The organism is Dickeya sp. NCPPB 3274 (assembly GCF_000406205.1).
Lineage (GTDB): Bacteria > Pseudomonadota > Gammaproteobacteria > Enterobacterales > Enterobacteriaceae > Dickeya > Dickeya fangzhongdai.
The window spans coordinates 2,409,905-2,517,809 of the sequence record NZ_CM001979.1; the positions used below are offsets into that span (position 1 = coordinate 2,409,905).

At 55.3% G+C, this 107,905-nt stretch carries 91 protein-coding genes; 44 read left to right on the top strand and 47 right to left on the bottom strand.

The features are described from left to right. The 6 genes from rsxC to DXX3274_RS11040 form a co-directional block, all read right to left on the bottom strand. Positions 1-2,151, bottom strand: a 2,151-nt coding sequence (gene rsxC, locus DXX3274_RS11015) for an electron transport complex subunit RsxC (RefSeq protein ID WP_071603944.1), incomplete at its 3' end; no start/stop codon positions are given. Beyond that, the gene (rsxB, locus tag DXX3274_RS11020; RefSeq protein ID WP_042859812.1) at positions 2,144-2,734 is read right to left on the bottom strand and encodes an electron transport complex subunit RsxB; all 591 of its coding nucleotides are present in this window, start codon (positions 2,732-2,734) and stop codon (positions 2,144-2,146) included. The genes rsxB and rsxC, both read right to left, overlap by 8 nt. Then, positions 2,734-3,315, bottom strand: coding sequence for an electron transport complex subunit RsxA (rsxA, locus tag DXX3274_RS11025; RefSeq protein ID WP_042859813.1), 582 nt, complete (start codon positions 3,313-3,315; stop codon positions 2,734-2,736). The genes rsxB and rsxA overlap by 1 nt, the downstream gene beginning before the upstream one ends. A 235-nt stretch (positions 3,316-3,550) precedes the next feature. Beyond that, positions 3,551-3,766 carry a transcription modulator YdgT gene (ydgT, locus tag DXX3274_RS11030; RefSeq protein ID WP_038658750.1) on the bottom strand — a complete coding sequence of 72 codons (216 nt, stop codon included), beginning with the start codon at positions 3,764-3,766 and terminating at the stop codon, positions 3,551-3,553. 600 nt (positions 3,767-4,366) lie between these two features. Then, complete coding sequence (araA, locus tag DXX3274_RS11035) at positions 4,367-5,878, bottom strand: L-arabinose isomerase (RefSeq protein WP_042859814.1); 1,512 nt, start codon at positions 5,876-5,878, stop codon at positions 4,367-4,369. Between the two features lie 54 nt (positions 5,879-5,932). Next, on the bottom strand, positions 5,933-7,618 hold the full coding sequence (locus DXX3274_RS11040; protein WP_042859815.1) for a ribulokinase: 1,686 nt from the start codon (positions 7,616-7,618) through the stop codon (positions 5,933-5,935). Positions 7,619-8,000: 382 nt separating this feature from the next. On the opposite strand from DXX3274_RS11040, the gene DXX3274_RS11045 reads away from it, so the two are divergent. The 7 genes from DXX3274_RS11045 to DXX3274_RS11075 all read left to right on the top strand — a co-directional run bounded on the left by DXX3274_RS11045 (position 8,001) and on the right by DXX3274_RS11075 (position 15,670). Next, a complete protein-coding gene (locus DXX3274_RS11045) occupies positions 8,001-8,984 on the top strand; it encodes an arabinose ABC transporter substrate-binding protein (RefSeq protein ID WP_042859816.1) in 984 nt (327 codons plus the stop codon). Positions 8,985-9,080: 96 nt separating this feature from the next. Further along, positions 9,081-10,604, top strand: coding sequence for an L-arabinose ABC transporter ATP-binding protein AraG (araG, locus tag DXX3274_RS11050; RefSeq protein WP_042862053.1), 1,524 nt, complete (start codon positions 9,081-9,083; stop codon positions 10,602-10,604). 18 nt (positions 10,605-10,622) lie between these two features. After that, positions 10,623-11,609: an L-arabinose ABC transporter permease AraH gene (araH, locus tag DXX3274_RS11055; protein WP_039693978.1), complete on the top strand. Its 987-nt coding sequence runs from the start codon at positions 10,623-10,625 to the stop codon at positions 11,607-11,609. A 67-nt stretch (positions 11,610-11,676) separates the two neighbouring features. Next, positions 11,677-12,627 carry an arabinose operon transcriptional regulator AraC gene (gene araC / locus DXX3274_RS11060; protein WP_042859817.1) on the top strand — a complete coding sequence of 317 codons (951 nt, stop codon included), beginning with the start codon at positions 11,677-11,679 and terminating at the stop codon, positions 12,625-12,627. A gap of 206 nt (positions 12,628-12,833) precedes the next feature. Next, the gene (locus DXX3274_RS11065) at positions 12,834-13,883 is read left to right on the top strand and encodes an oxidoreductase (protein WP_042859818.1); all 1,050 of its coding nucleotides are present in this window, start codon (positions 12,834-12,836) and stop codon (positions 13,881-13,883) included. A 153-nt stretch (positions 13,884-14,036) separates the two neighbouring features. After that, positions 14,037-15,035 (top strand): bile acid:sodium symporter family protein, encoded by a 999-nt coding sequence (locus tag DXX3274_RS11070; protein WP_042859819.1) that lies wholly within the window; start codon positions 14,037-14,039, stop codon positions 15,033-15,035. A gap of 176 nt (positions 15,036-15,211) precedes the next feature. After that, on the top strand, positions 15,212-15,670 hold the full coding sequence (locus tag DXX3274_RS11075) for an SgcJ/EcaC family oxidoreductase (protein WP_042859820.1): 459 nt from the start codon (positions 15,212-15,214) through the stop codon (positions 15,668-15,670). Positions 15,671-15,782: 112 nt separating this feature from the next. Here the strand turns inward: DXX3274_RS11075 and add are convergent, their stop codons facing one another. The 3 genes from add to manA all read right to left on the bottom strand — a co-directional run bounded on the left by add (position 15,783) and on the right by manA (position 19,936). Next, the gene (gene add / locus DXX3274_RS11080) at positions 15,783-16,799 is read right to left on the bottom strand and encodes an adenosine deaminase (RefSeq protein WP_042859821.1); all 1,017 of its coding nucleotides are present in this window, start codon (positions 16,797-16,799) and stop codon (positions 15,783-15,785) included. Between the two features lie 331 nt (positions 16,800-17,130). Further along, on the bottom strand, positions 17,131-18,693 hold the full coding sequence (locus DXX3274_RS11085) for a YdgA family protein (RefSeq protein ID WP_042859822.1): 1,563 nt from the start codon (positions 18,691-18,693) through the stop codon (positions 17,131-17,133). Positions 18,694-18,751: 58 nt separating this feature from the next. Beyond that, entirely contained in the window at positions 18,752-19,936 is a 1,185-nt protein-coding gene (manA, locus tag DXX3274_RS11090) for a mannose-6-phosphate isomerase (RefSeq protein WP_042859823.1), read from the bottom strand. Positions 19,937-20,113: 177 nt separating this feature from the next. Between manA and fumC the strand changes: the two genes are divergently transcribed. Continuing rightward, positions 20,114-21,511, top strand: coding sequence for a class II fumarate hydratase (gene fumC / locus DXX3274_RS11095; protein ID WP_042859824.1), 1,398 nt, complete (start codon positions 20,114-20,116; stop codon positions 21,509-21,511). A 3-nt stretch (positions 21,512-21,514) separates the two neighbouring features. Here fumC and tus read toward each other — a convergent pair whose 3' ends face one another. After that, on the bottom strand, positions 21,515-22,441 hold the full coding sequence (tus, locus tag DXX3274_RS11100; RefSeq protein WP_042859825.1) for a DNA replication terminus site-binding protein: 927 nt from the start codon (positions 22,439-22,441) through the stop codon (positions 21,515-21,517). Positions 22,442-22,626: 185 nt separating this feature from the next. Then, positions 22,627-23,877 (bottom strand): MFS transporter, encoded by a 1,251-nt coding sequence (locus DXX3274_RS11105; protein ID WP_050569859.1) that lies wholly within the window; start codon positions 23,875-23,877, stop codon positions 22,627-22,629. A 138-nt stretch (positions 23,878-24,015) separates the two neighbouring features. Between DXX3274_RS11105 and DXX3274_RS11110 the strand changes: the two genes are divergently transcribed. The 3 genes from DXX3274_RS11110 to bioD all read left to right on the top strand — a co-directional run bounded on the left by DXX3274_RS11110 (position 24,016) and on the right by bioD (position 27,098). Further along, positions 24,016-24,930, top strand: a complete 915-nt coding sequence (locus DXX3274_RS11110; protein WP_042859826.1) for a LysR family transcriptional regulator — start codon at positions 24,016-24,018, stop codon at positions 24,928-24,930. A 116-nt stretch (positions 24,931-25,046) separates the two neighbouring features. Next, positions 25,047-26,264, top strand: coding sequence for an ROK family transcriptional regulator (locus DXX3274_RS11115; protein ID WP_042859827.1), 1,218 nt, complete (start codon positions 25,047-25,049; stop codon positions 26,262-26,264). A 162-nt stretch (positions 26,265-26,426) separates the two neighbouring features. Next, positions 26,427-27,098 (top strand): dethiobiotin synthase, encoded by a 672-nt coding sequence (gene bioD, locus DXX3274_RS11120; RefSeq protein ID WP_038658704.1) that lies wholly within the window; start codon positions 26,427-26,429, stop codon positions 27,096-27,098. Positions 27,099-27,312: 214 nt separating this feature from the next. Here bioD and DXX3274_RS11125 read toward each other — a convergent pair whose 3' ends face one another. The 4 genes from DXX3274_RS11125 to ydfG form a co-directional block, all read right to left on the bottom strand. After that, complete coding sequence (locus tag DXX3274_RS11125; protein WP_042859828.1) at positions 27,313-27,600, bottom strand: DUF1161 domain-containing protein; 288 nt, start codon at positions 27,598-27,600, stop codon at positions 27,313-27,315. Positions 27,601-27,677: 77 nt separating this feature from the next. Continuing rightward, positions 27,678-28,034: a DUF1283 family protein gene (locus DXX3274_RS11130; protein WP_042859829.1), complete on the bottom strand. Its 357-nt coding sequence runs from the start codon at positions 28,032-28,034 to the stop codon at positions 27,678-27,680. Between the two features lie 141 nt (positions 28,035-28,175). Beyond that, the gene (locus tag DXX3274_RS11135) at positions 28,176-29,369 is read right to left on the bottom strand and encodes an MFS transporter (protein ID WP_042859830.1); all 1,194 of its coding nucleotides are present in this window, start codon (positions 29,367-29,369) and stop codon (positions 28,176-28,178) included. A 356-nt stretch (positions 29,370-29,725) separates the two neighbouring features. Beyond that, a complete protein-coding gene (gene ydfG / locus DXX3274_RS11145; RefSeq protein WP_042859832.1) occupies positions 29,726-30,475 on the bottom strand; it encodes a bifunctional NADP-dependent 3-hydroxy acid dehydrogenase/3-hydroxypropionate dehydrogenase YdfG in 750 nt (249 codons plus the stop codon). A gap of 329 nt (positions 30,476-30,804) precedes the next feature. Here ydfG and DXX3274_RS11150 point away from each other — a divergent pair, with 329 nt between their 5' ends. Next, entirely contained in the window at positions 30,805-31,575 is a 771-nt protein-coding gene (locus tag DXX3274_RS11150) for a class I SAM-dependent methyltransferase (RefSeq protein ID WP_042859833.1), read from the top strand. A gap of 31 nt (positions 31,576-31,606) precedes the next feature. Here DXX3274_RS11150 and DXX3274_RS11155 read toward each other — a convergent pair whose 3' ends face one another. Together DXX3274_RS11155 and DXX3274_RS11160 are read right to left on the bottom strand one after the other, a co-directional pair. Continuing rightward, positions 31,607-32,833: a glycosyl transferase gene (locus DXX3274_RS11155; RefSeq protein WP_042859834.1), complete on the bottom strand. Its 1,227-nt coding sequence runs from the start codon at positions 32,831-32,833 to the stop codon at positions 31,607-31,609. Between the two features lie 17 nt (positions 32,834-32,850). Beyond that, positions 32,851-33,684, bottom strand: coding sequence for a mannosyl-3-phosphoglycerate phosphatase-related protein (locus DXX3274_RS11160; RefSeq protein ID WP_042859835.1), 834 nt, complete (start codon positions 33,682-33,684; stop codon positions 32,851-32,853). Positions 33,685-33,773: 89 nt separating this feature from the next. Here DXX3274_RS11160 and DXX3274_RS23735 point away from each other — a divergent pair, with 89 nt between their 5' ends. From DXX3274_RS23735 to DXX3274_RS24075, 3 genes are read left to right on the top strand one after another with little or no spacing between them, the layout of a single operon-like run. Then, positions 33,774-34,058, top strand: coding sequence for a hypothetical protein (locus DXX3274_RS23735; protein WP_152495256.1), 285 nt, complete (start codon positions 33,774-33,776; stop codon positions 34,056-34,058). Further along, positions 34,001-34,396 carry an N-acetyltransferase gene (locus DXX3274_RS11165; RefSeq protein ID WP_050569860.1) on the top strand — a complete coding sequence of 132 codons (396 nt, stop codon included), beginning with the start codon at positions 34,001-34,003 and terminating at the stop codon, positions 34,394-34,396. Before DXX3274_RS23735 ends, DXX3274_RS11165 begins: the two co-directional genes overlap by 58 nt. A gap of 56 nt (positions 34,397-34,452) precedes the next feature. Beyond that, positions 34,453-34,590 carry an ASCH domain-containing protein gene (locus DXX3274_RS24075; RefSeq protein ID WP_202960832.1) on the top strand — a complete coding sequence of 46 codons (138 nt, stop codon included), beginning with the start codon at positions 34,453-34,455 and terminating at the stop codon, positions 34,588-34,590. 661 nt (positions 34,591-35,251) lie between these two features. Here the strand turns inward: DXX3274_RS24075 and DXX3274_RS11175 are convergent. Together DXX3274_RS11175 and DXX3274_RS11180 are read right to left on the bottom strand one after the other, a co-directional pair. Continuing rightward, complete coding sequence (locus DXX3274_RS11175) at positions 35,252-36,223, bottom strand: acyltransferase (protein ID WP_238556108.1); 972 nt, start codon at positions 36,221-36,223, stop codon at positions 35,252-35,254. Positions 36,224-36,714: 491 nt separating this feature from the next. Then, positions 36,715-37,233 (bottom strand): ClbS/DfsB family four-helix bundle protein, encoded by a 519-nt coding sequence (locus tag DXX3274_RS11180; RefSeq protein WP_042859837.1) that lies wholly within the window; start codon positions 37,231-37,233, stop codon positions 36,715-36,717. Between the two features lie 505 nt (positions 37,234-37,738). Here DXX3274_RS11180 and DXX3274_RS11185 point away from each other — a divergent pair. The 6 genes from DXX3274_RS11185 to DXX3274_RS11210 all read left to right on the top strand — a co-directional run bounded on the left by DXX3274_RS11185 (position 37,739) and on the right by DXX3274_RS11210 (position 43,190). Then, positions 37,739-38,431: an expansin EXLX1 family cellulose-binding protein gene (locus DXX3274_RS11185; RefSeq protein WP_042862058.1), complete on the top strand. Its 693-nt coding sequence runs from the start codon at positions 37,739-37,741 to the stop codon at positions 38,429-38,431. A gap of 434 nt (positions 38,432-38,865) precedes the next feature. Continuing rightward, positions 38,866-39,531 carry a DUF3313 domain-containing protein gene (locus DXX3274_RS11190; protein WP_042859838.1) on the top strand — a complete coding sequence of 222 codons (666 nt, stop codon included), beginning with the start codon at positions 38,866-38,868 and terminating at the stop codon, positions 39,529-39,531. Positions 39,532-39,681: 150 nt separating this feature from the next. Beyond that, the gene (locus DXX3274_RS11195; protein ID WP_042862059.1) at positions 39,682-40,311 is read left to right on the top strand and encodes a paraquat-inducible protein A; all 630 of its coding nucleotides are present in this window, start codon (positions 39,682-39,684) and stop codon (positions 40,309-40,311) included. Continuing rightward, a complete protein-coding gene (locus tag DXX3274_RS11200) occupies positions 40,304-40,924 on the top strand; it encodes a paraquat-inducible protein A (protein ID WP_042859839.1) in 621 nt (206 codons plus the stop codon). Before DXX3274_RS11195 ends, DXX3274_RS11200 begins: the two co-directional genes overlap by 8 nt. Continuing rightward, entirely contained in the window at positions 40,921-42,585 is a 1,665-nt protein-coding gene (locus DXX3274_RS11205) for an intermembrane transport protein PqiB (RefSeq protein WP_042859840.1), read from the top strand. The genes DXX3274_RS11200 and DXX3274_RS11205 overlap by 4 nt, the downstream gene beginning before the upstream one ends. After that, entirely contained in the window at positions 42,582-43,190 is a 609-nt protein-coding gene (locus DXX3274_RS11210) for a membrane integrity-associated transporter subunit PqiC (RefSeq protein ID WP_042859841.1), read from the top strand. The genes DXX3274_RS11205 and DXX3274_RS11210 overlap by 4 nt, the downstream gene beginning before the upstream one ends. A gap of 552 nt (positions 43,191-43,742) precedes the next feature. On the opposite strand, the gene DXX3274_RS11215 is transcribed toward DXX3274_RS11210, so the two are convergent. Then, positions 43,743-44,369 carry a TetR/AcrR family transcriptional regulator gene (locus tag DXX3274_RS11215; RefSeq protein WP_042859842.1) on the bottom strand — a complete coding sequence of 209 codons (627 nt, stop codon included), beginning with the start codon at positions 44,367-44,369 and terminating at the stop codon, positions 43,743-43,745. A gap of 439 nt (positions 44,370-44,808) precedes the next feature. Between DXX3274_RS11215 and DXX3274_RS11220 the strand changes: the two genes are divergently transcribed. From DXX3274_RS11220 to DXX3274_RS11230, 3 genes are all read left to right on the top strand, one after another. Continuing rightward, positions 44,809-45,369 (top strand): TetR/AcrR family transcriptional regulator, encoded by a 561-nt coding sequence (locus DXX3274_RS11220; protein WP_042859843.1) that lies wholly within the window; start codon positions 44,809-44,811, stop codon positions 45,367-45,369. A gap of 233 nt (positions 45,370-45,602) precedes the next feature. Beyond that, positions 45,603-46,703 (top strand): extracellular solute-binding protein, encoded by a 1,101-nt coding sequence (locus DXX3274_RS11225; protein WP_152495307.1) that lies wholly within the window; start codon positions 45,603-45,605, stop codon positions 46,701-46,703. A gap of 257 nt (positions 46,704-46,960) precedes the next feature. Next, positions 46,961-48,829, top strand: a complete 1,869-nt coding sequence (locus tag DXX3274_RS11230) for a potassium transporter Kup (RefSeq protein WP_042859845.1) — start codon at positions 46,961-46,963, stop codon at positions 48,827-48,829. 290 nt (positions 48,830-49,119) lie between these two features. Here the strand turns inward: DXX3274_RS11230 and DXX3274_RS11235 are convergent, their stop codons facing one another. The 9 genes from DXX3274_RS11235 to DXX3274_RS11275 all read right to left on the bottom strand — a co-directional run bounded on the left by DXX3274_RS11235 (position 49,120) and on the right by DXX3274_RS11275 (position 61,894). Beyond that, positions 49,120-50,553 carry a serralysin family metalloprotease gene (locus DXX3274_RS11235; RefSeq protein ID WP_084478757.1) on the bottom strand — a complete coding sequence of 478 codons (1,434 nt, stop codon included), beginning with the start codon at positions 50,551-50,553 and terminating at the stop codon, positions 49,120-49,122. 422 nt (positions 50,554-50,975) lie between these two features. Then, the gene (locus DXX3274_RS11240) at positions 50,976-52,415 is read right to left on the bottom strand and encodes a serralysin family metalloprotease (protein WP_042859846.1); all 1,440 of its coding nucleotides are present in this window, start codon (positions 52,413-52,415) and stop codon (positions 50,976-50,978) included. Between the two features lie 150 nt (positions 52,416-52,565). After that, positions 52,566-54,011, bottom strand: coding sequence for a serralysin family metalloprotease (locus DXX3274_RS11245; RefSeq protein WP_042859847.1), 1,446 nt, complete (start codon positions 54,009-54,011; stop codon positions 52,566-52,568). A 167-nt stretch (positions 54,012-54,178) separates the two neighbouring features. After that, positions 54,179-55,567, bottom strand: a complete 1,389-nt coding sequence (locus DXX3274_RS11250) for a TolC family outer membrane protein (RefSeq protein WP_042859848.1) — start codon at positions 55,565-55,567, stop codon at positions 54,179-54,181. A gap of 12 nt (positions 55,568-55,579) precedes the next feature. Then, complete coding sequence (locus DXX3274_RS11255) at positions 55,580-56,926, bottom strand: HlyD family type I secretion periplasmic adaptor subunit (RefSeq protein ID WP_042859849.1); 1,347 nt, start codon at positions 56,924-56,926, stop codon at positions 55,580-55,582. Positions 56,927-56,939: 13 nt separating this feature from the next. Next, positions 56,940-58,667 (bottom strand): type I secretion system permease/ATPase, encoded by a 1,728-nt coding sequence (locus DXX3274_RS11260; RefSeq protein ID WP_042859850.1) that lies wholly within the window; start codon positions 58,665-58,667, stop codon positions 56,940-56,942. A 16-nt stretch (positions 58,668-58,683) separates the two neighbouring features. Beyond that, the gene (locus DXX3274_RS11265; protein ID WP_084478759.1) at positions 58,684-59,046 is read right to left on the bottom strand and encodes a protease inhibitor Inh/omp19 family protein; all 363 of its coding nucleotides are present in this window, start codon (positions 59,044-59,046) and stop codon (positions 58,684-58,686) included. A 151-nt stretch (positions 59,047-59,197) separates the two neighbouring features. Next, on the bottom strand, positions 59,198-60,631 hold the full coding sequence (locus tag DXX3274_RS11270; RefSeq protein WP_042859852.1) for a serralysin family metalloprotease: 1,434 nt from the start codon (positions 60,629-60,631) through the stop codon (positions 59,198-59,200). Between the two features lie 405 nt (positions 60,632-61,036). After that, positions 61,037-61,894 (bottom strand): SDR family oxidoreductase, encoded by an 858-nt coding sequence (locus DXX3274_RS11275; RefSeq protein WP_042859854.1) that lies wholly within the window; start codon positions 61,892-61,894, stop codon positions 61,037-61,039. Positions 61,895-62,302: 408 nt separating this feature from the next. On the opposite strand from DXX3274_RS11275, the gene DXX3274_RS11280 reads away from it, so the two are divergent. From DXX3274_RS11280 to DXX3274_RS11305, 6 genes are all read left to right on the top strand, one after another. Next, on the top strand, positions 62,303-63,619 hold the full coding sequence (locus DXX3274_RS11280; RefSeq protein ID WP_042859856.1) for an SrfA family protein: 1,317 nt from the start codon (positions 62,303-62,305) through the stop codon (positions 63,617-63,619). Positions 63,620-63,621: 2 nt separating this feature from the next. Beyond that, the gene (locus tag DXX3274_RS11285) at positions 63,622-66,612 is read left to right on the top strand and encodes a virulence factor SrfB (RefSeq protein ID WP_042859857.1); all 2,991 of its coding nucleotides are present in this window, start codon (positions 63,622-63,624) and stop codon (positions 66,610-66,612) included. Beyond that, positions 66,609-69,113, top strand: coding sequence for a putative virulence factor (locus DXX3274_RS11290; RefSeq protein WP_042859858.1), 2,505 nt, complete (start codon positions 66,609-66,611; stop codon positions 69,111-69,113). Before DXX3274_RS11285 ends, DXX3274_RS11290 begins: the two co-directional genes overlap by 4 nt. A 542-nt stretch (positions 69,114-69,655) precedes the next feature. Further along, positions 69,656-70,114, top strand: coding sequence for a hypothetical protein (locus DXX3274_RS11295; protein ID WP_042859859.1), 459 nt, complete (start codon positions 69,656-69,658; stop codon positions 70,112-70,114). Beyond that, positions 70,111-71,949 (top strand): GMC family oxidoreductase, encoded by a 1,839-nt coding sequence (locus tag DXX3274_RS11300; RefSeq protein ID WP_042862063.1) that lies wholly within the window; start codon positions 70,111-70,113, stop codon positions 71,947-71,949. Before DXX3274_RS11295 ends, DXX3274_RS11300 begins: the two co-directional genes overlap by 4 nt. A 115-nt stretch (positions 71,950-72,064) precedes the next feature. Continuing rightward, positions 72,065-73,621 (top strand): ferritin-like domain-containing protein, encoded by a 1,557-nt coding sequence (locus DXX3274_RS11305; protein ID WP_042859860.1) that lies wholly within the window; start codon positions 72,065-72,067, stop codon positions 73,619-73,621. Between the two features lie 78 nt (positions 73,622-73,699). On the opposite strand, the gene DXX3274_RS11310 is transcribed toward DXX3274_RS11305, so the two are convergent. The 6 genes from DXX3274_RS11310 to DXX3274_RS11340 form a co-directional block, all read right to left on the bottom strand. Further along, complete coding sequence (locus tag DXX3274_RS11310; RefSeq protein ID WP_042859861.1) at positions 73,700-74,464, bottom strand: inositol monophosphatase family protein; 765 nt, start codon at positions 74,462-74,464, stop codon at positions 73,700-73,702. A 31-nt stretch (positions 74,465-74,495) separates the two neighbouring features. Then, the gene (locus DXX3274_RS11315; RefSeq protein ID WP_050569861.1) at positions 74,496-75,254 is read right to left on the bottom strand and encodes a glycerophosphodiester phosphodiesterase family protein; all 759 of its coding nucleotides are present in this window, start codon (positions 75,252-75,254) and stop codon (positions 74,496-74,498) included. A gap of 189 nt (positions 75,255-75,443) precedes the next feature. After that, on the bottom strand, positions 75,444-76,571 hold the full coding sequence (locus DXX3274_RS11325) for an extracellular solute-binding protein (protein ID WP_084478761.1): 1,128 nt from the start codon (positions 76,569-76,571) through the stop codon (positions 75,444-75,446). Between the two features lie 35 nt (positions 76,572-76,606). After that, the gene (locus DXX3274_RS11330) at positions 76,607-77,440 is read right to left on the bottom strand and encodes an ABC transporter permease (RefSeq protein WP_042859863.1); all 834 of its coding nucleotides are present in this window, start codon (positions 77,438-77,440) and stop codon (positions 76,607-76,609) included. Between the two features lie 3 nt (positions 77,441-77,443). After that, positions 77,444-78,298 carry an ABC transporter permease gene (locus tag DXX3274_RS11335; protein ID WP_042859864.1) on the bottom strand — a complete coding sequence of 285 codons (855 nt, stop codon included), beginning with the start codon at positions 78,296-78,298 and terminating at the stop codon, positions 77,444-77,446. After that, on the bottom strand, positions 78,295-79,377 hold the full coding sequence (locus DXX3274_RS11340; protein WP_042859865.1) for an ABC transporter ATP-binding protein: 1,083 nt from the start codon (positions 79,375-79,377) through the stop codon (positions 78,295-78,297). The genes DXX3274_RS11335 and DXX3274_RS11340 overlap by 4 nt, the downstream gene beginning before the upstream one ends. Before the next feature lie 360 nt (positions 79,378-79,737). Between DXX3274_RS11340 and DXX3274_RS11345 the strand changes: the two genes are divergently transcribed. Beyond that, positions 79,738-80,862 (top strand): ROK family protein, encoded by a 1,125-nt coding sequence (locus tag DXX3274_RS11345; RefSeq protein ID WP_042859866.1) that lies wholly within the window; start codon positions 79,738-79,740, stop codon positions 80,860-80,862. Positions 80,863-80,911: 49 nt separating this feature from the next. Here DXX3274_RS11345 and DXX3274_RS11350 read toward each other — a convergent pair whose 3' ends face one another. After that, positions 80,912-81,802: a LysR family transcriptional regulator gene (locus DXX3274_RS11350; RefSeq protein WP_042862068.1), complete on the bottom strand. Its 891-nt coding sequence runs from the start codon at positions 81,800-81,802 to the stop codon at positions 80,912-80,914. Positions 81,803-82,161: 359 nt separating this feature from the next. Between DXX3274_RS11350 and DXX3274_RS11355 the strand changes: the two genes are divergently transcribed. Both DXX3274_RS11355 and DXX3274_RS11360 read left to right on the top strand, forming a co-directional pair. Next, positions 82,162-82,668, top strand: coding sequence for a phenolic acid decarboxylase (locus DXX3274_RS11355; protein WP_042859867.1), 507 nt, complete (start codon positions 82,162-82,164; stop codon positions 82,666-82,668). 208 nt (positions 82,669-82,876) lie between these two features. Continuing rightward, a complete protein-coding gene (locus DXX3274_RS11360; protein ID WP_042859868.1) occupies positions 82,877-84,154 on the top strand; it encodes a PTS ascorbate transporter subunit IIC in 1,278 nt (425 codons plus the stop codon). Between the two features lie 80 nt (positions 84,155-84,234). Here the strand turns inward: DXX3274_RS11360 and DXX3274_RS11365 are convergent, their stop codons facing one another. Further along, entirely contained in the window at positions 84,235-86,193 is a 1,959-nt protein-coding gene (locus DXX3274_RS11365) for a methyl-accepting chemotaxis protein (RefSeq protein WP_042859869.1), read from the bottom strand. Between the two features lie 234 nt (positions 86,194-86,427). After that, a complete protein-coding gene (locus DXX3274_RS11370) occupies positions 86,428-86,997 on the bottom strand; it encodes a hypothetical protein (RefSeq protein WP_042859870.1) in 570 nt (189 codons plus the stop codon). A 443-nt stretch (positions 86,998-87,440) separates the two neighbouring features. Between DXX3274_RS11370 and sodC the strand changes: the two genes are divergently transcribed. The 4 genes from sodC (at position 87,441) to uspE (ending at position 90,712) form a co-directional block, all read left to right on the top strand. Continuing rightward, entirely contained in the window at positions 87,441-87,965 is a 525-nt protein-coding gene (sodC, locus tag DXX3274_RS11375) for a superoxide dismutase family protein (RefSeq protein WP_042859871.1), read from the top strand. A 192-nt stretch (positions 87,966-88,157) separates the two neighbouring features. Next, positions 88,158-88,697, top strand: a complete 540-nt coding sequence (gene ogt, locus DXX3274_RS11380; RefSeq protein ID WP_042859872.1) for a methylated-DNA--[protein]-cysteine S-methyltransferase — start codon at positions 88,158-88,160, stop codon at positions 88,695-88,697. Positions 88,698-88,860: 163 nt separating this feature from the next. Beyond that, positions 88,861-89,613 carry a fumarate/nitrate reduction transcriptional regulator Fnr gene (gene fnr, locus DXX3274_RS11385; protein ID WP_022633602.1) on the top strand — a complete coding sequence of 251 codons (753 nt, stop codon included), beginning with the start codon at positions 88,861-88,863 and terminating at the stop codon, positions 89,611-89,613. A gap of 133 nt (positions 89,614-89,746) precedes the next feature. Then, positions 89,747-90,712: a universal stress protein UspE gene (gene uspE / locus DXX3274_RS11390; RefSeq protein WP_042859873.1), complete on the top strand. Its 966-nt coding sequence runs from the start codon at positions 89,747-89,749 to the stop codon at positions 90,710-90,712. A gap of 89 nt (positions 90,713-90,801) precedes the next feature. Here the strand turns inward: uspE and pntB are convergent, their stop codons facing one another. Both pntB and pntA read right to left on the bottom strand, forming a co-directional pair. Next, the gene (gene pntB / locus DXX3274_RS11395; RefSeq protein ID WP_042859874.1) at positions 90,802-92,190 is read right to left on the bottom strand and encodes a Re/Si-specific NAD(P)(+) transhydrogenase subunit beta; all 1,389 of its coding nucleotides are present in this window, start codon (positions 92,188-92,190) and stop codon (positions 90,802-90,804) included. A 10-nt stretch (positions 92,191-92,200) separates the two neighbouring features. Continuing rightward, complete coding sequence (gene pntA, locus DXX3274_RS11400) at positions 92,201-93,733, bottom strand: Re/Si-specific NAD(P)(+) transhydrogenase subunit alpha (protein ID WP_042859875.1); 1,533 nt, start codon at positions 93,731-93,733, stop codon at positions 92,201-92,203. Positions 93,734-94,242: 509 nt separating this feature from the next. On the opposite strand from pntA, the gene ydgH reads away from it, so the two are divergent. Further along, the gene (gene ydgH / locus DXX3274_RS11405) at positions 94,243-95,193 is read left to right on the top strand and encodes a DUF1471 family protein YdgH (RefSeq protein WP_042862069.1); all 951 of its coding nucleotides are present in this window, start codon (positions 94,243-94,245) and stop codon (positions 95,191-95,193) included. A gap of 69 nt (positions 95,194-95,262) precedes the next feature. Here the strand turns inward: ydgH and kdsA are convergent, their stop codons facing one another. The 5 genes from kdsA to hemA all read right to left on the bottom strand — a co-directional run bounded on the left by kdsA (position 95,263) and on the right by hemA (position 100,443). Beyond that, entirely contained in the window at positions 95,263-96,117 is an 855-nt protein-coding gene (gene kdsA, locus DXX3274_RS11410; RefSeq protein WP_042859876.1) for a 3-deoxy-8-phosphooctulonate synthase, read from the bottom strand. 56 nt (positions 96,118-96,173) lie between these two features. Then, positions 96,174-96,983, bottom strand: a complete 810-nt coding sequence (sirB1, locus tag DXX3274_RS11415) for an invasion regulator SirB1 (RefSeq protein ID WP_042859877.1) — start codon at positions 96,981-96,983, stop codon at positions 96,174-96,176. Between the two features lie 222 nt (positions 96,984-97,205). Further along, complete coding sequence (prmC, locus tag DXX3274_RS11420) at positions 97,206-98,057, bottom strand: peptide chain release factor N(5)-glutamine methyltransferase (protein ID WP_042859878.1); 852 nt, start codon at positions 98,055-98,057, stop codon at positions 97,206-97,208. Beyond that, positions 98,054-99,139: a peptide chain release factor 1 gene (gene prfA / locus DXX3274_RS11425; RefSeq protein WP_042859879.1), complete on the bottom strand. Its 1,086-nt coding sequence runs from the start codon at positions 99,137-99,139 to the stop codon at positions 98,054-98,056. Before prfA ends, prmC begins: the two co-directional genes overlap by 4 nt. Before the next feature lie 47 nt (positions 99,140-99,186). After that, the gene (gene hemA, locus DXX3274_RS11430) at positions 99,187-100,443 is read right to left on the bottom strand and encodes a glutamyl-tRNA reductase (protein ID WP_042859880.1); all 1,257 of its coding nucleotides are present in this window, start codon (positions 100,441-100,443) and stop codon (positions 99,187-99,189) included. A 210-nt stretch (positions 100,444-100,653) separates the two neighbouring features. On the opposite strand from hemA, the gene lolB reads away from it, so the two are divergent. The 3 genes from lolB (at position 100,654) to prs (ending at position 103,229) form a co-directional block, all read left to right on the top strand. After that, positions 100,654-101,274, top strand: coding sequence for a lipoprotein insertase outer membrane protein LolB (gene lolB / locus DXX3274_RS11435; RefSeq protein WP_039695402.1), 621 nt, complete (start codon positions 100,654-100,656; stop codon positions 101,272-101,274). A gap of 3 nt (positions 101,275-101,277) precedes the next feature. Beyond that, positions 101,278-102,153 (top strand): 4-(cytidine 5'-diphospho)-2-C-methyl-D-erythritol kinase, encoded by an 876-nt coding sequence (ispE, locus tag DXX3274_RS11440; protein WP_042859881.1) that lies wholly within the window; start codon positions 101,278-101,280, stop codon positions 102,151-102,153. Positions 102,154-102,281: 128 nt separating this feature from the next. Continuing rightward, positions 102,282-103,229 (top strand): ribose-phosphate diphosphokinase, encoded by a 948-nt coding sequence (gene prs / locus DXX3274_RS11445; RefSeq protein WP_012769780.1) that lies wholly within the window; start codon positions 102,282-102,284, stop codon positions 103,227-103,229. A gap of 152 nt (positions 103,230-103,381) precedes the next feature. On the opposite strand, the gene DXX3274_RS11450 is transcribed toward prs, so the two are convergent. Further along, on the bottom strand, positions 103,382-104,152 hold the full coding sequence (locus tag DXX3274_RS11450) for a type 1 glutamine amidotransferase domain-containing protein (RefSeq protein WP_042859883.1): 771 nt from the start codon (positions 104,150-104,152) through the stop codon (positions 103,382-103,384). 175 nt (positions 104,153-104,327) lie between these two features. On the opposite strand from DXX3274_RS11450, the gene DXX3274_RS11455 reads away from it, so the two are divergent. Beyond that, positions 104,328-105,230, top strand: a complete 903-nt coding sequence (locus tag DXX3274_RS11455; protein WP_042859884.1) for a LysR family transcriptional regulator — start codon at positions 104,328-104,330, stop codon at positions 105,228-105,230. A gap of 241 nt (positions 105,231-105,471) precedes the next feature. On the opposite strand, the gene ychH is transcribed toward DXX3274_RS11455, so the two are convergent. After that, positions 105,472-105,759: a stress-induced protein YchH gene (gene ychH / locus DXX3274_RS11460; RefSeq protein ID WP_042859885.1), complete on the bottom strand. Its 288-nt coding sequence runs from the start codon at positions 105,757-105,759 to the stop codon at positions 105,472-105,474. Positions 105,760-106,003: 244 nt separating this feature from the next. Here ychH and pth point away from each other — a divergent pair, with 244 nt between their 5' ends. After that, positions 106,004-106,591: an aminoacyl-tRNA hydrolase gene (pth, locus tag DXX3274_RS11465; RefSeq protein WP_042859886.1), complete on the top strand. Its 588-nt coding sequence runs from the start codon at positions 106,004-106,006 to the stop codon at positions 106,589-106,591. 129 nt (positions 106,592-106,720) lie between these two features. After that, a complete protein-coding gene (ychF, locus tag DXX3274_RS11470; protein ID WP_038658500.1) occupies positions 106,721-107,812 on the top strand; it encodes a redox-regulated ATPase YchF in 1,092 nt (363 codons plus the stop codon). The last annotated feature ends 93 nt before the right edge of the window (positions 107,813-107,905 follow it).

Below are 107,905 nucleotides of genomic sequence, written 5' to 3' on the forward strand. Positions count from 1 at the left end.
TGTCACGTCTTCTGCGATATCAGACTGCGCCGCCTTACGGGCTTTAACCCGGGCGATGGCGGCTGCGACGGCGGCTTTGCGTGGGTCGGTAATCTCGGTTGGGGCGACGTCAGCCGATATGGCTGAGGGCGCACTTTCCAGCGCTTTCGCCGCAGTTGATACCGGCGCATTGGGTGACGATGTCACGTTTTCTGCGCTACCAGACTGCGCGGCCTTACGGGCTTTGACCCGGTCGATGGCGGCGGCCACAGCGGCTTTGCGGGGATCGATATCGTCGTTCGTTGCGACAGCGGGACTCGTGGTCGCCTGTTGTTCATCCCGGCGGGCTTTAACCCGGGCAATCGCCGCTTCAACCGCCGCTTTGCGTGGATCTAACGCCGCGAGCTCTTCGGTTCCGGCAACCGAATCGACTTCGGTAACAGACGATGGCGCGTGCGCCTCGGCCTGTCTGGCTTTGACGCGGGCGATCGCCGCCGCGATAGCGGCTTTCGGCGCGTCGTCTTCCGCCGTGTTCAGCGCTTTTTCCGCCTGATGTTCGCGCGCCTGCGCCTTGCGGGCTTCGCGGGCGGCAATCACGGCGCTGTTATCCGGCTGCTGGCCCGGTTCAATGCGGATTTCGGCCTGAACGGCCGTCGCCTGTTTGGTACGCACTCTTTCCAGCGCCGCCATCACCGCGTCTTTGTCGGTGGCGGCCACGCTGGCGGCGGCCTGTTTATGGCGTTGCTCGCGCGCCTGTTTTTCCCGTTCCAGACGGGCCTGACGCGCATCAAAGCGCGCTTTGGCTTCTACCGCCTTGCGGGATTCTTGATCCAGCGCCTGAATCTCGGCTTTTTCCTGACGGTAATACTGCACCAGCGGGATATTGCTCGGGCAAACGTACGCGCAGGCGCCGCATTCGATACAGTCAAACAGATGGTGCTGGCGCGCCTTCTCGTGCTCTTGTCCCCGGCTAAACCAGTAAAGCTGCTGTGGCAGCAGCCCGGCCGGGCAGGCATCGGCGCATTTACCGCAACGGATGCAGGCCTGTTCTTCTTCCTGCGCCTGAATCTCATCGCGGGCGGGGGCCAGAATGCAGTTACTGGTCTTGATGATCGGTACGTCCAGCGCAGGCAGGGTGAACCCCATCAGCGGCCCGCCCATGACCACCATCGGCTGAGTCGTGGTGACATGGTAGCCGGCGTGGCGCAGCAGATGACGCACTGGCGTGCCCAACCGCGCCCAGACGTTGCCCGGCTGGCGCAAGGCATCGCCGGTCAGGGTGACGACCCGCTCGGTCAGCGGCTCGCCGTTAATGACCGACCGTTTGATGGCGTACACGGTGCCGACGTTTTGCATCAATACGCCGATAGACGCCGAATGCTTGCCGAAGGGCACTTCCTTGCCGGTCAGGATCTTGGTTAACTGCTTGGCGCCGCCGGATGGGTATTTCGTGGGGATTACCCGCATCTGGATACGCGGGTAATCCACCAAGGCGTAACGCAGCGCCGCGATGGCTTCCGGTTTGTTGTCTTCAATGCCCAGCAGGATACGTTGCGGTTGCAGCAGATGGTCGAGGATATCGATCCCTTGCGCGATCTCCTGCGCACACTCCTGCATCAGACGATCGTCGGCGGTGATGTAGGGCTCGCACTCGGCGGCGTTGATAATCAGGGTGTCGATGCCGCGCAGACCGCCCTGCAGTTTGGCGGCGGTGGGAAAGCCGGCGCCGCCCAGTCCGGCGATGCCGGCCTGATGCAGATGCTCAACCAGTTCGGACGGCGTTGCCTGACGGTAATCGGTGAAAGGGCGACGTTCGCACCAGCGGTCCTGACCGTCGGGAATGATAATAATGCTAAGCTCGGTCAGCCCGGAGGGGTGATTGCTCATATGCTGGCGGATGGCGTGTACCGTTCCGGAGGTCGGCGCGTGCACCGGCAGCATCCGGCCGGTACCGCGCGTCAGCGGTTGTCCCCGCAGCACCGGATCGCCGGCTTTGACGCACAGATCGCCTTCCGGCCCGAGATGTTGCTTGAGCGGGATAATCAAATAGTCAGGCATAGGAACCTGCCGTAGCGGTACCTGACTGGATTGGGTTTTCATTTCCGGGGGATGGATTCCGCCTGAAAAATCCCAGATTCTGTCTTTTCTGAAGGCGGCGAACAGCTTAAACATGATTTTCGATCACACGGTTTTCCGCCTGGATAACGCGCACCGGAATGGCGTCGAGATTCCATTTCCAACTGGCGGTTGTCGGGGCTAAAGGTCTTAAGTCAATACAATCCGTTGGGCAGAGCGGCACGCACAGGTTGCAGCCGGTACACAGATCGCGGATGACGGTATGGACGGCGCGGGTTGTGCCGACAATGGCGTCCACCGGGCAGGCCTGGATGCATTTGGTGCAGCCGATGCAGTTGTTTTCGTCAACCCAGGCGACCAGCGGCTCCGGTTTTTGCGGCGCCTCGGCGCCAAGCGGCTGCGGATCGACGTTCAGTCGCTCCGCCAGCTTCAGCATCAGCGGTTCACCGCCCGGCACGCATTTGTTGATTTGTTCGTTGTTGAGGGCGATCGCCTCGGCGTAGGGGCGGCAGCCGGGATAACCGCACTGGCCGCACTGGCTTTGCGGCAGCATGGCGTCCAGTTGCTCAACCACCGGGTCTTCTTCCACCTGAAAGCGGCGCGAGGCAAAGCCCAGGACTAACCCGAACACCAGCGCCAGCGCGCTGAGCGCTGCTATGGCTATCCAGATTGTGATCATCAAAGTTTCACCAGCCCGGTAAAGCCCATAAAGGCCAGCGACATCAGGCCGGCCGTCACCAGTGCGATCGACGAGCCGCGAAACGGCGCGGGCACATCGGCCACGGCAAGGCGCTCGCGCAGCGCGGCGAACAGTACCAATACCAGTGAAAAGCCGGCGGCGGCGCTGAAACCATAGATGGTTGCTTGCAGAAAGTTGTGCGATTGATTCACGCTAAGCAACGCGACGCCGAGAACGGCGCAGTTGGTGGTGATCAGCGGCAGAAAGATGCCCAGTAAACGGTAGAGCGCCGGGCTGGTTTTCCGCACCGCCAGTTCGGTGAATTGCACCACAACGGCAAAAACCAGGATAAAGGCCAGCGTGCGCAGGTAGAGCAGGTTTAACGGCAGCAGCACGTAGGTGTTGACCAGCCAGGAGAACACCGACCCCAACGTCATCACAAATGTCGTGGCAAACCCCATGCCGATGGCGGCTTCCAGCTTTTTGGACACGCCCATGAACGGGCATAAGCCCAGGAATTTCACCAGTACGAAGTTGTTGACCAGAATCGTGCCAACAAGCAGCAAGACATATTCGCTCATTACAGTGCCTACAAAATAAAACCGGCGTATTATCGGGCATTGTCCGGCATTCGGCAACTTACCCTCTGTGGGGTTATTAGCCGATCGCACTCATCGGGCGCGATAAAGGCAAGAAAAAAAGTAAGCAAATACGAAGAGTCGTGCGGGAAAATACGGGTGGGGATAGCGTGCGGCGGCGGCACGCGCATCCATGCTGTATCGTCAGACCATCTGCACCATCAAATCACCAGCATCATCAAATCACAAAATGCCAGACGGATTTCGGCACTTGTCCTATGTCGAACAGTTTTCCGCCGGCGGCTAATTCGGCGCGGCGATGATCGGCAGCCCGATACATATTGATAATGTCGTGATTGTCAGTCAGAGAATAATTCAAATGATCAAACAACTTCTCAAGACTTTCCAATGTACTCACTTTTCTGAATTTCAATAAATATTCGTAGACACTCATTTGCGTAAAATAATCAAATAGAGTTTAAAGGGAATTCAGTATATTCGCCTCGGGGATTCTGTCCAGTGTTGAATTCAAAAACGTAGCTTATGATAGGCAGCCGTAATAAAAAAGCATAAATCTACCTCATTGCTTACCAATGCCGAATATCGTGGCTTTATCATTGATTTAATTAACGTATCCTACTAATTGCAGGGCGATGGAAAATACAGCGCTGAAAAAGGCTGGAATATGATGGTTAACATTTTATTCATCTTGTGATGTTTTTTGCGCAACCCACTCGATCTATGTCACATTTTTAGGCTTCGTTATTATTTTTTTTCGTGTTTATGGAAACCTTTTGTTTCATTTAAATACGGTGATATTCACGCATAATAATGACAACTTTTATTTTATTATTCGGAATATCACGTATTGCCAGGTTGGATGCACAGAGACGGATTGTACAGAGAGAGATTGTACAGAGACAGATTGTACAGAGACGGATTGTACAAACACGGATGCGGTACAGATATGAATGAAATAACCGAAATCGCCACCTGCCGGCACCAGGGCGCCGGCAGGTGTTGTCACGATAGGTGGGTTAGCGGATAGCCGGCATTACGCCCGGTGTCCGCACAGTTTATAGTACAACTCGTTCCAGCGCAGTCCGTCTCTGAAGGTCGGCAGGGTGGTGTCCTGATCAATCACCGTCAGCTCGATGTTGTGCAGGTCGGCGTACAGCCGCAGATAGTCGAGATCGAGCGATTGGGTAAACACGGTATGGTGAGCGCCGCCCGCCAGAATCCAGGCTTCGGCCGCCGTTTCCAGCGATGGCTGCGCCTGCCAGAGCGCGCGGGCGACCGGCAGTTTCGGCAAGGGATGCGGCTGAGCGACGGTATCCACCTGATTAACCAGCAGACGGAAACGATCGCCCAGATCGATCACGCTGACGTTCAGCGCCGATCCGGCCGGCGCGGAGAAGATCAACCGCACCGGATCCGCCTTGCCGCCGATCCCGAGGTATTGCGCATCCAGCAGCGGTTTTTCCTCGCTGGCGATGCTGGGGCACACTTCCAGCATATGGGCGCCCAGCACCAGATTGTTGCCGGGAGCGAAGTGGTAGGTGTAATCCTCCATGAAGGAGGTGCCGCCGGGTAATCCCTGCGCCATGACCTTCATCACGCGCAACAGCGCGGCGGTTTTCCAGTCGCCTTCGGCGCCGAAACCGTACCCCTGCTGCATCAGACGCTGTACCGCCACGCCGGGAAGTTGCTTGAGGCCGTAGAGGTTTTCGAAATTGGTGGTGAAAGCCTTAAAGCCGCCCTGATCGAGAAAGCGTTTCAGGCCGAGCTCGATACGGGCCGCATCCAGCAGGTTTTGCCGTTTCGGACCATGCAGTTTGAGCGCTTCGCTGAGGGTATAGCTGGTTTCATACTCTTCAATCAGCGAATTCACATCGCCCTGGCTGACATCGTCCACCACGCCGACCAAATCTCCCAGCCCCCAGGCGCTGACCGCGTAGCCAAACTGGATTTGCGCCCCGACTTTATCGCCTTCGGTGACCGCCACTTCCCGCATGTTATCGCCAAAACGGGCTACCTTGAGCTGGCGGCTTTCCTGTAGCGCCGCCGCTACCCGCATCCATTTGGCGATGCGTTCATGGGCATGGCGATCCTGCCAGTGGCCGACGACGACCTGATGAGGCTGGCGCATGCGCGCGCCGATAAAACCGAACTCGCGCCCGCCGTGGGCGGTCTGGTTCAGGTTCATGAAATCCATGTCCATGGTGTCCCAGGGAATGTCGGCGTTGAACTGGGTATGGAACTGCAGCAGCGGTTTGTTGAGGATGCTCAGACCGCCAATCCACATTTTGGCGGGCGAGAAGGTATGCAGCCAGGCCAGCAGTCCGATGCAGTTATCCTGATAATTAGCGTCGCGGCACAGCGCGGTGATTTCATCCGGGGTTTTGACCAGCGGTTTGAGTACCAGCCGCACCGGCAGGTTGGCGTCGCGGTTAAGGCCATTCACCACTTTTTCGGCGTTCTCTTTCACCTGACGCAGCGCTTCCGGGCCATACAGATGTTGACTGCCAATCACAAACCAGACTTCGAGCGGCTTAAATTGTTCCATGATGACTCCTGTTTGGGTTCCCAAAGGGATGTAAAAGTGATGTTCGGCAAACGCTCAATGGTCTGCCCCGGTCCGGGGGCTGTAGGCGGGCTCCGCCAGCCGGCACCACTGCTGATAGCGTTCATAAAGCTGTTGATAACGGGCGACCCGTTTCGGGTCGGGCATCAGGGTGCGTTCGATACCGCAGGCCATATGCTGCTGGGCGATCGGGATATCCGGGTGAACGCCGGCAGCCACGGCGGCGAAAATGGCGGCGCCCAGTGCGCAGCATTGATCCGAGGCGACGATCTGCATCGGGCGGTTCATGACGTCGGTACAGACTTGCATGATGGTGGTGGATTTCCGGGCGATGCCGCCCAGCGCCAGCAGGTTTTCCACCGGGATCTGCTGAGATTCGAAGCAGGCCATGATGGAGCGGGCGCCAAACGCGGTGGCGGCGATCAGCCCGCCGAACAGCGCCGGCGCATCGGTACCGAGATTCAGGTCGGTGATCACCCCTTTGAGCCGTTGGTTGGCGAACGGCGTGCGGCGACCATTAAACCAGTCGAGCACCACCGGCAGGTGATCGAGCGACGGGTCGTTGGCCCAGGCTTGCGTCAATTGCGCCAGCAGGCTGGATTGCAGCTGTTCCAGTTGCGGCTGCCAGTCCGGGTGCTCGCGTGCGGCCAGTTGCAGCGGCCAGCCCAGCACGCGGCCAAACCAGGCGTACATGTCGCCAAAGGCGGATTGACCGGCTTCCAGCCCGATGAAACCGGGCACCACGCTGCCGTCCACCTGACCGCAGATCCCGGCGATCGTGTTGCTGCCCACCCGATCCGCATCGGCGATCAGGATGTCGCAGGTGGAGGTGCCGATCACCTTGACCAACGTGTAGGGTTGCGCACCGGCGCCGACGGCGCCCATATGACAATCGAAAGCGCCGCCGGATATCACGACGCTTTCAGACAACCCTAACCGGCGAGCCCATTCCAGCGTCAATGCGCCGACCGGACGATCGGCGGTCCAGGTGTCGGTGAACAACGGATACTGCAGTTTTTCCGTCAGGCAGGGATCCAACGCCTGCAAAAAGTCTTTTGGCGGCAGGCCGCCCCAATCGGGATGCCACAGCGATTTGTGCCCGGCGCTGCAACGGCCGCGGCGGATGGCGTCAGGCGCCGTGGTGCCGGAGAGCAGGGCGGGCACCCAATCGCACAATTCGATCCAGGACACCGCTGCCTGGCGCACCGATGGATCTTCACGGGTGATATGGAGAATTTTGGCCCAGAACCATTCAGACGAGTACACCCCGCCGATGTAGCGGGTGTAATCCGGGAACTGGCCGCTGCGGCACAGCTGGTTGATGGCCTCCGCTTCGTCAATCGCGGTGTGGTCTTTCCACAGCACAAACATGGCGTTGGGGTTGTCCGCGAATTCCGAACGCAATGCCAGCACGTTGCCCTGTTCGTCAATCGGCGCCGGAGTGGAGCCGGTGGAGTCGACGCCAATGCCGGTTATCTGCTGGCGCTGTTCAGGAGTGAGCCGCGCCACTACCGCGCGGATCGCCAATTCCAGCGATTCGATGTAATCCAGCGGATGGTGGCGGAACTGGTTGCTGGCGGGATGACAATATTGTCCCTGACGCCAGCGCGGATAGTAGACCACTTCTGTTTCCAGCTCCTGCCCGCTGCGGCAATCCACCGCCAGCGCACGGACAGAATCACTGCCAAAATCAAGACCAAGAGTAATGGCGCCCGCACTCATCGTTGCTGCTCCTGTTAATCGTAGGGATCACGCTGTTTACGATAGACAGGCCGTTCTGGCGCCGTGAGGAGCGGTTGGCTGGAAGTATGCATTTTTCTGTCACGGGCAGGGGTTTTGTGATGGCGGTCATAAGTTAACGGCAGGTTAAATTTGCTGAATCTATGTACGAATCAGCTGTAGTTTCTGAATGTGATAATGCTCTCTCTTCGTGATGAAAATAACAGCTACAACTTACGCGACTGAAGGAAACCGGAGGATGAAATCACAATAACCCTTTGTTTTTTCATCGCTACAAAAAGGAACATCTTGCCGGGAGCGTTTACACCCGTGAGGGCATCCCCGGTTGCCAGCGTGTTAAAGATAACAACGAGCGGAGAAGACCATGCATAAATTCACTAAGGTTCTGGCAGCAATTGGCCTGGCCGCGGTTATGTCACAATCGGCTATCGCGGAAAACATGAAACTGGGCTTTCTGGTCAAACAGCCGGAAGAACCCTGGTTCCAGACCGAATGGCGGTTTGCTGACAAGGCCGGTAAAGACCTGGGATTTGACGTTATCAAGATCGCCGTACCGGATGGCGAAAAAACCCTCAATGCTATCGACAGCCTGGCGGCCAGCGGCGCCAAAGGGTTTGTCATCTGTACCCCTGACCCGAAACTGGGCGCGGCCATCGTCGCCAAGGCGCGCAGCTATAACCTGAAAGTGATCGCCGTCGACGACCAGTTCGTCAACGCCAAAGGGCAGCCGATGGACACGGTACCGCTGGTGATGATGGCCGCCACCAAGATTGGCGAACGTCAGGGGCAAGAGCTGTGGAAAGAGATGCAGAAACGCGGCTGGAAACCGCAGGAAACCGGCGTTATGGCGATCACCGCCAACGAACTGGATACCGCCCGTCGCCGCACGTCCGGGTCGATGGAGGCGCTGAAGGCGGCCGGATTCCCGGAAAAACAGATTTATCAGGTCCCCACCAAATCCAACGATATCCCCGGCGCGTTTGACGCCGCCAACTCGCTGCTGGTGCAGCATCCGAACGTGAAGAACTGGCTGGTGGTCGGCATGAACGACAACACCGTGCTGGGCGGCGTGCGTGCGACTGAAGGGCAGGGATTCAAGGCGGGCAACGTGATCGGCATCGGCATCAACGGGGTGGATGCGGTCAGCGAACTGTCCAAATCGCAGCCGACCGGTTTCTACGGTTCGTTGCTGCCAAGCCCGGACGTGCACGGCTACAAGAGCATCCAGATGCTGCATGACTGGGTGACCAAAGGCGTCGAGCCGCAGAAATTCACCGAAGTGACCGATGTGGTGCTGATCACCCGCGATAACTTCAAAACTGAACTGCAGAAGAAAGGCCTGATGTAATGACCCTTGTCCATTCCCGCCTTAGCCGGCGGGAGTGGACACTGGCCGCGCCGTTATCCGTCATAAATGACGGCGCAGACCATTGAGGATGCTGAAATGACCGAACAGTCACCTTATTTATCCTTTCGCGGGATTGGCAAAGTGTTTCCCGGCGTCAAGGCGCTGGATGACATCAGTTTTGACTGCCATGCCGGACAAATCCATGCGCTGATGGGCGAAAACGGCGCGGGAAAATCCACATTGCTGAAAATTTTGAGCGGCAATTACACGCCGTCACAGGGAGAAATTCATATTAAAGGGCAGCCGGTGCGCTTCGCCAATACGATGGACGCGCTGAACGCCGGCGTGGCGATCATCTATCAGGAACTGCACCTGGTGCCGGAAATGACGGTGGCGGAGAACATCTATCTGGGGCAGTTGCCGCACAAGGGCGGGGTGGTGAACCGTACGTTGCTGCGTTATGAATCGCGTCTGCAACTGGAACATCTGGGGTTGGATATCGACCCGGATACGCCGCTGAAATACCTGTCCATCGGCCAGTGGCAGATGGTGGAAATCGCCAAGGCGCTGGCGCGCAACGCCAAGATTATCGCGTTCGACGAGCCAACCAGCTCGCTATCGGCGCGGGAAATCGAACAGCTGTTCCGGGTGATCCGCGAGTTGCGCAGCGAAGGGCGGGTGATTCTGTATGTGTCGCACCGTATGGAGGAAATCTTTGCTCTCAGCGATGCCATCACCGTGTTCAAAGACGGCCGTTACGTCAAAACCTTCGCCGACATGCGGCAGGTTGACCATGAACAACTGGTGCAGGCGATGGTGGGCCGCAATCTGGGGGATATCTATGGGTATCAGCCGCGCCCGCATGGCGAGCCGCGGCTGGAACTGCATGAGGTGAAAGCGGTTGGGGTGAAGTCGCCGATTTCGTTGTCGGTGCGCAGCGGCGAAATTGTCGGCCTGTTCGGGTTGGTGGGCGCCGGGCGCAGCGAACTGATGAAGGCATTGTTCGGCGCCACCGGCATTACCAGCGGCGAAGTGCGGTTGGATGGGCAGCCGCTGCACGCCCGTTCGCCCGGCGATGCGATCCGCCGCGGGCTGATGCTGTGCCCGGAAGACCGTAAAGCCGACGGCATTATTCCGGTGCACTCGGTGCGGGATAACATCAATATCAGCGCCCGCCGCAAACATATCAAAAACGGTTTCATCATCAATGAAGCCTGGGAGGAGGAAAACGCCGACCACCATATTCAGGCGCTGAATATCAAAACGCCGTCGCCTACGCAGCTGATCATGAACCTGTCCGGCGGCAACCAGCAGAAGGCGATTCTCGGCCGCTGGCTGTCGGAGGAGATGAAAGTGATCATGCTGGACGAACCGACCCGCGGCATTGACGTCGGCGCCAAGCACGAGATTTACCACGTGATTTATGAACTGGCCCGTCAGGGGATTGCCGTGCTGTTTGCGTCCAGCGACCTGCCTGAAGTGCTGGGGCTGGCGGACCGCATCGTGGTGATGCGCGAGGGCGCCATCTCCGGCGAAGTGCCGCACGATGAGGCCAGCGAACAGAAGGTCCTGAGTCTGGCGATGTTGAAAACGACCGCCACTGAACCCGCGGTTGCCTGACCGCCAAGGAGTCGATAAATGTCTACGGTGAGTTCTCCTTCCCACGCCAGCAAATCTCAAGGCCTCAGTCTGTCCCGTATCTGGGATAACTACGGCATGTTGGTGGTGTTTGCTGCGCTGTTTCTGGCCTGTATGTTATTCGTGCCGAATTTCGCCACCTTCATCAACATGAAAGGGCTGGGGCTGGCGATTTCCATGTCGGGCATGGTGGCCTGCGGCATGTTGTTTTGTCTGGCTTCCGGCGATTTCGACCTGTCGGTCGCTTCGGTGATCGCCTGCGCCGGCGTGACCACCGCGGTGGTGATCAACGTCAGCGAAAGCCTGTGGCTGGGCGTCGGCGCCGGGCTGTTGCTGGGAGTGGCGTTCGGCCTGCTCAACGGGTTTGTTATCGCCCAACTAAAAATCAACGCGCTGATCACCACGTTGGCCACTATGCAGATTGTGCGCGGTCTGGCGTACATCATCTCTGACGGTAAAGCGGTCGGTATCGAAGATGAGCGCTTTTTCACGCTGGGATACGCTAGCTGGCTGGGATTGCCGGCGCCGATCTGGCTGACGGTTTTTTGCATGGTGCTGTTCGGTTTGCTGTTGAACAAGACCACCTTTGGCCGTAACACGCTGGCGATCGGCGGCAATGAGGAAGCCGCACGGCTGGCCGGGGTGCCGGTGGTGCGGACCAAAATCATTATTTTTGGCCTGTCCGGGCTGGTTTCCGCAGCGGCGGGCATCATCCTGGCGTCGCGTATGACCAGCGGCCAGCCGATGACGTCGATTGGTTATGAGCTGATCGTGATTTCAGCCTGCGTACTGGGCGGCGTGTCACTGAAAGGCGGCATCGGCAAGATATCCTATGTGGTGGCCGGGGTGCTGATTTTGGGGACGGTGGAAAACGCCATGAACCTGCTGAATATCTCGCCTTTTGCTCAGTATGTGGTGCGCGGGTTGATTCTGCTGGCGGCGGTGATTTTTGACCGCTACAAACAACTGGCGAAGAAAACGGTTTGATGGACGGATGCGCCGGCATGAGCCGGCGCTATCCATGACAAACAAGACTCTTTTTTCAGGAGGCCGCATGTATCACCGTATGGCGCATGAGTCCCAGCCCAACCCGTTGCTGCCCGGTTATGCGTTTAACGCCTATCTGGTGGCCGGGCTGACGCCGATTCTGGCGGGCGGGCCGCTGGATTTCTTCATCGACAGGCCGGATGGTATGAAGGGTTACATCATTAACCTGACCATCAAGGGACAGGGCAAGGTGCTGGATGGCGACGACACCTTTTTTTGCAATCCCGGCGACCTGCTGCTGTTTCCTCCCCGGTCGCGCCACTATTACGGCCGCGCGCCCGGCAGTGACAACTGGTATCACCGCTGGGTCTATTTCCGACCGCGCGCTTACTGGGCCGACTGGCTGGAATGGCACAGCAAAGGGTGCGACGTCGGGCGGCTAACGCTGTCCAGCACCGGTTTGCTGCAGGAGTTCGATAAGCTGTTCGCCAATATTGAGCAGACCCACCGTTCCGGCCGGCGTTTTGCCGAAGAGCTGGCGATGAATCTGCTGGAGCGCCTGTTGTTGCGCGCGATGGAAGAAGATCCGCAGAGCCCGCAGCGCATTATGGATCCGCGGGTGATCGAAGCGTGCCAGTTCATTACCGGCAATCTGGCCGGAGAACTGCGTATCGATGAGGTGGCGCGCCACGTTTGCCTGTCGCCGTCGCGGCTGGCGCACCTGTTCCGCGAGCAGGTGGGGGTGAATATTCTGCGCTGGCGGGAAGACCAACGGGTGATTCGCGCCAAACTGCTGCTGCAAACCACGCAGGAGTCAATCGCCGCCGTCGGGCGGGTGGTCGGCTACGACGACCAGCTCTATTTTTCCCGTGTCTTCCGCAAACGGGTGGGGGTCAGCCCCAGCGATTTTCGCCGCCGCAACAGCGAAATCCATCATCCGGCGTTGGAAAAACCAGCGGAAGCGGCCATCTGGCGAGGGGAATCAACCGCGCCGCACCCGTGGGTGGTCACGCCGTAACTGTCTGACGTTATTGTATAATCAGGCATGGCCGCCGATGGTGGTCATGCCGGTTTGGATAACGGAACCGTCCGATAACCATCTGTTTCCCCGGTGCTATACTAGGCTGTGCATTGCAATACAGCATAAAACGTGATTGCGGTGCACGGCCGTATTTCATGAGGATAACGGGTCTGAAATTCAGATCCGCCAATGAGGGGAAATATATGACGGATACCATCCGTGTTGGTCTGCTGGGCTATGGTTATGCCAGTAAGACGTTTCATGCGCCGTTGATTGCCGCTACGTCAGGAATGAAACTGGCGGCTGTGTCCAGCAGTGATGCTGGGAAGGTTCAGGCTGACTGGCCCTCAATGCGGGTCGTGCGCGAGCCGCAGGAACTGTTCAACGATCCGGATATCGATCTGATCGTGATACCTACCCCGAATGATACCCATTTCCCGCTGGCCCGCCAGGCGCTGATCGCCGGCAAGCATGTGGTCGTCGACAAACCGTTTACTGTGACGTTGTCACAAGCGCGGGAACTGCATCAGCAGGCGGAGCATGCGGGTAAGCTGCTTTCCGTCTTTCATAACCGACGCTGGGACAGCGATTTTCTGACGCTGCAGCAATTGCTGAAAACCGGCGTGCTGGGCGATGTGGTGTACATGGAGTCGCATTTTGATCGCTATCGCCCGGAAGTGCGCCAGCGCTGGCGTGAAGACGGCGGCGAAGGCAGCGGCATCTGGTTCGATTTGGCCCCGCATCTGATTGATCAGGTGTTGCAGTTATTCGGTCTGCCGGTGGCGATTCAGGCCGACCTGGCGCAACTGCGGCCGGGCAGCAAGTCCACGGATTACTTCCATGCCACCTTGATCTATCCTCAGCGTCGGGTGGTGGTGCACGGTAGCCTGCTGGCGGCGGCGGAAAGCGCCCGTTATATCGTCCACGGCACCCAGGGCAGTTATGTGAAATTTGGTCTCGACCCGCAGGAAGCGCGGCTGAAAGCAGGCGAGAAGCCGCAAGCCCATAGCGACTGGGGGCAGGATAGCCGCGACGGCATTTTGACGCTGCATCGTGACGGCGTGCTGGCGGAGCAGACGGTGCCCACCATCCCCGGACATTATCAATCCTATTACGCCGAGATCCGCGATGCGTTGCTGGGGCGCGGCGACAACCCGGTGCCGGTCGAGCAGGCCATCAAAGTGATGGAGCTGATTGAGCTGGGGCTGACTTCTCATGAACAGAAAAAGGCGATGACCCTGAAAAACAGCTAACCGGGATTCGTCATGATTTGTGACGGAAAACCCTGACCGCAGGGCGGGCTTCAGCCTTGCATTATGGGTGTTTATTGCCGATAGTAGGGCATTGTTTAAGCAGGCGATCTTAGGATCGCCTGTATTTTTTATGTCTGAGGATGCAAACACGTTATGGCATGGTTACAACGCTTAAAAATTGACAAATTTTTGCTGGTTTTGATTGCGGTGGTGATCACCGCATCGATTTTCCCGTGCGAAGGCGCGGCCAAGGTTTTCTTTGAGAATCTGACCAATGCGGCAATCGCACTGCTGTTTTTCATGCATGGCGCCAAGCTGTCCCGTGACGCTATTACCGCCGGTATGGGCCATTGGCGTTTGCATCTGGTGGTGTTTGCCAGCACCTTCATTCTGTTCCCGCTGTTGGGGATTGGCATGGCGTTTCTGTCGCCGCAGATATTAACGCCGGGGTTGTATCTCGGTTTCCTGTATCTGTGCGCGCTGCCGGCGACCGTACAGTCCGCCATTGCTTTTACTTCTATGGCCCGCGGCAACGTGGCTGCCGCGATCTGCAGCGCCTCGGCGTCCAGCATTCTCGGGGTTTTTCTGTCGCCGGTGCTGGTCGGCTTGCTGATGCATACGCAGGGCGGACAGACTGATACGCTGCACGCGATTGGCGCGATTATCATGCAACTGATGGTGCCGTTCGTCATCGGTCACCTGTCCCGTCCGCTGATTGCCAAGTGGGTTGATCGTCATCGCAAACTGATCAATATCACTGACCGGTCATCCATTCTGTTGGTGGTGTATGTCGCGTTCAGTGAAGCGGTGGTACAGGGGATTTGGCATCAGATCAATGGCTGGTCGCTGCTGGCGGTCGTTGTCTGTTCGCTGGTGCTGTTGGGCATTGTACTGGTATGCACCACGCTGGCGGCTCGCAAACTGGGATTCAGTACGGAAGATGAAATCACCATCGTGTTCTGTGGTTCGAAAAAGAGCCTGGCTAACGGTATTCCGATGGCGAATGTGCTGTTCCCCGCGGCGGCAGTGGGCGCGATGGTGCTGCCGTTGATGATTTTCCACCAGATTCAACTGATGGTGTGTGCGACGCTGGCGCAACGTTACGCAAAACGAGCGGCACAGTCTGCTGGCGGCGAGGCGATAAAAAAATAACTGGTAAGACAAGTGGTTAGATGATGTATTTCATCGACAGCGGCTATCGCTAACATAGTTTCAATTGGTTACAGTTCATAACGTTAATCTTTTATTATAGTGACTATCTGTGATGCCCCATATCATGGGCTCACAGACACACGCAGTATCTGATTAGTCACTATAGTGAGGATACAATGTATAAAAAGGTCCTGTTATCGCTGAGTTTGCTCAGCGCTGTCATCACCTCTCAGGCTTATGCCGCCAACACCGAAACCTGTGTTAAGACTGACGAAAAAACTATCGCCAGTTTGTTCGATCGCTGGAATCAGTCGCTGCAGACCGGCGATGCAAAGAAAGTGAACGCCAATTACGCATCTGACGCCGTCCTGTTGCCGACGCTGTCTTCAAAAATGCGGACGAATGACGCCGAGCGTATTGATTATTTTGAACATTTCCTGCCGAAAAAACCGGTTGGCAGCATCGACAAACGTGTCATCAAAATCGGCTGTAATGAAGCGCTGGATACCGGAAACTACACCTTTACCTTCGGCGACAAGTCGCAGGCCAAGGCTCGCTATACCTACACTTATGCCTTCAAGAACGGGAAGTGGCTTATCACCAGCCACCACTCGTCTGTCCAGCCGCAAGACTGATGTGATCTTGTCGGTATGACGACGATGCAGTAAGCAGCTCGAAATGAAAAAAGCGGATACTTCGGTATCCGCTTTTTGCGTATTGCGTCAGGGCAGCGTTACCCGTCCAGCGTCAGGAGGGTTGCCGTTGCTGTGCTCGCTGGCGCAACAGCTGCTTTTCCTGTTCGGAGATAAACGCGATACGCAGCCCGTTTTCCTGAGCCTGGCGAATATCATCCGGCGACAGACCGGCCTGCGGAGCCGCTATCTCATACTCATGACGGATTTCGATCCCCTGAACCGCCGGATCATCGGTGTTGATGGTGGCCGGAATACCGTGGCGCAGAAAATGTACCAGCGGGTGTTCATTCATCGCTTTTACGGTACTGGTTTGCAGATTGGAGGTCAGGCAGGACTCGACACCAATCTGGTGTTCAGCCATGTACTCCATTAACGAGCGATCGACGATGGCGGTCACGCCATGGCCGATGCGCTCGGCGCCCAGTTGTTTAATCGCTTGCCAGATGCTTTCAGGGCCGGCGGCCTCGCCAGCATGGGTGGTGAGATGCCAGCCCGCATCACGGGCGCGGGTAAAGTGGGTGGTGAACAGTTCGCCGGGGAAACCGAGTTCATCGCCCGCCAGATCGATGGCGACGATATTGTCCTTGTGCGCCAGCAATGCATTCAGTTCCTGCTCGCAGGCCTGAGTACCAAAGGTGCGGCTCATGATACCGATCAGACGTATCATGACGTCGTGGTTATGGTCGCGGCAACCCGCGGCAATTCCGTCAATCACCGCTTCCACTACGCCTTCCAGCGGCAGTTGATGGCTGCGGGCCATGTAGTAGGGGGAAAAGCGCAGTTCGGCATAATCCAGTCCGGCACGTATGGCGTCTTCAACGTTTTCGTAAGCCACCCGGCGACAGGCATCCAGCGACCCCAGCACGGCCACGCCCCAGTCCAGTTTTTGCAGAAAACGGAGCAGGTCAGGTTCGTTGTCGACGATCTGGACATGAGGGCGCAGTGAAGCCAGGTCGTTACCCGGCAGCTCGATAGTAAACTGGCGGCCCAATTCAAGGATGGTCTGAGGACGGATATTACCATCGAGATGGCGATGGATATCCGTCAGCGGAATGTGCGGATTAATCATGTTCTACTCTTTTTTTATTAAAAAAATCCATCAGTCAGGCGGTATTCCTCATGACGTTGGCTTTATCGCCACCACGCCGTGAGGGACACGGTCTGATAACTCGCTGTGCAGTATAAGAATAAAGTCACGCACTTTGCTATTGATTGATAAAAAGAAATTTGTATATCACTACAGGCATAACACAGGTTTAGCATAAGCGCGCCATTCTTGCCTGTGGCATGGCAGGCGAACGCGTACCGCTGTGGGTGTTAAATTTGTCTAAACGTCGATGCGCGAGAATAAGGCAGGCGGGGGAGAAACAGGCGCCCTGGTGTCGGGCGCCTGGGAACGGTTACGGGCTGACTGAGGCGTCCGGCTGCTGTTCTTCGGGCGCGGCCTGAGAATCATCGCCTTCTTCAGGCACGTTCTCCGACGGCAGTGTGATGAACGGGGCGATGAACTCCGCCAGCGGAATCTTGCGGCCGTTGAAGGCCACAGTGCCGTCGCTGTACTGCAGCGAACTGGTGATGGCGTTGTCTTTGGTTACGGTGACCTGACTCATCTGGCCGATGTTCGCCATCAGTTGCGTCTGCTGACGCGCCATCTGCTCCAGTTGCTTTCTCTCGTCGTCAGAAGAGGCTTTCGGCGCGGTTTGCACCATCAGTTCGGTGATCATATCCAGCGGCACGTTGAGACGAGCATCCAGATTTTTCACCGACTGGCGAATAATCGCTTCTTCATCGGACAGATTACCGGTCGGCGCCGCGCTTTTCTGCAACGGATCGGTCAGGTCCAGCGCCAGCGTGAAGGTACTTTCGCCTTTGGCGCTCTTCCAACTGAACGGCGCGACCTTGACGCTTGGATTGCCTTTCAGTAACTGCGGCAGGTTGTGCAGAACCAGCGCGGCCAGTTGCTGGTCGTAGACTTCCGGCGTGACCTGGTCGATATTCTGCAACAGCGCCTGCAGGTTTTTCTGGTATTCGGTCATGAACTGGCGAGTGCCTTTGCCATCCAGCCCGGAGAAGTTGACGTTCATGTTCAGCGATCCCAGATTTTGATCGCGGAACAGCGCCGATCCCAGGGTCAGGGTCATCTGTCCTGCCAGGTTGGCGTCATCTTCCGTGGTGTGATTGACCAACGCGAAGTCGTTCAACGCCAGGCTATCGCCGCCCTGAACGTCCAGCGCCAGTTTTTTCAGCGTTAGCTTGACGTCGCCGACTTCGAGATCGAATTTGCCTTTGCGGGTATCGCTGTTAAGCGCCAGATCCTGCAGCGTCAGTTTTTCGCTCTGTCCCTGCAGATTCGGTTTTTCCATCGCCAGATTCGCGACATTGCCAATCACTTTGCCCGCCCGCAGATCGCCAGCCAGGTCTACCAGCAGCGTGGTGCCGCTGAAATTGGCCTTCATTTCCGGACTCTGAACGTCCAGCGCTTCCAGCGTGACGGCGGAGTGCGTGTCGCCGCTGTAATCGATACGGCTATTGGCGGTGATGAACGGTTTGTTTTTGGTCAGTTCAAACAGCGCTTTTACCGAGTCGGTATTGGCCAGTTCGCCGTGTACGGCCGCCATCGCCGGCTTCAGGCTAAACTGGCTGGCGGTGAGCGGGAAAGGGCCGTGGAAAACGGTCGTGTTAAACACCACTTCTTCGTTCGCGGCCAACAGATGCTGACGGGCGTCGGAACCGTCTGACTGTACCACCAGGGCAACCTGGCTTGTGAATATGCCGCGCTGATAGTCGCGGAATGTCACCTTGATGCCCGCCTGCGGGTAGGCGTTTTTCAGCCCGTTGTTCAGGTTGTCGGTCACTTCGCCAATGTGTTGCTCAATCTGTTTACCGGTAAACCAGGAGGCGCCCCCCCAGGCCGCTGCGAGTGCAATAACGATTCCCGCCGCTACCACTGTTTTTTTGGCCACGCTATATATTTCCTTGTTGATTCACGGTTTCGTATCCCTCGTCGGGGAGTACATAGCTTTATACCATTAAAGGCCGGTTATAGACGCGGGCAATCTGACCCTGGCCCTGAACCTGAACCGGTGATTCGCTGGCGGAGATAAAGCAGGATTCGCCTGGCAGCAGCTTGACCTGTTGAGCCCCTTTTTCCAGCACCGCCTGGCCTTCGACGCAAAAGATTATCGCCGCACTCTGTTGGCTGAGCGTTTGCGGCGCATCCGTAAGATAATGCAGTGAAAAGGCAAAGTCATCGACCGGAATGGGGAAACTCAGCTCATTGGCCGTTTTTATCGGCGAGGTGAGCAGAGAAGCGGCAGGTTTCGATTCGAAACGGACGTTGGCGAGCAGCTCGGGGATATCAATGTATTTGGGCGTCAGACCGGCGCGCAGGACGTTGTCCGAATTGGCCATCACTTCCAGCGCCACACCCTGCAGGTAGGCATGCGGAGTTTCGGCATACAGGAACATGGCTTCGCCGGGTTTCAGCGTGACGACATTCAGCAACAGCGGAGAGAACAGGCCGCCGTCATCAGGGTAAAACTGCGCAATAAATCGGATGGTATCCCAGGGGTCGCCGTGTTGACTATCCAGCACGCGTTTCAGTTCTGCAATGGCCGACGCTTTCTGTTCGCCGTTCATGCTCAACAGGCTGGAGAACAACGTTGTCAGCGTCTGGCTGTCCGGGCGCTGTAAAAACGCGGCGATCGCCGGATGAGCATCGGCCAGCGGTTGCAGCAGGCTGGCTATCTCGGTCAGCTCGCGAAAGCCGTTCATCGCCAGATAGGGCGTAAGGGCGAAGACCAGTTCCGGTTTGTGGTTGGCGTCCTTGTAATTGCGTTGGGGCGAATCCAGCGCGATACCGGCGGCATTTTCCCGGGCGAATCCCGACTCGGCGGCGGATTTATTCGGGTGTACCTGAATCGACAGCGGTTGTTCGGCGCATAATACCTTGAACAGGAACGGCAACTCGCCAAAGCGCTGGGCTACCGCATTCCCCAGAAAACCGGGCTGATCGCTATTGATCAACTCCCGCAGATTGTGCGCTTGCCCTTGTTCGTCAAGCAGCAGAGAACTGCTTTTCGGATGTGCGCCCATCCACAGTTCCGCCATTGGAAGGTTACCCGGGTTTTCAATCCCATACAGTTCAGTCAACGCGTGTTTACTGCCCCAGGCGTAATTCTGCACACTGTTGCGCATTTTTTGCATAATATTTTCCTGTCATTAAACAGATTGTTAATTTCCATAACGGCGACGGTGGAAACTCCGCTGGAAAGGACTGCACCGTCTTAATGCACGCCATGTTAATGCTTTATATGCCATGATTCCAGAAGGGTAAAAATTCGCACTCATCTGAAAGTGACTTGTTTTGCAAAGGAGAAAACCATGTCAGACACTCGAATCGAAAAAGACTCCATGGGGCCGATTGCCGTACCGGCAGCGCACCTTTGGGGGGCTCAAACTCAGCGTTCGCTGGAGCATTTCCGTATTTCGGAAGAGAAAATGCCGAGAGCGCTGATCGTGGCGCTGGCGCAAACCAAGCGAGCGGCCGCCCGCGTTAATATGGATCTGGGGTTGTTGTCCGCAGACAAAGGCGACGCCATTCTTCAGGCCGCGGACGAGGTGCTGAACGGGCTGCACGCCGGCGAATTCCCGCTGGCTATCTGGCAGACCGGCTCCGGTACCCAGACCAATATGAATATGAACGAAGTGCTGGCGAATCGGGCCAGTGAAGTGTTGGGCGGGGTTCGGGGCAACGAACGGCTGGTGCACCCGAATGACGATGTCAATAAAAGCCAGAGTTCTAACGATGTTTTCCCCACCGCGATGCATGTGGCGGCGGTCACCGTGGTGCGGGAACACCTAACCCCTGAGCTGAAGGTGTTGCAGCAAACGCTGACGGATAAAGCCGCGCAATTCGCCGATATCGTCAAAATCGGCCGAACCCATTTGCAGGACGCGACGCCGCTGACGCTGGGGCAGGAGATTTCCGGCTGGGTGGCGATGCTGGCGCATAACCTGCGTCACATCGAAAACAGTATTCCGCACCTGTGCGAACTGGCGTTGGGCGGCACCGCGGTCGGCACCGGATTAAATACGCACCCGGAATACGCGGTACGGGTGGCGGCGGAACTGGCGTCGCTGACCGGTCACCCGTTTGTCACCGCACCGAACAAGTTTGAAGCGTTAGCCACCTGTGACGCACTGGTTCACGGGCACGGCGCCTTGAAAGGGCTGGCGGCATCGTTGATGAAGATCGCCAACGATGTCCGCTGGCTGGCGTCAGGGCCACGTTGCGGTATCGGCGAAATCGCCATTCCGGAAAACGAACCGGGCAGTTCCATCATGCCAGGCAAAGTCAATCCAACGCAGTGTGAAGCCATGACCATGCTGTGTTGCCAGGTGATAGGAAATGATGTGGCGGTAAACATGGGCGGCGCGTCCGGTAATTTCGAATTGAACGTGTTCCGTCCGATGGTGATCCACAACTTCCTGCAGTCGGTACGGCTGCTGGCTGACGGCATGAAGAGCTTCAACGAGCATTGCGCCGTCGGGATTGAACCTAACCGCGAGCGCATCAACCAGTTGCTGAATGAGTCGCTGATGCTGGTGACGGCGCTCAATCCGCATATCGGTTATGACAAAGCGGCGGAAATCGCCAAAAAAGCCCATAAAGAAGGACTGACGCTGAAAGCGTCGGCGTTGAAGCTGGGCTACCTGACCGAAGAGCAGTTCACCCAGTGGGTACGTCCGGAAGACATGGTTGGCAGTATGAAGTCTTAACGCTTACATGCCGTCATCGGTGTACAGGTGCAGCCGGGGGATCAATAGCCGTAATGGCTTGGCTTTGGGGCGGTGCCGGTGCTGAATGTTATCGGCGTCGTAGTCGTTCAGTTCGCCCATCACGGGGGCCGCGTCCTGGCTGCATAACACCAGCAGCGGCGAAGGGCAGGGATATTGCACCTGCTTCTGCTGTTCCTGATACCAGACTCTGGCGATAGGCTGCACTTTCACCGGTCGTTTTATTTTCAGCAACGCCTGCTCCGGCAGGCGTTTTACATCACGGATTTCCTGCTCCAGCAGGGACGCCCACTGCTCCTTGCTGTACGGCGCCTGGCTACGCCCGGCGTGCAGGCTTTTCTCCAGCTTTTCCAGCAACTCGTCGCGGGTGATATTTTTGATGATGTTCTTATTCGCCCAGCCAAATCGCACCGACGTCGGGTCGACCAGCAGGGTAATAGTGCGGTAGGCGCTGAGCGTGATCAGCCCTTTTAGGTGCGTATGAACAAAATCGAAACGCTGCTCCGGTTCCAGCCCGGATTCCACCGTAATGATCTGTTCCAGTTCTTTTTTCCGCGCGTTGATATCGGTAATTAACTGATGCGCCTGCAGGTATTCCGGCTGATCAACCCGAAAGCATAGTACGCCGGGCAAGCGAATCGCCGCTTTGCTGCTGACGGTTTCCGCGTGGTGGTGAATAAACAGATGACGAAAATGCTGTAAGCCGGCGTCGCGCGCGTCATCGCCTGTGACCGGGGTGACGTGAATCTGCGAGACCGGATCGTGCTCGGTGCCTTTCTCTACCGGCGGAAGGGTAAAGATATGCCCGCCGGCAAAGCGAAGGGTCCGAAACAGCTGATGCATTTCGGACAATTGCGCTTCAAGGGTGGTGAAGCAATGATTCATCCGCTCGATCAGGTCGTAAGCTGCCATTATAACATCCATTTAGTTACAACATACTTATGCATTCTAATACAAACGCTCCGTTTAGCAACCAGCATCGTTATCGTTTTAACAGCGAAAAAAACGGAGAGAAGAGAGGCGGTAAGACGGTGGGGAGACTCACCGGCCGGCGCGTTCAGGCGCGGTGAGTCGCAAATGATACCATTACTGGTGAATCACGCCCTGTTTTTCAGGGACTTCAGTTTCAAGCCGATCCACAGCGCCAGTATCAGCAGGCATGACAGAAACAGCACCAGACCGGTCCAGCCGTAGTGATACCAGAAGAAACCGCCGGAGGTCCCAGCCAGGCTCGACCCCAGATAATAGCAGAACAGATACTGGGATGATGCCTGGCCTCTGGCGCGCAGCGCCCGCACGCCAATCCAACTGCTGGCGACCGAATGGGAAGCAAAAAAACCGGCGGCAAACAGCATCATCCCGACGAACATGACCAGCAACGAGCTGAACAGGGTCAACAGCAAGCCGGATAACATCAGGGCGACACTGCCGACCAGTACCGGCCCCCGGCCAAAACGGGCGATCATCGCCCCGGCACGCGGGGAAGCGTAGCTGCCAGTCAGGTAGACCACCGACAACAATCCCACGACAGTCTGGCTCAGGTTATAGGGAGCGCCCAGCAACCGATAGCCAATGTAGTTGAACAGGGTGACAAAGGTCCCCATCAGCAGGAAACCCTCGGCGAACAACAACGGCAAACCCGCGTCACGCCAGTGCAGGCGGACATTGATCCACAGTGTTTTGGGCCGCAGCGAGCCCGCGCGAAAATGACGGGAGTCAGGCAAGATTCGCCAGAATGTCAGCGAAGCCAGCAGAGCGACCACGCCGATGCAGGCGACAGAGACGCGCCAGTTGAAAAAATCGGTAATAACCCCGGTCAGCAGGCGTCCGCTCATGCCGCCAATGGAGTTGCCGCTGATGTATAGCCCCATGGAGAACGCCACCACGCTGGGGTGAATTTCTTCGCTCAGATACGTCATCGCCACCGCCGCCACACCGCTGAGCGATAAGCCGACCAGCGCCCGCATGGCCAGTAGTCCCGTCCAGTCCGTCATCATCGAACCAATCAGGGTACAGACCGAGGCTAGCAACAGGGACACCACCATCACATTTTTACGACCGATAGTGTCCGACAGCGGGCCGGTAAACAATAACCCGACCGCCATGGTAATGGTGGAGACAGAGAGCGACAGGCTGCTGGTCGCCGGCGACACGCCAAATGCCTGCGACAGCACCGGCAGTATCGGTTGCACACAGTACAGTAAGGCGAACGTCGCCAGGCCGGCGGAAAACAGAGCCAGCGTGACGCGAATGAACGTCGGCGTACCTCGGGTGATAAACGGATTTTTATAAACAGGCGCGTGAGTGTTGCGTTGAGGTTGGATGTCATCGGTGACAGAAACGGACATTCCTTGTGCAGACAGCGGGGTACTCAAAATCAATCCTTATCCGGAGAAAATACGGCAGAAACATCAGTGAGCGCATCATAGAATTGGCTCGATTGTTTTGTATAATATATTAATCATTAATAATGATACTTTATAAATATGAATATCGAACTCAGACATTTACGCTACTTTATTGCCGTAGCGGAAGAACTTCATTTCGGGCGTGCCGCTGAAAAGCTGCATATCTCCCAACCGCCGCTCAGTCAGCAGATACAGGCGCTGGAAGAGCAGATCGGCGCCCAGTTGCTGGAACGTAACAACCGCAACGTGCGTCTGACCCAGGCGGGTGAGCTGTTTCTGAAGGAAGCCTGGGCCATCATCACTCAGGTTAATCAGGCGGCCGAACGCGCCGCCCGTATCCAGCGCGGGGAAATAGGGGAGCTCAATATCGGTTTCACCTCGTCGGCGCCTTTCGTCAAACAGGTTTCGCGCAGTTTGTTGCAGTTTCGTCAGAGTTACCCCGAAGTGCATATCCAGATGCTGGAGATCAACACCAAACAGCAGATTGAACCACTGCTTGACGGCAAGCTGGATCTGGGCGTGATGCGTAACAACCCGCTGCCGGAAACACTACGCCATCAGCTGTTGCTGCATGAGCCGATGGTCGCGGTGGTGCATGAAGAACATCCGCTGGCCGCCGCCCCCGGTGGTCACATCAGTATTCAGCAATTGGCCAGCGAGCCGTTTGTCTTTTTTGCCCGGGAAGTGGGAACCGCGTTGTACGACGAAGTACTGACGTTGCTCAAGAAATACGGCATTACCCCTTACATCACTCAGGAAGTGGGCGAGGCGATGACCATTATCGGGCTGGTGTCTTCCGGCCTGGGGGTGTCCCTGCTGCCGGCGTCATTCCGCCGCATCCGGGTGGATGGCGTCAAGTACCTGTCGTTGCAGGAAAAAGACGCTATTAGCGAAATGTGGCTGGTCACCCATCAACACCGGCCGCTGAACACTGCGGCCCAGACGCTGATCACACTTATGCTGGGCAGCGCCGTCAAAAATATGTGCGGTTAATCACATATCGAATCAAATATTTGACGGCTATTTACAAAAGCTCCACCATAGCCTCAGTTTTTTATTTTACAGCGTAAAAAATACCGATTACGCCTAATCGCAGGAGCCGTTTCAGAGTGATTGTCAGTGGTCAGCCGGGGCACATCGATCAGATTAAACAGATGAATGCAGGTGGCGTTTATCGGCTGATCGATGAAAATGGCCCCATCTCCCGCATTGAGTTGTCCAAACGAGCCCAGCTTGCTCCTGCCAGCATTACCAAGATTGTGCGTGAACTGATGGAAGCCCATCTGGTACGGGAAACGGAGTATCAGGAAATGGGCAGCCGCGGTCGCCCGGCTATCGGTCTGGTGTTGGATACCGAAGCCTGGCACTACCTGTCGGTACGGATCAGCAATCAGGTCATGACGCTGGCGCTACGCGATCTCAGCGGTCATCTGGTCGTGGAAGAACTGGTTGATTTACCTACAGAACATCCGCAATCGTTGCTTGAACGCATCCTGATTGAAATCGATCAATTTTTTATTCGTCATCAGCGCAAACTGGAGCGTCTGACGGCTATCGCCATCACGTCGCCGGGGATGGTGGATTCGTCCACCGGCATGATTCATCGTATGCCGTTTTATGATGTGGAAGAGATGGCAATTGGCCCGGAGCTGGAAAAACGCACCGGCGTACCGGTTTATTTGCAGCACGACATCTGTGCCTGGACGATGGCGGAGGCGCTGTTTGGCGCGTCACGCGGTTGCCAAAACGTCATCCAGATTGTCATCGACCATAACGTGGGCGCCGGCGTCATTACCGGCGGCCGCATCCTGCATGCCGGCAGCCGGACGCTGGTGGAAATCGGCCACACCCAGGTCGATCCTTACGGCAAGCGTTGCTATTGCGGCAATCACGGTTGTCTGGAAACCGTCGCCAGCATAGAAAGTATGCTGGAACTGGCCCAGCAGCGCTTGAAAGGGTCAATGAGTTCGCTGCTGCACGGCTCGCCGTTAACGGTAGAGTCTTTATGCGACGCCGCGCTGAAGGGCGATCAATTGGCGAAAGATATCATTGTAGATGTCGGCAATAACGTAGGACGTATTACCGCCATCATGGTTAACCTGTTCAATCCGGAAAAAATTCTTATCGGGTCGCCGCTGAATCAGGCCGCCGATATCCTGTATCCCGCCATCATCGACTGCATTCGCCGTCAGGCGTTGCCGGCCTATAGTCATCAGCTGCAGGTGACGTCCACCCATTTCTACAATCAGGGAACCGTACCCGGCGCGGCGCTAATCAAGGATGCGCTCTATAACGGTTCTTTACTGATTAAACTGATGCAGGGCTAATCCAGCCATCAACCGCGCAATCAAGGCGCGGTTTCCCGTTGACCGACAAAACATTGCGCTAACGCAAGCCGCTCCGGCGGCCCATCCCCTAGACTTTAGACTTCATCAGTAAGTTTTTTGAGGTTTATTTTTTCAGGTGGGGCCTGCCGGAGTGGTGTTTTCATGTTAAAGCGTATGTTTGTTACAGGAACGGATACTGCCGTGGGGAAAACGGTGGTATCGAAGGCGTTATTACAGGCGCTGACGAAAACGGGCAAAACCGTAGTGGGTTATAAACCTGTCGCCAAGAGCTGTACGGAAACGGAAGAGGGATTGCGTAACAAAGATGCGCTGGTGTTGCAGGAAGCGTCGTCAATCCCATTGACCTACCAGCAGGTTAATCCGGTGTCGTTGCAGGAAGATGAAATCAGCGCCAGTGAACTGGAGATCAATTACTGTGCGATGACCGAGGGCTTGAACCAGCTCAGCGAGTTGTCGGATATGGTTGTCGTCGAAGGCAGCGGCGGCTGGCGTACATTGATGAACGACATGCGAACCTATTCGGAATGGGTGGTTCAGGAGCAACTGCCGGTCGTGCTGGTGGTTGGGATCAAGCTCGGTTGTATTAACCATGCGCTGCTGACGGCGCAAGCCGTTATTAATGATGGGCTGCCGTTGGTGGGCTGGGTGGCGAACCGCATCAACCCAGGTCTGGCCAACTATGCCGAGATCATTCACGCTCTGCGCGAAAAAATCCCCGCGCCCCAACTGGGCGAATTACCGTATCTGCCGCGTGCCGAACAGCGGGACCTGTCCGCTTATATTGACCTTTCCGCTATTAACCAGTCGTTCTAATCTGGCAGACATTCCCTGTTCGTTATTCCAAAGAGCAGGGCATTCCTTATCGCTGCGCCTGATTATCCGTATCCACTCGCTTTTCACTTGTCTGAATAAAGGGCAAAAAAAGGGGGGAACATTGTCCCCCGATGATTAGCTAACCTGTTTAAGCATCAACGCGTTGTATCGGTTAACTATTTGCTGCCAGTAACGACGTGTTTTTCAAAGCCGGTCAGCGAGACTTGCCGGTCGGCGCCGTAGGTGGGAGCAGAACATCGGTGTCATCCGACAAACGGATATAGACGATTTTTTGCGTATCCTGTTCGCAATGGCCAACAACCTGCCCACCATGCTGACTAACCTGATCATTAGGCACAATATCCAGCTCGAAACCCGATTCAGGTACACCGTTCGCGATAATCTTGCGGGCAATATCATCACGAACGCGTTCGCAGGACGCTTGCGCCATTAGCGGTGTAAGCAGCAGTAACAACGTACCTGCCAGCATCGTTTTCTTCATCACATCCTCCTGTCGAGTCGACGGATTTACCAGCCCAGCGATAAGCCGATAAATCCGTTGCCAGTATAGGTGAAAAATCAGGGCGTTACCGGGCGGCCAGAGCGACGGTCAAGGCAACGTAATGAATTGGGCTCCCAGTAAGCATTGAAGTTGGAGCTGGCTTTGCATTTCTCTTCCTGCGCTTCGGCCATATCGGCCTTGTCGAAATCTCTGTCCGCCTTGTCGACCCGTTTTTCGAGATGCTTGTTGACCTTATTACGCAAGGTGCGTGTTTCGTTCCAATCCTCGCTGCTCTGACGCGCCGCTTCTTTGGATAACGCACTGTTGCCGTTATCAATAATGATATGTTGCGCTGCCTGTGCAGACTGCCAGAGGCTCAGACTAAACAGCGATGAAGTAAGAAGAAGGAGTAGATTACGTGTTTTTTTCTGCATGTTTCACCCAGACAGGAATTTCTGTAAATACGATCGTTGTCATAACCAAGAATCATTACGGTGACTATAGCATCCGCCGCCATAACCAAACCATAACCGACCCAAAATATTCAGGAAAATGCCTTTGCCGTAAACGTGACATCAGGAGCGTGGGGGCATATATCTAGCACATTGAATACTCAGAAATGCCAAACAAACCGGGACAAGCGCCCCCCATAACACGGCATTCCAGCCATACAGATTCAGTAGTGCGCCAGACGAAAATGATCCAACAATCATCACGGCAAATACCACGAAATCATTCAGGGACTGCACCTGCGTCTTTTCTTCTGGTCGATGGAAGTCAATGATTTTTGCTGATGCGCCGGTGAAGCCAAAGTTCCAGCCGATCCCCAGCAAAATCAACGACAGCCAGTAATGAAAGACGTCTGTTCCGCTTAATCCGACAAACACTGAGCCTGCTGTAATGAGTAATCCTGCCGCCGCAATACGCATGGCGCCAAAGCGGTTAATCAGCCTGCCGGTGAAAAATCCCGGCCCGTACATCGCAATGACGTGCCATTGAATTCCCAGATTGGCGGCCTGCTGTGAGATCCCGTGCATGTGCATGGAAAGGGGCGCTGCCGTCATCAGGAAATTCATGACCATGTACGCCACAGCGCCGCTGAATACCGTCCTCAGAAAACCGGGCTGGCGAACTATCTCCCGCAAAGGACGTCCTCCTGATTTTGTTGCAGCCACTGGCTCTGCGGGAGTCACCCCCTTCAGAATGAAGGCAGAAATTGCCGCAACAAGCGCCTGCGCAATAAAGGTAATCGCGAACGGATGAGCCGGCCAGAGGTTCATTGTGCCCGTCACCAGCATGGGGCCGATTACACCTGCCACCACGCCTCCACCCATAACCAGTGACAACGCGCGGGCACGACGTTCTTTCGTAACGCCATCCGTTGCTGCAAAGCGGAAACTCAGCGCAACCGCTGCATAGGCTCCCCCCAGAAACGCAGCGATACAAAACAGTAAAAACGAGCCAATCACGACAGCCAGTGCAGCCGTCAGGCCAGTAATGACCCCGGCCCCAGTGCCGGTCATGAAGGCGGCTTTACGTCCGTTTTTTCTCGCCAGTGCGCCAAACGGCAGGATACAGGCCGCCATACCCAGCACGAACATTGTGATGGGAAGCGTGGCCAGCGAGCCACTGGGTGCGATGGCATTACCCACAATCGCACCGGTTACATAGAAGACCACCGAGTTAGCCCCGGCGAGTGCCTGGGCCGCCGCCAGGCGGATGATATTATTATTCTGCTCAGCGACAGGCAGAGCGTGTTCTGTGGTCATCTGATTATTTATCCTGATGTATTGTCAGCACAATCCGGTAACGCGCCTTTCCCTCTCTAAGTCGGCTGAGCGCGTCGTTCGCCCGTTCAAGCGGCATAAGCTCCGTGACAGGAAGCGCCTGAAAGAGATGGCTGAAACGCAATGCGCGCTCAGTTTCCGCTGGGGTGCTGACGAAAGAGCCGGTCCCTGCATACGGTATCCACATGGGTGCCGTCTATTTTCCAGGCAGACCTCATGAACAGCAGAGAACGAGCTGCGTAGCCGTTATTGATTGATCCTTGAATCACCTGCGCGCTGTTGGCATACGGCGTGGCAATTGGTAACCGTTTGCCGCGCCGAAAAGCGAAGAAGGGAATTTACTCGTCGCGATTAACCTTCAGACCGCCGTAGGTTTGGCTCACCGGCATCATTTCCAGCGTGTTGATGTTGACGTGAGCCGGCAGCGTCGCTACCCAGAATACCGCTTCCGTCACATCTTCCGGCGTCAGCGGGTTGGATTTGTCATAAGTCTGACTGACCTTGGCCTCATCCCCTTTGAAACGCACGGCAGAGAACTCGGTTCCGCCCACCAGACCCGGCTCAATATTGGTTACCCGCACCCGGGTGCCGGACAGGTCGGCGCGCAATCCCAGGCTGAACTGGCGTACGAACGCCTTGCTGGCACCGTAGACGTTCCCGCCCTGATAAGGCCAGTTGCCCGCAGTGGAACCGATATTAATGATATGACCGGCATTGCGCGTCACCATTTCCGGCAACAACGCATGGGTCATAAACACCAGCCCCTTATTGTTGGTATCGATCATGGTTTCCCAGTCGCTGACGCTGGCTTTGTGAGCCGGCTCCAGCCCTAATGCCAAACCGGCGTTGTTGACCAGCACATCAATATTGCGCCATTCGGCGGGCAAAGAAGCGATGGCCTGCTCAATAGCCTGTCGATCGCGAACATCGAGACGCAGCGTGAGAAGCGCAGCGCCAAACTCGGCTTTCAGTGCATCAAGACGATCCTGACGGCGGCCTGTAGCGATGACCTGATGGCCTTCCTTGATAAACCGCCGGGTAATCGCTTCACCAAATCCCGCCGTTGCGCCGGTAACAAAAATAATCATGCGTTTTTCCTCTTTCATTCCTGACTGCAGTGATCCCGAACTAACCTGATGACTCTGTGCTACGTATCGAAAAAGCCAGCCTTATCGGCCGCTGTGACACCATCATAACAATGAGCATACCTTAACCCTGATGCTATCTCTATGTCAGCATTGATCTTTTCGGTAAGCCTCGCAGACGGGATTCATACTTGCAGGATGTTGCAAACATAATGTCGGGCAGGATTCCAGCCTGACCAAAACAAGTTTGTCACACGTGGTTTTTTCACACTATATTGCTTTTTCGAGGCAATTATTGGTCCAGGTATTGATAACACGGGTAAGGAATAAATATGGAAAGCAGTAAAAGTCACCAGCAGTCCGTCGAGCAACAATTTGGCGAGCAGGCCAGCGCCTACCTGAACAGTGCCGTTCATGCGCAGGGAGAGGATTTGACCGAACTGGCTCGCCGTCTGCAGGGTAAAAGTCATGCCAGCGTGCTGGATTTGGGCTGCGGCGCCGGTCATGTCAGCTTTACCGTTGCCGGCCTGGTCGACAACGTAGTGGCATGCGATTTGTCGCCGCGCATGCTGGATGTCGTAGCCAGCGCCGCACAGGAAAAAGGCCTGAGTAATATCAGGACGCAACAAGCGGTGGCGGAATCATTGCCGTTTGCTGACGATAGCTTTGACGTGGTGATCAGCCGTTATTCGGCCCATCACTGGCAGGATGTCGGGCAAGCCTTGCGGGAAGTAAAAAGGGTGCTGAAACCAGGAGGCGAAGCCATCCTCATGGATGTGATTTCACCTGGGCACCCGGTGCTGGATGTGTATTTACAAACCGTAGAAATGCTGCGCGACACCTCGCACGTACGCGATTATACGCCGGGTGAATGGCTGACGCTGCTGAGCGAGGCCGGGCTGACAGTACGTTCGCTGCAAACTTCGCGCCTGCATCTGGAGTTCCAGAGCTGGGTGACGCGCATGCGAACCCCTGAACATTTTGTCACCGCCATTCGTGCTTTGCAGCAACAGATGTCGGCCGAGGTCACACGGCATTATGACATTCAACAGGATGGCTCCTTCACCACCGATATTGCGTTTATCGTCGTCAGCCAGGGGTAATAGTATCGCCCCGGTGGGGCGATACGACGAGTCATACGCCGTGCATTTCCTGATTATCTGCTTCAACGGCGTCGTACAGCCGCTCCAGAATATCAGGGAATGCCGACTGAACTCGGTTCCAACTGGGTACAAACGGTTTATCTCCCGGACTTTCGCTGTATGCCTGGCCGGACTGGGTAATGACATCGGCAAACAGTTCCACTGCCGATTCCTCGGTATGCCGGTCAAAATGCAGGCCGTTCATGCGCGCATCGTGTTCAAACGAATCGATCATATCCAGCGCGGTGCGGTAGTAAGTGGCGCGCAGCACCCGGAATGAATCGGTCGTGATGTTGACGCCCTGAATCGCCAGTTTGCGGTACAGCGCTTTGGTGATGTCCATCGCCATACGCTGCAACCCGGAGCTGGGGTCGTTTTCCGATATCGGCTGATGCTTGTGGTCATAGTTATCGGCAATATCCACCTGGCAGATACGGCTGGTCGCCGTTCCCCGATGGATTTCCGACAACATGCCGATCTCCAGCCCCCAGTCGCTCGGGATGCGTAGATTACGCAGCACATGGCTGCGCATGGCGAACTCACCGGATAACGGGTAGCGGAAACTGCGCATATATTCGAGATAATCCGAATTACCGTAAACGCTTTGCAGCGATTTCAGCAGTGGGAATACCAGTAGCCGCCCGACGCGCCCGTTTAATTTTCCTTCGGCTACCCGAGCGTAGTAGCCTTTACAAAAGTCGTAGTGGAAATGGGGATTGGCGATCGGGTAGAGCAGGCGGGCCAGCATGGCGCGGTCATAGGTGACAATGTCACAATCATGCAGCGCGATGCACGCAGTACGGCGTGATGCCAGAGTATAGCCGACGCAAAACCAGACATTTCGGCCTTTTCCCTGTTCCATCGGCGCCAGATCCTTATCGGCCAGTTCCTGGCTGAGCCGTGTCAGACGGGGGCCGTCATTCCACAAAATGCGGTGCCGCTGTGGGAGTCGGGAAAAGAATTGTCGGGCAAACAGAAACTGATCGCGGTCCGCCCGATCAAGCCCGATGACAATCTCAGACAGATAGGGTACCTGGGCCAGCATATCGATAATCTTGTCCAGCGCCGGTCCTTCCAGTTCTGAAAACAGGGAAGGGAGGATTAGCCCCATGCTGCTTTGACCAGAAAACACCTGCAGCTCGTATTCCAGCTCCTCTACGCTGCGTCGGGTAAGATTATGAAAGTTGGTGATAATACCATCCTGATAAAACTCACTCATGTTGTGCGCCTCCCTAATCAATCAAGCAGTTCAGCCCCATAACGGCTGATAAAATAGGTTAATCCTTCACTCCAGCCAGCCGGTCCGGCAGCCAGTGTGCGATAGGATTGACCACAAAAATAGGGTGACAACGTCACCTTTTCGCTAACGTGTCCTTTAATGATGACGGCATAATCGGTTGCTTCCAGCAGCGAAATGTCATTCGGTCCATCACCTAAACCGAGGGTGATTGGCGATGAATGGGCTGTTAATTCAATACGATGCTTCAGCCAGTTGACGGCTGCGCCTTTACTGACGCCTTCGTGCATCACGTGAAAAAAACGGCCGCCTTCGGTCAGCAATAAGTGCTTTTGAGCCAGACACGCCCTAAACATTTCCAGTGATGCTGCATCCCCTTGCCACAGCACGGGTTCTGAGGCGGTACGTTGGCGGGCCAGAGCAGCTTGCGACAGCGTCAGACCGGTGGCGGCCGCCACGGCGGCATCGTCCATATCGACAAAGCCATGAAACAAAAATCCATACTGCTCGCGTAAAGCCTGTAACTGTCGGCAAATGTCGGGATAAGTACGTGAAGTGGGCGGTCGTGATGTCTGCAATCGTGTTTGCCAGGATGCCGGCAGCAGAATATGCGCGCCGTTTTCCGCGATGGCGGGCATGTCGTGCAATTCCAGTTCTTGCTGAATCGACATAATTTCTGCCGCGGTTTTGCTGGTCGTGATAACCACCGGCACACGTTGGGACCGCAGCCGCCTCAGCCACGGGAGAGCCTCATCCCAGCGGTAGCTGTGGTGGTCCAGCAACGAGCCATCAAGATCGGTAAAAATAACCCAGTTTTTAGTCACTTCAGGCATTTCGTCTCCTATAAGCGCTCGACAGGTATTGATTTATCCAGAGTACGGCACAAGACAAACTGACATGCGGATCGGGCGGGAAACGCTATTTGCCTGATTATTTTGATGAAAATGATTTGAGTGCTTTATTAAGCCTATGCACAGATCACAGTTTTCGCAAATTCAGCGCCAAAATGACCGTTGAAGCAAACTGCTGGCGAAAAATCAGGACTGAGCATAAGGTAAAAACTATTGATTATCTCAATCTAAAGAGAATGTTCATGACGACCAGGATGCAAGATCTGCGGCTGGCCACAGCCAGTAAAACGGATTACCGATGGATAGAAGCATTAAGCAGAGCAAATATGATGGCTTATATCGGCGTTATGGCCTGATCTGGAATGGAGAACATTACAGTACCTTACTGCATTCACTCAATGTATTGGTTATCTGTTCTCGCCAGCAGAGCGCCGGGTTTGTCAGCCAGCAGATTAATAGTCAGGATTCGTTTTGCCTGATAAACGATTTGCAGCTTTACCCACAATGGCAACAAAAAGGTATTGGGACATGGGTATTAGAACAAATCGAAGGGCAAGCACAACAACAGGGGCTAAAAAGCCTGCGCATTTGTGCCTTTCGGGATAACCCGGCCAAAGGTCTTTACCAGCGTCATGGCTTCAGACAGGTCAGTGAATCGACGGAGATCCTCAGACTGGAAAAAACATTAAGGTGACAAGGAAGAACAGTAAATTAAGTTCGCATTCGAATCCCCGCGGGCATGGAGAGAGCATGAATAAAAAATCGGTGAAGGCATTGTCAGTTGTGTCGCCGGCAGGACAGCTCATTGCATCCGGAAGAAAAACCATTGAGGTGCGAAAGTGGTTGCCGGATATCACTCCAGACGAAGAGGTCGTTCACTCCAGATGATATCCCAGCGGCGGGCGCATCCAGCTTTGAAGATGGCTGGTATGCCTGGGAACTTTGTAATGTCAGGCAACTGCGGGCAGATCAGTACGTCAGAGCTGCGCGAAAGATTTATTATATTGAATACCGATACCAGCCAGGAACGCCAGAATCCGCCTGACCTTACAATGGTTCGCATAATGTATATTATGTTAAATTACATCTGGTGGGCAACTAGCCCATTCAAGTCACAATCAATCATACACTTACCCTTTCCATGTCGTTGCGTGGTAGCTGAAGCCAAGGCATACACCGTTGAGATTAAGCAGCCTGACCGGATAGATGCTTAGGATCCATTAGTCCACTATTTTGACTACCGTCATCACCCCTTCCAGCAGAATCTCTCTTTCTGGATTGTGATGAGCAATTCCGCTCCAGTATTTCTGTGCGGCCAGGAGTTCCTACAACGAACTTGATTCAGCGCTCAGGTTCCGCCCATCAGGCTTCAGCGTGTTCGGAATGGACAGTCAGCGAACTGTTCTTGTCGCTCGTTCTCAAACTCCATCTCTCGAATACGTGCCTGCAAAAGTTGCAGCCGCCATCTGATGCCATTCCCTGCGCTTCTGTGCTCCGGCTCGGCCGGATGCCTAAAATCACACGATTCTTCTTAAGTAAGGGAGTTTTTTTATAAAAAAACCGAAACCACGCAACATACGAAAACAATCATGGACATCAACGGTATGGAGAAGATGGAATAATCGATCCATCGTCTTGCTGCCAGATAATAAAAAACCTCAATGAAAACAGGATGAATTAAATAAATACCCAGGCTAACATCAGATAAAAATTTTAATTTATTGCTATGGGCTTTATCCAGATGAATAAATTTCAAAATCCGCATAAAAGAGACAGACATAACTATGACATTGAAACTTAAATAACTATAAAAATAAAGACCTATCTCTTTCCCTGAAAAATAAGACAGTAAATAGTAACAGGCACAAGTTAAAGACAATGAAACTAAAAACAGAAATATATAGAATGAAAGGGGTTTAGTGGTGTGTGTTTTCGCGATTAAATGACCACTGATGTAATACGGAACATAATAAATGAACTCACCAACAAACAAGAAGTCACTATTCCCGATAAAAAAATTATACATGTCACTTAAAGAGCAAAAAACAAACATCAGGAAAACGAAAAACAATAGCCGCTCTTCACTCGTATTAGCCACTAAAATCCTAATCAGCGGAGTGAACATATAGAGCCCTATTATCATGTACAAAAACCACATATGATAATAAGGCCTTCCATTCATGATGCTTTTTAGTATATCACCCTCCCCCTCGCCATTGAGTTTAGTTTTAAACACACCCCATGAAATAAAGAAAAAAGACCAAAACAACAATGGAACCAATATCTTACCTATCCTTTTTTTATAAAAAACAGATAGACTGTCGATCTTTTCAGGAGAAAGCAGTAGCGCCCCGCTGATCATAATAAAAACCGGGACACACCAACGAACTGATGAGTCATATAAATTACCCGCCCACCAGGAAAAAGCCCCAAGTTCGGCCTGGGTCACAGTATAAGCAGAGATATGCAAAACAATAACAGCAAAAGTTGACACAATTCTAGCTATATAGAGCCATTCCATTCTATTATGTTCTCTTTGTTATATTTATCATGAATAATAAACAATGCATTATGTTTTATCGATAATAATTAGAACTTATCCCAGGCAATAACTGTTGATTGGCGTGACCAGAACGTATACCCGGATAACGCATTTTTAACAGGCAAGGGAATTGCCCGGAGCAATGGACGAGCGTAACGAGTAACCTGGAATATGTAAAGATATCGAGGCTACCAGGTTAAAAAGTGACAACTAAAATCATCCTAACGGGATAATAGCTTAATCATATCACAGTAAAAATAGCATTCCACGCATAAAACACGCTACTGACGGTATAAAAGAAATTTTCTCCTCATTGTTTGTGAAATTGTTTGTGAAATTGTTTGTGATCGAGGCGTCATCGGTCTCCCCCTCCTTCTGATTAACTACATGTCAGCACGGCCTGAGCAACCAGTGGTAGTTAGCGTTATGTTCACTACGGACATACCGCCATTGCGATTCCACGCAGATGATTACTTTAAGCAAATATGATTATTTTTTGCCCACTGCCTTAATCTTCCATTAGCATTGGCATAGGGTGATGAGGTGTTAAATGAGATCATGCGTCCCATTGTCCATTTGCCATACCATGACTTTCCATACAGATCTTCATTAGTGCGCTCATCAATAAGCTTCACTATTTCATCTTTTGCCGACTGAAGGTGGTTTATTAACGACTGGTAATTTAATTCTTTGTAATCTATGTAAAATTTCTGGGCCAGGAGCCCAAGTTGATTCCACTTATAACCGGTTTCCGGGAAGTCGACAGGCTGACCTTTTGCATCACCGGTAATCCATTTTACCACCAGCGTGTTCCATCCCAGCAAATACGCAACCAGATCACACACGCTCATCTCCGTGCCTTTTGCATGGCCATCCATCGATTTATCCGAAGTGAGTTCAGGTGGAATAGCGTTGAGGTAACCGATTAATTTAGCAAAATTTTTATCAATAGCGGAAAGCAGTTCGGATTTTGTTTGCGGCACACCCATCAAGAACTCCCTCTCAGTTTTAAAACAGATGCCATGAAGGTACCGTCTGGTGTTTGAAAAACAATCAATTATGTACCACTCATCACAACAGGGGAAGACTCATGAAAAAACACCGGTTCAGACTCGTGCCGGGTGCGTACGTGATCGTACGGGTATTCTATGAATCCAGGCATTACTGGTGATATCTCAGATGATGCGCGGACACTAATGAGGTGCAACGGTCAGGCTGGCACGAATCCCCATGACCGCTGTCATTAATTTCCAATCAGTTCTCGATTGAAGATGATGAGTATCATTGCATTACATCATGTAATTTCCCTACTTGTTCCTCCTGGCATTATATTTAAACAACTCCGGGAAAAATAATTTCTTTATTTATGGTGAATGATTATTTTATTAATTTATTTTAAGATTTATCTTATTCACCGGAATATAAATATTTAACAATGTTAATGTGAAGCTGGACATGCTTCTATCTTACATCAAATAATATATGGACGTGAATATGATGAAATTCAAAACGGCTTTATTAATATCTTCAGTATTATTACCTCTGTCTCACAGTTCTCAGGCTGCCTGGGAGCTTGGCGATATCTGCTATGGCTATGCGACCGCCACAGGCTCGGGTTATTCCGGCGGTGCTTTATTGTTGGATCCGATCCCTGCCAATATGGAGATAACCGCGTTAAACAGAACACAACTGGACTATAAAGGTGTTAAAGCCGCACTCGCCGGAGCTTATCTCAAAGTCACCGGGCCGAAGGGAAGCACCATTGTATATGTTACTGATTTATACCCTGAAGGCGGCGATTGCGCACTGGACTTGTCATTCAATGCGTTCGAGAAAATTGGCAATTTACAGGATGGAAAAATTAATATCCAGTGGGAGCTGGTAAAAGCGCCGGTAAGCGGCAATGTAGTGTACAGAGTTAAAGAAGGTTCTAATCCTTATTGGGCGGCAGTGCAATTCAGAAACGTCAAATATCCGATTATTGGGATGAAGTATCTGAAAGGCAGTCAGTGGGTTAGTGCGCCAAAAACAGATTACAATCATTTTATTCTGGAATTCGTTGGCAAAAATGATATTCCGATCGAATTTACCGATATCAAAGGCAATATATTAAGCGATACGCTTCCGCCGATGTCAGACAGCACGTCATCCGCCTATTTGATCACCGGGAAAGTACAACTGCCCTAATCTCCATGATGACAAGATGCCGTTGAGTAATGAGAGTTACCGGTTACACCGGTAACTCTTTTTTCAATTCCCTTCGCTTTTTCCATTAAACCGTAATCGCAACATTCACAACATTCGCGTTTTTGCCCATAAGCCGGTTATCCACGCCGTGCTTTGCTAAACGCACACGGTATTGCGCATGTGTACTGCCGCTGCTGACAACGCCTCGCCTGCCCCGCTGATAGCCAACGCCATGCTGCGTGCCCGCAACATTCCCTTGACAGTTCAAGAATGCCAATGCAAAACTATACCGTACGGTTTAGTTAAAAGCTCAGCACGCACTTATCGCTAAACGGGGTTAACCAGGGAGCTAACGCCGTATAGAGAAGGTTTCCGCCTTCATCAGGGAAGTGTTACGTCATTCAACAACAGTTCTTTATTACAGGATCCGTCAAATGAAAGCATTCGCCCGGGCCGCCCAGCCAGCCATCGTGACTCTCGCCATCTTTTTGGCCGGTTGTTCTGGTAGCCAACAACCCTTACGCTACACCGGTATTGGGTCATCAGCCCAGTTGACCCCTAACAGCGGTGATGCATCCGACCGAATCCCCTTCAAGTACGCCGCGCCGGTTGACTGGAAAAAATACAACAGCATGATCATTGAGCCTGTCGTGGTTTATTCAGGCAGCGACAATCAGTTTGGCGACCTGTCCGCGTCTGACAGGCAACAACTTGCCGCCTATATGCAAACAAAGTTCGAAGAGGCGCTGCGCCCGCGTTTCAGATCAGCGACAGCATCTGCGCCAGATGTTTTGCGGCTGAAATTGACGCTTACCGGCGCGGAAACCACCACGCAGGTCGTGGGGACATTCACCAAATTCGACCTTGCCGGCGGGCCTTACAACATTGTGCAATCTATCCGTGGGAAAGAAGGCATGTTCAGCGGATCGGTGAGTTACGCTGTCGAGATCTACGACTCGACTTCCAATCGCTTGCTCCATGCCTATGTCGCCAAACAATACCCGAACGCCATGAATGTTTCTGCCAGCATTGGTTCGTTGAGTGCGGCAGAAGTCGGGCTCGATAAAGGCGCGGAAGAGCTGGCCGGCATCCTGAAATAAGCTATCCCCGTTGACCGGCAGAATCGCCCGCGACGCGTTCCCGCGGGCCCCTCGCGGTTATACCGGTGAATGCTAAAGCCAACAGAACAGATAGACGAAGAACCGGTTATCTGTTTCACCTCTTAAATCTTGCTGAGTCTGTCCGCCGCGATGAAAAGCTACCCGTATTTGATCGCCTGCCCACACTGCGGCTGCGTGTATCGCCTCCGCCCCCTGGTCGGTAAAGATGCGGCGCAATGTGGGCGTTGTCTGGCCATTCTTTATCGCTCATCCCCGATGGAGCCGGCACGTTTACTCCCTCTGGCCTTGGCTTCCGCCGTCACCTTTTTGATGGCCAACGCCTGGCCTGTCATGACGGTGAGTTTTCATGGGCTAACGCATGACGTAACGCTCTGGCAATCCATGTGGTCGCTTGCTCAGGGCGATACCTTCCTGCTGGCGTGGTGCGCGGTGTTGTTTCTTATTCTTGCCCCTTCATTACAAATCATGCTGTTAACCTGGATTTTGTTGTTCGCAAGCGCCGGTCGACGAGCGCCGGGCTTTATTGCCCTCATGAAAACGCTACGCTGGCTACGCCCCTGGAACATGATGGAAGTGGGCCTGCCCGGTTTTCTGATCGCGGCGGTGAAACTGTCCGGCCTGCTGGATGTTGCTGTCGAGCCCGGAGGGTGGTTTCTGGTTGCCTCATTGATGCTGGTTCTGATCATTACCCGTCAGGATAATCATTGGCTTTGGTCGCTTGATTCGGCCGTTCATCGTGGAAGGACGCATCATGCATAAAGCGCCTTCAGCCCGTCAGATGAATGTCTGCGATTGCCCGGTTTGCGGTCTGGTTTGCGACGCGCCGGCGCCGAATGACCGCGCGGCCCGTTGCCCACGTTGTCACACCCGACTTGATGCATATTCCCCGGGAAGCACCGCCTTGTCGTGGGCTTTGCTGCTTGCCGCCCTGATTCTTTATATTCCGGCCAATACCCTGCCGGTGATGTACACCAGTCTGCTCGCCAGCGGCGGCGAAAGCACGATTATGACTGGCGTTATCGACTTCTGGCAGCACGGTTCGTATGGCATCGCCCTGATAATATTTATTGCCAGCGTCGTGATTCCTTGCATGAAATTCCTGTCCCTGATGACCCTGCTGGTCACCGCCCGTCGGAAAAGCGGATGGGCAAGACGCGAACGTACCCGGCTCTACCGCATAACGGAATGGATAGGCCGTTGGTCCATGCTGGATGTGATTGTCGTTGCGGTGGTGTGCAGCCTGGTTCGTTTTCATACGCTGGGCGAAGCGGAACCCCGCCCCGGCATTCTGTTTTTTGGGCTGGTGGTTATCCTGACCATGCTCTCCGCCATGAGTTTCGACCCGCGTTCGATCTGGGAGGATGAGCAATGAATCAGATGTTACCGGGTGAGATCACCGCCATTCGTCGTAACTGGCGCCATGCCGTTATCTGGTTTGTCGCGGTTATCGCGCTGGCGGTAAGCCTCGCCATGCTGGTTCAGTCTCGGCTGTCCGCCGGTCCTGACATCACCATTTCCTTTCGCGGTGCGACAGGGCTTGAAGCCGGTAAAACCACGGTCAAATACAAAGACGTTACGGTCGGAATAGTAAAAGATATCGTTCTTAACGATGACGGCTCTCGTGTTCTGGTCAGGGTTCAACTGAACAAAAACGCAGAGAATCTGGCACGTACCGGCTCACGGTTTTGGGTAGTCAGGCCGCGCGTAAGGATGAGCGGCGTCAGCGGCATTGATACCCTGTTGTCCGGCGCCTATATCGGTGTGGACAAAGGTTATTCCCCGGAAGCCCGGCGCGAATTTACCGGTCTGGAAACCCCGCCCGCCATTATCAATGACATGCCCGGCAGCCACGTTGTCATTGACGCCGACGATCTGGGATCGCTGGATATCGGCTCGCCGGTTTATTACCGCCGGGTACAGGTTGGGCGCCTTGCCTCTTATCATCTGAAAGAAGATGGCCGTGGCGTCAGTCTGCAGGTTTTCATTGACGCGCCTTATGACCGACTGGTGCAGCCTGACACCCGCTTCTGGAATGTCAGCGGCGTCGATTTATCCGTCGGCACCAACGGCTTTCGCCTGAAAACGCAGACCGTGGCCGCGGTGCTGGCCGGCGGCATCGCGTTTGCCACACCGGATGGCAATAAAACGCCGTCGATTAACGCCCCGGTCAGCTACCGACTGGCGCAGGATCAGGAATCCGCCATGTCGGCGCCGGACGGACCGGCAATTCCATTCCGGCTTCGGTTTGAACGTGCTTTGCATGGTCTGGATGTCGGCGCGCCGGTAGAATTTTCCAGTGTTACCATCGGCCGGGTCGTGGCCGTCACGCTGGATTATAATCCCACCGGCTACCGTTTCCCGACGGTAGTGGATGTTGAGGTGTACCCCGCACATCTGGGGAGTTTGCTGAATAAACTGTCTGGTTCATCGCCATCTGCACCCTCTTCGGCGGCTGCAACCGCCAACAGAGCCGCCCAATTCACCCGCGATCTGGTCGCCCACGGGCTGCGGGCCCAGGCGGTTCCCGGCAACCTGTTAACCGGGCAACTGTATATTTCATTCGATTTTGTGCCTGATGCCCCCAACGTTCCCTTTAATTCAAACGCTCGCCCTATCGAATTACCGACCGTCAGCGGCGGGCTGGATAAACTGCAGGCGCAATTGGGCAGTATCGTCGCCAAAGTTAACAAAATGCCGCTGGAGTCCATCGGCAACAACCTGAACAACACCCTGGTTGAACTGAACAAAACGCTGCGTCTGGTCAATAGCCAGACATTACCGACGGCGAATAGCCTGATGAAACAAACGCAGCTGACGACGGAAAACGCCCAGGAACTGATAGCGGAAGACTCGCCCTTGCTGATTCATTTTACCCAGACGTTGCAGGAGGCGAGCCGGACGTTACACACCCTGAGGGCGTTTACCGAACAGCTTGAGCGCAACCCGGAGTCGCTGCTGCGTGGACGCACACCGGATCAGCCCCCTGACGCAGCGGATGACCGCGCGGCTTCACCCAAAGGAAAACATCCATGAAATTGATGCTGCCGCTGCTCGCTGTCATCGCGGTTCTGACGCTACCGGCCTGCCGTTCCCCACAGGTTCGTTACCATACGTTGGTTCCCCCTGCCGCCGATGTGGTATACCCGCACCCGGCGTCATTCGCGATTGATTTATTACCGGTCGACGTACCGGCGCAGGTGGACAGGCAGCAGGTGGTGATTCGCGATGGTCAGGATGGCGCCATGATTCTTGATAACGATCGCTGGTTGAGCCCGCTGAGCGATGAGATTCACACGGCACTGTCGTCACTGCTGGTCCGGCGGACGGGCGCCCCAAATGCCTCGGGGCAGCCCCTTCCGCGCGATATCCCGGTGCTGCGAATCCGAATGCAGATTCGACGCTTTGACAGCTGGCCCGGTCAGTTCGTCTCGCTAGACGCCGACTGGAGTCTTAGCGTCAAAAACGGCGATAAACGCCTCAAACTGTCTTGCCGCAGCCAGTTGACGGAAAGCGCCGTCGGCGATAACGCGCGCCTGTTTTCTGCCTGGCAAAAGATTATTGAGCAGGTCGCGACGCAGATGACGGAAACCGCCCGGCGGTGGCAACAACATGGGGACAACATAGCCTGTCAATCGTGAAGCACAAAAGCGGCATGCAAATAAACAGCAGGAACAAACCGGTGGGAGGCGTCAATGCGTGATGGCAGGCGTTTCCTGCAACAGGAACCAGCTCGGTTACCCGGTCTGGCTCCTGTTTCATACCCAGAGGCGTCGCGCTAAATATGGCTGCCGATGGACAGACAACCGTTCAGGATCATGGCGGCCATGATGATGCAAACCAGACCAACAATTCTCATGTTCTTTCCTCACTCACAACCGAATAAGATGGCTTCCCCCTAGAACAGGGAGACACAGCCGGTCAGCATACAGACAGCCGCAGCAAATCCCGCCAACGCCAGAAATTTCATGCTCTATTCCTCAATAATTAAACTGTACGGTTTAGTTTATATAAAGAAAAAACACTGTCAAGCCGCTGATGGTCTGAAAAGAAGCGGATAAAAGCGAACTCAGCGCGTCATGGTGTGGTATCGGAGGTGTCGGAGAAGTGGCGTCGCGCAAACGACGGTAAACGGGAACATCAGCAGCCGGCGGGAATTCATTCTCTGAACAAGTCACCGGCCTGCGAGTGGTTTATTGGTCTTTCCGAAAAGATGCCCCATGCAGAAAAAGCTCGACGCCATTTCTCACCATTTCCCTGATTCGCGCCGGCGAACAATCGGGCGGTTCACGCTGCAATAGCATTGCATCCGCTTCCGCCTTGACCAGCGCCGTAAACTGTTTGGCCCTTAGCGCGGGATCTGCCTGTGTCAGCTCACCTTTTTGCATGGCATCGGCCATGAGATCGGCCAGCCTGGCCATGCTTTCTTGCGTCCCCGAGCCCTGAAATAGCTCGCCAATGTCAGAATGGCCGGCCTCGCCAACCACAATACGATAGATTTGCAGCGCCGGATTCCCGCCGGTCAGCACGTGCATCATTTTCTCACCAAAGCGCGTCAGCTTATTCTCCAGGGAAAGCAGCCCCGCTTCCGACGTGCTGAGTTCTGCCGCCGCCTCCGTCAAAAAGCGCGTACTGTAGGTGCGTACGATCGTCTCAAACAACTCCTCCTTTGAGGCGAAGTAGTTATAGAGCGTTGCTTTCGATCCCCCCACTCGTTTAGCCACTTCATTCATGGATGCCCGCTCGTATCCCGTTTCCTGAAAAAGCTGAGTGGCGGCATCAATAATCGCCTGCCGTTTTTCCTCGGTCAGTGTTCGCATTACTCCTCCTCTGGCACCTGTCCGGATGGTTCAGTCAGCGCTATTTTTAGGTAACCGGACAGTACAGTTTAATTATGTCGCAGTATGCCATATTTCGGCGGTTCAAGAAACCGCGCGGCGTCGACCATTCCCATCATGTGTAAGGCGAATTTCGATAGCCGCTTGTTCAGCACTTAAAATTGTACATTTGTATTAAAATAGATATTTAAGTCCTTTAAATTGATTTAAATGAAAATTTAAAAGAATTAAATTCTGATTATAAAATCATAAATGGTTTTTTGATCCAAAAGTTCATTCTGTTTTTTTGAGCAAGACTGTCAAATCCACGCTATTCTCTTCTTACTGCCGGCAAGGATACGATGCAGGCCAGATTACGGAACGCCGATATCGCCCGCCTTTATCGTGGGCTGGCGTTCCCGCTGACGCCCGGAGAGGAACCATGAGATCGAAAAGCGAAATCACAGCAGAACAACTGATACGCAGCGCGGCGACCATCATTCGGCGTGATGGCCTGCACGCTTGTACACACCGGGCAGTCGCTGAAGAGGCGCAGATGTCGCTGGGCGCCACCACCTACCACTTTAAAACGCTGGATGATCTGCTGGCCGCGGTGATGCATCAGGCGATTGAAGACTTTGCGGTCAGCACCCGGCATTGGCTTTCTCTGCGGGGAACCGATGATCCCGCCGGGATCCTGACCGATTTCGTCTTCTGGACTATCGGCGAGCGCTCAAGGTTGACTCGTGAGTACGAACTGTTCGTCGCCGCGGTTTCCCGCCCTCTCCTGCGGCCGCACGCGGCCGAGTGGCTACATGCTCACGAAACGATATTGGGCGAGCATTTCGGTTTCAGCCGCCCGGTGTCGCAAGCGGCGGTATCGTTCACCGATGCCTGGCTGATGCGCGGCATTCTGAGCGGCGTCGATGACTTGCCGGATGTGGATGTGATTCGGGCGGCTTTTCACGCCATCGTCACCAATAGGTCCGCCATCGGTCCTTAAGGCACACCGATGCGGGTCACCGTCACCCGCGGGTTCGAAATGAAAATGGAAACGAAACATGTTCCTCCGGGGTGGCTAACTGCCCCGGCAGGCATGACTTTGCCGGTAATAAGCGACCGGTAAAACAGGAGCAGTACCTACACGGGAAAAGTACTTATATGGGAAAAATACCTATATGGGGAAAGTACCTACACGTAACCAAGGACTATCGTATGAAGAATGTGAATAACGCGATGAAGGCAGCCGGGCTGATGCTGGCTCTCGCGGGAGGCACGGCCGCCTTTTCTGGGTATGCCGCCACTGCGCCGGAACAGCGATCGCTGGACCAGATTTACCAGAGCGCGCTGAGAGAAGGCGGTGTGGTCACGGTCTACGCCGGCGGTGATACCGCAGGCCAGCAGGATGGCATCAAGCAAGCGTTCGAAAAACGCTTTCCGGGCATGACGCTGAATGTCATCGTGGATTACAGCAAGTTTCATGACGCCCGCATCGACAACCAACTGGCTACCGACAGCCTGATTCCGGACGTTGTACAGTTGCAGACGTTGCAGGATTATCCGCGCTGGAAAAAAGAAGGCGTGCTGCTGAACTATAAACCCGCGGGCTGGGACAAAATCTGGCCGACATTCCGGGATCAGGACGGCGCCTGGACCGGCGTTTTCGTCGATGCGTTCAGTAATGTGGTCAACACCAAACTGGTCGATCAGAAAGCCTGGCCGCGTGAAGCCAATGATTACCTGCGCCCGGACCTGAAAGGGAAAATCGTCGTCACCTACCCGAACGACGACGATGCCGTGCTGTTCTGGTTCAAACAGGTGGTGGATAAATACGGCTGGGATTATGTAGCGAAGTTCAGCGAGCAAGAGCCGGTTTACGTGCGTGGCACCCAGGCGCCGGCGGACGATGTGGAAAGCGGCAAGTCCGCGGTAACCTTCTCCACTGACGGCGCGCTGGTTCCTGACGCCAAAGCCAATTCCCGCTTTGTGCTGCCGGCGCAAGATCCGTTTGTCGCCTGGGCGCAGCGCGCGGCGATCTTCAAACAGGCTAAACACCCGGAATCCGCCAGGCTGTACCTGAGCTGGCTGCTGGACCCGAAAACGCAGACCGACGTCTGGTATATGTGGTCGGTTCGCACCGATGTGGCGCCGCCGGCCGGTTACAAGCACATCTGGGAATACAAGAATGCCAATCCGGAAGCGTTTGAGCGTTTCATGAGCGACCGGGAGGCAGTCGAACGTTTCAGAGCGCAGATCGGTCTGTATCTGGGCGAAGTCAAAGGCGAACCGTCGCCGGGCTGGCTCGGCCTTCACCCGGAACAGGCGCTGCCGCATTAAGTTATCCGCTACGTAATACGTGAGTGAATGACATACCACTCATTTGCCAGGGATTCCGATGTGTCTCGGAATCCCTTTTTTATCGTCACTGAAAACCCATTCCCGTCCGCAAGCCAAGCCTCAGCGCGCCTCGCATCACTTTATGTTTTCTGATGTTATCCAGAATTTCGGCGCCGTCACGTCCGGATGAACATAACAGTCTACACTATGATTACACGGCATTTTTCCTGATTCTAATCCTTCACCGGGATGTGCATATGACACATACGCAGCAAGAAAAAGCACCAGGTTTACTGGCTATTTCCGCACTGGGCATTGTATTTGGCGATATCGGTACCAGCCCGCTTTATACCTTCAATACCGTGATACTACTGGCCGGCGACGCCGCCCGACCGGAAACCATACTGGGCCTGCTTTCCACATTGTTCTGGACGTTGATCATTGTCACTTCCATCAAGTACGCATTGTTCGCCATGCGGATCGACAACAAAGGCGAAGGCGGCGTGCTGGCGTTGATGTCGCTATTGCAGAATAACCAGGCCAAACGTCAGAAATGGATTATTGCCGCCGGGCTACTGGGCGCGGCCTTTATCTATGGCGACGGCGCGATCACGCCGGCGATCTCGGTGTTGTCGGCGCTGGAAGGGCTGGAACTGGTTTTCCCGGAAACCGCCAATTACATCCTGCCGCTGACGCTGGTCCTGCTGGTTCTTATCTTCGCCATTCAGCCGCTGGGCACGGACAAAATCAGTCGGTTTTTCGCACCGGTGATGTTGCTGTGGTTTGCTACGCTGGCTCTGCTGGGCATCAGGAGCATCATTAACTATCCGGCCGTACTCTGGGCGCTGAACCCCGTCCATGCGCTGACATTTTTCGCCACCCACGGGCATATCGGCCTGCTGATTCTGGGCGGCGTGTTTCTGTGCGTCACCGGTGCGGAAGCGCTGTATGCCGACATGGGACATTTTGGCCGCAAGCCCATCTGGATTGCCTGGTATGCGATGGCGCTCCCCTGCCTGCTGCTCAATTACGCCGGTCAGGCAGCCTTTATCCTGTCTGGTACGGATGCCAGCAATAATATTCTTTTCCGCCTGTGTCCCCCGGCGCTACAGATGCCGTTGGTTATTCTCGCTACGCTGGCCACCATCATTGCCAGTCAGGCGATTATCTCCGGCGCGTTCTCCATGACGCGACAGGCGATTCAGCTTGGCTGGCTGCCCAGAATGAAAATCACCCAAACGGCGGAGCAAAGCTATGGGCAAATCTATCTGGGCACCGTCAACTGGCTATTAATGGTGGTCACGCTCAGTCTGGTGATTTTCTTCCAGTCTTCGGAGCGGCTGGCCGCCGCTTATGGCATTGCCGTTTCCATTACGATGCTGATGACGACGCTGTTGTTGTATATGGCAATGCGTAAGATTTGGCACTGGAACAAGATGCTGAGTCTCAGCATCACCGCCATTTTTATCCTGATCGACGTGGGATTCTGCGTCGCCAACATGCTGAAAGTGTTCGACGGCGGCTATGTTCCGCTGCTGCTGGCGATGCTGATTTTCTGCGTGATGTTTATCTGGCGTCAGGGGGTGACGCGCGTATCGCAAACCGTGGCGGAAAAAACGCTGCCGGTAGACGAGTTTCTTTCATCGCTGCAGGCTGATGGCATTTCACGCGTACCGGGCGTCGCCGTATTTTTAACCCGAGTGCAGAATGTTGCACCGCCGGTGATGCGCTGGCATGTCAAACGTAACCAGGCCTTGCATGACAAGATCATCGCCCTGACCATTCAGGTGCTGGATGTGCCACGCGTCAGGGAGGAAGACAAACTGGTACTGACCGAAAAACTTCCCGGTTTCTGGCAAGGCGTGGCCTACTACGGATTTATGGAGAAGCCCAATATTCCCGAGCTGCTCAGGCAAACGCCGCCGCTGAAAGCGTGTGCCGATCACGAATCCGTGACCTATTATATCGGCCATGAATCGATCGTCGCCAAAGACAGTGCGGACGCCCTGCCGCGCTGGCAATCCTACCTGTTCGCCTGGATGATGCGAAACTGCCTGCATGTCACGGAATACTACCAACTGCCGGGTAATCAGGTGATCGAGATCGGTCGACGCATTGCCATCTAGTCACTTACAATGCGGGACAGGCATATTCCCGGCCTGTCCCCCACGTTCCGCACGACGTCTTTCTGTTTGATAAAGGGAAGACAGTGAAACTGTTCGCGCCATGGGTAAAATCCGCCTTTCCCCTGCTGCTTTGCGATAAGTACGCCAATATTTCAGGCAGAGGGGAGTATCGAAGATATAAGTATGTTGTAACTAAATTGGCGTTAAAAAGGCAAAATGCCGTGGGTAAATGCTCAGTGAGAAATACGAGAAATAAAGGGCGGAGAACCCGCCCTTCGGTCATCAGACGATTACACAACGAAATCGGCTGTCTGTGATACCTGACCTACAATTTTCACCAGGAATTCCGGCGAGGTGTTGTTATCAAGGTTCAGATAAAGATTGCTGACGTTGGCTGACGAATCCCAGTTGAGCAGGATCTCACCGCCGCTGCCGTTGAACTGATTAACAAAGTGCAGGTTATTACCGGTGTTCAGCGCAGAAAGGTCGATTTTATCGACACCGGTCTGGAAATCGAGAATCCAGTCCGGCGCCGCCGCTTTGGAATCGGATACGGCGGTATACACAAAGGTATCACGACCGCTGCCGCCATACAGACGGTCTGCCCCGCCACCGCCGTACAGGATATCGTCGCCGGCGCCGCCCTGCAGAATGTTGTCAGCGCTGTTGCCGATCAGCAAATCGTTGCCGGAACCGCCGATGGCATTCTCAATGGTCACGCCGTGCGCGATCGACACGTTGCCTTTCAGCCCGCCGACATCAGACAATGACCCTTCGTTCAGATTGATACGCTGGTTGTTGCTGTAACCAGAGAAATCGAAGGTATCGTTGCCGCCTGCATCCCATACCGAGAAAATCAGCGCTTTGCTGCTGCTGGTCGCGGTGTAGAAATCACGATCGGTGTTGGAGTTGAAGCCATAGACGGTATCGCCGGTACGGGTGGTCATGTTGGCGCCGTACAAGCGCTGAATGGCTGCGATATCATCCAGCATCGGGCCGGCGGCATAATGGCCTTTGAAATCCCCACCGGTATTCTTCTCACTCCAGTAGCTCATGATGCTGAACTGACGGGTATCTTCGGCATAGGTCACATCGCTGTAGCTGGGGTTACCTTCGCCGGCGTTATAGTCGCCCGGATGATTCAGGCCCAGCGCGTGGCCGATTTCATGCGTCAGCGTCTGACGGCCGTATTCCATTTTGTCCGGGCTGCGAATGTTATCCACATTGTAGTTGTACCAGGTGGTACCAGACGCGCTGCCGCTCCCCGGCAGATAGGCATACGCCTGCGTGCCGTAATCCAGACGGCCGCTGGAGTCACGGGTATAGTTGCCAAAGGTGACGTTGGCCGACTGATTCCCTGTCACTTCCGTGAAAGTGATGTTAGCCAGATCAGACCAGGACTGTAATGCCAGTTTGGCCTGAGCAACCTGCGCGGCATTGAATTTGACAAACCCGGTATCGCCGTCCGGTGTAGAGCGCGCGGACTGAAGAAACTTGAAGGACAGATTGGCGGATTTGCCAAATACATTCGAACCATTCCAGCTGACGTTATCGCGGGTAATTTGTTCGCCCGCATCCTCAATCGAATAGGATGGTTTGCCGTTAATCGTCAATCCATTTCCCCGCTCGTGATAATGCAACAGAGTATAGACAGAGTCATAACTGCTGCTGGCGGATAATGAATGCAGCGCGTCATCATCACGTGAAGACAAATTTTTTTCCATAAAACCCTCATTGGTATAAATAATCAGAAAATTCCATAGCCATTAAATTTTCAGACAAAGAACACCTCTGCCAATTTAATGGCATATTTTTCAACATATGATCTTGATGATATTTGACACAAACAAACAGCGCCGTCACTGGCGCTAATTATTTATATAAGCCACTGTAATGTTTTTGTAAAGGATCACTGATTAATTTTCTATTTATTGGGGGTTTAACCCACAGCTTCAATACGACGCTAATTGATTAAACTGAAATAAGTTATTTGAATGGCGGGAAATAGAAAAAAGAAAACGATTGCTTTTTTAATTTTGAAATTAAACTCAAGGCGAAATTATTTCACAAATAAACTTTTGGCAATTAGAAAGGGATTATTAAACAGGGCAGATTAACTGCCCTGAGCAATATTTTCAGAATATCATTACACAATAATATCGGACTGCGTCGCCTGACCGACGATTCGCACCAGGAAGTCGACCGAGCTGTGACCCGCTTCATGCAGCCACAGGTTGGTGATGCTGTTGTCCGCATCCCACTGCAGCATCACTTCCTGTCCTTTGCCGGTGAACTGATCCTGTACAAAGCTCAGTTGGCCTTCGTTGCGGAACGCCGACAGGTCGATTTTATCAATGCCTTTCTGGAAATCGGCAATCCAGTCATACGCTGCCACGGTAGAGTCCTGACCGCTGCCGTAAACGAACGTATCACGCCCGGCGCCGCCGTACAGCGTATCCGCACCTGCACCGCCGTACAGCACGTCGTTGCCCGCGCCGCCCTGCAGCACGTTGTCTGCGCTGTTGCCCACCAGAATATCGTTGCCGGAACCGCCAATCGCGTTTTCGATGGTCACGCCGTGCGCGATCGACACGTTGCCTTTCAGACCGCCAACATCCGAGAACGAGCCTTCATTCAGGTTGATACGCTGGTTGTTGCTGTAGCCGGAGAAGTCGAAAGTATCGTTGCCGCCCGCATCCCACACCGAGAAAATCAGCGCCTTGCTGCTGTCGGTCGCGGTATAGAAATCACGGTCGGTATTGGAGTTGAAGCCATACACGCTATCACCGGTGCGGGTAGTCATGTTGGCGCCATACAGCCGCTGAATCGCCGCGATATCATCGATCATCGGCGCGCCGCCATAGTGACCGTTGTAGTCAGCGCCGGTTTCATTCTCGCCCCAGTAACTCATAATGCTGAACTGGTAGCTATCCTCGGCATACACGGCATCGTGATAAGACGGATCCCCTTCCCCGGCGTTGTATTCACCCGGATGCGCCAGGCCGAGCGCATGGCCAATCTCGTGGGTGAATGTCTGGCGGCCGTACTCTTCCGACCCCGGATTACGGATATTAGACTGGTTATAGTTGTACCAGCTGCTGCCAGCGCCCTGATAATTGCCCGGATAATAGGCATAAGCCTGCGTGCCATAATCCAGGTTACCACTCGCATCACGCGTATAGTTACCAAAGGTGATATTGGCGGACTTATTTCCCGTCACTTCGGTGAACGTCAGGTTGGCCACGTCCGACCAGGATTGCAACGACAGTTTCGCCTGCTCAATCTGTTCGGCATTAAATTTCACAAACCCGGTATCACCGGATGGAATGGAGCTGACTGACTGCAGAAATTTAAACGTCAGATTGGCCGACTTGCCAAATACATTGTTTCCATTCCAGCTGACATTTTCCCGGGTGATTTGCGCCGCAGCCTGGTCGATGGAATAGGATGTTTTGCCATTGACTGTCAGGCCATTACCCCGGTCGTGGTAATGCAGAAAATCATAAACAGAATTATACGCACTGCTGGTATTGGCTGATAATGCGTGTTGAGCGTCATCTTGACGAGAAGACAGATTTTTTCCCATAAAATCCTCTGGAAATAACATAACGAAATATTGTCATTATTTATTCAGGGCGAGCAACGCCCTGTCAGAATGACATGATAATAAGATTCCCTTGGAAATCTTATTAAACAGGGTAGTTAAACCACCCTGTTTAATATTTTCAGTGGCTGATTACACAATAATATCGGATTGTGCAGTCTGGCCGACAATGCGCACCAGAAAATCCACTGAGCTGTGACCCGCTTCATGCAGCCACAGATTGGTAATGCTGTTGGCCGCATCCCACTGCAGCATCACTTCCTGTCCTTTGCCGGTAAACTGATCCTGCACAAAGCTCAACTGCCCCTCATTTCGGAACGCCGACAGATCGATCTTGTCTACGCCGGTCTGGAAATCGGTAATCCAGTCGTATGCCGACGCGGTGGAATCCTGACCGTTGCCGTATACGAAGATGTCGCGCCCGGCGCCGCCGGTCAGCGTATCCGCACCGAGGCTGCCGTACAGCACGTCATCGCCTGCGCCGCCCTGCAGCACGTTGTCTACGCTGTTGCCCACCAGAATATCGTTGCCGGAACCGCCAATCGCGTTTTCGATGGTCACGCCGTGCGCGATCGATACGTTGCCTTTCAGCCCGCCGACATCCGAGAACGAACCTTCATTCAGGTTGATGCGCTGATTGTTGCTGTAGCCGGAGAAGTCGAAAGTATCGTTGCCGCCCGCATCCCATACCGAGAAAACCAGCGCCTTGCTGCTGTCGGTCGCGGTATAGAAATCACGATCGGTGTTGGAGTTAAAGCCATAGACAGTATCGCCGGTACGGGTGGTCATGTTGGCGCCGTACAGTTTCTGGATCGCGGCGATATCATCCATCAGCGGACCCGCGGAGTAGTGCCCTTTGAAGTCGCCGCCGGTGTTTTCCACTTCCCAGTAGCTCATGATGCTGAACTGACGGGAATCTTCCGCATAGGCAGCGCTGTTTTTGTAACTGATATCCCCTTCGCCGGCGTTGTATTCCGCCGGATGGCTCAGCCCCAGCGCATGGCCGATTTCATGCGTGAACGAATGACGTCCATACTCATCGGTATCCGGGTTGCGAATACTGGATTGGTTGTAGTTGAACCAGGCGCTGCCGGACACCGGATGCGTGCCCGGATAAGCCGCATAAGCCTGCGTATCCGTATTCAGGCTGCCGTCGGCATTGCGCGTATAGTTAGCGAATGTGATGTTGGCTTTTTGATTGGGGCTGACTTCGGTAAACGTCAGGTTTGCCGCATCCGCCCAGGACTGCAATGACAGTTTCGCCTGCTGCATCTGTACCGGCGTAAATTTTACCGGGCCGGTATGACCGTTAGGCGTCGAGGTAAACGTGTTCAGGAACGAATAAGTCAGATTTGCCGCCTTGCCGAATACGTTATCACCGTTCCAGGTGGTATGCGGCCGCGTTAATCCCTCGCTCACCGCCTTGTCGGTGGTATAAGACGGTTTGCCATTAACAGTCAGACCGTCGCCACGCTGATGGTAAAACCAAAAATCATACACATCGGCATAGCCGGTATAACTGCCTGCCTTGGCAGCGGCGGCAGAGGTATTTAACGAAGCTTTTTCGTTTTGTTGCATATAACTTCTTCCATAAAGTCTGACGCATTACTGTCAGAATGCCTTTTTTCGCCATTAAGTCGCCGACCATTATCACGACGGCTAATTTAATGACATACCAATCCCTCGCAGCAGGCTGCGAAAGAAATTTCGTGGAAACGTTAATCAATTAACGCAAAAGGTTACCGTTAATTCGCTTTATTACCGGTAGCCATATTCATTCCGTTTTTATTTATTGGATGCGCAGCCTGAAACCAGGCCGCCAATTGCATCATATCCTGCTCATTCAGCGTACCGGCGGTATAGCGCAAATTCAGCCATGCCTGTAACCAGCGATATTTGACTTCCGTCAGCTCGCGGCGGGCGTTGTACCACTCCTGTTCCGCCATCAGCACGTCCAGATTGATACGCTCGCCGCCGGCGACGCTTTGCCGCGTAGCGCGGATCGCTTCCGCGGCGGCGGCCACGCTCATCTGCCAGGCGCGGATTTTGGCGGCCCCGTTGGTGCACAAATTGAACTGCCGACGCAGTTCCGCAAAGGTCTGTCGGGTCTGGTTGTCCAGTTCCGCCTGACTTTGCTGGTATTCCGCCGCGGCCTGACGCATCGATGCCGAAACGGCGCCGCCGGAATACAGTGGCACGCGCACCTGCAGACCAACGGTCTGGGTATCGTATTTCTGGTTGTAGTTGTATTCAGACTCCGACAGGCTGTTGCGGGTGGATGCCACCAGATCCAATGTCGGCAGGTGGCCGGCGCGGTTACGCTCGATTTCGTAGCGGCTGTAATCGACGCTTTCACGCTGTACCGCCAGCTTGGCGTTGTGCCGCACCGCCAGTTCACGCCATTGCGACAACGACCGATTTTCGGTGACGTTATCCGGCAACGCGTCCAGCGCCAGCGGCGACAGGTCCTGAATTTGCAACGGCGAACCAATCATGTTTTCCAGGTCGGTCATCGCGGCGTCCAGCGTATCTTCCTGTTCGATACGCTGCGCTTCAGTGACAGTGTAACGTGCCTCCGTTTCACGCAGGTCGGTTTGCGTTCCTTCCCCCGCCGCCAATAAACGACGGTTCAGCGCCAGTTGTTCCTGATAGGCGCGTCGCTGCGCATCCAGCAGCATCAGTTTTTCCTGTGCCAGCAATGCTTCGCTCCAGGACTGATACAGACGCACCATCAGGTCCTGACTGCGATCGCGAAATCGCTGATCGGCCATCAGTTTGCGGGTGACGCCCTGCTGGTAACGCGCCCAGGCGGCATAGTCCAGCAGCGGCTGACGCAGCGTCAACGTCGAGACGTAGTTATCGTAATCGCGTTTCGTCGTGTTATTCAGCGTCCGGTCTCGTTGCGTCACCTTGGAATGACTGTAATTAGCGCCATAGCTGTATTGCAGCGACGGCAGCAATCCGGCGCGGCCGATCGCCACTTCCTCCTGCCCGGCGTCCCGTTCGAAACCGGCCGCCCGCAGCTGTGCGTCATTGCGCAGCGCCAGTTCCCACGCATCCAGCAGCCCCATCGCCTGGGCGCTGCCGCCCGACAGGGATAACACCACCATCAGTAATACCGCTTTCCTTCGCATTGCTTCCTTCCGTTACTCTTCCGTCAACGCCAGATGCATGCGATCCATCAGGGGTTTAAACAGATAATTGATAAACGAACGTTCCCCGGTGCGGACAAACCCCTGCACCGGCATACCGGGTTTAATTTCCAGCCCGTGCAACGAACGCTTGCCTTCTTCGCTCACCTGAATGCGCAGGCTGTAGTACGGCGTGCCGTCCTTTTCGTCCACCAGCCGGTCAGCGGAAAGCAGGGTCACCGTTCCCGGCACTCGCGGCGTGGTGCTTTGGCTAAACGCAGTAAACTGCAGTTCCACCGGTAGCCCGGACCAAACCTTGTCCACCATTTCTACCGGAATGCGCCCATCCACCAGCAGCGGTTGATCTTCGGGAACGATTTCCATCATCACCTGCCCGGGGGCGATCACCCCGCCTTCGGTGAAGATCTTCATGTCCACCACGGTGCCGGCAACCGGCGCACGCACCTGCACATTGGCCAGATTGAAATCCGCCTTCTCGCGCTGGCTGATCACTTCATTCAGTTTGGCCTGCACGTCGGACAATTCGCTGTTGACCTCTTTATCGTATTCCTGCTGTCGCTGGGCGATGCGCAATTTCTGCTGCTGAATATCGCGCCGGGTTCGCCCGACTTCGCCGCTGGTTTGAGCCAGTTCGCCGCTGACCTGCGCAAACAACCGTTCCGTTTCCAGCATCTTATTGCGCGGGACATAGTTATCCGCCGCCAACGGCCGCAGCCCCTGCAACTGCTGGCTCAACGCCGCCTGCTCGGACTGCTTGCTGGTCATCACCTTTTGCAACGCGCCGAGCGAGGTTTCCAGACCATCAATACTGGCACGCACTCCGTCGGTTTCCAGCTTTAGCGCCTGTTGACGGCTATGCAGCAAATCTTCCTGCAACGCGATGATGGCGGCCATTTCCGGCCGCTGGCGCGCCTGCGTCAATCGGGGCGTCGCCACCAGCGACGACTGATTACGCTGTTCCGCCAGCAGGCGGGCTTCGCGGGCAATCAGTTGATCGTATTGGGAGCCAAGCCCTTCGCTGGTGGTACGAGCGTCTACCGCATTCAGCGTCAGCAGCACCTGACCCGCGGCAACGCGATCGCCCTCTTTCACCTGAATCCGGTCGACAATGCCGCCCTGCATGTGCTGGATCACTTTGCGATTGCCGGACACCACGACACTGCCTTGCACCGCCACGCCTTTATCCAGCGGCGCCAGCAACGCCCACAGCAGAAAACCGCCAAAACCGGCGAGCACCAGCCACCAGCCCAGCCGTAACGCCCGCTCTTCATCCCGGCTGGCGCGATCGCGCATTGCCGCTTCGTTCAATTCATCCTGAGTGGTTATATCCATGCCTGTCATCACGAGATCCCTGTCATTGCGGCATTGCGGCCGTGGGGTTCATCCGGGCCTGATTGGCGGCGCTGCGCTGTTGCAGTTCCGTCAGCACATCCCGCGCCAGTCCCATACGCTGCTGCTGGCCCTCATGGAGGATCAGAATTTTTTGCGCCAGCGTCGTCAACGCCGGACGATGGGTGATCAGCACCACGGTCGCGCCGCGCTTCTGCAACGCGACAATCGCCTGCATCAAGGCCTGATCGCCTTCGCTGTCGAGGCTGGCGTTCGGTTCATCCAGAATCAGCAGACAAGGGTCACCGTACATAGCGCGCGCCAGGCCGATACGCTGCCGCTGACCGCCGGACAAACCGCTGCCGCCATCGCCCAATTCGGTGTCATAGCCATTGGGCAACGACAAAATCAGTTCATGCACGCCCGCCAGCTTTGCGGCCGCCACGACTTTTTCCGGATCGGCATCGCCAAAACGGGCGATGTTTTCCACCAGCGTGCCCTTGAACAGCTGTACATCCTGCGGTAAATAACCGATGGTCGGCCCAAACGTGTTTTTGTCCACCTGATTCAAATCAGCGCCATCCAAACGCACTTTGCCTTGCGTCGGCGCCTGCGCGCCGACCAGCAAACGCGCCAGCGAGGATTTGCCGGATCCGGATGCGCCCAGAATCACCAGCGTTTCGCCAGCCTGCAACGAGAAATGAATGTTCTGCAGTCGGGCGTTGCCCTGGGCCGGGCGCAGCGAAACCTGTTCCACGCTGAGATGCCCTTCCGGCGCAGGCAGCGCCATCGCCGCCGGGCGCGGCGGATAGGCGACGATCAGCCGAGTCAGGCGCTGCCAGGCAATGCGCGCGCTGCTCCATTGTTTCCATACCGCGATTAGCTGATCGATCGGGCTCAGCACCCGGCCAACCAGAATCGAACCGGCGATCATCATCCCCGGCGTGATCTTGCCGTCGATCGCCAGCAACGCCCCCAGCCCCAGCATCAGCGACTGCAATGCAATGCGGCTGTACTTGGACGCGCCGCCTACCGCGGCGGCACGCTCGCTGGCCAGATTCTGCAGGGAAATAAAACGGTAGTGGCGCGCCAGCCAGCGTCGACGCAGGTTGCCCAGCATTCCCATCGCTTCAATGACGTCGGCATTGCGCAACTGGGCGTCAGCCAGATGGGTCGCCTGTTGCGATTGCTGATTGGCTTGCGCCAGCGGTTGATTGGTCAGACGCTGATTCAGCCAGGCTAGCGCCACCAGCACCACGGTGCCGCCCAGCGCCAGCATCCCCAGCCAGGGATGCAGCAAAAACAGCACCAGCAAAAACAGCGGAAACCAGGGCACGTCGAAGAAGGCAAACAGCGCATTGCCGGTGATGAACTGGCGCAGCAGCGTCAGATCGGTCAGCGCCAGCCCGGCGCGGCTATCGCCGGCTTCCAGATTACGGGCAAACGCCGCATTGAAGACATCCTGATTGAGCGCCAGATCGATACGGGTGCCCAGCCTCACCACCAACAGACTACGAACCCACTCCAGCGCCCCCATAAAGGCACACAGTCCCGCCATCAGCAACGTCAGCATCAGCAGGGTGATACCGTTGCCGGACGCCAGCACCCGGTCATACACCTGCAGCATATATACCGAAGGCGCCAGCATCAGTATATTGATGACGGCGCTGAAAATCCCGACGCTCCAGAAACTGCGGCGGAACTGGCGCAGCACGCCGAACAACGAACGATCTCGCTCAGAGGAAGCATTCACGGCTGGGCATTCTCCCTCAGGCTTTCTTTTTCAGGGTGCGAACGCTGCCGTCAGCCAGCTTATGTTCGTAGTGATCGCGGTTGCGGCTGAAAAACGCCACTGCCGAACCGTCTTCCTGCGTCAGCGTCAGACCGTCTGGCGTAGGCCGCCAACCGACCGGCGCTTCCGGCAGCAATTTTTGCAGGCATGCGCTGTCGCCAGCCAGCCGCCAGGTCGTGCCGTCAAGCACATCCGTGTTCAAGCGGATATCACAGTGTTGCTCCGCTCCGCTCAATACCCACTGCCCGCTCATTTCTGCCGCGGACGGCAATCTCAGACTGCTCGCCATACATCCTCCACTCAGTGCACTCAATAATGTCGCAATAATAAGCTGTTTCATGATATTCCCATCATTCGGTCATCAGTGAACGCGTTTAATAATTGAAACCATCGTGTTAAATACGTGGATAACGGCAGGCATATCTCCAATGCGAGAAAATACCTGCCGTTATTCAATCAATCAGAAAATAACGGGAACGCCCCCATTATCTTTAAACAATAAAATCCGACGGCTGTAATGCCGCACCGACAATGTTTACCAGAAAATCAGCCGAGTCATGCCCGCTTAACTGCAACCACATATTGGTTTGATGAGACTGACTATCCCAATTCAACAACACTTCGTTTCCTTTTCCCGAGAAATTATCAACAAAGCGGAGATCATGATTTTTATTAAATGCGGATAAATCGATCCTGTCTTCTCCACGCTGGAAATCGGTAATGGTATCCGGCGACGACAATAGCGAATCCTTTTCCCAGGCATAAACAAAAATGTCTTTACCGGCGCCACCGGTTAAAATATCAGCGCCGCCGTCGCCATAAAGCACATCATTACCGGCGCCGCTGTCAATACGATTATCAGACAGATTTCCCACAATCACATCATGGCCTGAACCGCCAATCGCATTTTCAATCACCGCGTCCGCGGCAATGGAAACGTTGCCTTTCAATCCGCCGACATCCGAGAACGTGCCGCTAATCAGGCTGATTCGCTGATTCGCGCTATAACCGGAAAAATCAAACGTATCGTTGCCGCCCGCATCCCAAACGGAGAATATCAGCGGTGTTTTGCTGTCTGTCGCCGTATAAAAATCACGACCGCTAGTGGAGTGAAATCCGTATACCGTATCGCCCGTACGAATCGACATATTCGCGCCATACAATTTTTGAATAGCCGCAATATCATCCATTAGCGGCGCGGCGGCATGATAGCCATGAAAATCGCCGCCGGTGTACCCTTCATTCCAGTAGCTCATAATGCTGAACTGGCGGGTATCCTCCGCGTAGGTCACATCCTTATAGCCCGGGTTACCGTCGGACGCGTCATAATCACCTGGATGATACAGCCCCAGCGTATGGCCGATTTCATGCGCCAGTGTATTACGGCCAAATTCATTGATATCCGGCCGTTGATTATCAGCCTGATTATAATTAAACCAGGCTGAACCGGCCCATTTCCAGTTGCCGGGATAGAAACCAAACGCCTGACTGTTGTTATCGGTATTGCCATCCGGACTCAATGTATAGTTGCCAAACTGAATGGTGGCGTGCTGATCATCCTTAACTTCGCTAAAAGTGACGTTCGCCACATCAGCCCAGGATTGCAATGCCAGTTTGGCCTGCTCAATCTGCGCGGCATTAAATTTGACAAAGCCTTTGAAATTATCAGGCATGTCGGCATCAGAAACCGACTGAAGAAAAGCGTAAGTCAGCGCAACGGATTTACCGAAAACCTTTTCGCCATTCCAGGTAATATTGCCACGAGTTATTTGGTCGCGGGCCTGTTCCAGCGTATAGGATGGTTTATCGCCGATGTTGCCATTTCCACGGGCGTGGTAATTCCATAATTGATAGACATCCGCCACGCCGGTATAGCCGCCGGACGATGCGGAAGAAAGATCGGTTTTCTTTCCATATAAAGCCATAACATTTCCTCCATGAAATTCGCCTTTATACCCGTCATACTTCAAGTTGCACTGGGTATACATCTGATGGCGCTATCCCTTGCGGGTATGACATCTGTTTACAGAACCGCTTGTTCATAAAACCGCTGCTAAACACCAAACTATTCACTTTTCGTCCTATTGAAAGTGAATGCTCCCTGTGGCGCGTTAATCAGATTGAAATGCGGCATAGGCTGACAACACAGACAGGTTAGTAAAACAGAAATAAAATGACAAGATTCTGTCAGGAAAATCGACGTTTCATTACCATGCGTTCAGGCTACGAAAAAAAACCGGACAGAACATTGCGGAAGGGGAAATTGACAGAATAAAAAGTGGCGCATCTGTCGCCAGACGCGCCACCGCGTTTAATAATGTGAAAACAAATTACAGCGACGCCAGCGTACCGCGGATAACCTCGGCATAGGGCGTCGTCGGGCGACCCAGCAATGCCGCCAGCGCGTTCTTATCATCAAACAGTCCGCCTTTTTCCGCGCCGGCGTCGGAATCCGCCAACATATCAGCCAGGAAATCCGGCAATCCCGCGCCTTTCAGCGCGTTGGCGAAATCCGCCTGGGACAGGTTGACATACTGCACCGGTTTGCCGCTCTGCTTTGCAATTTCCGCGGTAAATTCCGCCAGCGTGTAACTGTTATCGCCGGCCAGCTCATAAACTTTCCCTTCCTGACCATTCAGTTGCAACACGATTGCAGCCGCTTGCGCATAGTCGCTGCGCGCCGCCGAAGCAATACGGCCTTCACCGGCGGCGCCGATAAACGCGCTGTGCGCCAGAGCCGGCGCGATGCTGGCGGCATAGTTTTCGGTATACCAGCCGTTACGCAAAATAACATGAGGAATGCCTGAGTCGCGCAGCGCGCCTTCGGTCGCCAGATGCTCGGCCGCCAACCCCAGCGACGAGGTATCCGCGTGCAGCAGACTGGTGTAGACAATCAGCCCGACACCGGCTTTTTTCGCCGCCTCGATCACCGCGTTGTGCTGGGTTTCGCGCTTGCCGACTTCACTTGATGAAATCAACAGCAACTTGTCTACTCCGCTCAGCGCGCTGACCAGCGTATCCGGCCGGTCATAATCGCCATGTCGTACATGAATTCCCTGCGCGGCCAAAGCGCTGGCCTTAGCCGGGTCGCGTACTACCGCAACGATCTGTTCTGCCGGTACCGATTTCACCAGCGAATCAATCACCAGACGGCCCAGTTGGCCGGTTGCTCCTGTAATCGCAAACATAACGAACTCCTGTTAATGAGAAAACCCTACGCCATGCTTCAACCCGAATACGCTCAACGCCAGACAGGTTGAAGTTCGTGCCAGCAGCATATGACTCAAACTCACTTTTAGTAAGTACTTACAGAAATGTTAGTGTTAAATAAAAATGCCGACATCATCACAGAATGCCCGCCAGCGGCTTCCCGCTGGTATGCTGCCGGGTAACCTGTAAGATAATCGACCTGCCGGTTTTTTAGTTTCAGTCACATCGCACTTATGCGATATTGCTTTTTCAGAGAGCTGATGACGCAAATATTTGTCATATTTGTCACTTCTTTACGTATTTGATTCGTGATCATCAGAATTATAATCGCAGATATTGAACACGATTTTCTGCCTTGACGGTTTATCACAAAGGGTCTCTTTGGCGTGGCAAAATTATTTTTACGCAGTGGAAATTTAGACGATTTTCTTGCGTTGGGAGAGAACGGCCAGCCCGTTTATGCTTCAGCGCTGCAATTACGGGAGACACTGCGTCTTCGCAAACAACAGCACATCGCAGACTGTCTGGCCATTCCCCAACCTAACGAGGATGGCGATCGCATCGACTGGTATGCGCCCTTCGCCGGCAAAATCACCTCCTGGATGGCGGCCAGCGACGAGCAGCGCGAGCAGGCGTTGCTCTTGCTGGAACAGTATCTCGGCACCGTTGACGCTATTAGCGAGCGGGCGCGTCAATCCAACAAACCAGCCCAGAAACTCTTCGGTGTCTTGCTGGCGAAAGCCTTTCAGTTTCCGGGTTCCAATCATGTCTATCTGGTGGACGATAAACCGGTCATCACCTTCTGGGGATTTGTCAGCCTGGGCAAAAAATCCCGCGTTGATGTGCTGGAGTGCCTGCGTCCGGTTGAACCGGTCGAGATTCCCGAGCCGGTTCCGGAACCGCTGCCGGAAGTGACCACGCAGGTCGCCGACCCCGAACCGGAACAACCGGCGCTGCCGGTCGAACCGGAACCCGTCGTGATTGCCGAACCGGCCGCGCCGCCGCAAACCGCCCCGTCGCCGCGCCGGGTGTGGACCAGCATCTGGTTGCTGGCGCCGGGCGCCGCGCTATTGGCGACGTTGGCGTTCCAGATTCGCAGTTGCGTTTCTCAACCCGAAAACAACACTCCGCCGGCGGTGACCACCATTAAACCGGAAAAACGCGCGCTGAGCGCCACGCCGGCGGATACGCTTCCACAGCCGAATCTGCCGCTGGAGGTGGCTACGCTGTTGCCGCCGCCGGCGGTGGCTGAGCAGAAAAAACCCGAAGAAAAAGCGCCGGAAGCCCCCGCGCATGTCGAGGTAAGCGCCGCCCCGAAAGGCGCGCTGGTGATGCCTGCCGACGCGGTAAAAATCGGCTCCATCCGTTTTCTGGACGGCAACTGGCAGGCGATGCTCATGGCGAAAAATCCGCTGACCGGCAAACCGCCGGTTCTCCGCTACCAGATCAAAGACGGCAAAGGCCGGGTGCGCTTTACCTACGGCGAAAAAATCACCTGTCAGGCCGAGGTGGAAGCCGGGTTGCACCAGTCCGGCAATCTGGTGATCAACAGCCGCTATCGGGCGCGCTGCAGCGATGGTTCCCGTTATCCGATGCCGGAAATCGTCTGTACCCGACAGGAATCGAGCGAGGCCGCAGAATGTAAAGGCCGCTACGATGCCGACACTGTGCTACCGATGACGATTAAGCGTGAGAGCAAATAACCATGCTGGCAACCCTGACAGATTACAAACAACAAATTACGCTGATTCAGAATAGCGGTATTCAGTTTCTCGATTTTGCGTTAAAGCTCCCGCCAGCTCGGTCAAGCTTCGCCAATCGTTTTGTTCGCAAGAGCGCCAACGGGCCGCTGTTGCGGCTGACGTACAACGAACACAGCGGCAAATACGCGCTGCCGAGCGCCATGCAGGTGCTGCCGGAAGCGGTCAACCCGGAATCCAGTTACACGCTGGAACAATCGTTGCGCCTGCTGAGCAACGTATGGCTGCCGCTGCCCTTCTTCCGCTTTAACCCGCCGCGTACCTTCATGGGCGGCCCGAACAACTGGGCGCGGGTGCAGGTGCTGGAACTGGGCGAACCGGACGATGACGGCAACACCCACCGCCTCTGTCTGGCCTTCGATACCCGCGTTTATCCGGAAAGCCACGATCTGGAAGCGCTGGCGCCCAGCGAAAACGACATCAACGCCGGGCGGTTATTTACGCTGGCCTATCGCAGTGAAGAACTGGACGATTTTCTCGACCAGACCTGGGTGGACGGCTGGCTGCGCGAAGCGTTTTCCCAGCAGGCGCTGCAGGTGGAAAGCCGCAAGCCCCGCGATATCCGCCAGAATCTGCGTGAATTTGAATATCAGGCGCATTACCTGAATCTGCTGGATATTATGGCGACGCTGCTGGATGTGCCGGAAATCCGCATCACCAGCAGTACGCTGAAAGAGCCGGCCATCAATGTGGATCTGATTCTGGATGTCGGCAATTCCCACACCGCCGGGATTCTGGTGGAAGATCACGCCGATGAGAGCAACGGCCTCAAGCAGACCTACGAGCTACAGATCCGCGATTTGGGCCAGCCGCATTATTTGTACAACGAGCTGTTCGACAGCCGGGTGGAATTCGCCCAGGCGCGTTTCGGCAAGCAGAATTTCTCCTTCGAAAGCGGCCGCGACGATGCGTTTGTCTGGCCGTCTATTACCCGTGTCGGGCGCGAAGCCAGCCGTCTGGCGCTACAGCGTCAGGGAACCGAAGGCTCCAGCGGCATTTCCAGCCCGCGCCGCTATCTGTGGGACGAAGAGCCGTATGTGCCGGGTTGGCGTTTCAGCCAGACCAACAGCCCGCGTCAGCAAGAGCCGCTGGCGACCGCCATGCCGCTGACCATGCTGGTTAACGATGAAGGCCAGCCGCTGTTCAGCCTGCCGCTGGACGAGCGCCTGCCGGTGTTCGACCCGCACTACAGCCGCAGTTCGGTAATGACGTTCATGCTTTCCGAGCTGCTGGCGCAGGCGCTGATGCAAATGAACAGCGCCGCCCAACGCCTGAAGATGATTCACGCCAACGCGCCGCGCCAGTTGCGCAACATTATTCTGACCCTGCCCTCGGCCATGCCTAAGCCGGAACGTGAGATCTTCCGCCGCCGTATGATCGAAGCGATCGGGCTGGTGTGGAAAGCGATGGGCTGGCACCCGGCCGATGAGGATTTCCTGACGGCGGATGACAAGCGCCGCAGCAGCGTGCCGGTGCCGGAAGTCCAGATGGAGTGGGATGAAGCCACCTGCGGACAGATGGTGTACCTCTATAACGAAGCGCAGGTGAATTTCGGCGGCCGGGCGGAAGCGTTCTTCGCCAGCATGGCGCGCCCGGACAAAGAACTGGCGGACGACGAGCAGCCGGGGAAAACCCTGCGTATCGCGTCTATCGATATCGGCGGCGGCACCACCGATCTGGCGATTACCCAATACTGGCTGGACGACGGCGTCGGCAGCAACGTCAAAATCATCCCCCGCCTGCTGTTTCGTGAAGGGTTTAAAGTCGCCGGCGACGACATCCTGCTGGACGTGATCCAGTTATATGTCCTGCCCGCGTTGCAGGTCGCGCTGAAAAAAGCCGGCGTCACCAGCCCGGACAGCCTGATGACCCGACTGTTCGGCAGCGAAGGCCGCATGGACGGCCAGTTGACGCTACGTCAGCAGGTCACGTTGCAGATGTTCATTCCTATCGGCCAGGCGGTTCTGGAAGCCTACGAACAGTTCGATCCGCTCGATCTGAACGCGGAAATCGACACTACGTTCGGTGAAATGCTGCCGCAGACGCCGACGCGCAAAGTGCTGGAGTACGTCAACAACGAGATCCAGCGTGAACTGCCGGACGAGGAAACCCCGTTCGACATCCTGCAGGTGCCGTTGATCCTGCGTCTTGCCAAGCTGCACAGCGAATTTCTGGCCAACCGCATGAGCATTACTCAGCACCTGCGGCTGATGTCGGAAGTGGTGTCGCTGTATGCCTGCGACGTGCTGCTGCTGACCGGCCGGCCATCCCGTTTCCCGGGCATTCAGGCGCTATTCCGCCACCTGCAGCCGCTGCCGATTAATCGCATGATGTCGCTGGATGGCTATCACACCAGCGACTGGTATCCGTTTAACAAGCGCGGACGTATCGAAAACCCGAAATCCACCGCCGCGGTGGGGGCGATGCTGTGTCTGCTGGCGTTGGATCTGCGCCTGCCCGGTTTCTACTTCAAGGCCGGGGATTTCGAACCCTATTCCACCGTGCGCTACCTCGGGATGCTGGACAGCAGCCACACCCTCACCGCCGATAACGTCTACTATAACGATATCGATCTGGATGACGCCGATTTCACGCTGGACGATCAGTCCGGGTTCGAAGTGCGCGGCTCGCTGTGCCTCGGCTTTCGCCAGTTGGACAACGAACGCTGGCCCGCCTCGCCGCTCTATTCACTGTCGATCGTCGATCCGGAACTGGCCCGCAAGGTGGCCGGCGACAGCGTACTGCACGTGCGTCTGAAAGTGGTGCCGGGCGACGATAACCTCACGCCGGAACGCGTCGAGATCGCCGATGCGGTGCTCGGCTCCGGGCTCGCTATTTCGCCGCATCAGTTAAGGCTGAAACTCAATACCTTGTCCAGCACGGTTTCCGGCATGGCACATTACTGGATCGATAGCGGGAGCGTCTTCAAGAAATGAAACCATTAACGCCCAAACAGCTGTCGAGCCGTCTCAGCCGTCAGTTACAATCCGTTTCGCAAGGCGTAGATCAGGCGATCGCCTGGGTGGATGAAACCCGGCGCAACGTTCCGCGCCTGGATATGGAAGCCGATCGGCTCATCGTTAAGCTGCGGCGTTGCCGCAACAAAGCCCGCGGGCTGTCCGATTCGTCGCTTAAAGAGATCGCCATGGGCATGTTCGGGCTGGCTCAGGGCGGCAAAACCTATCTGCTGACCTCGCTGGCCGGCGGCGAAAACGGGCGCATTGAAACGTCCGTCGGCGGCGTCACGCTGGATTACCAGAAAAATATCAATCCGGACAACCAGCAGCCGGCCTTTGTCACCCGCTTTACCCGGCAGGCTGAAGGTAAAAACACCCCGAATCCGGTGCAGGTCCAGTTGCTCAACGAGGCCGATATCGCCCGTATTATGGCCTATGCCTTCGTACTGGAAGACAGCCAAAACCCTGCGCCGGAGATCGACGAACAGCATATCGTCGAGCACCTGAAAACCCTGTCGTTGCACCGTCAGCAAGAAGCGGTGCCCGGGCTGGACGGCGATGACGTGGTCGCGCTGTGGGATTATCTGGTGCGCCACGACGCCCGGCGTCAAAAGCCGCTGGAACGCAAATTCTGGCCGCTGGCGGTAGAGTTGGCGCCGCATCTCAGCATCGATGACCGCGCCAGCCTGTTTTCGATGCTGTGGGGCGAGCAGTCGGAATACACCTCGCTCTACCGTCATTTCGCCCACACGCTGGAGCAATTGTCCGGCGCCCGTAAGGTACTGGCGCCGATCAGCCTGCTGGTGGATGAATCGTTGCAGCCCGACAGCGGTATTTTCAACGCCAGCCTGTTCGACCGGCTCAATAGCCCTTCCGATCTCAGCGCGCAGGTGCGCCCCATCGTCAACGGCCGCGCGGCCAGAAATGTGGAGCTGTCGCTGGCGGAACTGCTTATGCTGGCGGCCGAAGTGCAAATTCCGCTGCTGTCGCCGCCAAAGGAAACGTTGTTCGAACAGGTGGACCTGCTCGATTTTCCAGGATTCAGCCTGCAGGACGAGCCGGAATTCGAGCCGGACGAGGACCACCCGGAGCGGCTGTTGCGCCTCAAGCCTCACCCGTTGTCCCGAGCATTGTTGCGCGCCAAACGCGCCTATCTGCTGGAACGTTATACCGACGATCAGGAAATGAATCTGCTGATGGTCTGTACCGCCGCCGCCTGCAAAGCAGACGTGCGCCACGTCGGCCGGGCGCTGGATTTTTGGGTGCGTCATACCCAGGGCGAAAACCCGCAGGTCCGCAGCCGCCGCAAACCCGGCCTGATCTGGGCGGTGACCCGTCATGACCGGCGTTTCACCCACGGCTACAACAACGATGAAGCGGTACAGCGTTACGTGGGTAACCCCGGCGATGCCTGGGGCACCATGCTGGCGATGGACAAGCGCGGCATCAACCGGATGGCGGCCTGGCTGGACGCGGAAGTGCGCCGTGAAGTCAAACTGGGGCGTATCAACGAGCAGCTGAGCGAATTGCAGCGCGAGCTGTCCGATAACCTGCTCGGCAGTTGGTATCAACCGGCCGGCGCTGATGATCCGGCGCACAAACAGCCTATCGCCGAGTCGATGCTCAAGGCGTTGCAAACCCGAACCGGCGTACACGGCGAGCTGCTGGAGCGGTTATTGCCCTCCCGCGATGAACTGCGCCGACTGTATCTGCAACAGCAAGAGCAGACGCAACGCAACTTCGCGTCCTACCAGGAAACGCAGGATACGGCGGTGCCGCTGGCCAGCTACGAGCCATTTGGCGTCGGGATGGATATCGACCTGTTCAGCGACGACGCCGACCCGAGCGAAGAAGACGAAGCGGTCATCGTCCCGGCGCCGACCGAGGAAGAGCAAACCGAAAACCACAGCTATGAGGCGGAGTTCGCCCGTAATCTGTACCGGTATTGGATCAACCACCTGCGTAACCTGCCGGAAAACATCGCCATCATTGAATTGCTGGGGATTAACCGCCCCACCATCGAAATGCTGGTGGAGGAACTGATTACGGCCAGCGTGCGACTGAAGATTGACGATGAGTTGCAAACCATGCTGGTGGATTCCGGGCAACTGGGTATTAACCGGGAAAGCAAGGCGGATCGTCAGGTATCGCGCGCGCTCAACGTCCTCGGCGATTTCGTCGCCTGGCTGGGCTTCCAGCAGGTGCCCGAAGCCGGCCGACCGGACAGCCGCGTCAACAAAGGCAACAAGATCTTTGCCAAACCGGAAAAGCAGACGGCCAACTTCGGCACCTCCCGCCGGTTGACCAGGCTGTCGGCGACGCCGGTCAACAATACCGCCTATTACATTTATGACTGGCTGATCGGCCTGAACGAGATGATTATCCAGAACGCCGGCTATGCGGCCGGACGCGATATCAAACCCAAACAGCGCGAACGTCTGGGAACGATTCTGGGTCTGATCAAACCGGCCGAAAGCTGACCCCTGCGGCGGAGCGCTACGCTCCGCCCCTTCAGCATAAAAGTTTACACAATCAAATAATTATGCTGCTTTCCTTATCCTCTATTTCGATAAAATCACGTTAGAAATCAGGCTGGTCTTGCAAAAACGCGGCTCTCACGTCATAGTTTTATTCGGGGTGTGCACTGTTGTACCGAATGTGTAACGAATACTTTGATTGCCATGTTTTTTCTTTGATTCGCCCGGTTTAAAACAACACTGTTGACGCTAAAAAAAGGAACGCAGGCTACCCCGCTCTTTTTTCCACCATCATGACGACCACGCTGCTATTCCTGCCAAGGAAAGCGGAGCGGCCCTTCTTCCAGGGATATCGGGTTACAACTATCCATTGGGTGTGTTCTAAAACGCACTAACACCCGTATTGATATACCAGACTGCGGTGATGTCGCCTGACGGCAACGTCGCCGGAAAACGATTGATATCCCCGTTCCACGACGCCTGACGCCAGACTCAGACGCGCGGTTTTCTCTCAGCTGTTCACGACATGGCACAGGTAACGCATCATGAGTAACAGTAGTGAACCCGACACCGCCTTTGACGATTTCATGACCTTATCCGCCCTGCTTACCGGTTTCAGTCAGTTTGAACTGACCGGAACCGGGCTGGCCCGCGATTATTTCACCTGGCTGCAGCACAACGCCGCCGGTCCGTTCAAACAGCTGCTGCACGACTTTGCGGCGCAACCGAGTGATGACGCATTACGGCTCAACTGGCTGGAAGCCACGGTGCTGACATCGCTGACGCTCGGCCCAATCGCCCGCAGCCTGCTGCGTCTGTGGTACACCGGTCAGTGGGTCCCCATCAATCCGGAACCGGACGCCGCCGCCTATTTTCTCAGCGACGCCGCCTGGCGCGAGGCGTTGATCTGGCAGGCTATCCATGCCCATCCACAGGCGCTCCGTCAGCAGGAATTCGGCGCATGGGCCGAACCGCCCATTGCTGAATGGAGAACGCGCGGATGAATGTCATCACCCCTCATCAGGCTGAGCAGACCGATTACGACGTGGTGATCGTCGGCGGCGGCATTGCCGGTTCGCTGATGGCCAAGACCCTGACCCGCGGGGGAAAACGCTGCCTGATACTGGAGGCGGGCGACGGCGATAACCTGCATTACGCCGGATACCGGCAGACTCTACAGCGTTATCGACAGCACCCGGGTAAAAGCCATCAGGTATCCGGGCCGCGCAACGTCAACGCGCCGGCGCCGCACGATACCGCCCTCCAGCCCCTGATGCCCGACGGTTACGACGACCGCGGCTATCTGGTGCAACGCGGCCCGTTGCCATTCAGTTCCACCTATTGCCGCCAGCTCGGCGGCACCTCGCTACAGTGGCTTGGCAGCGCCATGCGCATGCTGCCGGAAGATTTCGAATTGCAAAGCCGCTACGGCATCGGGCTGGACTGGCCGTTGCGCTATAACGATCTTGAACCCTGGTATCGGGCGGCGGAGTACGAACTGGGCGTCTCAGCCAATGTGGAGGAGCAGGCTTATCTGGGGATCCGCTTTCCGCCGGATTATGTTTATCCGATGCAAGGTCTGCCCCCCGCCTGGGGCGATCGACAACTGGCGCGCCGCCTCAACGGCATGACGGTCATGGAAGACGGGCAGGCTACGCCGCTGACCCTGCGCGGCACGCCGTCCGCGCGCAACGGCGTGCCGCACCCCGGCTATGACCACGGCCGCGGCTATCATCCTCGCGGCGCGGCAGGCAGCCCGCACCTTGGCCTGCGCTGCTCCGGCAATAGCTATTGCACGCCGCTCTGCCCGACGCAGGCTCGCTACAACGCACTGAAAACATTGGAAGACGCCGATCCGGCCTTGCTGGATGTCGTCACCTGTAGCGTGGCGCACAAGTTGCTGATCGACCCATCGACCGATGCCGTCACCGGCGTACAGTTTCGCCATTATGTGCATCAGGAAACGGCGTTGCATCACCTGCATACCGTCAGCGCCAGACGCTATGTGCTGGCCGGCAATGCTATTGCCAACGCGGTGCTGTTGCTGGCGTCCGACGCCTGCAAAGGTAATGATCTGGTGGGACGACATCTGATGGATCACCCGGTGCTGCCGGTCTGGGGTCGGGCTGACGCGCCGTTGTGGCCGATGCGTGGCCCGCTTACCACCTCGGGGATCGAGGCCATGCGGGGCGGTTCGGCCCGCGCCCATCGGGCGGCCTATCGTATCGAGCTGAGCAACGACGGCTGGCGCTGGCCGGTCAACGCCTTATATCACGATGTCGAACAGTTGCTGGCGGAGCCGTTGTGCGGTACCCGCTTGCGCAGTCAAATGCGCGAACGGCTATCACGGCAATTCAGCGCGCGCTGCCTGGTGGAGCAGTTACCGGAATACAATAACCGGGTGACCATTCATCCTGACTATCGCGATGCGCTGGGTAATTACCGTCCGGTAATCCACTATGACCTGTCGCTGTACACCCGCACCGGCGTCGCGCGCGCCGGCACCGTCATGCGGCAGATTTTTCGCCACACCGGCATTCGCGATCACAGCCATTACTCGCCCGCCGACCCTGGCTACTTTACCTGTCAGGGGCAGCCGCTGGCGTTTGTCGGCGCTGGGCATATCGCCGGCACTCACTGCATGGGCAGTTCGCCCCACCATTCGGTGGTTGATCGTCAACAGCGCAGCTGGATTCATAAGAATCTCTATCTGGTGGGGGCTGGAAACATGGTCAGCATGGGAACGGCGCCGCCCACCCTGACGCTGGCGGCGCTGACGCTATGGGCCGCGCACACAATTCTTTCCGAACTGGACAGAATGTGTGCCAGCACACGTTAAACGCGAAAAAAGCGCTACAAAAGATGATGATATTCGGGTTTCATGCTACGAATAAATAGATAAGACTAACTACACACTTCGTCACTGCCGCAACTGACTAAGACGGAATAACATCATGAACTTAAATGAACACGCCGCACACCAAGATTTGGACTCTATGTTCAGGGAAAAAGGCTATGTCAAATTAACCAGCCATAAGGATTTGGCTCACGAGTTAGACGATATCCGGGACTTGTTGCAAAAAGCGATGGTGCTGGAACACGCGGTAATCCCCCCTTACCTGACCATGCTTTATACGATGGATGACGACATCGATCCGCGTGTCCCTGAAGTGATCCATTCCGTCGTAATTGAAGAAATGCTGCATTTTGTCATGGTCGCCAACCTGCTGAATGCGGTGGGCGGCACGCCGAATATCAGCGGCTCCGACTTTTTGCCCGATTACCCGGCCACGCTGCCGTTCGGCATTGAAGACCTGGAAATTCAGCTGCACCCGTTTTCTCAGCACGCCATACATCAGGCGATGCAAATCGAACACCCGAAATATGTGCGCCCGGAAGTGGTGGCCAGCCATGTCTGCAGCGACATGTCGATCGGTGAATACTACGTCTATATCGAGTCGCGCCTGCGGGCGGCGGTGGAGTCTTTCGGCGAAAAAGCCGTGTTCTGCGGCGACCCCACGCGCCAAATTGAGCCGGAGCAGTTCTGCCACGGTTCCTACGGCACGGTGATTCCGGTGACCGATCTGGACAGCGCGGTCGCCAGTCTGCGTCAGATTTGCGATCAGGGCGAGGGTTCGCCGCACAATATCTGGCAGGGCGAAGACAATGACGTCCCGCACTATTATCGCTTCAACGAAATCTACTGCGAGCGGCTGTACGCCCGCGGCGACACCATCGCCAGCGGCCCGACCGGCGAACCGTTGACGATCGAATGGGACAAAGCGGTCAGAACCCACAGCGCAGCCAAAGTCAGCGACTATCCGGAAGGCGAGTTGCACAAGGCGATTGTGCGTTTTAACCGTCGCTACTGCGAACTGCTGGAAAACCTGCAACTGGCGCTGTCCGGCCGGCCGCTAAAACTCACCCCGGCGGTGATGGCGATGGGCGCGCTACGTGAGGATTTCCGGGCGATCGTCTCCCACCCGTTCCCCGGCGACAACGCCTACCGCGCTGCGCCGACGTTCGAATATACCCCGCCGCCGCCGCCGCGTTTCCAGGCCAAAAGTCAGGCGGTGACGTTCTCCAACAATCAGGCGACGCTGGAGAAACTCGGCCAGGCCTATGCCGCGGGCGATCTGCCGATGGCGCTGACCTGCCTGAGCGAACAATTGGTATGGGACATGACCGGCCCGGTGGATGTACCGTACACCGGCGTTTTCTACGGCCACGAAGGCTTCTCCCGTTTCTGGTCGCTGATGAGCCAGACGGTAGAGTTCAGTAGCGAAGTGGTGGAGAAAGTCTTCTTCAGCGACAATCAGGCGATGGCTTACGGCAGCCAGCAGGGGATCACCAAATCGACCCGCGTGCCTTACAGTTACGACTGGGCGATACGGTATGAATTCACCGACGACCACCGTATCCGGCTGATGCGCAACTACTTCAACCCGATGCGTATTCAGGCCGCGCTGGCCGCGGCGCCGTCGAAACCACGATCGTTCATCAATAAGTGACGCATTCGGAATAAGTAACACGCCCGGATGCTTCCCTTTCCCGCACCGCCAGTCTGGCGGTGCTTTTTTTGGGGCGCGTCACAGGCTGAAAAACGGCTCTACAATCTGTTGCACGTCAGGGGTGGCCGTCGCCACATGCATACCGCCTACCTCATAGCTTCCCCGATATTTCACCACCAGCCCGGCTTCCGTACAGATCACCACCCCGGCGGCGATATCCCAAATGCTGGTGTTTTTCTCCACATAACCGTCAGTAAACCCCAACGCGGCAAACCCCAGCCCGACCGTGGCGCAGCGATAGCGCGCCACCGCCCAGCCTTCGTCGCGCAGGTAGCCGTCCAGCATCGCCACTTCCGCCGCCGCCCATTTATTGCTTTCCCCCAGCGCCACCAGCCGGACTTCGCTGAACGGCACCTGACGGCGATACGGCATCCCGTTACGCCATACGCCGCAGCCGATCGCCGCCGACAGCGTCAGGTTCAGCATCGGCAACGCAACGGTGCCGACCATCGCCAGCCCGTTTTCGACGTATCCGATGGAAATGCCCCACAACGGCAAACCGCGCAAAAAGTTGGTGGTGCCGTCTATCGGGTCGATGGCCCAAAAGCTATCGCTGACCTCGCCGCCCATTTCCTCGCCCAGAATGGCGTCCTGCGGGAACGCTTCCCGCAAGCGGTCGCGGATCAACTGCTCGACCTGCCGGTCCGCATCCGACACAAAATCATTGGCGGATTTCTGTTCCACCACCACGCTGTCACGCCGGGCAAACAACTGCCTCGCCAGCAACGCGGCTTCCTCCATGACCGTGTTGGCGGTCTCAAAGCGTAACTGCAGATCAGACATTACATCCTCCCGTTATCAACCACTCCGGTTATCAACCCAGTAAATCGGGAATATCAGACAGGATCGTCTGCGCGCCATTGTCGAGAAAGCGCCGGGCCTGTGCGGCGTCATTGACGACCGCCACCGCGTATTCGATGCCGCTGTCCGCCAGAATGTGCTGGGCTTCGTCATCCAGCAGCTCCGACAGGCAGTGCAAAATCTGGCAGTGGGTTTCCTGCAACAACGCCACCGGCCGTTTGGGCGGCACCACCACGGCAAACGCTCGCGGCACATCCGGCATCAGCCGCGCCGCCGCCTGAATGGAACGAACGGAAAAACTCGACAGAAACAGGCGGTCACGGTTGGCGGGCCACATCGATTTCAGCACGCCCAGCGCCACCTCCGCCGTTTCGACGTCGTCGCCCGCCGTCGGTTTCAGCTCCAGCTGTAATCCCATATCCAGCTCCAGCACGCACGCGATCAGCTCCTGCAGCGTCGGGATGGTCACCCCGGCGAACGCGTCGCCGAATTGCGCGCGCGCATCCAGCCGGCGAATTTCCTCCAGCGTCAGGCCGGCGACCCAGCCGCGCCCGTTGGTGGTGCGATCCACCCGATCATCATGGATGATCACCGGCTGGCTATCCCGCGTCAGTTTGACATCCACCTCCAGCCACTTCGCCCCCAGTTGCGCCGCTTTACGCATGGCTGCCAGCGTATTCTCCGGTGCCAGCGCCGAAGCGCCGCGGTGGGCGATTAGCGCGTCATTCACTACGCGGTGACGACGGCGGTGATCAGTTATCGCATCAGACATAATGGTTTCCCTGGTGTTTCAATGCATCGGTGTTGAGTAAGAAAATATGTTGAATTAAAAATGCGTTCGGCCTTGCCCGCGTCGGATACCGAAAACGGTTTTCAAACATCAGTGGTTCAAACGCTAGTTGTTCAAACATCAGTTGTTTAAACGTTAACGGTTCAAACGTCATAACAAGGCCGCGCGATGTCATTTCAGCATCACGTTTTGGATAAACTGCTTTTTGATTTCGTCGCCCAACGGCTTGGCCGCCCAGGCAAAACTGCGCGACCGCTCCAGCGAATCCGCCGCCTGAGCGCCGTCGCCGGCCGGCGCCAACAGCGCGGTGCCGAACTGCGAGTGAAAGCGCTGCTGCGTGTCCGGCTGCGTCAGCCAGTGGATAAACAGTAACGCCGCCGCCTTGTGTTTGGCGTTGGCCGGAATCCCCACCACATTGCCGCCGCCCGGCATGCCAAAATCAGGCAGATAGAACTTAATGTCCGGCGACACTTCGCCTTTGCGCTGCAGCGAAAGCACCAGATCCTCCCATGAAGCGGCGAGCTTAAATTCGCCGGCATTCAGTCGGGTAATGCTGTCTGCATTGGACGCGCTGATCACCATGCTGCTTTTGTAACGGTTGAACCAGCGCCAGGACGGCGCAAGCCGTTGCAACACCTCCGACGCGGCATTGCCGTCGCGGTAGTTCACATCGGTGACCAATGCCCGGGTGACGGATTCGATGAACGCCGGACCGGAGCCGCCATTCTCCACGTTAAAAGCGAACTCACCGGGGTTTTTCACCAGAAACTGTTCGAACTGAGGCAGCGAGTGCGGCAGCGCGGCCGCGTCGATGCGGGCCGAATTGTAGGCGATCACGGTCTGATTGCCCCAGAACGCCACCGCGTAGCCCTGGGTATCTACCCCTTCGATCTGATAGGTCAGCTTGTCGCCGCCTGGTAATCGGGACCTGAGCGGCCCCCAGAACAGTTTGGGCCCGTTCAGTTGCCCGAACTGGCTGCCGCCCACCGAGATCACGTCGATATCGCCTTGCTCACGGTGCTGCTCCGCCAGCAGCTTGTTGATGCTGGCCATCGCCTCGCCATCCGGAATGGTGACCCGAATACCATACTGTTTCTCGAACGCTTTCACCTCTTCGCGCAACCGGTCCTGATAGTACCAGTTGAACCAGGTAAGCTGACCTTCCCGACGCGCCTGCGCCTCCACATCCTGCCAGGACATCGTGTTCAGATCCGCCGCCTGCGCCTGATACAACGGCAACAGCAGTGCCGGCAGCGCCATCAGCTTTCCTAGGTTTGACAGCTTGAGTCGAGTAAGCATGCAAGATTCCCCTGAATGGTTAAGCGGCATCGTCGCTATCCTTTGTTGACGAACGCAGACGCCGGAACATTTTTGAGACAGCGCTCCATCAGCAGCATCAACACCACGTTAGGTACCACCAAAATCAGCGACACCACCGCCGCGTTGGGCCGGATGAAGTTATAACCCAGGTACGAATACAGAATGGTCGGCACGGTGATAAAGTCTGGCGCGCCCACAATGTAGGAAACGGAAAACTCTTCGATCGACAGAATGAACACCATGATCATCGCCGCCATCGCCCCGGACTGAAGTGCCGGCCAGTAAGCCACTCGGAAGATTTCCCGTCGGGAGGCCCCCAGGTTGCGTGCCGCATCCACCAGATCCTGCCGGACCTGACTGAAAGAGACGCTCAGAATGCGGATGGCGTACGGCAGAAACAGCACCGTATGACCGAGAAAGATCCCCATGAACCGCGAGTACACGCCCAGCCGCGTCAGCAATGAGGAGAAGAAGATCGCCACCACGAACCCCGGCAACACAATCGGCAGCAGCGTCAGCGCCTGCGCCAGCCCTTTGCCGGGGAACGACAGCCGACCAAACGCATAGGCGGTCGGCATTGCCAGCAGCAGGCAGGTCAGCGTCACCATCGGCGCCAGCAGATAGCTGTGCAACAGCGCATCGGGCAGCGATGTGTTGAGCCATAATTCACGCCAGCGCAGCAGCGACAATACCGGCGGAAAGACATCCGGGTAAGCCCACGGGTGCGACGGATCCACCAATGACCACAGCACCGCCATGGCAAACGGCAGAATCAGCCAAACGGTCCCCAGCAGCAGGATCACCCCCACCAGCAGGCGATTGAGTCGGTCAATCACAGCCTGTTGCATCGGCTATCTCCTCATCCCGTTCACGACCACGCGGGCCGCCACCGCCAGCATCCCGGCGCCCGCCAGCGACAACAGCATCAACATCACCGCCACCACCGCCGCCTGATTCCAGCCCTCAGCACCCGACTGCTGCACGCGCAGCATCAGTTGCGACATGGAATTGAGGTTGACCGGCCCCGCCACCGACTGAAAGGAAAAATCACCGGCGGCACCGATAAATATCAGCATCATCGCCGTCTGCAACGCCCGTAGCGTCAACGGCAGCACAATGCGGCGAAAGCGGACCCAGGCGCCGGCGCCGAGATTACGGGCGGCGTCCAGCACCGTTTCGCCGATGGCCTGTACCGAACCGCTCAGCAACAGCAACGCAAACGGCATCTGTTTCCAGATCTGCAACAGAACCACGCCGATGCCGCTGGCGTCGTTTTGCATACGAATCGGCCGCTCCGTCAGCCCCAGCCGCAGCATGGCTAGATTGAGAAACCCCTGATAAGAGATGAAATTGACGAACAGAAACGCCGCGGTCAGCCCTGGCACCAGCAGCGGCGCTTTCAGCAACGCACGCAGGGTGACGGCCCCCGGAAACGGCTTGCGCAGCCAAATCGCCAGTGGGTAGGCCAGCGCCACCGACAGCAACGCGCTGAGCAGCGCAATGCGCGCCGAGTAGAAAAAAGCGCGCCACAGCTGTTCGTCGGTCAGCATGGTTTGCCAGAAACGCAGCGATAACCCACTGTCACCGGCAAAATTGAAGAACCCCAGCGACTGGGAAAACGCCATCCCCAGCACCGCGCTCATCGCCAGTACGATAATCCCCAGCCCCGGCAGCAGCATCAGGTAAGCCATCAACGACGATCTCATGCCGCCACCGCTTCGCGCAAAAACCGCAACGCGCCGGGCGCCAGCGAAAAATAATAGGTTTCGCCCTCCAGCAGCGGCTGATAGCCCAACAATTGGATCCGGTACTGGACGCTGTCGGTATCCTGATGACAACCTTCGACCTCCGTCAGATTGCCGAGAAAAGTCTGGCGCTTAACCCGCAGCGAAAAGATATTCTGCCCCAGCGCGGGCAGCGACAACAGGCAGGCGTTTTCCGGCCGCCAGCAGAGATAGACCCGCTGCTGAGCCGGTGGCTCGTCCGACGCCACCGTGAATTCGCCCAGCTCGGTGGTGACCCGATACAGCCCGGCGTCCCCATCCCGCGCGGTAACCGTCCCCACCATAATGTTGGCGGTGCCGATAAAATCGGCCACAAAGCGGTTGACCGGCCGGTGATAAATCTCCTGCGGGGTTCCAGCCTGAATCACGCTGCCGCCGTGCATCACGACAACTTTGTCGGACATCGCCAGCGCCTCCGCCTGGTCGTGGGTCACATAAACCGCGGTAAAACCGTGCTTACGCTGCAAGGCGCGGATCTGCAACCGCAGTTGCTCGCGCAGCCGGGCATCCAGATTAGACAGCGGTTCGTCGAACAGCATTACATCCGGGCGCACCGCCATTGATCGCGCCAGCGCCACCCGCTGCTGCTGACCGCCTGATAACTGGGTGGGCAATTTATCCAGATGCCCGGCCATCGCCACGGTCAGCGCGGTTTCGACTACCCGGTGGCTCAACACTTCCCGCGCTACTTTGCGCTGCTGTAACCCAAAGGCGATGTTTTCCGATACCGTCAGGTGGGGAAACAGCGCATAAGACTGAAAGCACATCGCCGTATTGCGTTTTTCCGGCTCCAGGCCGTTCATTTCCCGGCCGCCGATGCGGATATGCCCGCCGTCCAGCGGGACAAAACCGGCAATGGCGCGCAGCAGCGTGGTTTTGCCGCACCCGGACGGCCCCAGCAGAGTGACGAACTCACCCTCGTTAACGTCAAACGACACCCCTTTGAGGACAGGAACATCACCGTAGGCCACACTGGCGCGTTCCACTTCCAGTCTACTCATTGCATGGTCTCCCGTGAGTCGTAAGGCATCATGTTCAGCAAGGTGAAAACGTCGTTAATTCAATTTATAATGCAGTATGCATAATAATAATGACAGATATGTTGCAAAGATGTAGTCAAAAACAAGAAGACTTAATTTATTGATATAAAAATAAATATATAAAAAAGTCCTGCGCATTCGTTTTTGACACCATTATTTTGGGGTTGTATATCATGCATAGTGAAATTATCATTCATTATGTTTAATAATTAACACGCCATGCATTAGCGACGACGCCCGTTGGCGCTGATTTAACCGCACGATTTAGCGATATAAAAAGGATCGGCACACCATGACTACTCGCTCTGGAACCCACGTCTGATGCGGCCAATACTTCATGCCAGCGAAAGCATTACCGTGAACGAACGTATGGTGCTGGACATTGTCCGCCGCCACCGACACATCATGCGCTCGGCGGTTTCCCCGCTGACCAACCTCACCCAGCCGTCGGTACACCGCATCATCGACAGCCTGCTGGAACGTGGGCTGCTGCGGCTGGGCGAAAGCATCGTGCACGGCCGCGGCAAACCCAGCCCGTCGCTGGAGCTGGCACCCGCCGCGCGCTACAGCATCGGCATTTCGGTAAATACGGATATGCTGGCGTTCTGCCTGTGCGATTTCAGTTGCCAGGTGGTGCATGAAGAAACGCTGGATATCGCGCTGGATGACCGCACGCGGGCGATGTTTACGCTGAAAGACCGGGTACGCAAGGCGCTGCAACGCTACGCCATTCCGACATCGGCCGTCGCCGGCATCGGGTTCGCCATCGCCGGTTATCTGATGGAAGAGAAACGGCTGTTCAATGCACCGGAACCGCTACGCGACTGGTCACTGGTGGATCTCAAAAGCGAGCTGGAGACCTTGTTCGATCTGGATGTCTGGACGGAGAACAACGCCACCACCGGCGCCATCGGTGAATCCGTGCTGGGCGCGGGGCTGCAATACCCCACCTTCGGCTACCTATCGTTTAATTACGGTTTTGGCGCCGGGCTCATCCTCAATGGGCAGCCTTTTTCCGGCGCGTTCGGCAATGCCGGGGAGATCAGCCGCATCTACACCGAGCAGGAATTCACCTCCCGCCCGGCGCTGGGCGAACTGCTCAAGCGGCTTAATGCGCGCGGGATCGATATCCAGCGGGTCAGCGCCCTGCGCCAGCAGTTCGACCCGCAATGGCCGGGCGTAGACGACTGGGTGGCGGAAGTCAGGCCATACCTGAACCGGGCGATTGACGCGTTGCGGGCGGTGGTTGACCCGGCCGCTATCGTATTTGGCGGCGAATTGCCGACGGCGCTGGGCAAGATGCTGCTCGACGTGCCGCCGACCCAGCAGCCGCCGCGTTACGGCCTCGCCGCCCAATATCCCCGTCTGTTGCTAAGCCAGATCCAGCACGACCCGTCGGTGATTGGCGCGGCGTTGATGCCGTTCAAAGCGCGTTATTTCGCCTGACGTCCGTTTGGCGTAACCCGTCGGCAAGCCAGGGTGACAATGTCACTTTTCAGACTGGCGTTGCCGCGGCCGTCAGCAAAGTCACCAGAGTGGCGACCTCTGCGTCGCAGGGCTGTTTTTCTTCCTCCACTACCAGATACAACGGTGTGAAACGCCGCCCGCCCTGCGGCAGCGACAGCGGTTTCAGCTCGCCGGAAGCCAGCCAGGGCGCGATGCGCGCCTCCGGCATCCAGCCATAACCGACGCCATGCATGACGGCTTCTATCGCGGCTTCGACCGTGGTGAACGTCCAGTTTTCGGCGCTGGCCGGCTTACGCAAACTGTCTTTTTGCTGTTGTCGGTCGATGATTTCAATCAACGGATACGCCGTGAGATCCTGAAACGACAGCGGCGTAGCTAACTGATGCAGCGGATGATCGGCCCGGGCAACAGCCACAAACGCCATTTCCATCAGCAGCCGTCCCCGGTTGATGCCCTCCCACGGTCGGGAAATCAGCCAGATATCCGCCTGACGATCCGCCAGTTGCGCCCGGTTCTCGCTGCGTAGTACCTCCATCAGGTGCACCTGCGTATGCGGATGGCGAGACTGGAAGGTGCGCAGCGCGCTGAACAGCGTGGACTTGGGAAAAATGCTGTCCACCACCAGATCGATTCTGGCGCGTCCGCCACGCCGTAGCACCTCCGCCCGCGACTCCAGCGCCTGAAAGGCGTTGAGCAACGGAATCACCTGCGCCAGCAATTGCTGCCCCTGCGCCGTCAGCACCGTTCTGCGCCCGGATGGCTCCAGCAGCGACACCCCCAGCCGCTCCTGCATCAACGACAATTGATAACTGACCGAAGATTGACTGCGGTTGAACGCTTGCGCCGCCGGGGCAAAACCGCCCAGCTCCACCACCGCCTGCAGCAGCGTCCATTGTTCCAATGTAGTTTTCGTCAACATCATGCTTCAGCCCGCCTTTGTGTACCGAATGTATCGTTCAGCCATCGCCTCAATTCATCTAATTATCGAATTAATTAGCGCTAAAAACAGCGTTATTCATCAACTTAATCCGATTTTATACTCCCGTTAGAACCTATCCCAATAGGCGTAATTGGCGTAGCCAGTTTGGACTCGGACAGCGCGGAGACAACATGCAACGCATGTTGAACGGACAATATTTGTCCGGCCCAACGGGCGAGCGCAGCGAGTAAACCGGAGCGTACACGGAGTACGTGAGGATTTCGAGCACGGCCCAGGGCCAAAATGGCAAGTAAAATAGCCTATTGGGACAGGCTCTAAGTCAATAAAAGGAAAACAGTATGAGTAGCTTCGACAAACAGGATCTCAGCGGTTTTGTGGGAAAACATCTGGTCTATACCTATGACAACGGCTGGAATTACGAGATCTACGTAAAAAACGACCACACGCTGGATTACCGCATTCACAGCGGTATCGTGGGCAATCGCTGGGTGAAGGACCAGCAGGTGTTGATCGCCCGCGTCGCCCGCGACGTCTACAAAATGTCCTGGACGGAGCCGACCGGCACCGACGTGAGCCTGATCATCAATCTGGACGATCGGATTTTCCACGGCACCATTTTCTTCCCCCGTTGGGTCATCAATAATCCGGAGAAAACCGTCTGCTTCCAGAACGATCACATTCCACTGATGGAATCTTATCGTGCGGCAGGCCCAGCTTATCCGACTGAAGTGATTGACGAATTCGCCACCATTACCTTTGTGCGCGACTGCGGCGAAGACGATAACAACGTCATCAATTGCCCGGCCAGCGACCTGCCGGACAATTTCCCGCAGAACCTGCGTTAAGTCACCCGCGGCGGGCCGCCCGGTTCGCCGTCTCTTTTCCCCTGCCATACCGCATTCACACCACCGCTATACGCCTGTACCGGGCAAAATCAAACATCATCAAATTGAAGTGGAACGCCGTTTTGAAAAATGCAAATATCGTGCGTCAGGCATGGATACTGCTGTTTTCTCCCCCACGACATAACCGTCAACTTATGGATGAAGAAATATGGATATTTTGCTTAGTCTGGTCAAAACCCCGTCGGTGATTATCGCCATCGTGGCGTTTCTCGGGTTGCTGTTTCAGCGCGCCCCGCTTTCCCGCCTGATTACCGGCACCTTTCTATCTTTTATCGGTTTCACCATGATAAAAATTGGCGGCAGCATTCTGATGAAAGTGCTGACCGCCTTCAGTTCGCTGTTTTCTCACGCCTTCGATATTGTCGGCGTGGTGCCCAGCAATGAGGCCATCATGGCGGCGACCATTGACAAGATTGGCGCGACCGCCGCGCTGATCCTGCTGTTCGCCATGGTGCTGAATATTCTGTTGGCCCGATTTACCCGGCTGAAATACATCTACCTGTCGCTACATCTGGTGCTGTTCATGGCCTTTGCCTTCACCGCGGTACTGATTCAGCTCAATTACAGCAATACCACCATCATTGTGGTGTCCTCGCTGCTGATCGGCCTTTACATGGCCGCGTCGCCCTATATTCTCAGCCGGTTCAGCCGCGCCATCATTGGCTCCAACGAATACGCCATTTCCCATGCCGCCATCTCGTCCTATGTGTTGGGGTCTTATATGGGAAAATGGTTCGGCAACAAAAACAGCGACACCGAACACCTGACGCTCAGTCAGCGCTTCGACTTTCTCCGTGAACCGAATGTGGCCACGCTGTTGACCATGCTGGTGCTGTTGTTGCTTTCCTGCCTGTTCGCCACCCAGCCGCAAATCAGGGACGCGATGGTGATGGTGTACGGCGCTGGCGCTGCGGATAAAAACGTGGTGATTTTCATTCTGGAACAGTCCGCCACCTTCGCCTGCGGTCTTTATCTGGCCAAGGCCGGCGTGAACCTGTTTACGGCTGAAATCGTGCCGGCGTTCAAGGGTTTCGCCAATGTGTTCGCCCCCGGCGCCATTCCGGCGGTCGATGTGATGGTGCTATTCACCAAAGCGCCCAACGCCACGCTGATCGGCTTTCTGATCAGCTTCTCGGTGGAGCTGGTGTGCATTCTGCTGTTCCCGCTGATCGGGCTGCCGATTATCGTGCCCGGCATCATGGCCAGTTTTATCACCGGCGGTGCCGCCGCCATTTTCGGCAACGCCACCGGCGGCGTGCGCGGCGCGGTGATCGCCAGCAGTCTGAATGGTCTGCTGCTGTGCGTGCTGCCGGCGCTGACATTGCCGCTGTTTTCGCATCTTGGCGCGCAGGGCGTCACGTTCGCCGACCCGGATTTCACACTGCCGGCGCTGATGCTGGATCGTCTGCTGCGCTGGTTTAACTGACGTATCGCTCAGCCCATCCCAAAACACAACGGCAGACCACAGGGCCTGCCGTTTTTCTGTGTCATACCGAATACGTCGGCTCAGAAAGTCGTCCAGTTATCCGCTGACGAACTGTCTGAACGACCGGCGGGCAACGCGGCGGGACGAGCGCTGCGATCCGCTATCTGCGCTCTGCTGTCCGCCATGCGCGGGCGGGCGGCAAGCGCCGGCTCATCCTGTGGCGACAGGCGGAATACCGACACCAGCCGCGACAGCTTCGCCGCCTCGTCTTCCAGCGAATTCGACGCCGCAGACGATTCATGCACCATTGAGGCGTTCTGCTGAATGGTGGTATCCATTTCCGATACCGCCGCGCCTATTTGCGCGATGCCGCGGCTCTGTTCATCCGACGCCGAGGCGATTTCGCCCATGATATCGTGTACCCGTTTGACGGATGCCATAATGTCATCCATCGCGCTCCCCGCATCCGACACCAGTACCGACCCGGTATTCACCCGGGTTACCGATTCTGAAATCAGCCCTTCAATCTCTTTGGCCGCCTGGGAACTGCGCTGCGCCAGATTACGCACCTCGCCGGCCACGACCGCAAAACCGCGCCCCTGTTCCCCTGCGCGCGCCGCTTCCACCGCGGCGTTCAACGCCAGGATATTGGTCTGGAACGCAATGCTGTTGATGACGGTGGTAATATCGGAAATCTTTTTCGAACTACCGGAAATATCATCCATAGTCTGGATCACCTTGTGGATGATCTCGCCGCCCCGATTGGCGTTACCGGAAGCCTGCTCGGAAATCTGGCTGGCATGTCGGGCGTTGTCAGCGTTGTTTTTCACCGTGGCGGTCAACTGCTCCATGCTGGCGGCGGTTTCCACGATCGCCGACGACTGCTGTCCGGTACGCGACGACAGGTCATTGTTGCCGGCAGCGATATCCGAAGAGGCTTTCGCCACACTGTAGACGCTGTGCCGAATATCAGCGATCAACTGACGTAATTTTTCCGTCATCGACATCATCGCCAACGTCAACTGCCCCAGCTCATCATGGCGCTCCACCACCACGCTGGCCGACAGATCGCCGCCGGCGATCTTCTCCGCCAATTTCAGATTGGCGATCACCGGTCGGGTAATCTGGCGGGTAACCGACCAGGCAATGAATAGCCCCAGCACTACAGCGGCGATGCCGGAAATGACCGTCTGGAACACCGAGTTATTGATAATATCGTTGTTACGAACGCCGATTTTTTTGAGAATGCCATCGATATCGCTAATCAGTTTATCCCCGGTCGCCCTGAGCGCGGAATCAGTCGTTCTCAACTGATTAACCTTGTCGTTGTATTTCACCCCGCTCTGGTTATAGCGCTCAATTCGGTTACCGAGTTCATCGACGCTATTTTTAGCCTCCGCAGGGAGCAATCCATTCAGGCTGTCGAAGGATTTTTTCGCCTGGTCATAAACCCCCTGCATCGATTTAAACGCCGCCTCGCTGCCTTCTTTTTGCAACAGATGCACTTTATCCACCAACTGTGCGTAGAGCACGGTGGTTTGATGGTACTGACGTAACAGATTGGTATCGCTTGAACTGCTGTAAAGCCCATCGCTCAGGGCCTCTTTCTGGTCAAGCGCGGCGATCTCTTTGGTGACATCGTTCATGCCGTCAACACTGTTTTTGACACGATCAATATTTTTGGCGTATTCCGTAAAGTCCTGTGCCACATTGCTAAAATCGCTCTGATAAGTCGCATCCCAACGCAGCGCGTTGGCTTTTTCATTGAGCTGACGAGCCTGTTCAAGGTATTTATTCAGGTTGTTGAGGTTGTCATTATTGAGCGTATACGTGAATTTAATACGGGCAATTCGAGTCAGATCAATAAAGTTTCCCATTTCATTCATGATCGAACTTTTGACATACAAATCCTGAATCATGAAAAAACGGACCGAGCTGAAGGCCGACGCCAAAATAACCAGCAGCAGCACAAGGCCAAATCCGCCATACATCTTGTGAGAGATCTTTAGATTTCGCACATAATTCCCAAACACACTCATCCTTGCTTCTCCGACTGGGTGAAAGGCGCCGTGAAAAAGGCGACAGATATTTTTACTTATCGGAACAAAATGGTGTTTTTTTAGCAAAATTGGGTGATGAAAATCACACTTCATGCAAAATCATGCTTCATTTCAATCAAGAGTGATTGGTTATCATCACCAACGAATCTGGCGCTCAACAAAAAAAGACCCCTGCCGGAAGGCAAGGGCTGTAGCAGTCAGGCAAGAATGTGATTATTTTGCCGCCAGCAGGCTTTTCCCAATCGCCAGCGCCACGCTGGCCTGACGCTGCTGCGCCGGCTCAAACATTTTGTTGTCCACCAGCGTCACCGGCTGGATTTCAACGATACGGCCTTTAACCACGGCAGAGCACAGCGAATGCACCACCTGGTCATTCAGAATGGTCAACAGGCAACGGAATTTGGGTGAGCCGTCGGCAACCAGATCCTTTTTTTCCGGCCGGATGCGTTGGCGCAACATCTCTTTCTCGGAGCTGGCGACCACGGCATCCAGTTCGCTGTCGCCAGCCACCGCCTGCCCGTTTGCCGCCGGTGGGGTATAAATGGTTACCAGCGCCTTACGCTTGGTTGCGGTATCCACATATTCCGTCTGTACCGAATGCTCTTTCGCATCCACCTCCACCTTCTGCCGTTTCAAACCATCGACAACAGTCGGCAGTGCATCGGCCAGTTGTTGCGAGGTATAACCGGCGATCAGATCCGGATTGCTGTTGTCGGCAAAACCATAGAGCGGCATAGCCAGTAACAAACCACACAGTCCTTTCGTTATCACGCCCTTACTCATTTTCTTCTCTCCTTAATACGCCTGATTTTTTGATATGAACCATCCCCTGATAACACTATATATCGAATTGTTTTTTTATCAGTGTGATAGCGTCAATTTTTGCCGCAATTCGGTTGTCTCGAAACGGCATCGGCGATTCAGCGCGACGATCGGTCATCCGCCACTCGGCTTTTTCCAGACGATCCACCTTTCTTGCTCTGTTCAGCACCGACAATGAAGCCGGACCTCAGAACAGGCTATGTACGCCTTTTGCCGTATCGTCCGCGGGCAGGCAGCGGAACAACAAGTGACAACGTCACCATAAAGACTGGCGCGCCGTACCACGGCAACTATAGTGTTGTTGGGTGACCCGACACCACTCAGTCCTCCGCATGGCCGCCGGTTGCGCGGCGCAGTGAACCAACACGCTGAAAACCCATGACAATGGCAAAGAAGGGAACATCATGAAACTGAAAGCATTGATTCTGTCCAGCCTGTTCGTCAGCGCGATAGCCGGCGCGGCCAGCACCACGGTCACGCTCAAAGAAGCGCTGCCAACCGGAGACGGCGATACGCTTGGCGATATCACCATCACCGAAACAGAGTACGGTCTGCTGTTCATCCCCAGTCTGAAAGGATTACCGCCGGGCATTCACGGCTTCCACGTGCATGCCAACGCCAGTTGCGCGCCGGGCGAGCAGAACGGCAACAAGGTGCCGGCATTGGCGGCCGGCGGCCATCTGGACCCACAAAAAACCGGCCGACACCTTGGCCCTTACAACGACAAAGGACATCTTGGCGACCTGCCGGGGCTAGTGGTCAATGCCGACGGCACCGCCAGTTATGAATTGCTGGCGCCACGGTTGAAGTCGCTGTCGGAGGTGAAAGACCACGCGCTGATGATTCACACCGGCGGCGATAACTACGCGGATACGCCGAAAGAGCTGGGCGGCGGTGGTATGCGTATCGCCTGCGGCGTTATTCACTAACGTTTTGTCAGCCGACTCAGCCGACAACCCGCGGCGGAGGCCGTTTTCCTCGGCCACCGCCTCCGCCGCTTTGTTGAAAAAATCATGCAGTTTTTATGTGACAGACGGCACTATTAAAGCGACAATGCTGACCACGCTTAAATCAGGTTATAGCGTCATCTTAATTGACCGACGTTTCACAACACGATATCCATGCAGACATTTTTATTTGACACGCTATCAACGCCCATCGGGGAATTATTATTGATTGCCGATGAAAATTATCACCTTAGGGCAGTGGAATGGCGTGAATATGAAGAAAAATTATATCAATCTCTGAATAAGCGTTATCGCCACGATCCGTTCGTGTTAAAAACCTGTAATAATCCTGGTGGATTAACCGATACTCTGCACGCCTATTTCGCCGGTGACCTGCATAGCATAGAAACGTTGCCGGTAGCCGCCGCCGGGACGGATTTTCAGCGCCAGGTATGGCAGGCGCTTCGCACTATATCCTGCGGTAGTACAACCACTTATGGCGAGCTGGCCGCCAGACTCGGGCAACCGGGCGCCGCGCGTGCCGTCGGCCTGGCCAATGGCGCCAACCCGATCAGTATCGTAGTCCCCTGCCATCGGGTCATCGGCGCGCAAGGCGCGCTCACCGGTTATGCCGGCGGTATTCATCGCAAACACTGGTTATTAACTCACGAAGGGTATTTGCCGCAGCAGAATTTATTCAATACCGACCATTAACTTACCGTGGATGCCGTAGCGCCAGGGTAAGAAATCCGAATGTGATGGTAAAAATATTAATAAGCTCACTATTTATTGGTCAGTTCCAGAGATAGCAGATCTTATCAGACCCAATAAAAGCTGTTAAAATTGACCGATATCAATTATCGCCTGAGTAAAGTCTATGATTCCTGAAAAGCGAATAATCCGACGCATTCAGTCTGGCGGTTGCGCAATCCATTGTCAGGACTGCAGCATCAGCCAACTGTGTATTCCTTTCACGCTGAACGAGCATGAACTTGACCAGCTCGACAACATCATCGAAAGGAAGAAACCCATCCAGAAAGGGCAAGCGTTGTTCAAGGCCGGTGATGAACTGAAATCGCTGTACGCCATCCGCTCAGGCACCATCAAAAGCTACACCATCACCGAACAGGGTGATGAACAGATCACCGGTTTCCATCTGGCGGGCGATCTGGTCGGGTTTGACGCCATCGGCAACGCCCAGCATCCCAGCTTTGCTCAGGCGCTGGAAACTTCCATGGTGTGCGAGATTCCGTTTGAAACGCTGGATGACCTGTCCGGCAAGATGCCCAATCTGCGTCAGCAGATGATGCGGCTGATGAGCGGCGAAATCCGTGGCGATCAGGACATGATCCTGCTGTTGTCAAAGAAAAACGCTGAAGAGCGTCTGGCGGCGTTCATCTACAACCTGTCTCGCCGTTTCGCCCAGCGCGGCTTCTCACCCCGCGAATTCCGCCTGACCATGACCCGCGGCGACATCGGCAACTATCTTGGCCTGACGGTGGAAACCATCAGCCGCTTGCTCGGTCGTTTCCAGAAAAGCGGCATGCTGGCGGTAAAAGGCAAATACATCACTATCGAAAATATCGAGACGCTGGCCGAGCTGGCCGGCACTTCACGTAGCAAAGCGTAACACCGCCTTCCCCTGACCGGATCAATGATTGCTCTGAATTGTTGATCCGGTCTTCATCACCAGTTGTTCAAAGCGATTTCCTTGCGTTACTCTTAACGGGCAGGCTGCAGAGTGACAGCCAACAGGAGGAGCTATGGCGAAGTATCAGAACTTACTGGTAGCTATTGACCCCAATCAGGATGACCAGCCCGCGTTGCGACGGGCCGTTTATCTGGTCCAGCGACTTGGTGGCCGTATCAAGGCGTTTTTGCCTATCTACGACTTTTCCTACGAAATGACCACCCTGCTCTCTCCGGATGAAAGAACCGAGATGAGACAAGGGGTTATCGCCCAACGAACCGAATGGATTGCGGAACAGTGTAAATACTATCTTGATGCGGGAATCGCCATTGATATCAAGGTGGTCTGGCATAACAAACCTTATGAAGCCATTATTCAGGAGGTGATTGCCGGTAAACACGACTTATTGCTCAAAATGGCTCATCAGCACGACCGGCTGGAAGCGGTGATTTTCACCCCCACCGACTGGCAGCTGTTGCGTAAATGCCCCTGCCCGGTCTGGATGGTGAAAGATCAGCCGTGGCCGGAAGACGGCCGTGCGCTGGTGGCGGTCAATCTGGCCAGCGAAGACCCGTATCACGATCCGCTTAATATCAAACTGGTGGCGGAAGCGCTGGATCTGGCTCGTCAGGTCAATCAGACCGAAGTTCATCTGGTGGGAGCCTATCCGGTCACGCCCATCAATATCGCCATTGAATTGCCGGATTTCGATCCCGGCGTTTACAACGGCGCCATTCGTGGTCAGCACCTGCTGGCGATGAAATCGCTGCGACAAAAATTCAATCTGGACGAACGTGTGACCCATGTAGAGAAAGGGCTGCCGGAAGAAGTTATTCCCGATCTGGCAGAACATTTGCAGGCTGGCGTAGTGGTGCTGGGATCGCTGGGGCGCACCGGCTTGTCCGCCGCGTTTATCGGCAACACGGTGGAGCATGTCATTGACCACCTGAAGTGCGACCTGCTCGCTATCAAGCCGGACGACTTCGTCTCGCCGGTGACGCAACAGGGAGAAGCCGACAATCCGGATGAAAACGCCTGACGTCCGTCGCGCATACCATCAAATGACAACGGGGGCCTTCTGGCCCCCGTTGTGTTTCTGCAACCGACCGCCTTCTGGCGGGCTCGGGCTTACAGCGCTTTTAGAATCGCCTCGACGCTTTCCTTGGCATCGCCAAACAGCATCTGGGTATTTTCTTTGAAGAACAGCGGGTTCTGCACACCGGCATAGCCGGTATTCATCGAACGCTTGAACACAATCACGTTTTGCGCCTTCCACACTTCCAGCACCGGCATACCGGCGATCGGGCTATGCGGATCTTCCTGCGCCGCCGGATTGACGGTGTCGTTGGCGCCAATCACCAGCACGGTGTCGGTATCGGCGAAATCATCATTGATTTCATCCATTTCCAGCACGATGTCGTAAGGCACCTTGGCTTCCGCCAGCAGCACGTTCATATGTCCCGGCAAACGCCCGGCGACCGGGTGAATACCGAAGCGCACGTTGACGCCGCGTGCCCGCAGTTTGGCGGTAATGTCGTGCACCGGATACTGCGCCTGCGCCACCGCCATGCCGTACCCCGGCGTAATGATCACCGACGTGGAGTTTTTCAGCAGTTCCGCCACCTCTTCCGCCGTGGTTTCACGATGCTCGCCAACCGCTTCATCGCTGCCGGTGGAGGAACCATCGGTACCGAAACCGCCGGCAATCACGCTAATGAACGACCGGTTCATCGCCTTGCACATGATGTAGGACAGGATGGCGCCGGAAGAACCCACCAGCGCGCCGGTAACGATCAGCAGATCGTTGCTCAGCATGAAGCCCGCTGCCGCCGCGGCCCAACCGGAATAGGAGTTCAGCATGGAAACCACCACCGGCATGTCCGCGCCGCCGATAGACGCCACCAGATGCCAGCCAAACGCCAGCGCAATCAGCGTCATCAGCAACAGCGCAAACACCTGCATTGCTACGCTTCCGGTTTTAACAAACACCAGCAGCAGTAGGAATGACAATACCAGCGCCAGCAGATTCAGCTTATGACGGTTAGGCAGCATCAGCGGTTTGGATGAGATCAGACCGCGTAGTTTGCCAAACGCGACGATCGAGCCGGTAAAGGTCACCGAACCGATGAAAATCCCCAGAAACACTTCAGTCAGGTGGATATTTTCCATGATCGGGTCAGCAATATCGCCTTCGCCGATAAAGCTGTTAAAACCGACCAGCACCGCCGCAAAACCGACAAAACTGTGCAGAATCGCCACCAGTTCCGGCATTTCGGTCATTTCCACCTTGCGGGCCAGATGCACGCCGATAGCGCCGCCGATTACCATCGCCGCGATAATCCATCCCACATTGCCGGCGTTCGGCCCCAGAATGGTCGCCAGCAGCGCAATGGTCATCCCGCTGATGCCGAAAATGTTCCCCTGACGGGACGTCTCGTGTTTGGATAAGCCAGCCAGGCTGAAAATAAACAAAATTGCAGCAACGATATACGCTGCCGTCACTAGTCCTCCAGACATCCGTTACCCCTTAATTCTTGCGGAACATTTTCAGCATGCGCTGAGTGACGGTAAACCCGCCGAAAATATTGATGCTGGCGATCAGCACGGCGATGAAGGAGAAAAAGGACACCCATCCACCATGCCCGATCTGCAACAACGCGCCCACCACAATGATGCCGGAAATGGCATTGGTGACCGACATCAACGGCGTATGCAGCGCGTGGCTGACGTTCCAGACCACGTAGTACCCCACCACGCAGGACAACGCGAATACGGTGAAGTGCGACAGGAACTCTTTCGGCGCCACGTTCGCCAGCCAGCCAAACAGCACAATAGCGATAGCGATGAAAATGAATTTTTTCCAGGGCGACGCGGGCTTAGCGTCCTGCTGCGCGACGGCAGCGGCGGCCGGTTTGGCCTGCTGCGGCTGAGCGGAAACCTGAATCGGCGGCGCCGGCCAGGTGATTTCGCCAGACTTGATGACCGTCACGCCACGAATGACGTTGTCGTCGAAATCGATATCGATCTCGCCGTTTTTCTCTTTGCACAGAAGCTTCAGCAGGTTCACCAGATTGGTGCCGTACAGCTGTGAAGATTGCGTCGGCAAACGGCTCGGCAGATCGGTATAACCGATGATTTTCACACCATTTTCCGTCATCGTGACTCGATCCGCGACGGTCAGTTCGCAGTTGCCGCCGGTCTGGGCCGCCAGATCGACAATCACGCTGCCGGGCTTCATGCCCTGCACCATCTCTTTGGTGATCAGACGTGGAGCCGGTTTACCAGGAATCAGCGCCGTGGTGACAATAATATCCACCTCTTGCGCCTGCGCCGCGAACAACGCCATTTCAGCCTTGATAAAGGCTTCGGACATCACCTTGGCGTAGCCGTCGCCGCTGCCGGCCTCTTCTTCGAATTCCAGTTCCAGGAACTCGGCGCCCATGCTTTTAACCTGTTCTTTCACTTCCGGGCGGGTATCAAACGCACGCACAATGGCGCCCAGGCTGCCTGCCGCGCCAATCGCGGCCAGGCCAGCCACACCGGCGCCGATAATCAGCACCTTGGCCGGCGGCACTTTGCCTGCCGCCGTGATCTGACCGGTGAAAAAACGACCGAATTCATGCGCGGCTTCAACAATCGCACGATAGCCGGCGATATTCGCCATCGAACTCAGCGCATCCATGGACTGGGCGCGCGAAATACGGGGAACGGAATCCATCGCCAGCACCGTCACCTGGCGCGCCGCCAGCGTTTCCAGCAATGCCGGGTTCTGTGCCGGCCAAATGAAGCTGATAATCGTGCTGCCGGCACGGGTCCATTCCACTTCCTCATCCAGCGGGGCGTTAACCTTGAGCAGGATATCGCTCTGCCAGACAGCCGCCGTATCCAGAATCGTCGCGCCGGCTTGCTCGTAAGCCTCATCCTCAAAACTAGCGAGTTTCCCAGCCCCACGCTCAATGGCGACCTCAAAGCCCAGTTTCAGCAGTTGCTCCACCGTTTTTGGCGTGGCTGCGACACGGGCTTCATTGGCCAACCTCTCTTTTGGTACACCAATACGCATTGTGAATCCCTTTTCGTTGTCACGAAGGTTTTATATGGTTGTGTCAATCACCTAAAAACTAACTTGTCGCCGTTGCCAGCACCCTCGGCGATAGCGATAAGTCCCTTTATAACCTACTTAAAATGGAATTAATGATCCACCGCTAAAACCATTAGGTTCTAAAAGCAGAATTTTGGCAGGTTACGATGCTTATTTGTGGTTAAAAATCACAGCTAAAACAGATTTTTCTACCATTATTACCACGTCAATGTTTCGAGCCATCTCACAAAAAGGCCCTGTTAACGCTTTGTTAAGCGCACTGATTTCGATAAATATCGTTTATAAAAGGAATTCGGTTATTAATAGTGATTATTTCCATTTTTCTCTTCTTCCATTATCAGCTCGGTGGTTTTGCGGGATTTGGCTTAAAATGCAGAGGCATAACGTCAGGTTCCGTGCCATAATCAGCGGCTACCACAGAAGATGGCTTGGTACGTATTTACCGTATGCGTCAGGCGAAAGGATTTTTTATGAAGCTGAAAACTAGCGTTGTTGCATCCACTCTTTTATCAATAGTAGCGTTTTCGGCGCAGGCTGCGCAGGAACTTACGCCAGAGAAAGCAGAATCACTAAAACCCTTTGAGCGTATTACCTTTCTAGGTCGTTACGATGCCATTTACGAAGCAGCGGCCGATGCCTCTAAAAAGGCGGACGAGCGCGGCGCCGCGGCTTTTTATATTCAAAGCACCTCGGAAGTGAACGGCGGGCGTTGGGCCATCACTGTGGATCTGTACCACAAGGACGCGCCGGAAGCGACTAAAGACACGAGTTACCGTGAATTCAGCGGCGTGAAAGAACTGCCGAAAGATGAAGCGGTGCGTCTGGAGCCCTATGACACCGTCACGGTCACCGGCTATTTCGGCAACCAGCCGGAAGTAAATGAAGCCATCGGTAGCGCAGCTAAGAAAAAAGGCGCTTATTCCTTCTATATCGTGCGTCAGGTCGATATCAATTCCAGCGGCGCAACCCAGTCCATCACCGCTTTCGTCTACAAGAAAGATGCGCCGAAACGTCAGGTGCAAAGCCCGGACGCTATTCCGGCAAACTCTGAAGCCGGTAAGGCCGCGATTGCCGCTGGCGGCGCAGCTGCTTCCAAAGTGGAAATCCCCGGCGTGGCGACGTCTTCCAGCCTGAGTAACAAGGTAGGCAACTTCTTCCAGACTCAGTCTTCATCTGGTGGTTCACGTTATACCGTCACCATGCCCGATGGCAGCAACATTCAGGAACTGAATAACGCGACCGCGGCACAGATGGCGCCGTTTGATTCCATCACTCTGCGTGGTAGCTTCAACAGCCCAACCGATATCTCTGAAGAAGTTGCCAAACAGGCAGCGAAAAAAGGCGCCAAGTTCTACCACATCACCAAAGAGTGGCAGGAAAAAGGTGACCACTACACCATCAGCGCCGATTTGTACAAATAACCATTTGTGCACGCACACGATGCATAAAAAAACCGCCATCTGGCGGTTTTTTTACATCTGGCGGATGGTTCAGTTGCTGGTATCCAGTTCCGGGAAGCTTTTGACCAGCTCATCGATCGCTTTCATTTGCTGCAGGAACGGTTCCAGTTTAGCCAGCGGCAAAGCGGAAGGACCGTCACACATGGCGCTGTTCGGCTCCGGATGGGCTTCAATAAACAGCCCCGCAATCCCAACCGCCATACCGGCACGCGCCAGTTCAGCCACCTGAGCACGGCGTCCGCCAGACGCGGCGCCGAACGGGTCGCGGCATTGCAACGCGTGGGTAACATCGAAAATCACCGGCGCGCCGTGGGAAACCTGCTTCATGACATTAAAGCCCAGCATATCCACTACCAGGTTGTCGTAACCAAAGTTGCTGCCGCGATCGCACAGAATGACCTGCTCGTTGCCGCCCTCGCGGAATTTATCCACGATATTGCCTACCTGCCCTGGGCTGATGAACTGCGGTTTTTTGATGTTGATGACCGCGCCGGTTTTCGCCATCGCTTCCACCAGGTCGGTCTGGCGAGCGAGGAATGCCGGCAGCTGAATCACATCCACCACCTCGGATACCGGTTGTGCCTGCTGCGGTTCATGCACGTCGGTAATGATTTTTACGCCAAAAGTTTGCTTCAGTTCCTGGAAAATCTTCATCCCTTCTTCCAGACCCGGACCACGGTAAGAGTGGATGGAGGAGCGGTTCGCCTTATCAAAAGACGCCTTGAAGACATACGGGATGCCCAGTTTCTGCGTTACCGCGACATAATGTTCGCAAATCCGCATCGCCAGATCGCGGGATTCGAGCACATTCATGCCGCCAAACAGTACAAACGGCAGAGAGTTGGCAACCGGGATATCTCCGATGTTAACCACTTTATTGTTCATAAACTTACCTTATTGTCGGATAAATCAGATGATCGGGGTTTAGGCGCTTTCCCGAACTAGTGCAGCACAATCTGCTTCTGTTCGATGGAATGAATCTGCACTTTTATCATTTCGCTGACCGGATCTTCCGGGCATTGTTCCACGAAATAACTCAGGTCTGACAAGGCGATATGGTCGCACTCCAGTTGTGCGTAAATCAGGCCGCGGTCACGGATTTCATACGGATCTTCCGGATCGAACTGCAGCACGGCCTCACTGGCGCGCAACGCCAGCTCCATCTGTTTCTCTTCCATCAACGCGACCTTGAGCGTATCCAGCAGCTTGCGGACAATCATCACGTTTTCCGCTTCATCCAGATCGCTATCCATCAGCCTGGCGGAAAGACCAATGTTGCCTTTTAGCCACACTTCCAGCACGTGTTCACTCAGCGTGTCGCCGTTCAGCGGATTAATCAGCCACATTTCATCGTCGAGCCAGTCGGCGCGTAAAATCAGTTGGGTAGGGAAAATCACCGGCATCAGCGGCAATCCCAACTGATTGGCAATATGCAGGAAGATGATTCCCAACGACACCGGCATCCCCTGTCGGGTCGCCAGCACGTTGTCCAACCACAGGACGTCGGACAAATGGTAAACGCCGCTGGCGCCGCCAAAGCCCCAGGTACGGAAGAAGAGCTCAATGAGCTGTTCCAGCTGTTGATCCTGATCCAGATCGGCGGAGATGGTCGCCCGCGCTTCTTCAACGAGTTGCTGCAGATTTTGTCTCACTTCCTGCGCGGAAAAATCGCGGCGTATTGACTGGGAAACCAGAATCACGCCTTCACTTAAGGGTGACTGGTTAAATTCAAAATCAGCAATAGAACTCATAGTTATTCCATCAAGCAAAGATAACGTCAGCTGTACGTCTGAAAAGGCAAACTTCTCTATCAGCCTATACATGCCTTGCGGGCGCGGAAGCCAGCGGATCAGATAATAATGCCAAACCTGGCGTTCGTCAGCTGGTCTGTCCGGAACGACAAGCGATAATCATGGCTAATCATTACCAATGTGATCCTGCTCAAGCCCCGACGACACAGGCTGAGGTCGCACTCAACACACGCAGGTTGCCCCAGCGGGCCATTGCCCCAGCGTCACCCGCTCATTATCGCCATAATCACGGCAGGTTTTCACCTGTACAAAACCGTACTGCGTCAATAATGACCGTACCGCATCGCCCTGCTGCCAGCCATGTTCCAGCAGCAACCAGCCGTTATCCAGCAAGAATGCCCCCGCCTGCCGGATAATCTGCCGTAAATCAGCCAGCCCTGCGTCTCCCGCCACCAGCGCGCTGGCAGGTTCGAAACGCACATCGCCGCGCGACAAGTGCGGGTCATGCTCGTCAATGTACGGCGGGTTGCTGACAATCAGGGCGAAACGTTGCCCATCCAACGGCGAAAACCAGTCTCCCGGCAAAAAACGGGCGTTGACGATCCCCAACTGGCTGGCATTATGACTGGCCAGCGTTACCGCGTCGGGCTGACTGTCAATCCCCACCACCTGACAGTCCGGCCGCTCATGCGCAATCGCCAGCGCAATCGCCCCGGTGCCGGTGCCCAAATCCAGCACCGATGAGGCGCCGGCGGGTAAATGCGCCAGCGCCTGCTCGACCAGACACTCGGTATCTGGACGCGGGATCAGCGTCGCGGGCGATACGGCCAGCGGCAGCGACCAAAATTCCCGCTGCCCGACCAGATAGGCAATCGGCTCGCCGGTGGCGCGACGCGCCAGCAAGGCGTCAAGCGCCGAGATCTCACCGTCGCTCAAATCGGTTTCACCAAAAGCCAGCAGAAACGTACGTCGTTTGCCGGTTACATGTTCCAGTAGGATCTCGGCGTCTCGCTTCGGGCTGTCGCTGGCCTGCAGCCGGGCCGCCGCCTGTTTCAGCCAGTGCTGATAATTCATTGATCCTGCTCGGCCAGCGCCGCCAGTTGATCCGCCTGATATTCCTGCACGATAGGCTGAATCAACATATCCAGTTTGCCTTCCATCGCTTCATCCAGCCGATAGAGCGTCAGGTTGATGCGGTGATCGGTCACCCTTCCCTGTGGAAAGTTATAGGTGCGGATACGGTCGGAGCGGTCGCCGCTGCCCAACAAGTTACGTCGGGTTGAGGCTTCTTCCTGCTGACGTTTTTGCATTTCCGCGGCGCGAATACGGGCCGCCAGCACCGACAACGCTTTGGCTTTGTTCTTGTGCTGTGAACGCTCATCCTGACACTCCACCACAATGCCGGTCGGCAGATGGGTGATACGGATAGCGGAATCGGTGGTGTTGACGTGCTGTCCGCCCGCGCCGGAGGAGCGGAAGGTATCGATTCTCAGATCGGAAGGGTTGATATCCGGCAGTTCCGCTTCCGGCACTTCCGGCATTACCGCGACGGTACAGGCGGAGGTATGGATACGCCCCTGCGACTCGGTAGCCGGCACGCGTTGCACCCGGTGACCGCCGGACTCGAATTTCAACTGGCCGTAGGCGCCTTCGCCCACCACCTTGGCGATCATCTCTTTGTAGCCGCCGTGTTCGCCGTCGTTTGCGCTCATGATTTCAATCTTCCAGCGACGGGATTCGGCATACCGGCTGTACATACGGAACAGGTCGCCGGCAAACAGCGCGGCTTCATCGCCACCGGTGCCGGCACGGATTTCGAGGAAACAACCACGTTCGTCATCCGGGTCCTTCGGCAGCAGCAACACCTGCAGTTGCTGTTCCAGTTCTTCGCTGGCCGCTTTGGCTGCTTTCAGTTCGTCCTGCGCCAAATCACGCATTTCAGGGTCATCCAGCATCAGTTCGGCCGTGGCGAGATCATCCTGCGTCTGCTGCCAGCGCTGAAAGCAACGGGTAATGTCGGTAAGTTGCGCGTACTCGCGGGACAATGCCCGGAAACGGTCCATATCGGCAATCACGCTGGGTTCTCCCAGCAGCGCCTGCACTTCTTCATGGCGCTCTTGTAACGCTTCCAGTTTGGCAACAATAGAAGACTTCATGCGGGCGGTTCAATCCTGTGTTGAATCATTATGGGGGAAGAAGAATGCTAGTTCAGGCCGAGGCTGTCACGCAAAATCTGCAAACGCTCCAGATCGCCGTCGCGGGCGGCCTGTTGCAATGACCGGGTGGGGGCATGGATCAGGCGGTTGGTCAGCCGGTGCGCCAGTTCCTGTACGATGGCATCCACATCGCCGCCATTCTGTATCGCCGCCAACGCTTTGGCGGTCATATCTTCACGCAGGCGATCCGCCTGAGAGCGATAGTCGCGGATGGTGTCCACCGCCGCCTGCGCGCGCAGCCAGGCCATGAACTCCGAACACTCCTGCTGCACGATGGATTCAGCCTGAATGGCCGCCGCTTTGCGCTGCGCCAGATTGTGCTGAATGATGGCCTGCAGGTCGTCGACGCTATACAGATAAATGTTCGGCAGCCGCCCTACTTCAGGTTCGATGTCGCGCGGTACGGCGATATCCACCATCAGCATCGGCTGATTGCGGCGGGTTTTCATCGTACGCTCCATCATCCCTTTGCCGATGATGGGCAGCGTACTGGCGGTGGAACTGATGACAATGTCCGCCTGCGGTAAATACGTATCCAGTTCCGCCAGCGTAATCACGTCGGCGCCGACTTCTTCTGCCAGCGCCTGAGCGCGCTCGCGCGTCCGGTTGGCAATTACCATCCGCTTCACGCGGTGCTCGCGCAGATGGCGGGACACCAGCTCGATGGTTTCGCCTGCGCCCACCAGCAGTACATTGACGTCGGCCAAAGATTCGAAGATCTGCCGCGCCAGCGTACAGGCGGCAAACGCCACCGACACCGCGCTGGCGCCGATATCGGTTTCGGTACGCACCCGTTTGGCGACGGTAAACGATTTCTGGAACATGCGCTCCAGATCGCCAGACAGCGAACGTTCGCGCTGAGAATCGGCAAACGCTTTCTTGACCTGCCCCAGAATCTGGGGTTCGCCCAGCACCAGCGAATCCAGCCCGCTGGCGACGCGCATCAGGTGACTGACAGCGGCGTTGCCTTCATGCCAGTAGAGATTTTTGCGGATTTCATCGGGATTGAGCCGGTGATAATCACACAGCCAGGCAATCAGCTGCTCGTGGCGGTTTTCCTGCGCGTCCACACTGAGATAGAGTTCGGTACGGTTGCAGGTGGAAAGCAACACGCCGCCCTGAACTAACGGTTGCTGTAACAGACTGTGCAGCGCCTGCCCCTGTCTGTCCGGCGAGAACGCTACGCGCTCCCGCAGAGAGACTGGTGCTGTTTTATGATTGATGCCAAGCGCAAGCAGGGTCATGGTTTACAGAGTAATCCCGGTGTTAGTATGGGTTTCATCTGAGGGGCATTCTACTTGAAGCCTGCGGGCAAGAAAAGTGACCCAGGGCAACCGCGTTCACGTTGTCGCCAGCGCGCCGGGCAGCATCACAGGCATTGACGCTGCCAGCCAACCCCGCTAGCGTGACGCCTTGTTGTGAACCCATGATGCTTGTAACAGGACCTTTTCGACATGCCCAATAATCCCGTTCGCGCCTTACGGTTACTGCCTTTGGCGAGTGTGTTACTGACTGCCTGTACCCTGACGCAGCCCACCTTGCCGGGTAAAAAACCGACCTCTCCCGAGTGGCGCGAGCATGAGCAAAAAGTGCAGAATCTGACCAACTATCAGACCCGCGGCTCATTCGCCTATATTTCCGATAGGAAAAAGCTGTATGCCCGTTTCTTCTGGCAGCAATTTTCGCCGCAGCGTTACCGTCTGCTGCTGACCAGCCCGCTGGGCAGTACCGAACTGGAACTGCAGGCCGGCGCGAACAGCGTTCAAATTACCGATGGTCAGGGCAAGCGCTATGTGGGTAAAGACGCACAGTACATGGTTCAGCAGTTAACCGGCATGGCTATTCCGCTCGATAATTTGCGCCAGTGGATGCTTGGCCTGCCGGGCGACGCGCAGGATTTCGCCCTGGATGAACGCGCTCTGCTGCGCAGCGTAAACTATCAGCAGGGCGACCAGCACTGGAGCGTGTCCTATCAGTCCTATACCGATGGTCCGCTGCCGTTGCCGCAAAGCCTGGAACTGACGCAGGGCGAGCAGCGCATCAAACTGAAAATGGACAACTGGACGACGCAATAAATCATGGCGACCGCATGCAATCGCTGGCCTTCCCCGGCCAAGCTGAATCTGTTTTTGTACATCACCGGCCGCCGCCCGGACGGCTACCATAATCTGCAGACGCTGTTTCAGTTTCTGGATTACGGCGACACCCTGACCATTACCCCGCGTCAGGATCAGCACATTGTGTTATTGACGCCGTTGCCCGGCGTCCCCGATGAACAAAATCTGGTGGTTCGCGCCGCCCGTCAGTTGCAGGCCTATTGTCAACAGGCAGGATTACCGTTTGCCGGCGCCGATATCGCCGTCGACAAACGTCTGCCGATGGGCGGCGGCCTGGGCGGCGGTTCGTCAAACGCCGCCACCGTATTAGTGGCGCTGAACCAGTTGTGGCGCTGCCAGATACCGGTCGACACGCTGGCCGCACTGGGCCTGAAACTGGGGGCGGATGTCCCGGTATTCGTGCATGGGCACGCCGCGTTCGCCGAAGGCGTGGGAGAACGGCTGACCCCGGTGTCGCCGCCGGAAAAATGGTATCTGGTGGTTCATCCCGGCGTCAGCATTCCGACCCCGCTCATCTTTGCCGATCCGGATTTGACGCGAGATACGCCGGTACGCCCGTTGTCACAATTACTGACACAAACTTTCAGCAACGATTGTGAAGCCGTCGCAAGAAAACGTTTTCGTGAGGTTGAAGAGCGACTTTTATGGCTGTTAGAATACGCACCGTCGCGCCTGACTGGCACTGGCGCTTGCGTGTTTGCCGAATTCGACACCGAGTCCGCCGCTCGTCAGGTGCTAAACCGGGCCCCGGAAGGATTATTGCATGGCTTTGTTGCGCGTGGTGTTAACGTTTCCCCGCTGCAACGGCGGCTTTCCGGGCAATCCAAGGATTGCTAAAACACCACCGCCGACCGTGATGTTCTAGCGATCTTTTCCATACACCCGTATGTATATCCTGCTTGCGGTACGACACACGGCCTTCCGCAGGCGGATATTTCTCTGGACGCAAGCTTGAGGTTCTTCTCGTGCCTGATATGAAGCTTTTTGCTGGTAACGCCACACCGGAACTAGCACAACGTATTGCCAACCGTTTGTACACCAGTCTGGGCGACGCTGCTGTTGGTCGTTTTAGCGACGGCGAGGTCAGCGTACAAATCAACGAAAATGTACGCGGTGGTGATATTTTCATCATCCAGTCGACCTGTGCTCCCACCAATGACAATCTGATGGAGCTGGTTGTTATGGTTGATGCCCTGCGCCGCGCTTCCGCAGGACGTATTACCGCTGTTATCCCCTACTTCGGCTATGCCCGCCAGGACCGCCGTGTACGTTCCGCCCGCGTGCCGATTACCGCCAAAGTTGTGGCTGACTTCCTCTCCAGCGTCGGCGTTGACCGTGTCCTGACGGTGGATCTCCACGCCGAGCAGATTCAGGGGTTCTTCGACGTGCCGGTAGACAACGTGTTCGGCAGCCCTATCCTGCTGGAAGACATGTTGCAACAGAATCTGGACAACCCGATCGTCGTTTCTCCGGATATCGGCGGCGTGGTTCGCGCCCGCGCTATCGCCAAACTGCTGAACGACACCGATATGGCGATCATCGACAAGCGCCGCCCGCGCGCCAACGTCTCTCAGGTGATGCATATCATCGGTGACGTAGCCGGCCGCGATTGCGTGCTGGTCGACGATATGATCGACACCGGCGGCACCCTGTGCAAAGCGGCGGAAGCCCTGAAAGAGCGTGGCGCTAAACGTGTCTTCGCCTACGCCACCCATCCGATTTTCTCTGGCAACGCTTACGAGAACATCAAGAACTCTGTTATTGATGAAGTGATTGTCTGCGACACCATTCCGCTGTCAGAAAATATCAAATCGCTGCCGAACGTACGCACGCTGACCTTGTCAGGCATGCTGGCGGAAGCCATCCGCCGTATCAGCAACGAAGAATCCATTTCTGCGATGTTTGAGCACTAATCGATATTTTTGCTGCAATGACTACGCCATCGGATAATGATTATCCGATGGCGTTTTTACAGGAAGCGAAAAATATTTCCGAATTTTGACCGAGACACTGAACCATCACCTGATCCTTCACCGTGCGGCACTATCGGCCATGCGGTCGTCTTTTACCGTGTCCTGGCTTGTAACGCCTTGACCACAGCTTCTCCAAGCGCCGTTGCCGAAGCTGGATTTTGTCCGGTGATCAGGCGTCCATCAACCACGACTTTGTTCTCAAATATGGGTGCCTGTTCAAACCTGGCGCCGCCTTTCTTCAGGGCGTCCTCCAGTTCAAATGGAACGATCTTGTCGTACTGACGCGAAACCTCTTCCTCAGCGGTAAATCCCGTGAGACGACGGCCTTTAATTAAGTTTTCACCGTTGCTGAGTTTCACGTTTATGAGCCCTGCGGGACCATGACAAACGGCACTGATAATGTCGTTGTTTTCGTACATAGCCCGTACAATGCGACTAAGCTCGGTATTATTTACAAAATCCCACATCGGGCCATGACCGCCGACAAGCAGAATCGCAGAATATTTTGACGGGTCGATATCCGATAGTTTAATCGTTTGACCCAGCTTGTTTCGATGGTGAGGATTGGTCCAGAAATCCAGACTGGCCTGATCTTTCAAGTCAAAACCATCGAAAGGAGCCAAACCGCCTTTGGGACTGGCGATATCAAAATCAAGGCCTGCTTTATCAAACACCTTAACCGGATGAGTCAGCTCTGGAAACCAAAACCCGCCGACAAGATTCTCGGTTTTCTTATCCAGACTGGATACGACGATTAATATTTTTTCTCGCTTTTGAGTGTTTTGAGCTGCCTCCGACATTGTAGAAGCCGTGAATGCGGTAATTGCGACGATGAGACAAACGACATACTTTGCAAGTGACATATGATTTCCTTCAGGTTGTTGGCGTGACCTCACTGTATCCAAGTTCAATAACCAGAGGTAGACAGCCAAAACGGAACAGATTGTTTAAAAAAACAGGCTAATAATCTTGTATTGATGGGAATTATTACCGCAGAATGTCAATATGCGGACGAGCTAAAACAGATGAGAATGCGAGATGAGTCAGGACAATAACTTTGATGGATTGCAAGAATTTCTAGCCATCTCGAAAAGGCTCAGTATCCGGAAAGCAGCTCTTGATCTTGGCAAAACACCGGGGGCCATCAGCCAGGCGCTACAGAAACTGGAGCTCCGTCTTGGCGTCCTGCTCTTTCACAGAACTACCCGCAAAATGGCACTGACAGAAGCAGGAAAGAACCTGCTCTTGAAGATTGAACCTGCCGCGCGTGCAATTGCGGCCAGCCTTGAAGATACCATTCAGTCTTCCAGAGCGCCTGCCGGAACATTGCGGTTGATTGTGGAACGCCTGGCCTTACCGCATGTCATCGAGCCTCTACTGCCTGCATTTCGCCAGGCATGGCCAAATGTAAACCTGGACATTACCGTCAGTAATCGTCACAACAATTTTATTTCTGAAGGTTATGACGCTGGTATTTTGATCGGTTCATACATTGAGCAGGATATGATTGCGATTAGGCTTTCCAAACCTTTTCAATGGGCTGTTTTTGGATCACCCGCCTATTTCAGCGCAAAGGGGAAGCCCAAAGTTACCAGCGATCTTGTTCATCATGAATGCATCCGATTCCGTCGCCCGGAAAAAGGCGATATTTACCGTTGGGAGTTTATTGAGAACAATGAAACAGTACGAATTGATCCGGCTGGCCCGATTACGGTCAACGATGGCGAACTTATGCGCAGTCTTGCGGTTAAAGGGGTGGGGCTCATTTATTCTTCTACGTTTCATACTTCGCGCGAACTGGCAATGGGGACCCTGGAGCCCGCGCTGCTTGACAGTTCTCCAGGCAATGATGGCCTTTTTCTCTACTTTTCCAAGGCGGGCAGAAATCAACCCAAGCTGCGTGCCTTTATCGATATATGCTCACGTACAATGAATATTTGAATAAATATAATTCGATCTATTAACATCAGGGGTTATATGCTGATTTTTAAGCATTAACGTTGCGGGTGTCCGCCACCGCATTCAGCCACTACCAGATTAAAATCAATTTTTTTTATAAATAAGAAAAGTTGTCACATCCCTCCTAAGTAGCCATATGAGCATATAATATTACCCTTGTTCTTATCTGCCTTTCCGCTTTATCCGGTCAACGTCATCCGGCAGAATGAAGAAGGATAATTCATTAATATAAATAAATTTTTACTAGATGCCGTTCGCGGCGGCAGCGCTTATCAAAGTGCTTCAGCCACCAATAACGATCCGTCACGTTTTCCCGCCCGCCAATGCGCGCGCCGGCCAGCCACAGAATAGCACCGGCAAAGATAGCCAGCAGCTCTATATAATAGAGCGAACCCGGCAAATTCAATTCAGGCAGCTGATTGGCAATCGAGTAGGCTATTCCGGCAATCATAAGCAACATACCTAATCCCATAAATGCGTTGCCTACCATCACAGCATTTCTACGTTTCATATTTCACCTCCAGAAATATCCAGTGGAAATAATCAGAATATTGCTGCGTGTCTCTCTGATTTGTTCACAGTATAAACAGCACTTCACAATGGGGTTGCGTGAAGGATCACATGTTGGTGATCAACTTCCCCTGAGTTAAACTAACGACTTTGCCAATTATCCCGATGGGTTGCGTTGCCTGCGGCGACACCCAATCCGGAAACGTATCGCATGAGTCGTATCGAATGATGAGTGGTATCAAACTGTGAGTGGCATCAAATTGATTGTAGGTCTGGCCAACCCCGGCGCTGAATACGCCGCTACCCGCCATAACGCCGGCGCCTGGTACGTTGACCGTCTTGCGGAAGCCTACCGGCAGTCGCTGAAAGAAGAGAGCAAGTTTTTCGGCTATACCGCACGCCTGACGCTGGCAGGCAACGATGTGCGCCTGCTGGTGCCCACAACGTTCATGAACCTGAGCGGCAAAGCGGTGGCGGCGATGGCGACCTTTTACCGCATCGCGCCGGATGAAATTTTGGTGGCGCATGATGAACTGGATCTGCCGCCCGGCGTCGCCAAGCTGAAGCTCGGCGGCGGTAACGGCGGCCACAATGGGCTGAAGGATATCGCCAGCAAACTCGGCAACAACCCCAATTTTCACCGGTTGCGCATCGGCATCGGCCATCCGGGCGATAAAAACAAGGTGGTGGGATTCGTGTTGGGCAAACCGCCCACCAGCGAACAGGCGCTGATCGATCAAGCGATTGACGAATCGTTGCGCTGCACCGATATCCTGATGAAGGAAGACATGATCAAAGCCATGAACCGTCTGCACGCGTTCAAAGCGTCATGATGGGCAATCGGGCGGATCGAGTTCATGCCGCATTATGTGTATAATTGGCATCAAGACTGACTTTTTCCATTCTGACAGGCTTTTTGCAACGAAAGCCTGATGATTAGTGATTTTTAAGGTGAGATAAACATGGGATTCAAATGCGGTATCGTTGGGCTGCCTAACGTGGGTAAATCCACTCTGTTCAACGCGCTGACCAAAGCCGGCATCGAAGCGGCCAACTTTCCGTTTTGTACTATCGAGCCAAACACCGGCGTAGTGCCGATGCCGGACCTGCGCCTCGACCAGTTGGCCGAGATTGTCAAACCACAGCGTACCGTCCCCACCACCATGGAGTTTGTGGATATCGCCGGTCTGGTGAAAGGCGCGTCCAAAGGCGAAGGTTTGGGCAACCAATTCCTGACCAACATCCGTGAAACCGAAGCCATCGGCCACGTGGTGCGTTGCTTTGAAAACGACAACATCATCCACGTAAACAACAAAGTTGATCCGGCCGATGACATCGACGTGATCAACACCGAACTGGCGTTGTCTGACCTCGATACCTGCGAGCGCGCCATTCATCGCGTGCAGAAAAGAGCCAAAGGCGGCGATAAAGATGCGAAAGCTGAACTGGCCGCGTTGGAGAAATGCTTACCGCAGTTGGAAAACGCAGGCATGCTGCGTTCGCTGGATTTAAGCGATGAAGATAAAGCAGCAATCAAATATCTGAGTTTCCTGACACTGAAGCCAACCATGTACATCGCCAACGTCAACGAAGACGGTTTCGAAAACAACCCGTACCTCGATAAAGTACGTGAAATCGCTGCCGCTGAAGGTTCTGTTGTCGTGGCCGTCTGTGCCGCCGTTGAATCAGATATTGCGGAACTCGATGATGCCGATCGCGAAGAGTTTATGGCTGAGTTAGGTCTGGAAGAACCGGGCCTGAATCGTGTTATCCGCGCAGGGTATGAACTGCTGAATCTGCAAACCTACTTCACCGCTGGCGTGAAAGAAGTTCGCGCATGGACTATCCCGGTCGGCGCCACTGCCCCGCAGGCGGCCGGTAAAATCCACACCGACTTTGAAAAAGGTTTTATCCGCGCCCAGACCATCGCCTTTGACGATTTCATCACATACAAAGGTGAACAAGGCGCCAAAGAAGCCGGCAAAATGCGTTCAGAAGGGAAAGAATATATCGTTAAGGATGGCGATATTATGAACTTCCTGTTTAACGTCTAAATAAAATTTGTTGTCTCATGAGGTTGCATTAAATCTCATGCGGAGTAACGAACCTTATAAAATCCACGCAATTGCGTGGATTTTTCTTTGTCT

Bases quoted from the DNA above. Each gene is read 5' to 3' on its own strand.
- rsxB (WP_042859812.1), bottom strand. From the start codon at position 2,734: ATGATCACAATCTGGATAGCCATAGCAGCGCTCAGCGCGCTGGCGCTG.
- rsxA (WP_042859813.1), bottom strand. From the start codon at position 3,315: ATGAGCGAATATGTCTTGCTGCTTGTTGGCACGATTCTGGTCAACAAC.
- ydgT (WP_038658750.1), bottom strand. From the start codon at position 3,766: ATGAGTGTCTACGAATATTTATTGAAATTCAGAAAAGTGAGTACATTG.
- araA (WP_042859814.1), bottom strand. From the start codon at position 5,878: ATGGAACAATTTAAGCCGCTCGAAGTCTGGTTTGTGATTGGCAGTCAA.
- DXX3274_RS11040 (WP_042859815.1), bottom strand. From the start codon at position 7,618: ATGAGTGCGGGCGCCATTACTCTTGGTCTTGATTTTGGCAGTGATTCT.
- DXX3274_RS11045 (WP_042859816.1), top strand. From the start codon at position 8,001: ATGCATAAATTCACTAAGGTTCTGGCAGCAATTGGCCTGGCCGCGGTT.
- araG (WP_042862053.1), top strand. From the start codon at position 9,081: ATGACCGAACAGTCACCTTATTTATCCTTTCGCGGGATTGGCAAAGTG.
- araH (WP_039693978.1), top strand. From the start codon at position 10,623: ATGTCTACGGTGAGTTCTCCTTCCCACGCCAGCAAATCTCAAGGCCTC.
- araC (WP_042859817.1), top strand. From the start codon at position 11,677: ATGTATCACCGTATGGCGCATGAGTCCCAGCCCAACCCGTTGCTGCCC.
- DXX3274_RS11065 (WP_042859818.1), top strand. From the start codon at position 12,834: ATGACGGATACCATCCGTGTTGGTCTGCTGGGCTATGGTTATGCCAGT.
- DXX3274_RS11070 (WP_042859819.1), top strand. From the start codon at position 14,037: ATGGCATGGTTACAACGCTTAAAAATTGACAAATTTTTGCTGGTTTTG.
- DXX3274_RS11075 (WP_042859820.1), top strand. From the start codon at position 15,212: ATGTATAAAAAGGTCCTGTTATCGCTGAGTTTGCTCAGCGCTGTCATC.
- add (WP_042859821.1), bottom strand. From the start codon at position 16,799: ATGATTAATCCGCACATTCCGCTGACGGATATCCATCGCCATCTCGAT.
- manA (WP_042859823.1), bottom strand. From the start codon at position 19,936: ATGCAAAAAATGCGCAACAGTGTGCAGAATTACGCCTGGGGCAGTAAA.
- fumC (WP_042859824.1), top strand. From the start codon at position 20,114: ATGTCAGACACTCGAATCGAAAAAGACTCCATGGGGCCGATTGCCGTA.
- tus (WP_042859825.1), bottom strand. From the start codon at position 22,441: ATGGCAGCTTACGACCTGATCGAGCGGATGAATCATTGCTTCACCACC.
- DXX3274_RS11105 (WP_050569859.1), bottom strand. From the start codon at position 23,877: ATGTCCGTTTCTGTCACCGATGACATCCAACCTCAACGCAACACTCAC.
- DXX3274_RS11110 (WP_042859826.1), top strand. From the start codon at position 24,016: ATGAATATCGAACTCAGACATTTACGCTACTTTATTGCCGTAGCGGAA.
- bioD (WP_038658704.1), top strand. From the start codon at position 26,427: ATGTTAAAGCGTATGTTTGTTACAGGAACGGATACTGCCGTGGGGAAA.
- DXX3274_RS11125 (WP_042859828.1), bottom strand. From the start codon at position 27,600: ATGAAGAAAACGATGCTGGCAGGTACGTTGTTACTGCTGCTTACACCG.
- DXX3274_RS11130 (WP_042859829.1), bottom strand. From the start codon at position 28,034: ATGCAGAAAAAAACACGTAATCTACTCCTTCTTCTTACTTCATCGCTG.
- DXX3274_RS11135 (WP_042859830.1), bottom strand. From the start codon at position 29,369: ATGACCACAGAACACGCTCTGCCTGTCGCTGAGCAGAATAATAATATC.
- ydfG (WP_042859832.1), bottom strand. From the start codon at position 30,475: ATGATTATTTTTGTTACCGGCGCAACGGCGGGATTTGGTGAAGCGATT.
- DXX3274_RS11150 (WP_042859833.1), top strand. From the start codon at position 30,805: ATGGAAAGCAGTAAAAGTCACCAGCAGTCCGTCGAGCAACAATTTGGC.
- DXX3274_RS11155 (WP_042859834.1), bottom strand. From the start codon at position 32,833: ATGAGTGAGTTTTATCAGGATGGTATTATCACCAACTTTCATAATCTT.
- DXX3274_RS11160 (WP_042859835.1), bottom strand. From the start codon at position 33,684: ATGCCTGAAGTGACTAAAAACTGGGTTATTTTTACCGATCTTGATGGC.
- DXX3274_RS11165 (WP_050569860.1), top strand. From the start codon at position 34,001: ATGGATAGAAGCATTAAGCAGAGCAAATATGATGGCTTATATCGGCGT.
- DXX3274_RS24075 (WP_202960832.1), top strand. From the start codon at position 34,453: ATGAATAAAAAATCGGTGAAGGCATTGTCAGTTGTGTCGCCGGCAGGA.
- DXX3274_RS11175 (WP_238556108.1), bottom strand. From the start codon at position 36,223: ATGGAATGGCTCTATATAGCTAGAATTGTGTCAACTTTTGCTGTTATT.
- DXX3274_RS11180 (WP_042859837.1), bottom strand. From the start codon at position 37,233: ATGGGTGTGCCGCAAACAAAATCCGAACTGCTTTCCGCTATTGATAAA.
- DXX3274_RS11185 (WP_042862058.1), top strand. From the start codon at position 37,739: ATGATGAAATTCAAAACGGCTTTATTAATATCTTCAGTATTATTACCT.
- DXX3274_RS11190 (WP_042859838.1), top strand. From the start codon at position 38,866: ATGAAAGCATTCGCCCGGGCCGCCCAGCCAGCCATCGTGACTCTCGCC.
- DXX3274_RS11195 (WP_042862059.1), top strand. From the start codon at position 39,682: ATGAAAAGCTACCCGTATTTGATCGCCTGCCCACACTGCGGCTGCGTG.
- DXX3274_RS11200 (WP_042859839.1), top strand. From the start codon at position 40,304: ATGCATAAAGCGCCTTCAGCCCGTCAGATGAATGTCTGCGATTGCCCG.
- DXX3274_RS11205 (WP_042859840.1), top strand. From the start codon at position 40,921: ATGAATCAGATGTTACCGGGTGAGATCACCGCCATTCGTCGTAACTGG.
- DXX3274_RS11210 (WP_042859841.1), top strand. From the start codon at position 42,582: ATGAAATTGATGCTGCCGCTGCTCGCTGTCATCGCGGTTCTGACGCTA.
- DXX3274_RS11215 (WP_042859842.1), bottom strand. From the start codon at position 44,369: ATGCGAACACTGACCGAGGAAAAACGGCAGGCGATTATTGATGCCGCC.
- DXX3274_RS11220 (WP_042859843.1), top strand. From the start codon at position 44,809: ATGAGATCGAAAAGCGAAATCACAGCAGAACAACTGATACGCAGCGCG.
- DXX3274_RS11225 (WP_152495307.1), top strand. From the start codon at position 45,603: ATGAAGGCAGCCGGGCTGATGCTGGCTCTCGCGGGAGGCACGGCCGCC.
- DXX3274_RS11230 (WP_042859845.1), top strand. From the start codon at position 46,961: ATGACACATACGCAGCAAGAAAAAGCACCAGGTTTACTGGCTATTTCC.
- DXX3274_RS11235 (WP_084478757.1), bottom strand. From the start codon at position 50,553: ATGGAAAAAAATTTGTCTTCACGTGATGATGACGCGCTGCATTCATTA.
- DXX3274_RS11240 (WP_042859846.1), bottom strand. From the start codon at position 52,415: ATGGGAAAAAATCTGTCTTCTCGTCAAGATGACGCTCAACACGCATTA.
- DXX3274_RS11245 (WP_042859847.1), bottom strand. From the start codon at position 54,011: ATGCAACAAAACGAAAAAGCTTCGTTAAATACCTCTGCCGCCGCTGCC.
- DXX3274_RS11250 (WP_042859848.1), bottom strand. From the start codon at position 55,567: ATGCGAAGGAAAGCGGTATTACTGATGGTGGTGTTATCCCTGTCGGGC.
- DXX3274_RS11255 (WP_042859849.1), bottom strand. From the start codon at position 56,926: ATGACAGGCATGGATATAACCACTCAGGATGAATTGAACGAAGCGGCA.
- DXX3274_RS11265 (WP_084478759.1), bottom strand. From the start codon at position 59,046: ATGAAACAGCTTATTATTGCGACATTATTGAGTGCACTGAGTGGAGGA.
- DXX3274_RS11270 (WP_042859852.1), bottom strand. From the start codon at position 60,631: ATGGCTTTATATGGAAAGAAAACCGATCTTTCTTCCGCATCGTCCGGC.
- DXX3274_RS11275 (WP_042859854.1), bottom strand. From the start codon at position 61,894: ATGTTTGCGATTACAGGAGCAACCGGCCAACTGGGCCGTCTGGTGATT.
- DXX3274_RS11285 (WP_042859857.1), top strand. From the start codon at position 63,622: ATGCTGGCAACCCTGACAGATTACAAACAACAAATTACGCTGATTCAG.
- DXX3274_RS11290 (WP_042859858.1), top strand. From the start codon at position 66,609: ATGAAACCATTAACGCCCAAACAGCTGTCGAGCCGTCTCAGCCGTCAG.
- DXX3274_RS11295 (WP_042859859.1), top strand. From the start codon at position 69,656: ATGAGTAACAGTAGTGAACCCGACACCGCCTTTGACGATTTCATGACC.
- DXX3274_RS11300 (WP_042862063.1), top strand. From the start codon at position 70,111: ATGAATGTCATCACCCCTCATCAGGCTGAGCAGACCGATTACGACGTG.
- DXX3274_RS11305 (WP_042859860.1), top strand. From the start codon at position 72,065: ATGAACTTAAATGAACACGCCGCACACCAAGATTTGGACTCTATGTTC.
- DXX3274_RS11310 (WP_042859861.1), bottom strand. From the start codon at position 74,464: ATGTCTGATCTGCAGTTACGCTTTGAGACCGCCAACACGGTCATGGAG.
- DXX3274_RS11315 (WP_050569861.1), bottom strand. From the start codon at position 75,254: ATGTCTGATGCGATAACTGATCACCGCCGTCGTCACCGCGTAGTGAAT.
- DXX3274_RS11325 (WP_084478761.1), bottom strand. From the start codon at position 76,571: ATGCTTACTCGACTCAAGCTGTCAAACCTAGGAAAGCTGATGGCGCTG.
- DXX3274_RS11330 (WP_042859863.1), bottom strand. From the start codon at position 77,440: ATGCAACAGGCTGTGATTGACCGACTCAATCGCCTGCTGGTGGGGGTG.
- DXX3274_RS11335 (WP_042859864.1), bottom strand. From the start codon at position 78,298: ATGAGATCGTCGTTGATGGCTTACCTGATGCTGCTGCCGGGGCTGGGG.
- DXX3274_RS11340 (WP_042859865.1), bottom strand. From the start codon at position 79,377: ATGAGTAGACTGGAAGTGGAACGCGCCAGTGTGGCCTACGGTGATGTT.
- DXX3274_RS11345 (WP_042859866.1), top strand. From the start codon at position 79,738: ATGCGGCCAATACTTCATGCCAGCGAAAGCATTACCGTGAACGAACGT.
- DXX3274_RS11350 (WP_042862068.1), bottom strand. From the start codon at position 81,802: ATGTTGACGAAAACTACATTGGAACAATGGACGCTGCTGCAGGCGGTG.
- DXX3274_RS11355 (WP_042859867.1), top strand. From the start codon at position 82,162: ATGAGTAGCTTCGACAAACAGGATCTCAGCGGTTTTGTGGGAAAACAT.
- DXX3274_RS11360 (WP_042859868.1), top strand. From the start codon at position 82,877: ATGGATATTTTGCTTAGTCTGGTCAAAACCCCGTCGGTGATTATCGCC.
- DXX3274_RS11365 (WP_042859869.1), bottom strand. From the start codon at position 86,193: ATGAGTGTGTTTGGGAATTATGTGCGAAATCTAAAGATCTCTCACAAG.
- DXX3274_RS11370 (WP_042859870.1), bottom strand. From the start codon at position 86,997: ATGAGTAAGGGCGTGATAACGAAAGGACTGTGTGGTTTGTTACTGGCT.
- sodC (WP_042859871.1), top strand. From the start codon at position 87,441: ATGAAACTGAAAGCATTGATTCTGTCCAGCCTGTTCGTCAGCGCGATA.
- ogt (WP_042859872.1), top strand. From the start codon at position 88,158: ATGCAGACATTTTTATTTGACACGCTATCAACGCCCATCGGGGAATTA.
- fnr (WP_022633602.1), top strand. From the start codon at position 88,861: ATGATTCCTGAAAAGCGAATAATCCGACGCATTCAGTCTGGCGGTTGC.
- uspE (WP_042859873.1), top strand. From the start codon at position 89,747: ATGGCGAAGTATCAGAACTTACTGGTAGCTATTGACCCCAATCAGGAT.
- pntB (WP_042859874.1), bottom strand. From the start codon at position 92,190: ATGTCTGGAGGACTAGTGACGGCAGCGTATATCGTTGCTGCAATTTTG.
- pntA (WP_042859875.1), bottom strand. From the start codon at position 93,733: ATGCGTATTGGTGTACCAAAAGAGAGGTTGGCCAATGAAGCCCGTGTC.
- ydgH (WP_042862069.1), top strand. From the start codon at position 94,243: ATGAAGCTGAAAACTAGCGTTGTTGCATCCACTCTTTTATCAATAGTA.
- kdsA (WP_042859876.1), bottom strand. From the start codon at position 96,117: ATGAACAATAAAGTGGTTAACATCGGAGATATCCCGGTTGCCAACTCT.
- sirB1 (WP_042859877.1), bottom strand. From the start codon at position 96,983: ATGAGTTCTATTGCTGATTTTGAATTTAACCAGTCACCCTTAAGTGAA.
- prmC (WP_042859878.1), bottom strand. From the start codon at position 98,057: ATGAATTATCAGCACTGGCTGAAACAGGCGGCGGCCCGGCTGCAGGCC.
- prfA (WP_042859879.1), bottom strand. From the start codon at position 99,139: ATGAAGTCTTCTATTGTTGCCAAACTGGAAGCGTTACAAGAGCGCCAT.
- hemA (WP_042859880.1), bottom strand. From the start codon at position 100,443: ATGACCCTGCTTGCGCTTGGCATCAATCATAAAACAGCACCAGTCTCT.
- lolB (WP_039695402.1), top strand. From the start codon at position 100,654: ATGCCCAATAATCCCGTTCGCGCCTTACGGTTACTGCCTTTGGCGAGT.
- ispE (WP_042859881.1), top strand. From the start codon at position 101,278: ATGGCGACCGCATGCAATCGCTGGCCTTCCCCGGCCAAGCTGAATCTG.
- DXX3274_RS11450 (WP_042859883.1), bottom strand. From the start codon at position 104,152: ATGTCACTTGCAAAGTATGTCGTTTGTCTCATCGTCGCAATTACCGCA.
- DXX3274_RS11455 (WP_042859884.1), top strand. From the start codon at position 104,328: ATGAGTCAGGACAATAACTTTGATGGATTGCAAGAATTTCTAGCCATC.
- ychH (WP_042859885.1), bottom strand. From the start codon at position 105,759: ATGAAACGTAGAAATGCTGTGATGGTAGGCAACGCATTTATGGGATTA.
- ychF (WP_038658500.1), top strand. From the start codon at position 106,721: ATGGGATTCAAATGCGGTATCGTTGGGCTGCCTAACGTGGGTAAATCC.